Here is a 115,343-nt window from a genome sequence, read left to right on the forward strand (position 1 = left end):
CGGAGTGGACGCATCACTGGTGTTCGGGTTGTCATGCCAATGGCACTGCCCGGTAGCTAAATGCGGAAAAGATAAGTGCTGAAAGCATCTAAGCACGAAACTTGCCCCGAGATGAGTTCTCCCTGACCCTTTAAGGGTCCTGAAGGAACGTTGAAGACTACGACGTTGATAGGTCGGGTGTGTAAGCGCAGCGATGCGTTGAGCTAACCGATACTAATGAACCGTGAGGCTTAACCTTACAACGCCGAAGCTGTTTCGGCGATGAGACAGAGACGATTTTCAGCCTGATACAGATTAACAGAATTTGCCTGGCGGCTTTAGCGCGGTGGTCCCACCTGACCCCATGCCGAACTCAGAAGTGAAACGCCGTAGCGCCGATGGTAGTGTGGGGTCTCCCCATGTGAGAGTAGGGAACTGCCAGGCATCAATTAGAATAACCCCGTACCGTAAGGTATGGGGTTTTTTGCTTTGTGCTTACCCTCTTTGGCATTTCTCTTAATCCCTTATCCTGCTAATGGAATGTGTGATCCCTGTCGCAATGTCATTTATAACAAAATTATAACATTTCATTTACGAGGTAATTGAGTCTCCTGGCTCAATACGCCGCTGTTTATGGCAGGAGCATAATTACAATGACAGAAAGCATTACATCAAACGGGACGCTGGCTAACAGTGATACCCGAAGAAGGGTATGGGCAATCGTCAGCGCCTCTTCAGGGAATCTGGTTGAATGGTTCGACTTTTACGTCTACTCATTCTGTTCACTCTACTTCGCACATATTTTCTTCCCATCCGGAAACACCACAACGCAGCTGCTACAAACGGCGGGGGTATTTGCCGCAGGGTTTTTAATGCGGCCCATCGGGGGCTGGCTGTTTGGCCGCATTGCGGATCGTCGCGGCCGTAAGGCTTCTATGCTGATCTCGGTGTGCATGATGTGCTTTGGTTCTCTGGTGATCGCCTGCTTACCGAGATATGAATCGATTGGTACCTGGGCACCGGCGCTACTATTACTGGCCCGCTTATTCCAGGGATTATCGGTAGGGGGTGAATACGGTACCAGTGCGACCTACATGAGTGAGATTGCCCTGGAAGGCCGTAAAGGTTTTTACGCCTCATTCCAGTACGTCACGCTGATTGGTGGTCAACTGCTGGCCATTCTTGTGGTTGTGATCCTGCAGCAAATTCTGACGGATGAACAACTTCACGCTTGGGGATGGCGAATTCCTTTCGCGATGGGCGCAGTACTGGCGGTGGTCGCACTTTGGCTACGCCGTCAGTTAGATGAAACCTCTCAGAAGGAAGTCAGAACGCTGAAGGAGGCGGGAACATTCAAAGGGTTATGGCGTAACCGCAAAGCTTTCCTCATGGTGCTGGGCTTTACTGCGGGCGGCTCTCTCAGTTTTTACACGTTCACCACCTACATGCAGAAGTACCTGGTGAACACCACCGGCATGCACGCAAACGTCGCCAGCGTAGTCATGACCGTGGCGCTGTTTGTCTTTATGCTCATACAACCCATTATCGGTGCGCTCTCGGATAAAATCGGTCGACGTACGTCGATGCTGATTTTCGGCGGCCTGTCGGCATTATGTACCGTACCTATTCTGTCGGCCCTTCAGCATGTGACTTCGCCGTATGCGGCGTTTGCGCTGGTGATGCTGGCGATGGTGATTGTCAGTTTCTATACCTCTATCAGCGGAATACTGAAAGCTGAAATGTTCCCGGCGCAGGTACGTGCTTTAGGGGTAGGGCTCTCTTATGCGGTAGCTAATGCGTTGTTTGGCGGATCGGCGGAGTACGTTGCGTTGTCGCTTAAATCATGGGGAAGTGAAACGACATTCTTCTGGTACGTAACGATAATGGGCGCACTGGCCTTTATTGTTTCCCTGATGTTGCATCGCAAAGGGAAAGGCATTCGACTTTAATAGCGCGCCATCTGCCACACGGCATAGCCGGTCGTTGCGCCGGCGACATCCCAGGCGAAATCTTTCCAGCTCCAGCCGCTCCCTGCGGGGCGGCTATCCCACAGTTCTTTTGATGCTCCAAGACTGACTGAGAACATCAACCCTATCGCCGCGCTACGATCCCGGCTGTATCCCTGATGCTGCGCATATTCATTGCCGGCTGCGGACAACATCGCGGAAGCGAGGAAATGCTGGGCTTTATCCTGTCCGGACCAGTTATCGTTAGCCATATGGCTACAGCCACTTAGAAAGAAGACGCTCAGTAACAGAGGAATACGCATCAACGGGCTCCATAAAAAAGCCCTGCGGGTGGCAGGGCCTGGACATTACAGAATACGGCTGATAAGTCGGTCGATACGGATACGACGTAAGCGGCGGATAAGCTTGCGGACTTTTACCGGATAATCGGCAATGCTCTGCAGTTCGCGGTAATGATTAACTACAGTGGTATGCGTGCGAATCAGCTCCAGCTCACGTTCACGTTTTGCGGCTAACTCGTGCTGCGGGTCATGGATCAGGATAGCGTTTTCCAGATCCAGTCGCCACGCGCGTGGGTTCAGGTTATTACCGGTCAGCAGCATCCACTCATCGTCGACCCACATTCCTTTCAGATGGTAAGTGTTGTCCTCATCTTTCCAGAGACGCACAACCAGCTGGTCAGTGTTTACGTAATACTGTAAACGGCTCAGGAAACGGCGCAGGTTGATCTCATAGAGATAAGGCAGGGCACCGATGATTTTGAACGGCTGATCTTCAGGAATGAAGAAGTCGTTTGCAGTTTTATCGCCAACGATGATTTCCACTTTTTTACCGTCGCGCAGCAGCTGAATGATATTACGCACCAGCACGGCAGGAAGGTTGAAGTACGGCGTACAGATGGTGAGTTTCTGCTCTGCACACGGCATCAGATGGAAGATCGTTTTGTTCAGCAGGCTTGATTTGCCGAGCCCTACCAGTGGGGTAACGGATAACTCTTCGTTGTTCGCATCACCCTGGAAATGATAGACCGCATCACGCAGCTCCTGGCGGAAGGCGCGAACATCGTTTTTGATTTCCGGGCTTTTAGGACGCTCAGGATCGTCAAGGCGATTAACACCGCGGCCATGGACCAGATTTTTATCAACCCAGTTAAACATGATATCGGCCATCTGCGGATTACGGATCAGATGGTAGCGGTCGTAGCGATATTTATCGAGCTGATGAAGGTAAACATCATTCAGACTTGCGCCGCTGTAAAGCACGCTGTCATCAATGATGAATCCCTTGAAATGAAGGACGCCGAGCGCTTCACGGGTATTTACCGGGACGCCATAAACAGGCACATCAACGCCAGGATTTTCCTGCGCCGTGCGGCAATACCAGTCAGCATTGGTGTTTGAGGCGGCAGCGCCAATACGGCCACGCTGAGCGCGATGCCAGTCTACCAGCACGCGAACATCAAGCTCCGGACGCTGACGTTTGGCTTCATAGAGCGCGTTCAGGATCGCACGCCCACCTTCATCCTGTTCAAGATAGAGCGCTACAATGCAAATGCGTCGCGTGGCGCTGGCAATCTTTTCCAGAAGCGTCTCCCGAAAATGAGCGGGAGCGTAAAAGAACTCTACATCATCAACTGACTGAGAAATCTTCGGTAGTTGAGCAAGGTGTTGTTGATGTTTATTACGCTTAAATTTTGACAACATCACAGTGCGTTTCTTCTCTGTTCATTGAAGGGTTGTCTGTACCATGCAAACAACATAAGCGGACAATGATACCACCAGTCCCGTCCAAAGTGGGTAACATTTCCAGTAGCTTACTCGCGTTTGTCTGCTGATCTCAGACTGAGGGACAAGGCCACAATACCTTCGTCCAGCTGAATATCAACGTCAAACCCAAGTTTTCGCGCCAGGGTCACCATACCGCGATTGTTAGGCATAGTAATGCCATTGAGGCGTAACAATCCGTGATCTCGCGTATAACTGATGAGTTTTTCCAGCAGCCGTCTCCCCAGACCCAGGCCTTTAAGATCGGAGCGCACCAGCACCGCAAACTCCGCATCGACGTTATCCGGGTCAGAAATAGCACGCGTGACGCCGAGGATCTCATCCCCCTTATCGGAGCGACGAACGGCAACAAACGCCATTTCTCGATCGTAGTCGATCTGGGTCATATTGGCTAAATCATCGTGGGTAAATTCGTTGATTTCGCTAAAATAGCGATAATAAAGATCCTCTTTCGTGACCTGAGAGATAAAGGCCCGCAGCTGGGGCTCATCTTCCGGCAGAATAGGGCGGAACAAGGCGCGTTCTCCATTCTTCATCTCAACCCACTCTTCCAGCTGCAGGGGATACGGGCGGATCGCCAGACGGCTCTCTCTGTCTCCTTCGAATGGCGCGATATCCAGGGTCACGTCCAGCGCCGTAAACTCATTGCCCGAGGCGAGCAGCGGATGAATGTCCAGCCGCTGGATTTCGGCACAATCCACAATCAGGTTAGACACCTGCACCAGGAACTGACTTAACCCGGCTATATCAAGCGGGCGCAGCGCACTCCGGCCACGGATCTTTTTACTTTTAATCGCCTGGATGATCAGATAACGCGCCAGGTTCATGTTCAGCGGCGGTAACGCCACCACGGCCTGCTCCTCCGGACGCCACTCAACGCCACCCTCTCCCAGCATGATGAGCGGGCCGAAGACGGGATCGTGTTCAACCACTACCCGTAATTCCTGAGCCCCTGCGCGGTTTGCCATGCTTTGCACCAGCAATCCGTGGATCCTTGCCTGCGGCCAGGCCATTTTTACCCGGTCGAAAATAGCATCAGCTGCCTGCTGCACCTCAGTCGCCGTACGCAGGTATAACATAACCCCCTGAACATCAGACTTATGCGGAATATCCGGGGAGCGGAGCTTCAGGGCCACCGGATAGCCAATCTGTTCGGCTATATGCACGGCCTCTGCGCTGTCGCTGGCGATCCAGGTCGGCAGGGTTTGCATCCCGTAGCTGCCCAGAATGGGCTGGACCTCATGCGTATCAAGCGAGGTCGCGCCTTCTTCAATGGCCTGCTGCAACAGCCGGTGAACGTCGACGGTGTTCGCCGTCAGATTACCCGGCAAAGCCGGCGTCTCACGCAGCTGTTTCTGGTTGCGGCGATATTCCACCATATGCATAAACGCGGTGATGGTGCCTTCCGGCGTGCGGTAGGTTGGCAGCCCGGCCTCGCTGAACAAGCGCCGCGCCTCCTGAGAGGAAAACTCGCCGCACCAGTTGGTGAGCAGGGTAACGTATTTACCTCGCGGATGGTTGCGCACGGCGTCAATGAGCGCGCGCGCGCTTTCACTGCCCGGCGCGACCGCGCTGGGGGAGTGGATAATCATCAGCGCGTCGAAATCCTGGCTATCCAGCAAAATGGAGATCGCCCTGATGTAGCGGTCGCTGCTGGCGTCATCGCGCAAATCAAGCGGATTGCCGGGCGTCACGCTGGTCGGAAGCGCTTCTTTCAGGCGCTGCAGCGTCTCTTCACTCAGCGTTGCCAGCTTGCCGAAGCGCCGCCACAGCTCGTCCAGCGCGAGCGCGGCAGGGGCCGCACCGTTACTGACAATCATTAGCTTCTCACCGCGCAACGGGCGCATATGGCTTAACGTCTCAACGGCGGAAAAAAGCTCGTGCGTATCCTGTACCCGCAGCAACCCCGCGCGCTGAATGGCGGCGTCCCAGGCGGGATCCATGCCGGAATGAGAATGCAGCAGACGCTGTGCCGCAGGGCTGCGTCCGCTTTTGATCACCAGGATCGGCTTATTGCGCGAAGCGCTTCGCGCAGCCGAGACAAAACGACGCGCGTCGCTGAGGTGCTCAAGATAAAGCAGGATCGCGCTGGTTTTGCCGTCACGCGCCAGAAAATCCAGTAGCTCATCAACGTCGATATCCAGGCTGTCGCCCAGGGCAATGAAGTAGGAGAATCCCATTTCACGCTGCTGCGCCCAGTCGAGGATGGTGTTCGATACCGCAGCCGACTGCGAGATAAACGCCAGTTTGCCTTTGCGGATCGGAACCGGGGAGAAACTGGCATTCAGCCCCTGCCAGGGGGCGAGCAGGCCCAGACTGTTTGGCCCAAGAATGCGCATTTGATAGCGGCTGGCGCAGGCCAGAAGCTCGGCTTTCTGTTCAGGCGGAGACGAGAGAATTATGCAGGTTTTACACCCTTTCTTGCCGAGTGATTCCAGCAGTTCCGGGTTGCGCTTCGCGTTTGTACAGAGTACGGCAAGATCCGGCACGAAAGGCAGGCTTTGTACATCAGGCCATGCAAGTACCCCCTGAACGGCCTTATAAGACGGCGTGACGGGCATGACGGGGCCATTAAATCCCCCGGCCAGCAGATTGCGCATCATCAGATAGCCAGCACGATCCGGCTTCATTGATGCGCCGATAACGGCAATGGATTTAGGACGAAGTAGCGCTTCTAACCCTCGCTGGCTCATGCAGGCCTCCTGTGAATGCAAGCGACCTGATGATTTTAAACGCTTTCTGGCTCGGGCGCTGTGACGCTGCCCTTATGAACGGTTTTTCCCGCCAGATAGCGCTCCCGGAAGCATGAGAAATGGTTGCCCAGGGCACCAGCCGCAGCGGTATCTCCCGCTAAATCCAGAAGCGCAATTGCCACTTCGGCGGTGCAGTATTGCCCGTCAGCATGTGCTTCACGCAGGCGGTAGGCGGAGACGCGGGAAAGATCGACAGAAATCACCGGCAGCGCGTCGAGATACGGGCTTTTGCGAAACATTTTTCGCGCTTCGGTCCAGGTACCGTCCAGCATGATAAACAGCGGTGGTTTACCGGATGGCGGCGCTGAAAGCACCTGGCGATCCACACCTGCATATGACGCGGGGAAGACGACCATCGGCTGGTAGTTCTGGCTGGCCACTAAATCGAGCAGGGCCTGAGGTGGCTCCGTACGGGACCACTGAAACGCGGTGGTATCCGGCAGAATATCGGCGATAAGACGCCCCGTATTGCTGGGTTTCATCGGCTCGGTATCGAACATGACCAGACAAAAACGGCTTTCCGCCGTACTCGGAGCGAGCGTCTCGCACAGACAAACCTTCAGCGGCAGCAGGCAGCGCTGACAGCGGCGAATACGGTTGCCTCGTGCGAGGAACGGTCGGGTGGCGCGCGCAAGGCGTTCGGCGCGTAATTTAAGAACGGCGTTATCAGTCATGGGCGAAATGCAGGAAAAACGCTATTTTCGCAGACGCGGGAGCGGGGCACAAGACGTGCCCCGTGAATGTTACAGCGACTCGTTTAACCAGCTTTCAAAAGGTGCTTTTGGAACCGCACCGTTGAGCATATCGATCACTTCGCCATTTTTGAAAATCATAATGGTCGGGATGCTGCGAATACGAAAACGTGCGCTCAGTTCGGGTTCGGCTTCGGTATTGACCTTAACGAACCGCATTTTTCCGCTGCGCTCTTCGGCCACATCTTCGAAAATCGGCGCGAAGCTACGGCATGGGCCGCACCATGGCGCCCAGAAATCGATCACGACAGGAAGATCGTCCTTGAGGAGTTTGTCCAGCGTAGCACCCGTCGCGTTAATGACATCGCCATCAAATAATTCATGGCCACAACGTCCGCATTTCGCACCATCTTCCATCCGATCGTCCGGAATGCGATTAAGAGCCTGACAGTTGGCACATACGGTATTCATAACTAACCTCTGATAGAGCCGTGGGACAGCGGCACAACGCCGATAATGTTTCTAATATGTTACATATTATCAATGAGCCTGTTTGAAACAACAATGCGTTTTATTCAATGAGAACAATAGTCACAGGCTTTTGTACGAAATTATGGCTATGCGCTGGCACATCGGGTAATCTGCGCGCTTCGCGCAGCGCTGGTGGAGAAAAGCATGAACGACGAAATGAAAAACAAAAGCGGCAAGGTCAAAGTGATGTATGTCCGCAGTGATGATGACTCTGATAAACGCACCCAAAATCCGCGTACCGGAAAAGGTGGCGGGCGTCCGGCGTCTTCTCGTGCAGACGGTGGCCGTCGCCCCGCCCGCGATGACAGAAATAACCGCGGTGATGACCGCAAACGTGACGATCGCAAACGCGATGACCGTCCGCGTTCCGACCGCCCACGCAGTGACCGTCCACGCGACGATCGTCCGCGTGATGACTTCTCACGTGATAACGCCTCCCCGTGGCGCACCGTTTCTCGCGCCCCTGGCGATGAGACGCCGGAAAAAGCCGATCACGGCGGTATCAGCGGTAAAAGCTTTATCGACCCGGAAGTGCTGCGCCGTCAGCGTGCGGAAGAGACCCGCGTGTATGGCGAGAACGCCTGCCAGGCGCTGTTCCTGAGCCGTCCTGAGTGTATCGTCCGCGCCTGGTTTATCCAGAGCGTGACCCCGCGCTTTAAAGAAGCGCTGCGCTGGATGGCCGCGAACCGTAAAGCCTACCACGTGGTTGATGATGCCGAGCTGACCAAAGCGTCCGGCACTGAACACCACGGCGGCGTCTGCTTCCTGATCAAAAAGCGTAACGGCACGACCGTGCAGCAGTGGGTCAGCCAGGCGGATGCCGATGACTGCGTGCTGGCCCTGGAAGATGTGGGCAACCCGCACAACCTGGGCGCAATGATGCGTAGCTGCGCGCACTTTGGCGTGAAAGGCGTGCTGTTGCAGGATGCCGCGCTGCTGGAATCCGGTGCCGCGATCCGTACTGCGGAAGGCGGAGCCGAGCACGTACAGCCGATCACCGGCGACAGCGTTCTGGACGCCCTCGAGCAGTTCCGTAAAGCAGGTTATTCCATCGTGACCACCTCGAGCCATGCCGGTACGCCGCTGTTTAAAGCGACGCTGCCGCGCAAAATGGTGCTGGTGCTGGGTCAGGAACGTGATGGTCTGTCTGACGCGGCGCTCTCCAGTGCGGATCTGAGCGTCTCTATCGACGGAACAGGCAATGTGGAAAGTCTGAACGTATCCGTTGCGACCGGCGTACTGCTGGCCGAATGGTGGCGCCAGAATAAGGCATAATCCATTATGCTTTTTGTATGCCCGGTGAGCCGGGCATACAAACTCTAACTACTCGCTCTCTGCCGGTAATACAGGCATCCAGTCAATCGGCTTTTCGCCACGTTTTTCCAGCCATTCATTCGCCAGAACAAAATGATTACTGCCAAAGAAACCGCGATGTGCAGACAGCGGTGACGGGTGCGGTGCCTTGAGCACGTGATGACGCTGACGATCGATAATCGCCCCTTTCTTCTGCGCGTGAGAACCCCAGAGTAAAAACACCACCCCTTCACGATGCTCGTTGATAAGGCTAATGACTTTATCGGTAAACGTCTCCCAGCCCAGACTGGCGTGCGAGTGCGCCTGGCCCGCCCGTACGGTAAGCACCGTATTCAGTAACAGCACGCCCTGGCGCGCCCAGCTTTCCAGGTAACCGTGGTTTGGCCGGGTAAAACCGGGCACGGTTGCTTCAAGCTCTTTATACATGTTGAGCAGAGAAGGGGGGATCGCCACACCCGGACGAACGGAAAACGCCAGCCCATGCGCCTGCCCGGGGCCGTGATAGGGATCCTGGCCCAGAATGACCACTTTCACATCGCTCAGTTCTGTGTAGCGAAAGGCGTTGAACAGGTCTTTCTGCGGCGGGTAAATCGTCTGTCCGGACTGACGCTCAGCGGCAACGGTGCTGAGAGTATTGATAAAATAAGGCTGCTGCTTTTCTTCTGCCAGCACGTCATGCCAGGTTAAAGGTGTCGTCATCTCGCTCTCCTGCGAATCTCAATCTCTGACTAGCTTACCTGTTTCACCCCGGTGAGCAAAATTACGCGCTGAAATACGTGCTAAGTGGCTAAATTTATTTTGAAAAGATATAGGGTAAGTTGAATTGGTAAGGTTGTGAAATTGATCTAAAACAATAAATTCAAACCACACTCTTTATGTGGTTGGTGTTTTTGTTGATTTAAATCAATAAATCGCCGGGGTGTGAATGTTATATATACACACAAGAAACAATGGTTTTACCAATTGGCCGCGAGAGGCCGACACGAGTTAATGTAGCCTAAGGGAGGCAACACATGATTACAGGTATCCAGATTACTAAAGCTGCAAATGACGATCTGCTCAATTCTTTCTGGCTGCTGGACAGCGAGAAGAACGAAGCGCGCTGCGTCGTTGCGAAAGCGGGTTTTGCTGAAGATGAAATCGTACCGGTAAACAAACTGGGCGAAATCGAATACCGTGAAGTTCCTATGGAAGTGCAGCCGGAAGTGCGCGTGGAAGGGGGTCAGCACCTGAACGTAAACGTGCTGCGCCGCGAAACGCTGATGGATGCCGTTGAGCATCCAGAAAAATACCCACAGCTGACTATCCGCGTGTCCGGCTATGCGGTTCGCTTTAACTCACTGACTCCAGAACAGCAGCGCGACGTTATCGCCCGTACCTTTACTGAAAGCCTGTAACGGCTTCAGCAGGGGGGAATAAAAAAGCCGGGGATTTCCCCGGCTTTTTTTACTCTTCAGTTTTCGTCTCTGGTGCGGCAGAGCTTGGCTTACGGCGCTTACCAATATTTTTGGTATCGCGGTGGCGCTGCTTCACGCGCGGTTTCTCTTTTTCTTTCTCTTTTCTCTCAGCACGTTTTGCGAGTGCTTTCTTGGACGGTTTACCCGTCATCTTTTCACTCGGAGCACGCGTGGTCGGGCGGAGTTCGTCAATAACGCGCGCTTTCAGCGGCTCATCAACATAGCGGCCAATCTTCTGCAGCAGCAGGTAGTCATGCGCTTCGACCAGTGAAATCGCAATCCCTTTGCGGCCCGCGCGGCCGGTACGGCCAATACGGTGCAGGTAGGTATCTCCGCTGCGCGGCATATCGAAGTTAATGACGTGGCTGACGTCAGGGATGTCGATCCCGCGTGCGGCAACGTCAGTCGCAACCAGCACGTTAACGCGGCCATCGGTCAGGCGCTTAATGCCTTCGGTACGCTTGATCTGCGCCATCTCGCCTTCAAGATAGCAGTTGTTGATCCCGGCGTTACGCAGCATTTCAGCCAGCTCGTGCACGCGCTCGCGCTTACGCACAAATACGATTGTGCGCAGAGCATCTTCCTGTTTGAGCAGGTGTTTCAGCAATTCGACCTTGTGCTCAAGGTTGTCCGCGCGGTAGTACCACTGGTGGATCTTCTTACGCTCACGGGTGGACGGCGTCGCCGAGACTTCCACCGGATCTTCCAGCAGACGCTCTGCGAAATCTTTGATCGCTTCCCCTTCGAGGGTGGCAGAGAACAGCATCGTCTGGTTACGCCAGCGCGTTTCCCCTGCAATGTGCTCGATATCCTGTGCGAAGCCCATGTCCAGCATGCGGTCGGCTTCGTCGAGGATCAGCGTTTCAACCGCGCGGCAGTCGAAGTTCTCTTCTTTAATGTACTGCAGCAGGCGGCCCGTCGTCGCAACGACGATGTCCTGGTTTTCGCTGAACACTTCGGCGTGGTTCATGTACGCAACGCCGCCGGTGATGGTGGCGATATCCAGATGAGTATTTGCCGCGAGTTCACGCGCGTGATCGGCAACCTGCATTGCCAGTTCGCGCGTAGGCGTCAGGATTAAAATACGCGGCGGGCCAGATTTTTTACGCGGAAAGTCGAGCAGATGCTGCAACACAGGCAGCAAATAGGCTGCTGTCTTCCCCGTGCCGGTTGGCGCAGAACCGAGCACATCGCGGCCCTCAAGCGCAGGCGGAATGGCCGCTGCCTGAATGGCGGTCGGGCGTGTAAAGCCTTTGCTCTCAAGTGCATTGAGCAGGCTTTCATCGAGTTCAAGTTCGGAAAAAGTCGTTACAGTCATGTTCTACCTCTGTGTGGGGCGCTGATTATAGACGTTACGGCTGTAATCTTCATCTGTTTGTATGGATATCGCTTTTCGGCCACTTCGCTTTCCCCTATGCTACTCCAGTTTCACTTAGAAGGTTGCCCTGACATGTCTCAACTCAAAGCGCAGCTGCGCCGCGATGGTTTTACGTTTAAACAATTTTTTGTCGCGCACGATCGCTGTGCCATGAAGGTCGGTACTGACGGTATTTTACTGGGAGTATGGGCGCCTGTCGCAGGTGTTAAGCGTATTCTTGATATCGGTACCGGCAGCGGGCTGGTGGCGCTGATGCTGGCGCAGCGTACGGAAGAACATGTCATCATTGATGCCGTCGAACTGGACGCGCAGGCCGCAGAACAGGCGAGTGACAATATGGCCGAATCTCCCTGGGCAGCCCGAATGAAAGTGGAATGCGCAGATGTGCTCGCCTGGGCGCCTGAACAAACCGCGCGTTACGATCTGATTGTCAGCAACCCTCCCTACTACGAGCCCGGCGTTGAGTGCGGGACACCCGAGCGTGAACAGGCGCGTTATACCGGCTCCCTCGATCATAAAGCGCTGCTCACCAGTGCGGCAGAACTCATCTCCGAAGAAGGTTTTTTCTGTGTGGTCCTGCCAGAGAGTACCGGCAACACGTTCATCGGCATCGCGCAGGAGATCGGCTGGACGTTACGTCTGCGTACCGATATTTCGGATACGGAAGGTCGACTGCCGCACCGCGTGCTGCTGGCTCTGTCGCCAAAAGAGGGTGAATGCTTTAATGACCGAATGGTGATCCGTGGGCCAGACCAGCGCTATTCCGAAGATTACACTGCTCTGACCCAGGCATTTTATCTGTTTATGTAAACCTGCGGGGCGAGTATCGACGGGCCGGATTCAGCAAGCTGATCCGGGTAGTCCAGGGTATAGTGCAGCCCGCGGCTCTCTTTACGCATCATCGCGCAGCGAACAATCAGCTCGGCAACCTGCACCAGATTGCGCAGTTCCAGCAGATTATTGGATACGCGGAAATTAGCATAATACTCATCAATTTCCTGCTGCAGCATGGTGATGCGGCGCAAGGCGCGTTCCAGGCGTTTCGTGGTGCGCACAATCCCCACGTAGTCCCACATAAACAGCCGTAGCTCATGCCAGTTGTGCTGGATAACGACCAGTTCGTCCGGATTATCCACGCGGCTTTCATCCCAGGCAGGCAGGTGCTCTGTCTCGCGGGCGTAAGGCATGCGCTTCGTGATGTCTTCCGCCGCCGACCAGCCGTACACCAGACACTCAAGCAGCGAGTTAGAGGCCATACGGTTCGCGCCGTGAAGTCCGGTATAGCTGACTTCACCGATAGCATACAGACCGTCTACGTCAGTACGTCCATGATCGTCAACCATTACGCCACCGCAGGTATAGTGGGCCGCTGGCACGATGGGCACCGGGCCGCGCGTTAAATCAATGCCAAGATTGAGCAGCTTCTCATAAATCATCGGGAAATGCTGGCGAATGAACTCTGCTGGCTTATGGCTGATATCGAGATACATGCAGTCTACGCCAAGGCGCTTCATTTCATGATCGATGGCGCGGGCAACGATGTCACGCGGGGCCAGTTCACCCCGGGCGTCAAAGTCGGGCATAAAGCGGGAGCCATCAGGGCGCTTCAGATAAGCGCCTTCACCGCGCAGGGCTTCCGTCAGCAGGAAGTTGCGCGCCTGAGGGTGGAACAGGGCGGTGGGGTGAAACTGATTAAACTCGAGGTTTGCCACCCGGCAGCCAGCGCGCCAGGCCATCGCGATTCCGTCTCCGGAGGCAATGTCCGGGTTCGTGGTGTACTGATACACCTTGGAGGCACCGCCCGTCGCCAGCACCACAGCCTTCGCCCGGCAGGTTTCCACCTTCTCTTTATTACGGTTCCAGACCCAGGCACCCACCACGCGACGCGTGCCGGGCAGGCCAATCTTGTCAGAGATAATCAGATCAACGGCATTGCTTCGCTCGAGAACCCGAATATTAGGATGGTTCAGCGCTTTGCTGACCAGCGTGGTTTCCACTTCTTTTCCGGTGGCATCCGCTGCGTGCAGGATGCGGCGGTGGCTATGGCCGCCTTCGCGAGTCAGGTGGTAGCTCTCTTCACCGTTGGGTTGAACCTGAGTATCGAACAAGACGCCCTGGTCGATGAGCCACTGAACGCAGTGACGGGCATTGCTGGCGACAAACTCTGCGGCGTGTGCATCCACGATCCCGGCTCCGGCAATGAGCGTATCTTCGACGTGGGAAGCAATGCTGTCTGTCTCATCAAACACGGCGGCAATGCCGCCCTGGGCATAAAACGTGGAACCTTCACTTATCGGTCCTTTACTCAGAACGATAACGTTTTGATGCTCGGCCAGGCGCAGCGCCAGAGAGAGACCGGCAGCGCCGCTGCCGATGATCAGTACATCACAATGGAGTTCAGGTGTTGTGTTCATGATTGTTGTTTAATTTACTAAACAGTGTTAGGTCAGAATAGCACCTGAATGCGATATATCGCACGTATTTTTTTAGAGGTTGTCGCAATGGCTAAACGCGTAAGCGGAGGTAAACGAAGGGTAAATGAGTGAAATTATTTTGCGAAGCAGATCGTTAGCGTCAGATTTTGTGGTGAAATAAAGCCTGTGTTGCGTTACTCTTCTGGCGGGAAAAAGATGTTTCTTGTCATAAAGTGGTGCGTATCGTGAACAGACTTATAATGAGAGAAAATAAACGGTCTGCGGCGCGATGAACAAAAACAAAGGCGTTACGGAACTTATTGAAGATCAGACACTCTAAATGGTGCTTGCTCAAAGTGCGGTATTTTTAGAGTGGCGTTTCGATAACGCGTGGAATTTAGGTTTGGGGAGACATTACCTCGGATGAGCGAGCAGTTAACGGACCAGGTCCTGGTTGAACGGGTCCAGAAGGGAGATCAGAAAGCCTTTAACCTACTGGTGGTCCGCTACCAGCATAAGGTGGCGAGCCTGGTTTCCCGCTATGTACCGTCAGGCGATGTGCCTGATGTGGTGCAAGAGTCTTTTATTAAGGCCTATCGCGCGCTGGATTCTTTCCGGGGAGATAGTGCTTTTTATACGTGGCTGTACCGTATTGCGGTCAATACGGCAAAGAATTATCTGGTCGCTCAGGGCCGTCGTCCGCCTTCAAGTGATGTGGACGCAATCGACGCCGAAAACTTCGAAAGCGGCGGCGCATTGAAAGAAATTTCGAACCCTGAGAACTTAATGTTGTCAGAAGAACTGAGACAAATCGTTTTTCGCACGATCGAGTCGCTTCCGGAAGATTTACGTATGGCAATTACGTTACGGGAGCTGGATGGTCTGAGCTATGAAGAGATAGCCGCTATCATGGATTGTCCGGTCGGCACGGTACGTTCACGAATTTTCCGTGCGCGAGAAGCTATTGATAATAAAGTTCAACCGCTTATCAGGCGTTGACGATAGCGGGATACTGGAAAAGGTATTAGGCATGCAGAAAGAAAAACTTTCCGCTTTAATGGATGGTGAAACGGTGGATAGTGAGCTGCTCAACGAGCTGTCTCATTCACCCGAAATGCAAGAGACCTGGGAGAGTTACCATCTCATCCGTGACACCCTTCGCGGTGACACCGGCGAGGTTCTCCATTTCGATATCTCAGCCCGCGTCATGGCGGCGATCGAGAATGAGCCTGTTCATCAGACCACTCCGCTGATTCCTGAAGCTCAACCCGCGCCTCACCAGTGGCAGAAAATGCCGTTCTGGCAAAAGGTGCGTCCGTGGGCCAGCCAGCTTACCCAAATGGGTGTGGCTGCATGCGTATCGCTTGCAGTTATTGTTGGCGTCCAGCACTATAATACTCAGTCTGAAACTAATCAGCAGCCAGAAGCGCCAGTGTTTAACACACTGCCGATGATGGGCAAAGCCAGCCCGGTAAGCCTGGGCGTACCGGCTGATGCATCCGCCAGCGGCGGCCAGCAACAGCAGGTTCAGGAGCAGCGCCGTCGCATTAATGCGATGTTGCAGGATTACGAGTTGCAGCGTCGTCTGCACTCCGAACAGCTTCAGTTTGAGCAGGCGCAGACACAGCAAGCTGCTGTGCAGGTGCCCGGAAACCAAACTTTAGGAACGCAATCGCAGTAATGAAGCAACTTTGGTTCGCCATGTCTTTGATGGCGGGTAGCCTGTTCTTCTCTGCCAACGCCTCGGCTGATGTTTCATCCGGGGCGTTGTTGCAGCAAATGAATCTGGCCAGCCAGTCACTCAATTATGAGTTGGCATTTATCAGCATCAATAAGCAGGGCGTCGAGTCGTTACGCTATCGTCATGCCCGTCTTGATAACCAGCCGCTCGCCCAGCTTTTACAGATGGATGGCCCGCGTCGGGAAGTGGTCCAGCGTGGTAATGAAATCAGCTATTTCGAGCCAGGCCTGGAGCCTTTCACGCTGAATGGCGACTATATCGTTGATTCCCTGCCGTCACTCATTTACACCGACTTCAAACGGCTTGCCCCTTACTACGATTTTATTTCGGTAGGGCGTACCCGCATCGCGGACAGACTGTGCGAGGTAATTCGCGTTGTTGCCCGGGACGGAACGCGCTACAGCTATATCGTCTGGATTGATGCCGAAACCAAACTCCCCATGCGTGTTGACCTGCTCGACCGTGACGGTGAAACGCTGGAACAGTTCCGGGTTATCTCCTTCAGCGTGAACAATCAGGTTGGCAACAGCATGCAGAATCTGGCTAAGGCCAGTCTGCCGCCGCTGCTTTCTGTTCCTGCCGGGGATTCCGTTAATTTCAACTGGGTGCCTGCCTGGATCCCGCAAGGGTTTAGCGAAGTGTCCAGCAGCCGTCGTCAGCTGCCAACGATTGAAACGCCGGTAGAATCGCGCCTCTATTCGGATGGTTTGTTCAGCTTCTCGGTGAATATCAATCGCGCAACGGCAAACAGCGCCGAACAAATGCTGCGTACCGGGCGCCGTACGGTGAGTACAACGGTACGCGATAACGCAGAGATCACCATTGTGGGAGAACTCCCTCCGCAGACGGCAAAGCGCATCTCCGACAGCATTAAATTCAGGGCTGCACAATGATCAAAGAGTGGGCGACGGTTGTCTCCTGGCAAAACGGCATTGCGCTGGTGAGCTGCGATGTTAAAGCCTCATGTAATAGCTGCGCATCACGCGCCGGCTGCGGCAGCCGCGTGCTGAATAAGCTCGGGCCACAAACATCGCACACGATTTCTGTGCCAAGCGAACAGCCGCTGATGGCGGGGCAGAAGGTGGAACTGGGCATCGCGGAAGGCAGCCTGCTCAGCTCCGCTATGCTGGTGTATCTCTCTCCGCTGGTCGGCCTGTTTATTATGGGCGGGCTTTTTCAGATGCTGTTTGGTACCGATGTGGCCGCTATGTGCGGTGCCGCATTGGGTGGCGTGGGGGGATTCTGGCTTGCCAAAGGGCTCTCTCCGACGCTCGCCGCACGCGAGGAGTGGCAGCCTGTCATTCTCAGCGTTGGGCTGGCGCCAGACCAGCTTCGTGTTGAAACGTTCTCTTCTGAGGCCCGGTGATCCATCGGGCTTTATCATTTTTTACACCCTAAAACAGAAAACGGCCTTTCTTCACGCTATACCTGCTTCTAAGTGCATTTCCAGGTAGCGAGGATGTAGTGTAGAATGCTGCGTTTTCGCACTGAAAAACGTCAGGCTAAGAACAGCGGCCTCCAGGAATTCGTAAGGCATAATTATTTAACTATATGAAGAACATACGTAACTTTTCGATCATTGCTCACATTGACCACGGTAAGTCGACGCTGTCTGACCGTATTATCCAGATTTGCGGTGGCCTGTCTGATCGTGAAATGGAAGCCCAGGTTCTGGACTCCATGGACCTGGAACGCGAACGCGGTATCACCATTAAAGCGCAGAGCGTTACGCTTGATTACAAAGCGGCTGATGGTGAAACCTATCAACTGAACTTTATCGACACCCCAGGCCACGTTGACTTCTCCTATGAGGTTTCACGCTCGCTCGCGGCCTGTGAAGGCGCGCTGCTGGTGGTGGATGCCGGGCAGGGCGTTGAAGCCCAGACCCTGGCAAACTGCTACACCGCGATGGAAATGGATCTCGAAGTTGTGCCGGTTCTGAACAAGATCGACCTGCCAGCCGCCGATCCTGAACGCGTAGCGGAAGAGATTGAAGATATTGTCGGCATTGACGCGACCGATGCCGTGCGCTGCTCCGCGAAAACCGGTGTGGGCGTGACCGACGTGCTGGAACGCCTGGTGCGTGACATTCCTGCCCCGGAAGGCGATCCGGATGGTCCGCTGCAGGCGCTGATTATCGACTCCTGGTTCGATAACTACCTGGGCGTTGTCTCGTTGGTGCGCATTAAAAACGGCACCATGCGTAAAGGCGACAAAATTAAGGTAATGAGTACCGGACAGGTCTACAACGCAGACCGTCTGGGCATCTTTACGCCAAAACAGGTTGACCGTACCGAGCTGAGATGCGGCGAGGTAGGCTGGCTGGTCTGCGCCATTAAAGACATCCTCGGCGCGCCGGTGGGCGATACCCTGACCGGTGCACGTAACCCGGCAGATAAAGCGCTGCCAGGCTTTAAAAAGGTGAAACCGCAGGTTTACGCGGGTCTGTTCCCGGTCAGCTCTGACGACTACGAAAACTTCCGTGACGCGCTCGGTAAACTGAGCCTGAACGATGCTTCCCTGTTCTACGAGCCAGAAAGCTCAACGGCGCTGGGCTTCGGCTTCCGCTGTGGCTTCCTCGGTCTGCTGCACATGGAGATCATTCAGGAACGTCTGGAGCGTGAATACGATCTGGATCTGATCACCACGGCGCCGACGGTAGTCTATGAAGTTGAAACCACCTCGAAAGAAGTGATCTACGTCGATAGCCCGTCCAAGCTGCCGCCGCTGAACAACATTCAGGAGCTGCGTGAGCCTATTGCAGAGTGTCACATGCTGCTGCCGCAGGAATTCCTGGGGAACGTCATTACGCTGTGTATTGAGAAGCGTGGCGTGCAGACCAACATGGTTTACCACGGTAACCAGGTGGCGCTGACCTATGAGATCCCGATGGCGGAAGTGGTACTCGACTTCTTCGACCGTCTGAAGTCGACCTCCCGTGGCTATGCGTCACTGGATTACAACTTCAAACGCTTCCAGGCCTCCAACATGGTGCGTGTGGACGTGCTGATCAACGGCGAGCGTGTGGATGCGCTGGCGCTGATCACCCACAACGACAATGCGCCGTACCGCGGCCGCGAGCTGGTTGAGAAGATGAAAGATCTGATCCCGCGTCAGCAGTTCGATATCGCGATTCAGGCGGCCATTGGCAACCACATCATCGCGCGTTCCACCGTGAAACAGCTGCGTAAAAACGTTCTGGCCAAGTGCTATGGCGGTGACGTCAGCCGTAAGAAAAAGCTGCTGCAGAAGCAGAAAGAAGGTAAGAAGCGTATGAAGCAGGTCGGTAACGTCGAGCTGCCGCAGGAAGCATTCCTTGCCATCCTTCATGTTGGTAAAGACGGCAAATAACCCTAAGGAGTTGGCATGGCGAACATGTTTGCCCTGATTCTGGTCATTGCTACCCTGGTGACAGGTCTGCTGTGGTGTCTGGATAAGTTTATCTTCGCCCCAAAACGTCGTGAACGTCAGGCTGCCGCTCAGGCAGCCACTGGTGATGAGATTGACGCGAAAACCCTGAAGAAAGTCGGCCCGAAACCGGGCTGGCTGGAAACGGGCGCCTCGGTATTTCCGGTGCTGGCAATTGTGCTGGTGGTACGTTCGTTTATTTACGAGCCGTTCCAAATCCCATCAGGTTCAATGATGCCAACGCTGCTGATTGGTGATTTTATTCTGGTAGAGAAGTTTGCCTACGGCATTAAAGATCCTATCTACCAGAAAACGCTGATCGAAACCGGTCATCCGAAACGTGGCGACATCGTGGTGTTTAAATATCCGGAAGATCCGCGCCTGGACTACATCAAGCGTGCGGTAGGTCTGCCGGGTGATAAAGTCACTTACGATCCGGTTGCGAAAGAAGTCACCGTTCAGCCGGGCTGCAGCTCCGGTACAGCATGTGAAAACGCGCTGCCAATCACTTACTCAAACGTTGAGCCAAGTGATTTTGTGCAGACCTTTGCTCGTCGTAACGGCGGCGAAGCGACCAGCGGATTCTTCCAGGTACCGAAAGGTGAAACCAAAGAGGACGGCATCCGTCTGGTTGAGCGCAAAGAGACGCTGGGCGATGTGACGCACCGAATCCTCACCGTGCCAATCGCGCAGGATCAGCTGGGTATGTACTATCGCCAGCCGGGCCAGCAGCTGGCGAGCTGGATTGTACCGCCAGGACATTACTTCATGATGGGTGATAACCGCGATAACTCTGCGGACAGCCGTTACTGGGGCTTTGTGCCGGAAGCGAATCTGGTCGGTAAAGCCACCGCCATCTGGATGAGTTTTGAGAAGCAGGAAGGCGAATGGCCGACCGGTGTACGCCTGAATCGTATCGGCGGAATCCATTAATTCTCAATAAATGAACGCGTAGCCGCTTTAATTAGCGGCTACGTGAATTATTTCCACGATAAATCTCTTCGAACTAACGACATCCCCTGTCGTTGTGTATAGAATATTCCCCCGAAGTTTAAGGTTGGCCCTGCAAGGGTGCCACGGCACACGAAACCGCGTTGGTTTTCTCAGGTCGGTTTCGTGTGCTGCATTTTTGACGCATTCATTTATTGGTATCGCATGAACCCCATCGTAATTAATCGGCTTCAACGGAAGCTGGGCTACACTTTTCATCATCAGGAGTTGTTGCAACAGGCATTAACCCACCGCAGTGCCAGCAGCAAACATAATGAGCGTCTCGAGTTTTTAGGCGACTCTATTTTAAGTTTCGTGATTGCGAATGCGCTTTATCATCGTTTCCCGCGTGTGGACGAGGGTGATATGAGCCGCATGCGTGCCACGCTGGTTCGGGGTAATACCCTTGCGGAAATCGCGCGCGAATTTGAGCTGGGCGAATGTCTGCGTCTTGGACCGGGTGAACTGAAAAGCGGCGGCTTCCGTCGTGAATCTATTCTTGCCGATACGGTCGAAGCATTAATTGGTGGTGTGTTCCTGGACAGCGATATCCAGACCGTAGAAAAGCTGATCCTGAACTGGTATCAGACCCGTCTGGACGAAATCAGCCCGGGCGATAAACAAAAAGATCCGAAAACGCGTCTGCAGGAATATTTGCAGGGTCGTCATCTGCCGCTGCCGTCTTATCTGGTGGTGCAGGTGCGTGGCGAAGCGCACGATCAGGAATTTACCATCCATTGCCAGGTCAGTGGCCTGAGTGAACCGGTGGTGGGCACAGGTTCAAGCCGTCGTAAGGCTGAACAGGCTGCCGCCGAACAGGCGTTAAAAATGCTGGAGCTGGAATGAGCGAAGAGAAAACCTATTGCGGATTTATTGCCATCGTCGGACGTCCGAACGTTGGCAAATCCACCCTGCTGAATAATCTGCTTGGGCAGAAGATTTCAATCACCTCGCGTAAGGCGCAAACCACGCGTCACCGCATCGTCGGCATCCATACTGAAGGCGCGTATCAGGCGATCTACGTCGATACCCCTGGCCTGCACATGGAAGAGAAGCGCGCCATCAACCGCCTGATGAACAAGGCGGCGAGCAGCTCGATCGGCGACGTAGAGCTGGTGATTTTCGTTGTGGAAGGCACCCGCTGGACGCCGGACGACGAGATGGTGCTGAACAAGCTGCGTGACGGCAAAACGCCGGTCATCCTGGCGGTCAACAAAGTGGATAACGTGCAGGAAAAGGCCGACCTGCTGCCGCATCTGCAGTGGCTCGGTAGCCAGATGAACTTCCTTGATATCGTTCCGCTGTCTGCTGAGACCGGCCTGAACGTGGATACCATCGCGGGCATCGTGCGGAAGCATCTGCCGGAAGCGATTCATCACTTCCCGGAAGACTACATCACCGATCGCTCTCAGCGCTTTATGGCGTCTGAAATCATCCGTGAAAAGCTGATGCGTTTCCTGGGTGCTGAACTGCCTTACTCCGTAACGGTAGAGATCGAGCGTTTCCAGACCAACGAGCGCGGTGGTTACGATATCAACGGCCTGATCCTCGTTGAGCGCGAAGGGCAGAAGAAGATGGTGATCGGCAACAAAGGGGCCAAGATCAAAACCATCGGTATCGAAGCCCGTAAGGACATGATGGAGATGTTCGAAGCGCCGGTTCACCTCGAACTGTGGGTGAAAGTGAAATCTGGCTGGGCCGATGATGAGCGTGCTCTGCGCAGCCTCGGTTACGGCGAAGACCAGTAACTTAAGACGACGAGCATATGGATGGATGGCAGCGCGCCTTTGTCCTGCATAGTCGTCCCTGGAGCGAAACCAGCCTCATGCTGGACGTCTTCACGGAAGAGTCGGGCCGCGTGCGCCTTGTTGCGAAAGGCGCACGTTCCAAACGTTCTAACCTGAAAGGTGCCCTACAGCCTTTCACGCCGCTGCTGGTACGCTTCGGTGGGCGAGGGGAAGTGAAAACCCTGCGCAGTGCCGAAGCCGTCTCCCTGGCGCTTCCTCTTTCCGGCATCACGCTCTACAGCGGTCTGTATGTCAACGAACTCATCTCACGCGTTCTTGAACATGAGACCCGCTTCTCTGAACTTTTCTTCGATTATCTGCACTGTATCCAGTCGCTGGCTGGCGCAACCGGCACGCCCGAACCCGCATTGCGTCGTTTTGAACTGGCGCTGCTGGGCCACCTCGGATACGGCGTAGATTTTCTGCACTGCGCGGGCAGCGGTGATGAGATAGAAGACACCATGACCTACCGCTACCGCGAAGAAAAGGGCTTCATTGCCAGTATCGTGATAGACAACAGCACCTTTACCGGGCGCCAGCTCCGGGCGCTGTATGAGCGCGAGTTTCCCGATCTGGACACCCTGCGCGCAGCAAAACGCTTTACCCGGATTGCCCTCAAGCCGTATCTTGGCGGCAAGCCCTTAAAGAGCCGCGAATTATTCAGGCAGTTTGTGCCGAAACGTTAACGTTTTACCCCTCACCCCAGCCCTCTCCCGGAGGGAGAGGGGGAAGAGAAATGAACCAAAATACCGAGGATTGTCATGGCTGAATTACTGTTAGGCGTCAACATCGACCACATCGCCACGCTGCGTAACGCGCGCGGCACGGCGTATCCCGATCCGGTTCAGGCGGCATTTATCGCTGAACAGGCTGGCGCCGACGGCATTACCGTTCACCTGCGTGAAGACCGTCGCCATATCACCGATCGCGACGTGCGCATTCTGCGTCAGACGCTGGACACCCGTATGAATCTGGAGATGGCAGTCACCGAAGAGATGCTGGCGATTGCCTGCGAGACCCAGCCGCATTTCTGCTGCCTGGTGCCGGAAAAACGCCAGGAAGTGACCACCGAAGGCGGTCTGGACGTGGCCGGTCAGCTCGACAAAATGCGCGATGCCTGCAAGCGCCTGGCGGATGCCGGTATCCTGGTTTCTCTGTTTATCGACGCCGATTTCGCCCAGATTAAAGCGGCGGCCGACGTGGGCGCACCGTATATCGAAATTCACACCGGCTGCTATGCCGATGCCAAAAACGATGCCGAACAGGCCAAAGAGCTGGAGCGTATCGCTAAAGCGGCCACGTACGCCTCAAGCCTGGGACTGAAGGTTAACGCCGGTCACGGCCTGACCTACCACAACGTGAAGGCCATTGCCGCCCTGCCGGAAATGCACGAGCTGAACATCGGCCACGCCATCATTGGCCGTGCGGTGATGAGCGGTCTGAAAGAGGCGGTCTCTGAGATGAAACGCCTGATGCAGGAAGCGCGTCAGTAATGGCTATTCTGGGCTTAGGCACCGATATCGTTGAAATAGCCCGTATTGAAGCGGTGATCGCCCGTAGCGGCGATCGCCTCGCAAGACGCGTGCTGAGCGATAACGAGTGGGCCATCTGGGAAGCGCATCAGCAGCCGGTGCGTTTTCTGGCAAAGCGCTTTGCGGTAAAAGAGGCGGCGGCCAAAGCCTTCGGGACCGGCATTCGTAACGGCCTGGCGTTTAATCAGTTCGAAGTGTTTAACGATGAGCTGGGCAAACCGAGCCTGCGTCTGTGGGGAGAAGCGCAAAAGCTGGCGGAAAAGCTGGGGGTGAATCATATGCACGTGACGATCGCGGATGAACGTCACTATGCCAGCGCGACGGTGATCATCGAAAGTTAAAGTTTGTCCGCGTGGTGCATCAGGACAAACTTATCCCATAGCTGCTCTTCGCTCTCGACGTGGGCCGGATCCTTCAGGATGGTATTCGGGATCGGGCACACCTTCTGGCAGGTCGGCGTTTCATAGTGGCCGATGCATTCCGTGCAGCGGTCGCTGTTAATCTCATAAATGCTGTCGCCCATCGAAATCGCCTGGTTTGGGCATTCGGGCTCGCACATATCGCAATTAATGCATTTTTTGGTAATTAACAGCGCCATCAGGAAATTCTCAGAAACAACACAAACCGGGCGGGCATTATACGCGTCAAACCAGTTTCTTTACCAGTTCTTCGCTGTGACGAATGCGCTCGGGCGCGCGCTCCAGATCCTGCTGCACCAGTGCCATAAACAGCAGGTCCGTCAGCATCATTTGCGCGCTGGTGGACGAGATAGCCGCGCTGCGCGTGGCCTGTTCCTCGGCAATGGTATATAAACAGCGCGTTGCCCGCTGCTGGAGGGCATTCGGCGTAAAACCGGTGATCGCCAGAATTTTACCGCCGACGCGCAGCGCTTCATCGGTTGCCATATTGATTTCACGGCGCTCGCCGGAGTAGGAGATGGCCAGCAGCAGATCGTCAGGATCCATTGCCTGTACGGTCGCCAGCAGGGCGTGCATATCCTGCTCGACGATGGCGTTAAGCCCAATTTTCGTCAGCTTCCAGCCAAAGTTACGCGCCACAAGTCCGGACGCGCCGATGCCGGTCAGAATGATCCGCCGCGCGCCGCGCAGCATCGCCACGCTCTCCAGCAGCTTCTCTTCGGTGTTCACATCGAGCGTCGCGTGCATGGCCGCCACGTTCTCTTTGATCAGCTTTTCGCCAACCAGCCGCATCGGGTCATCGCCGCGGATCTGATTATGCACCGGCATGGACTGCGGGTTGGGGTTGCTCACCAGCGCTTCGCTGATCGCCAGCTTGAGGGCGGGGAACCCCTTAAAGCCAATCTTCTGGGCAAACTTCACCACGCTGGACTGGCTCACGCCGGCTTCACTCGCCAGCTGCTGCGAGCTGAGATGGCGTGCATGGTCGGGTTGAGAAAGCAGAAAATCCGCCAGCTTCTTGTCGCTTTGGGCAAAGCCTGCATAGCGCTGGCGAATGCGAATTAAACAGTTCATAGGGTCTCCTGGCGAAAATGTGATTATCTGCGCAAATACGAATTTTGCTCGCCTGAATGAATTTTATATTCCATTATAGTGTGATTATTATGAATTAAAAATTCTTGAGGTACAAAAATGAATCTTGGCTCACTTGTTTCTGAAACGCGTAACCCGCAAACCATGGATCTGGATGCGCTCTCCACCCTGGAGCTGGTTAACCGCTTTAATCAACAGGATACGCTGGTCGCGCAGGCAGTGAAAGAGACATTACCCGAGGTGGCGAAAGCGGTCGATGCGGCGGCGGAAGCCCTTAAGGCCGGCGGTCGCATTATCTACATGGGGGCGGGCACCAGCGGGCGTCTTGGGGTCCTGGATGCGTCAGAATGTCCGCCCACCTTTGGGGTGCCGCACGGTCTGGTCGTTGGGCTGATTGCCGGTGGACCCGGCGCGCTGCTGAAAGCCGTTGAAGGAGCGGAAGACAATGCACATTTGGGCGAGGATGACCTGAAGGAGCTGAATCTGACCGAGAAGGATCTGGTGGTCGGGCTGGCGGCATCCGGGCGCACCCCGTACGTCATTGGCGGGCTGGAATACGCCAACCGGACGGGCTGCACGACGGTGGCCATCTCCTGTAATCCGGGCTCCCCGATTGCGCAGGTGGCCGCTATTGCTATCTCTCCGGTTGTCGGGCCGGAAGCGCTCACCGGCTCCACGCGCCTGAAATCCGGGACCGCGCAAAAGCTGGTGCTTAATATGATCTCCACCGGCGCGATGGTGAAGTTCGGCAAGGTTTATCAGAACCTGATGGTGGATATGCAGGCCACCAACGTCAAGCTGGTGGACAGAGCCTGCCGCATGGTGATGGAGGCGACAGGCGCAGGCCGTGAAGAGGCAGAAGCGGTACTCAAGCAGACCGATCACGATGTTAAACCGGCCATTCTGATGATCCTGAGCGGGCTGGATGCGGCGGCCGCGAGAGCCAAACTCGATGCGCATAGCGGCTTCTTACGGGCGGCATTAGAAAACTAACAGAGGCGTCTATGGACAAAACAGCAGCGCTCGCCAGCGATATCCTGCAGGGGATCGGTGGAGAAAAAAATATTCAGCGTCTCGAAAACTGCATGACGCGCGTGCGCGTCGAGGTGCATAACGACGACCAGCTCGACGTGCCGCGCCTGAAGCAGCTGTCCGGCGTCAGCGGCTACGTTAAACAGGGGCAGCAGCATCAGCTGATCGTCGGGCCGGGGAAAGCGGCGCAGGTTGTTGATGCCATGCGTGCGCTGATGGGCGTAAGCGCGAGCGCGTCGATTGACGATGCGGAACGAACGAGGGCGCAGGCGAAGGCCAAATACAAAGCCCCCATGAGCGATGCGCTGCGTCAGCTGGCAAACGTCTTTATTCCGCTGATCCCGGCGTTTATTGCCTCCGGCCTGATCACCGGGATCATCAATATCCTCAAGCGACCGGATATCGTGGGGGATTTCGCCACGCACTATCCGAACCTGCTGGGGATTCTCGGGATCTTCGGCAGCGCTGTTTTCGCCATTATGAACATTCTGGTCGGGGTGAATACCGCGAAGGTGTTTGGCGGATCGCTGGCCATGGGCGGGGTCATGGCGGGCATCTTGTCCAGCCCGCAGCTGGCGCAGATCACGTTGTTTGGCGAGGCGCTCCAGCCCGGGCGCGGCGGGGTGATCGCCGTGCTGCTGGTGGTCATTCTGATGTGCTGGATCGAGAAAAGGCTGCGCGCGGTTCTGCCTGGCTCGATCGAGCTTATTCTCAACCCGCTGTTGACCACGCTGATTACCGGTAGCGTAGCGATTGTGGCCCTCCAGCCGCTAGGCGGATGGATCTCTGAAGCCATCGCTCACGGCGCGTCTCTGGCTATTGACCGCGGCGGCCTGCTGGTGGGAGCGGTGCTGTCAGGTACCTTCCTGCCGCTGGTGCTGACCGGCCTGCACCAGGGGCTGGTGCCGATCCACGTCGAGCTGGTGCAGGCGCACGGCTATAACGCGCTGCTGCCTATCCTGTCGATGGCGGGCGTGGGGCAGGTCGGCGCGGCGATTGCCGTACTGATGAAAACTCGCAACGCGCGGCTGAAAAAAATGATTAAAGGCGCGCTCCCGGTCGGACTGCTCGGCATCGGCGAGCCGCTGATTTTCGGCGTTACGCTGCCGCTGGGTAAACCGTTTCTCGCCGCCTGTCTGGGGGGGGCGGTAGGCGGGGCGCTGATCAGCTACTGGAAAGTCGCCACCGTGATCACCTTTGGACTTTCCGGTTTACCGCTGGCATTAACCATCGTGACCGGAAAAGTGATGCTCTATCTGTTAGGCTATTTAGTAGCGGTGATCGCCGGGTTCCTGTTTACCTGGCTGTTAGGTTTCAACGACCCAGAGGAGTAAGGTTTGGCAAATCACGCGCGTCGCGTTGTCTTTTTCGACCTGGATGGAACGCTGCATCAGCAGGATATGTTTGGTACGTTTATGCGTTACCTGCTGCGGCGTCAGCCTTTGAATGCGCTGCTCGTGCTGCCGCTCTTACCGGTTATCGGGATCGCGCTGCTGGTGAAAGGCCGGGCGGCGCGATGGCCGATGAGTCTGCTGTTATGGGGATGTACCTTTGGGCACAGCGAAGCGCGGCTTAAGCAGCTCGAAAAGGATTTTGCGCACTGGTTTCGCGGCCACGTCGCCGCCTTTCCGGTGGTGCAGGCGCGCCTGACCAGCTATCTCGACGCGAATGATGCCGACATCTGGCTCATTACCGGCTCCCCGCAGACGCTGGTGGAGCAGGTCTACTTTGATACCCCCTGGCTTCCGCGCGTGAATCTTATCGCCACGCAAATTGCCCGCGGTTACGGCGGCTGGGTGCTGACCCTGCGCTGCCTGGGGCATGAAAAAGTGGTCCAGCTGGAGAAACGCATCGGTACGCCGCTGCGCCTGTACAGCGGCTACAGCGACAGCAAGCAGGACAACCCGCTGCTCTATTTTTGCCAGCACCGCTGGCGCGTCACGCCATCAGGCGAACTTCAGCAACTCGAATAGGCTTATCCATAATGGGCGTGTATAATGCCGCCCGCTTTTCGACTGGAGTATCAGCCTTTGTCCAACCCTGAACACAATCATGAATACTGGATGCGCCACGCGCTGACGCTGGCTCAACGCGCCTGGGAAGAGGGCGAGGTGCCCGTGGGCGCGGTGCTGGTTCATAACAACCAGGTGATTGGCGAAGGGTGGAACCGTCCTATAGGCCGCCACGATCCTACTGCGCATGCCGAAATCATGGCGCTTCGCCAGGGCGGTCTGGTGCTGCAAAACTATCGCCTGCTTGATACCACGCTGTACGTGACGCTGGAGCCGTGCGTGATGTGCTCCGGCGCGATGGTGCACAGCCGGATCGGGACTCTGGTTTTCGGCGCGCGGGATGAAAAAACCGGTGCGGCCGGTTCGCTGATGGACGTGCTGGGTCACCCGGGTATGAACCACCAGGTGAAGACTATCGGTGGGGTGCTTGCACCAGAGTGTTCGGGGCTATTAAGCGATTTCTTTCGAATGCGCCGTCAGCAGAAAAAGCAGCAAAAGGCAGAACTGAAGCTGTTGGGCGATTAAGCTCGTCCGGCGCCACGACCGGGTAGCTTTGAGCCAGCTGTTTGGCCTCCGTCGCCTCTTTCTCTTTCTCCAGCAGATACCCGACCAGGCTAATCTGATATTTACGGATATTTTCCACGTAGGCGTAGGCTTCATGTCCGCGCGCGTAGCCGTATGTCAGCTTGTTATACCATGGCTTTTGGCTCAGCAGCGGCAGGCGCTGCTTAACGTCTGACCAGCTGTCCGGGTTACCTTTCGTTTTTGCCGTCAACGCTCGTGCATCAAGCATATGCGCGTAGCCCATATTGTAGGCCGCCAGCGCAAACCAGATCCGCTCTTCTTCCGGCACCGTTTCCGGTACTTTAGCCATCATGTCCTGCAGATATCTCGCGCCGCCGCTGATGCTCTGTTCGGCGTCGGTACGATCGTTCACGCCCAGGCTCAGCGCGGTATTTTTTGTTAACATCATCAAACCGCGTACGCCCGTGGGCGACGTGGCCTGGGTGTCCCAGTGGGATTCCTGATACGAAATAGCCGCCAGCAGCTTCCAGTCAATCTCCTGGGCGTATTTTTCGAACAGCGGCTGCAGGTCCGGCAGGACGCTGTCTACCGCGCGCAGGAAGCTGCGGGTATCAACGTAGTCAAAGTCATCGCCGTGCCCGAGGTACTTTTCCTCCAGACGCGCCAGGGTACCGTCTTCATTGATGGTGTTGAAGAAATCAAGCATCGCGGCAGAGAAGGTCTGGTCGTCATCAAGCTGGCTAAACCAGGTCACGGGCTGCTCGTCGGTGACGTCCAGCGCCACGGCGATTTCAGGATGCACCCGTTGGAACAGGCTGATCGCGACCGAATCGGCGATGGTGTAGGGCACCTTCTGATCTTTTACCTGCTCCAGCAGCTCCGTCGTGCCGAGTTTTGGATCCACCGTCCAGCTCAGGTCGGGATATTTCTTCTCCTTGAGCTCCCGCAGATCGTCAATCACCACGTGGCCGGGCGCAATCGTCAGCTGCCGATCGTTAATCGTGGACAGCGAGCGCGGGCGCAGGCTCCCGACGCGGTAAACCAGCTGCTGAGAAACGGAGTAGTAGGTCGGGCCTGGCTGGTAGTTCTTGCTGCGCTCGCTGTTATACACCAGCCCGGCGGCGAGCATATCGGCATCGTCGTTATCGAGGTCGTCAAACAGCTGGTTGATATTCTGGCGGACGGTGATTTTAAGCTTCACGCCAAGATAATCGGCGAACTGTTGTGCCAGTTCATAATCCAGGCCAATGATTTTGCCGTTGACGTCGCTGTAAATCAGCGGCGAGTTGAGGGTACTGACGCGCAATTCCCCCCGCTCCTGAATGGCGGCGATACGGTTTTCGGCTTTGCCGAACCAGGGGATGGAAGGCCAGAGGGCCACTGCCAGCAGCAACGTTACAATGCCGATGAGCAGATAATTAATCTTTAATTTTTTCAATTAGTTAATTCTCTGCGACGCCGGTTGCCTCAGTCTGCTGTAGCCATGTTAATCATAAGGTTTGCCATTGAATGAGCGGCATTTTGCGTAAACTTGCGCCACTTGGCAACCAATTAGAGAGACAGGTCACATCTATTGTTAAATCTCTGTGCAAATTTTATTTCGACGCAAACGGTTTCGTCGGCGCTCAGGATTCTCTATAATGACGCCCGTTTTCCCCCCTTGCGCACACTGTAAGCGCCCCGGCGCTTCGAAGACGAGAGACTTATGATGGAAATTCTGCGTGGTTCGCCTGCACTGTCTGCCTTCCGTATCACTAAACTGCTGGCACGTTTTCAGGCGGCCGACCTTCCGGTAAGCAATATTTACGCTGAGTATGTCCATTTTGCTGACCTGAATGCCTCCCTGAATGCAGAGGAGCGCGTACAGCTGGAACGCCTGCTCAAGTATGGTCCAAGCCTGAACAGCCATACGCCAACCGGCAAACTGATCCTTGCTACGCCTCGTCCGGGCACCATCTCCCCCTGGTCTTCCAAAGCCACCGACATCGCCCACAACTGTGGCCTGAACCAGATTAACCGTCTGGAACGCGGCGTGGCGTACTACGTGGAAGCCTCTACCCTGAGCGAGGCGCAGTGGCAGGCGGTTGCGGCTGAACTGCACGATCGCATGATGGAGAGCGTATTTGCCTCTCTCGATGACGCGCAGAAGCTTTTCTCTCACCATCAGCCTGCGCCGGTACAGAGCGTAGACCTGCTGGGGCAGGGCCGTCAGGCGCTGATTGACGCCAACCTGCGTCTCGGCCTGGCGCTGGCAGAAGACGAAATCGACTACCTGCAGGATGCGTTTGTTAAGCTCAACCGTAACCCGAACGACATCGAACTCTACATGTTCGCGCAGGCTAACTCTGAGCACTGCCGCCACAAGATTTTCAACGCCGACTGGATTATTGACGGCGAACAGCAGCCGAAGTCGCTGTTCAAAATGATCAAAAACACCATGGAGCAAACCCCTGACCACGTGCTGTCTGCCTATAAAGACAACGCCGCGGTAATGGAAGGTTCCGAGGTGGGCCGCTTCTTCGCCGATCGCGAAGCAGGGCGCTATGACTTCCATCAGGAGCCCGCGCATATCCTGATGAAAGTGGAAACCCACAACCACCCGACGGCGATCTCCCCGTGGCCGGGTGCGGCGACCGGCTCCGGCGGTGAAATCCGCGACGAAGGCGCGACCGGTCGTGGCGCTAAACCTAAAGCGGGTCTGGTCGGTTTCTCCGTCTCCAACCTGCGTATCCCGGGCTTTGAACAGCCGTGGGAAGAGGATTTTGGCAAGCCAGAGCGCATCGTGACCGCGCTGGATATCATGACCGAAGGCCCGCTGGGCGGCGCGGCGTTTAACAACGAATTTGGTCGTCCGGCGCTGAACGGTTACTTCCGAACCTATGAAGAGAAAGTGGACAGCCACAACGGCGAAGAGCTGCGCGGCTACCACAAGCCGATCATGCTGGCGGGCGGGATCGGCAATATCCGTGCCGATCACGTGCAGAAAGGCGAGATCGTCGTCGGCGCGAAGCTGATCGTACTGGGCGGCCCGGCGATGAACATCGGTCTGGGCGGCGGCGCAGCCTCTTCTATGGCCTCCGGCCAGTCTGATGCGGATCTCGACTTCGCCTCCGTGCAGCGCGACAACCCTGAGATGGAGCGCCGCTGCCAGGAAGTGATCGACCGCTGCTGGCAGCTGGGCGACGCCAACCCGATCCTCTTCATTCACGACGTGGGCGCGGGCGGCCTGTCCAACGCCATGCCGGAGCTGGTGAGCGACGGTGGCCGCGGCGGGCGCTTCAACCTGCGCGACATCCTGAGCGATGAGCCGGGCATGAGCCCGCTGGAAATCTGGTGTAACGAATCCCAGGAGCGCTACGTGCTGGCGGTTGCTGCGGATCAGCTGCCGCTGTTTGACGAGCTGTGCCGCCGCGAGCGCGCGCCGTATGCCGTCATCGGTGAAGCGACCGAAGAGCAGCACCTTTCCTTAAGCGACACCCACTTTGACAACCAGCCGATCGATCTGCCGCTCGACGTTCTGCTCGGTAAAACGCCGAAGATGACCCGCGACGTAACCGCCCGCAAAGCGGCCGGCAAAGCGCTGGATCGCCAGGGCATCACCGTGGCAGAAGCGGTAAACCGCGTGCTGCACCTGCCTGCTGTGGCAGAGAAAACTTTCCTGGTGACCATCGGCGACCGCACCGTGACCGGTATGGTATCGCGCGATCAGATGGTCGGCCCGTGGCAGATCCCGGTCGCGAACTGCGCCGTGACCACCGCGAGCCTCGACAGCTACTACGGCGAAGCGATGGCTCTCGGCGAACGCACCCCGGTGGCGCTGCTGGACTTCGCGGCCTCTGCCCGTCTGGCGGTCGGTGAAGCGCTGACCAACATCGCCGCGACGCAGATTGGCGATATCAAACGTATCAAGCTCTCCGCAAACTGGATGGCCGCAGCCGGTCACCCTGGCGAAGATGCTGGCCTGTATGAAGCCGTGAAAGCGGTGGGCGAGGAGCTGTGTCCAGCCCTTGGCCTGACCATTCCGGTGGGCAAAGACTCCATGTCGATGAAAACCCGCTGGCAGGAAGGCAACGAGCAGCGCGAGATGACCTCTCCGCTGTCGCTGGTTATCACCGCCTTTGCCCGCGTGGAAGACGTGCGCCACACCGTTACGCCGCAGCTTGCGACAGAAGACAACGCCCTGCTGCTGATTGACCTGGGTAAAGGCCACAACGCGCTGGGTGCCACCGCGCTGGCGCAGGTTTACCGCCAGCTCGGCGACAAGCCAGCCGACGTGCGTGACGTGGCGCAGCTGAAAGGCTTCTACGACGCGATCCAGGCGCTGGTGGCGCAGCGTAAGCTGCTGGCCTACCACGACCGTTCCGACGGTGGCCTGCTGGTGACCCTGGCAGAGATGGCCTTCACCGGCCACTGCGGCGTGGAAGCGAACATTGCGACGCTGGGCGAAGACCGTCTGGCGGCGCTGTTCAACGAAGAGCTGGGCGCCGTGATTCAGGTGCGCGCGGCGGATCGCGACGCGGTTGAAGCGATTCTGGCGAAGCACGGTCTGGCAGACTGCGTGCACTATCTGGGTAAAGCCGTTCAGGGCGACCGCTTCGTGATTGAAGCAGACGGTCACGCGGTGTTCAGCGAAAGCCGCACCACGCTGCGCATGTGGTGGGCGGAAACCACCTGGCAGATGCAGCGCCTGCGTGATAACCCGGAATGTGCCGATCAGGAGCATAACGCGAAAGCGAATGACCAGGATCCAGGCCTGAACGTGAAGCTCTCCTTCGACATTAACGAAGACATCGCCGCGCCGTACATTGCGACCGGCGCGCGTCCAAAAGTGGCCGTGCTGCGCGAGCAGGGCGTCAACTCCCACGTTGAGATGGCGGCTGCCTTCCACCGCACGGGCTTTGATGCTATCGATGTCCACATGAGCGATCTGCTGGCCGGACGTACCGGTCTGGAAGATTTCCAGGCGCTGGTGGCGTGCGGCGGCTTCTCCTACGGCGACGTGCTGGGCGCGGGCGAAGGCTGGGCGAAGTCCATCCTGTTCAACAGCCGCGTGCGTGACGAGTTCGAAACCTTCTTCCACCGTCCGCAGACCCTGGCGCTGGGCGTGTGTAACGGCTGCCAGATGATGTCTAACCTGCGCGAGCTGATCCCGGGCAGCGAAGCCTGGCCGCGCTTTGTGCGCAACCAGTCTGACCGCTTCGAGGCGCGCTTCAGCCTGGTGGAAGTGACCCAAAGCCCGTCTCTGCTGCTGCAGGGGATGGTCGGTTCTCAGATGCCAATCGCCGTTTCCCACGGCGAAGGTCAGGTAGAAGTGCGCGACGCTGCGCATCTGGCTCAGCTGGAGAGCAAAGGCCTGGTGGCGCTGCGCTTTGTCGATAACTTCGGCAAGGTGACGGAAACCTACCCGGCTAACCCGAACGGCTCCGCCAACGGTATTACGGCGGTGACCAGCGAAAGCGGTCGCGCGACCATCATGATGCCGCACCCGGAACGCGTATTCCGTACCGTGAGCAACTCCTGGCACCCGGAAAACTGGGGCGAGGACAGCCCGTGGATGCGTATCTTCCGCAACGCGCGTAAGCAACTGGGTTAAGTTTTAGCCCCACACCCTTCCAGGCCCGGTCAGCGAAGCTTGACCGGGCTTTTTTATTTGTGTCGCAATTACGCGACAGACCCGTAATTCAACTGTCTCCAAAAGGCGACATTTAACTCGTTGATTTATATATGGCAGTAAAGGTTCCCGTTAAGGTGTTGCTTAATAGCGACACTTAGCCTGGAAATCATTCAACCGATAATTAACAGGCTAAACGAGTAAAACTCATATATTTCAAACTGTTAATATTTTGTTTTGCATTCTGGCACGGGTGTTGCATAATATTAACCAGTGGCTCATTCACCTTCTTATGTCAGCCCCTTCGGGACGCGCTACATAAACTTCGAATGACGCACAAAAAGGTGCCTGCCGTCCAACTACTGATCATAGCGATGCTTTATCAGGCCAGGGCGAAACGTCGAGTTAGGCACCGCCTCATTCCATGACAAAGCCGGGTTTTTACCCGGCTTTGTTGTATCTGAAGGGCAGACTCAGTTACGCTCTGCGTAAACCCCCATTAAGAGAGTAATGCGTTGAAACGCTGGCCCGTTTTCCCCCGCTCCCTGCGGCAGCTCGTCATGATGGCCTTCCTGCTGATCCTGCTGCCGCTGCTGATCCTTGCCTGGCAGGCGTGGCAAAGCCTGAACGCGCTGAGCGCGCAGGCGGCTTTGACCAACCGTACGACGCTTATCGACGCCAGACGCAGTGAAGCGATGACCAACGCCGCGCTGGAGATGGAGCGTAGCTATCGTCAGTATTGCGTGCTTGACGATCGGACGCTGGAAAAGGTTTATCAGAGCCAGCGTAAACGCTACAGCGAAATGCTGGACGCTCACGCGGGGGTCTTACCTGATGACAAGCTCTATCAGGCGTTACGTCAGGATTTGAACGATCTCGCGCAGCTGCAGTGCAGCAACAGCGGCCCGGATGCCGTTGCCGCCGCGCGCCTCGACGCTTTTGCCAGCGCCAATACCGAGATGGTGCAGTCTACGCGCGCGGTGATTTTCTCTCGCGGCCAGCAGCTCCAGCAGGAGATTGCCGAGCGTGGCCAGTTCTTCGGCTGGCAGGCGCTGGTTCTGTTCCTGGTGAGCCTCGGGCTGGTACTGCTCTTTACCCGCATGATCATCGGCCCGGTGAAGGGCATTCAGCGTATGATCAACCGCCTGGGGGAGGGGAAATCGCTCGGGGATACGGTCGCCTTTAAAGGTCCCCGCGAGCTGCGATCCGTAGGCCAGCGCATTATCTGGCTGTCCGAGCGCCTGGCGTGGCTCGAATCACAGCGCCATCAGTTCCTGCGCCATATTTCTCATGAGCTTAAAACGCCGCTGGCCAGCATGCGCGAAGGGACGGAGCTGCTGGCGGACGAAGTGGCCGGGCCCCTTACGCCAGAGCAGAAAGAAATTGTCGAGATCCTGGATAACAGCAGCCGCAATCTGCAAAAGCTGATTGAGCAACTGCTGGATTACAACCGCAAGCTGGCTGACGGGGCGGTCGTACTGGAAAACGTTGAAATTGAGCCGCTGGTGGATATGGTGATCTCCGCCCACAGCTTGCCAGCAAGAGCTAAAATGATGCATACCGGCGTTGAGCTGAATGCGCCTGCGTGCCTGGCTGAACCCATGCTGCTGATGAGCGTTCTGGATAATCTTTACTCCAATGCGGTGCACTATGGTACTGAATCCGGTAACATTTATATCCGAAGTAATACGAATGGTTCACGGGTGTTTATTGACGTCGCAAACACCGGCACCCCGATCCCCGATGACGAAAAAATCATGATCTTCGAACCCTTTTTCCAGGGGAGTCATCAGCGGAAAGGCGCGGTTAAAGGAAGCGGGCTGGGCTTGAGCATCGCCCGGGACTGCATACGACGCATGCAGGGTGAGCTAAACATTGCCGCGGACGAACGTTCAGATGTTTGCTTCCGTATCGAACTGCCCCTGAGCCGGAAAAATCAATAAAATGAATCTATGTCTGGTGAGTATGTCACACGTCTTTTTCCGCGCCGTACGTGCGGTGTTTTCCAGCAAAACGCTTCGCCTGAGCCTGCCCTGTTTATTTCTGGCAGGGTGTGTTTCCCATGCGCCACAAAGTGCCATTAGCGATAAACAGGAAGATAAATGGCCCGATAACCAGCTGGCAGACTTCCTCTCAACCCGCTGTGACGACATCTGGAACCTGTCAGGACATGACGTTGAAAGCAACCCGCTGTTCTGGCTGCGTGGGATAGATTGCGCCCAGCGTCTGGCGCCGGTAGACGCCCGCTCGAAGGCGGCGATGCTGGATGACGACACCTGGCAGGACGCTTTCAAGCGCGGGATTTTACTCGCAGATGCGAAAATCACCCCCGTTGAACGTCGCGTCAATGTGACCCGACTGGACACGTTTGTGGTCAATCTTCCCGTGCAGGTACGCCCGGTATACCAGCTCTGGCGCGATGGGCAGACATTACAGCTTCAGCTGTCTGAAGAGCGCTCCCGCTACAGCAAGCTGCAACAGTCAACCGACAGCGAGCTTGATACGCTGCGTCAACAGCAGCAACATTTACGTACGCAGCTGGATACCACGACGCGTAAGCTGGAGAACCTGACGGATATCGAAAGGCAGCTCTCGTCGCGCAAATATCAGCCGGGGAGCTCATCCGCTGCACCGGACAGCGATACGCCGAAACAAGAGGATGTGAAGCATGACGAGCCGTAAACCTGCCCATCTTTTACTGGTGGATGACGATCCCGGGCTGTTAAAGCTGCTGGGGATGCGTCTGGTGAGCGAAGGCTACAGCGTCGTGACCGCTGAAAGCGGGCTGGAAGGGCTGAAGATCCTCAGCCGCGAGAAAATCGATCTGGTGATAAGCGACCTGCGGATGGACGAAATGGATGGCCTGCAGCTGTTCGCGGAGATCCAGAAGCAGCAGCCGGGTATGCCCGTGATTATCCTGACGGCGCACGGGTCGATCCCGGATGCGGTTGCCGCGACGCAGCAGGGGGTCTTCAGCTTCCTGACCAAGCCGGTGGACAAAGACGCGCTGTATAAGGCTATCGACAGCGCGCTGGAACATGCTGCCCCGGCGGGGGATGAAGCGTGGCGGGAGTCCATCGTCACCCGCAGCCCCATTATGCTGCGTCTGCTTGAACAGGCCCGGATGGTGGCGCAGTCCGACGTCAGCGTGCTCATCAACGGCCAGAGCGGAACCGGGAAGGAGATCCTGGCGCAGGCGATCCATAACGCCAGCCCGCGCAGTAAAAATGCCTTTATCGCCATTAACTGCGGCGCGCTTCCGGAACAGCTTCTCGAATCTGAACTGTTTGGTCACGCCCGCGGCGCATTCACCGGCGCGGTGAGCAGCCGGGAAGGGCTGTTCCAGGCCGCGGAAGGCGGCACGCTGTTCCTGGACGAGATTGGCGACATGCCCGCACCGCTGCAGGTCAAACTGCTCCGCGTATTGCAGGAGCGAAAAGTTCGCCCGCTGGGCAGCAACCGCGATATCGATATTAATGTGCGCATTATTTCCGCCACCCACCGCGACTTGCCAAAAGTGATGGCGCGCAACGAGTTTCGCGAAGATCTCTACTACCGTCTGAACGTGGTGAATCTGAAGATCCCGGCGCTGGCGGAGCGCGCGGAAGACATTCCGCTGCTGGCGAACCATCTTTTGCGCCAGGCGGCCGATCGCCATAAACCGTTCGTGCGCGCGTTTTCCACCGACGCGATGAAGCGGCTGATGGCCGCAGGCTGGCCGGGTAACGTGCGCCAGCTGGTGAACGTGATTGAGCAGTGCGTGGCGCTGACCTCCTCACCGGTGATCAGCGATGCGCTGGTGGAGCAGGCGCTGGAAGGGGAAAACACGGCCCTGCCGACGTTTGCGGAAGCGCGGAATCAGTTCGAGCTGAACTATCTGCGCAAGCTATTGCAGATTACCAAAGGCAATGTGACCCACGCGGCGCGCATGGCCGGACGCAACCGCACCGAGTTCTACAAGCTGCTGTCGCGCCACGAGCTGGAAGCAAACGATTTTAAAGAGTAATGCCGTATGATACTGTGAGCAATCGATTACGAGGCAGCTTACAGGCAAGAGTTTAAGGACCCACCATGAAAAAGATTGATGCGATTATTAAACCTTTCAAACTGGATGACGTGCGTGAAGCGCTGGCGGAAGTCGGCATCACCGGGATGACCGTAACGGAAGTGAAAGGTTTTGGTCGTCAGAAGGGCCACACCGAGCTTTACCGTGGCGCAGAGTACATGGTCGACTTTCTGCCGAAAGTAAAAATTGAAATCGTGGTCAGCGACGATATCGTCGATACCTGCGTGGATACCATTATCCGCACGGCGCAGACGGGCAAAATCGGCGACGGTAAAATCTTCGTCTTTGACGTGGCGCGCGTGATCCGTATCCGTACCGGCGAAGAAGACGACGCCGCGATTTAAAAATGCCAACGGTTTTGTAGGCCGGGTAAGGTGCAACCACCCGGCGAAAAAAAAGCCCCTCGAACGAGGGGCTTTTTCATTACAGCACCTTATGGGGCCCGAAACATTCGTAGTGAATGTTGTCTTTGTTCACACCCAGCTCCACCAGCTGCTTCGCGGCATACTGCATAAACGCCACCGGCCCGCAGACGTAGAACTGCATGTCCGGCGCGCTAAACGCCCCTTCCATCTGGCTTAAATTCATCAGGCCTTCGCTGTCAAACCGTGCGGCCGCGCGATCTGCATCCGTCGGCAGGCGATACCAGGTGTGCGCGGTGAAGCGCGGCAGGGACGCCCCGAGCGTTTTCACTTCATCCGCAAAGGCGTGCACGTCGCCGTTATCCGCAGCGTGGAACCAGTTTACCTGCGCACCGTGGTTGGCTTTTGCCAGCGTATCGAGCATCGCCAGCATTGGCGTTTGGCCGACGCCCGCAGAGATCAGCGTAACCGGGGTATTCGCTTCAACCGCCATGAAGAAATCGCCCGCCGGCGCGGCCAGATGGACCACGTCGCCCACGTTAGCTTCGTTGTGTAGCCAGTTGGATACCTGACCGCCGTCCTCACGCTTCACGGCAATACGGTAGCCTTTGCCGTTTGGCTTGCGGGTAAGAGAATACTGGCGGATCTCCTGATGCGGGAAGCCTTCAGGCTTCAGCCACACGCCCAGATACTGGCCCGGCTGGTAATCGGCAACCGGCTGTCCGTCCACCGGCTCAAATTCAAAGCTGGTAATCAGCGCGCTGCGCGGCGTTTTCTCGACGATGCGGAAGGCGCGCGTGCCTTCCCAGCCGCCGTTCTTGCTGGCGTTTTCGCTGTAGATCTGCGCTTCGCGGTTGATAAACACGTTTGCCAGCACGCCGTAGGCTTTACCCCACGCGTCCAGCACCTCCTGGCCCGGGCTGAACATCTCGTCCAGCGTCGCCAGCAGGTGGCCACCCACAATGTTGTACTGCTCGGGTTGGATCTGGAAGCTGGTGTGTTTCTGAGCGATTTTTTCCACCGCAGGCAGCAGTGCCGCCAGGTTTTCAATATTGCTGGCGTAGGCCGCGATGGCGTTGAAAAGCGCTTCGCGCTGATCGCCGTTACGCTGGTTGCTCATGTTGAAAATTTCTTTGAGCTCCGGGTTGTGCGTGAACATGCGATCGTAGAAATGGGCGGTGAGTTTAGGGCCGGTTTCCACCAGCAGGGGGATGGTGGCTTTAACGGTAGCGATGGTTTGAGCGTCGAGCATGGGCGCATCCTTCTGATGTGACTTTAATAATGTATTTTAAATGCATCTTATAAAAAATATCCCTGCGTTGTAAATGGTTCTTTGCAAGATGAAAAATATGCATCACAAACCTGAAAAGAAATCCGCTGGAAAGGGCGAGAGCTTTATTCCTCAAACCCTTGCGTGGCGCGTAGGAAAACGTTTGCGTAAAATCGTTTGTCAAGACCTGTTATCACAGAACTAATCAGTTATACTGTTGCCCGTCGTCCAACAGGACTGCCTTTTCAGGCCAAAATTTACTTGTTAGCTGAGTCAGGAGATGCGGATGTTAAAGCGTGAAATGAACATTGCCGATTATGATGCCGAACTGTGGCAGGCTATGGAGCAGGAAAAAGTACGTCAGGAAGAGCACATCGAACTGATCGCCTCCGAAAACTACACCAGCCCGCGCGTCATGCAGGCGCAGGGTTCTCAGCTGACTAACAAATATGCTGAAGGTTACCCGGGCAAACGCTACTACGGCGGTTGCGAGTACGTGGATATCGTTGAGCAGCTGGCTATCGACCGTGCGAAAGAACTCTTTGGCGCTGACTACGCGAACGTGCAGCCACACTCTGGCTCTCAGGCTAACTTCGCGGTCTATACCGCGCTGCTGCAGCCGGGCGATACCGTTCTGGGTATGAACCTGGCGCAGGGCGGCCACCTGACTCACGGCTCCCCGGTTAACTTCTCCGGCAAACTGTACAACATCATCCCTTACGGTATTGATGAGTCCGGTAAAATTGACTACGAAGACATGGCGAAGCAGGCTAAAGAGCACAAACCGAAGATGATCATCGGTGGCTTCTCTGCTTACTCCGGTATCGTTGACTGGGCAAAAATGCGTGAAATCGCAGACAGCATTGGTGCTTACCTGTTCGTCGACATGGCGCACGTTGCGGGCCTGATTGCCGCTGGCGTTTACCCGAACCCGGTTCCACACGCTCACGTTGTGACCACCACCACCCACAAAACCCTGGCGGGTCCACGCGGTGGCCTGATCCTGGCGAAAGGCGGTGACGAAGAGCTGTACAAAAAACTGAACTCCGCTGTATTCCCAAGCGCGCAGGGCGGCCCGCTGATGCACGTTATCGCGGCTAAAGCCGTTGCGCTGAAAGAAGCGATGGAGCCAGAATTCAAGGTTTATCAGCAGCAGGTTGCTAAGAACGCCAAAGCGATGGTGGAAGTGTTCCTGAACCGTGGCTACAAAGTGGTCTCCGGCGGTACTGAAAACCACCTGTTCCTGCTGGATCTGGTTGATAAGAACCTGACCGGTAAAGAAGCTGACGCAGCCCTGGGCCGCGCCAACATCACCGTGAACAAAAACAGCGTGCCAAACGATCCGAAGAGCCCCTTCGTGACCTCCGGTATCCGTATCGGTTCTCCGGCCGTGACTCGCCGCGGCTTCAAAGAAGCGGAAGTGAAAGAGCTGGCTGGCTGGATGTGTGACGTTCTGGACAACATCAATGACGAAGCGGTTATCGAGCGCGTCAAAGGTAAAGTTCTGGATATCTGCGCACGCTTCCCGGTATACGCATAATTCCTCTGCCTGGCAGAAATAAAAAAGGCCGCGCTTGCGGCCTTTTTTTATGGCTTAACGCCGGTCGAGGGAAATGGCTCCAGGTCCGACAATCGCCAGCAAAATAAAGGCGCCAGCAATACTGACGTTCTTATAGAAGTTAATCATATTCGGCACGACCGCATCACCGGTCATATCCCAGTAGTGGTGCCCAATCACTGCGGTTCCGAGGGTATAGAATACAAACAGTACCGCGAGAGGACGGGTGAAAAAGCCCAGCACGATCAGGATGGCAGCAGGGACTTCCATCACCACCGCAATAATGGCCGCCAGCATGGGCATCGGCGTACCCAGCGAGGTCATATATTGTACGGTGCCGCTAAACCCCGTCAGTTTTGGATAGCCAAAGATGATAAACAGCACGACAAGCGCGATGCGGCCAATCAGCAGCAGTAGGTGGCGTGACTGACCGAAATCGAAATAACGTAGTGAGTTCATGGCAGAAAAACCTCTGCAAGTGGAGTAATTTAAACGTAATACATATTTTCATTCCCTGCCATAAGCCAGACGACTGCACAAGATGTTAATTTTTCGTTAATTTATAGCAGGCTATCTACTTGCTTAATTTTTATATTCTCGCCAGACTATGGCCTCGATTTCGGGAGGGATTCATGGTCTTGCATTCCACGCGCTGGCTGGCGCTCAGTTATTTCACCTATTTCTTTAGCTACGGTATTTTTCTGCCCTTCTGGAGCGTCTGGCTCAAGGGTATCGGCCTGACTCCTGAGACTATCGGTGTCCTGCTGGGGGCCGGGCTGGTGGCGCGTTTCCTCGGCAGCCTGCTGATTGCCCCGCGCGTCAGCGATCCCTCCTTGCTGATCAAGGCCGTGCGCATTCTTGCTCTGCTGACGCTGGTCTTTGTTGCCTGCTTCTGGGTCAGCCACCAGTTTGCCTGGCTGATGGTGGTGATGGTCGGCTTTAACCTGTTCTTCTCACCGCTGGTACCGCTGACGGATGCCCTGGCGAACACCTGGCAAAAGCAGATCACCATGGACTACGGCCGCGTGCGCCTGTGGGGCTCAATTGCCTTTGTGATTGGCTCCGCGCTGGTGGGCAAACTGGTCAGCCTTTACGATTACCGCGCCATTCTCGCCCTGCTGAGTATCGGTATTGCCTCTATGCTGCTGGGTATGCTGCTGCGTCCGTCGGTGATGCCGCAAGGGGAAAGCCGCCATCAGGAGAGCGCAGGCTGGCCCGCCTGGCGGAGCCTGGTGGCACAAAGCTGGCGTTTTCTGGCGTGTGTATGTCTGCTTCAGGGGGCGCATGCGGCGTACTATGGCTTCAGCGCCATCTACTGGCAGGGGGCGGGATATTCTGCTTCCGCAGTGGGCTATCTGTGGTCGCTGGGGGTAGTGGCCGAAGTCATTATCTTTGCCCTTAGCAAAAAGCTGTTCCGTCGCTTTGGCGCGCGAGACCTTCTGCTGCTTTCCGCCGTGTGCGGCGTGGCGCGCTGGGGGATTATGGGCTGGACGACCGATCTGCCATGGCTGATAGTGGCGCAAATCCTTCACTGCGGCACCTTTACCGTGTGCCATCTGGCGGCCATGCGCTACATCGCAGCGCGCGAGGGCGGAGACGTTATTCGCCTGCAGGCCGTCTATTCGGCGGTCGCGATGGGGGGCAGTATCGCGATCATGACGGTCTTTGCAGGATTCCTCTACCAGCACCTGGGGCATGGCGTCTTCTGGGTGATGGCGCTGGTCGCCTTACCCGCCATCGTTGTTCGCCCTAAAGTGGCCGCTCGCGCCTCGCTATGATTCCAGCATGGCGCGAATATGTTCTTGCTGCTGCGCGTTCAATGTCTCAACGGCATGTATCAGCGGCGGCGAGAACAGCGGCAGGACGGTAGGGTAGGGGGTGATAACCAGTGCGGCCTCGCGCGGTGCCCCCTCTTTCTGGAAAGCCTGAAGCGTCAGATAGCGAATGTTGAGCGGCAGCAGCGTCAGCTCGCGAAGCTGCTGTTCAATCAGGTCCTCGGTGGCTTTATCGTCTCCCGTCAGCAGGATCACCTGTTTTTCGTGCAGATCGGTCTCCTGCATCAGCCAGGCACCGAAAATCACCGCGACAAGACTCATCTCTTCATCTGAAAAACGCAGCCCAAACTCCGCCTCCAGCTCAAACAGCGCTTCCTTTGTGGTGCGTAACAGCCGGGGATAGAGGCGATGGATCTCCTCCGGCAGGCTATTGTCGATGCCGATCTCAAACAGCGAGCGGTCCAGCGCCTGAGCAAGATGGATATATAGCTGATCGGTCAGCCCTTGTTCATCGCTGAAGTTCATCCCGGTCTGCGAGCGAAAACGGGCGACCATGCGCACGATGGCCCGACGCAGGCGCTGATCCTGCTGGTGTTTATCGAGCACCGGATCGGGCGTGCGGAGCATCATAAACAGCAGCGCCAGAAACAGCTGTTCATCCCCGTGCGCACCCTGCGGCACGCGACGTCTCCAGTGACGCACGATCTCCTGGGCCGTAAAATACTCCCCTCTCGACTGGGTCCAGCTGCGCTGAACGTGAGAAAACTGCGGCGTATTCCCGAGCTGGTGCTGAATAAGACAGTATTGCAGATAGAGCTGTAAAAACTGGACGTCGCGGCATTCAAACTGGCGCTGCAGCTTGCGGGAGCAGAAGCCGATCAGCGCCCGCAGGTTCGCATCATCGTAAAGCGGCCGCGCAATGCCGTGTTGTTTAAGCGCGGTTTTTAATGCGGGGGTAAACTGGTGCGAGACAAACTGCGGGCAAAGCCGCAGCGCCCGGCGCAGCCAGTGCAGCAGGCATAAACGCTGATTCAGGGCTGTGCCTTCAATCCGGTAGCTGCCGTCGTGGTGCGTAACGATGTCCAGCCGGTGATAGCGCTGGATTTCATCGCGCGTCTCGGCTATATCTTGCCGTGCCATCGCGTCGTCCACCCCGTTGGCAGCGATTATGCTCTCTGCGGTGACGGCAGCATCGGGCAGGTATAGCATCAAAAGCACCTGGCAGCGGCGCTGCGAACTGGAAAGCACAGATGGAATTTCAAGCGTCGTCATCATCTGTCGGGTATCCAGTGTGAATGTTTGATAAGAATAGCTAAAGGATGAGCGCTGAAAAGCGCGCCGGCAGGCCTTTCACTCAGGATTGCTGGGGAACATCACAGAATTTTTGACGTGAGGAATTGATGCAAACAGTTAAACAAAGTGCGATGGCGTTATTTTTGGCGGTTATCAGCTTCACCGCCAGCGCACACCCTCACAGTTTTATTGACCTCCAGACCGAGCTGGTTACCGACGGCACGCAGCTGAGCGGCCTGAAGATGCGCTGGACGATGGATGAAATCACCTCGGCCGATCTGCTCTATGATGCGGGAAACGCGAAGCCCGGCGATGAAATCTGGAAAAAGCTGGCGGCGGAAGTGATGGCCAACGTGCTCGGCCAGCACTACTTCACGGAATTCTGGCACAACGGGCAAAAGGTCAAATTTCTGAACCGGCCAACGGAATACGGGATGACGCGTGACGGGCATCAGGCGGTGCTGACGTTTGTGCTCCCGCTGGCGCATCCGCAGCCGCTGGCGGGGCAAACGTACACATTTTCCACTTTTGACCCTACCTACTATGTCGATATGCGCTATGACAAAGACGGCGACGTACGATTGCCGGACGCTCTGCAAAAAAGCTGCAAAATTGGCGTTCACACCCCGAAACCCAGCGAAGAGATGCTGAACTTTGCGGTCTCGCTTGATAAGGAAGATGCACCGCCTGAGGACATGGAATTGGGTAAACAGTTCGCGCAGGAGGTGACGTTACAATGTCAGTGATCTCCTCTCCGGTTCGGAAACCGCGCCGCTGGCTGCACCTCTGGCCGCTGGCGCTTTTTCTCCTGCTGGCCGTTTGCGGCTCGCTCTGGCTTTGGCAGGCCTGGCCGCAGGTCATGATGAAAAGCATCGTCTGGCAGCGTGAGGTCAATCAGCAGATGAGCGGTCTGCTGAAGGCTGTGGCCGAGAACCCGACCAAAGCGGGTGGTTCCCTGCTGGCGTTCAGCTTTATCTATGGCGTTCTGCACGCGCTGGGGCCGGGGCACGGCAAAATCGTGATAACGACCTGGCTCGCCACCCATCCGTCGAAGCTGAAATCGAGTATCGGGCTGACGCTGGCCTCCTCGCTGCTTCAGGGCAGCGTGGCGATTGCGCTCGTCGTAGTCGTGCTTTCGCTGTTGCAGCTTCCCGCGCGCCAGCTGCACATGAGCAGTTTCTGGCTGGAGAAGGGGAGCTACGCGCTGGTGGGCGTGCTGGGGCTGATCCTCTGCTGGCGGGCGCTGAAAAAGCTGCGCGTGCTGCTGCAAAAACCGAAATTCAAAACCTTCACGCCGCACCACGTTCATGATGCAAACTGCGGCTGCGGGCATCAGCATTTGCCCACGCAGGAACAATTGCAGAACGGCGACGACTGGCGCGCGCGGCTGATGATTGTTCTTTCGATGGGCATGCGCCCGTGTTCGGGGGCCATCATGGTGCTGCTGTTCAGCAAGGTGATAGGCGTGTTTGGCTGGGGAATGCTCTCCGCGCTGGCGATGGCGGCAGGGACGTCTCTCACCATTTCGTCTTTAGCGCTGCTGGTTCACAGCTTCCGTCAGCTTGCGGTCAGACTCAGCGGCAATAAAACACCGGTGCTGTGGCGGCAGGTAGGGTGGACAACGCTTGCGCTGGCGGGCGGGGTGATTCTGCTGGTTGCGGCGGTGACGATGTGGATGAGCGCGATGCCGGTGGGAAGAGGATTGCGGCCGTTTTAGTTGGGATTCCCTCTCCCACGGGGAGAGGGAATGACCGGGATTAACGCTTCAGCGCATCGCTCAGTTCATCACGCATGTTGGCCAGCATGGCTTTAACAACGCGTGGGTTACCTGCAACGACGTTGCCGGTAGACATATAGTTATGGCCGCCGGTGAAATCACACACGATGGCGCCTGCTTCACGTGCGATCAGCTCGCCCGCAGCAAAGTCCCACGGCTTCAGTGACAGCTCGAAGTAACCGTCAACGCGGCCTGTTGCTACATAGGCCAGATCCAGCGCGGCAGAACCGGTGCGGCGGAAGTCAGCGCATTCGGTAAACAGTTTGCCCAGGATATTCATATAGGTGGTCGCGTGCTGTTTCGCCTTGAACGGGAAACCGGTAGCCAGAATGGTGCCGTCCAGATCGCGTGCGTTGCTGCAGCGCAGACGGTAGCCGTTCAGCTGTGCGCCCTGACCGCGGGTAGCGGTGAACAGTTCGTTACGCATTGGATCGTAAACAACGGCGACTTCAGTACGGCCTTTAATACGTACTGCGATAGACACAGAGAAGTGTGGCAGGCGTTTGACGAAGTTGGTGGTGCCATCCAGTGGATCGATAACCCATTGAACATCCTGATCGGTACCTTCATGTTCACCGCTTTCTTCGGTGATGATGGTGTGCTGCGGGTAAGATTTGCGGATCGTTTCGATAATAATCGCTTCTGCGGCTTTATCGACGTTAGTCACGAAATCATTGCTGCCTTTCTGGCTGGTTTCTACGGAGTCTGGCGTTTCGTAGTGTTTGGCAATTACATTACCCGCCTTGCGCGCTGCGCGCACGGCGATGGTCAGCATCGGATGCATCGGTCTCTCTCACTGGATGTTAAAGAACAGGAAAATCGGCGCAGAGTATAGCAGTGGGATCGGATTATGTCTCCCGTTTATGATAATATGCCGGAATATTCTTCAGACGCTGAATTCAGACATTAAAAATTATGCTGCAAAACATTCGAATCGTGCTGGTCGAAACATCGCACACCGGCAACATGGGCTCCGTTGCCCGCGCTATGAAAACCATGGGCTTAACGAACCTGTGGCTGGTTAACCCGCTGGTCAAACCTGACTCGCAGGCTATCGCCCTGGCGGCCGGTGCCAGCGACGTGATCGGCAACGCTCAGATCGTCGATACCCTTGACGAAGCGCTGGCCGGCTGCAGCCTCGTTGTTGGCACCAGCGCGCGTTCACGCACGCTGCCGTGGCCGATGCTGGACCCGCGCGAATGCGGCCTGAAAAGCGTCTCAGAAGCGGAACAGGCTCCGGTTGCGCTGGTGTTTGGCCGCGAGCGCGTTGGCCTGACCAACGACGAGCTGCAGAAGTGCCATTATCACGTCGCCATCGCGGCTAACCCGGAATATAGCTCGCTGAACCTGGCGATGGCGGTGCAGGTTATCGCCTATGAGGTGCGTATGGCGTGGCTGGCGACGCAGGAGAAACAGGTAGAGCCTAAAGAAGAAACGGCCTACCCGCTGGTGGACGACCTTGAGCGCTTCTACGGTCACCTGGAGCAGACGCTGCTCTCAACCGGCTTTATTCGTGAAGGCCACCCGGGCCAGGTGATGAACAAGCTGCGCCGCATGTTTACCCGCGCGCGCCCGGAAAGCCAGGAGCTGAACATCCTGCGCGGGATTCTGGCGTCGATTGAGCAGAAGAATAAAGAGTAGTGTCGATTTCCCCTCTCCCCGTGGGAGAGGGCTGAGGTGAGGGCATCAGGCCGCACCGGGATTTTGAAGGCACGGAACGTTAAATACCTGACTAAAACAGTCAAGTAAATAGTTGACCATTTTAGTCAGGAATGTCAGACTTGGCCCTGCTATGCAATACCCCCATTTTACAATAAAAAACCCCGGGCAGGGGCGAGTTTGAGGTTAAGTAAGACATGAGACTGACATCTAAAGGGCGTTATGCCGTGACCGCGATGCTGGACGTTGCGCTCAACTCCGAAGCGGGCCCGGTTCCGTTGGCTGATATTTCTGAACGACAAGGGATCTCCCTCTCTTACCTGGAACAGCTGTTCTCCAGACTGCGTAAAAATGGACTGGTTTCCAGCGTTCGTGGCCCAGGCGGCGGTTATCTGCTGGGTAAAGACGCGGGCAGTATTGCAGTTGGTGAAGTGATTAGCGCAGTTGACGAATCCGTTGACGCGACCCGTTGCCAGGGTAAAGGCGGCTGCCAGGGCGGCGATAAATGCCTGACCCACGCGCTGTGGCGCGATCTGAGCGACCGTCTCACCGGCTTCCTGAACAACATCACCCTGGGTGAACTGGTCAATAACCAGGAAGTTCTGGATGTCTCTGGTCGTCAGCACGGTCAGGATTCCCAACGCAGCACCCGCGCGCAGGACGCTATCGACGTCAAACTGCGCGCGTAATAAAACGATAAAGATTTCAGAATCAGGCCGGGGCGGCACGCCCCGCGTACTCGGTCGTACATCCAGCCGGTTGCCTGATTCCTTGCATTGAAGCGATGTACGGAGTTTAAAGAGCAATGAAATTACCGATTTATCTCGATTACTCCGCAACCACGCCGGTGGACCCGCGTGTTGCCGAGAAAATGATGCAGTGTCTGACCCTGGACGGAAACTTTGGTAACCCAGCTTCCCGTTCACACCGTTTTGGCTGGCATGCTGAAGAGGCGGTTGATATCGCCCGTAATCAGATTGCCGACCTGGTGGGTGCCGACCCGCGTGAGATTGTTTTCACCTCCGGTGCGACCGAATCCGACAACCTGGCGATCAAAGGTGCAGCCAACTTTTATCAGAAAAAAGGCAAGCACATCATCACCAGCAAAACCGAACACAAAGCCGTGCTGGATACCTGCCGCCAGCTGGAGCGTGAAGGTTACGAAGTGACTTACCTGGCGCCACAGAGCAACGGGATCATCGACCTGAAAGAGCTCGAAGCGGCCATGCGTGATGACACCATTCTGGTTTCCATCATGCACGTTAACAACGAAATCGGCGTCGTTCAGGACATCGCGACCATCGGGGAAATGTGCCGCGCGCGCGGTATCATCTATCACGTTGACGCGACCCAGAGCGTGGGCAAACTGCCTATCGATCTGAGCCAGCTGAAAGTGGACCTGATGTCCTTCTCCGGCCACAAAATTTATGGCCCGAAAGGGATCGGCGCGCTGTACGTTCGTCGTAAACCGCGTATCCGCATCGAAGCACAGATGCACGGCGGCGGTCACGAGCGCGGCATGCGTTCCGGCACGCTGCCTGTTCACCAGATCGTGGGCATGGGCGAAGCGTACCGCATTGCGAAAGAAGAGATGGAAACCGAGATGGCGCGCCTGCGCACGCTGCGTAACCGTCTGTGGGACGGCGTGAAAGATATGGAAGAAGTGTATCTGAACGGCGATCTCGAGCAGGGCGCTCCGAACATCCTCAACGTCAGCTTCAACTATGTTGAAGGCGAATCGCTGATCATGGCGCTGAAAGACCTGGCCGTTTCTTCCGGTTCTGCCTGTACGTCTGCAAGCCTGGAGCCATCCTACGTGCTGCGCGCGCTGGGCATGACCGACGAGCTGGCGCACAGCTCTATCCGTTTCTCTTTAGGTCGTTTCACTACCGAAGAAGAGATTGACTACACCATCAAGCTGGTTCGCAACTCCATCGGCCGTCTGCGCGACCTTTCTCCACTGTGGGAAATGTTCAAGCAGGGCGTGGATCTGAACAGCATTGAATGGTCACATCACTAATCGGTACATAAGGAGAATTCAATCATGGCATACAGCGAAAAAGTCATCGATCATTACGAGAACCCGCGCAACGTTGGCTCTTTTGACAACAGCGACGAATCTGTCGGTAGCGGCATGGTTGGCGCACCGGCGTGTGGCGACGTGATGAAGTTGCAGATTAAAGTCAACAATGAAGGTATCATTGAAGACGCGCGCTTCAAGACCTACGGCTGCGGTTCTGCTATCGCGTCCAGCTCCCTGGTTACCGAATGGGTGAAGGGCAAGTCTCTGGACGAAGCACAGGCAATCAAGAACACGGATATTGCTGAAGAACTCGAACTGCCACCGGTGAAAATTCACTGTTCAATTCTGGCAGAAGACGCGATCAAAGCCGCCATTGCGGATTACAAAAGCAAACGTGAAGCAAAATAATTGAGGTTTGAGTATGTCGATTACCCTTAGCGACAGCGCTGCCGCGCGAGTAAGCTCTTTTCTGGCGAACCGTGGTAAAGGCTTTGGCCTGCGACTGGGCGTACGTACCTCCGGCTGTTCTGGTATGGCTTACGTACTGGAGTTTGTTGACGAGCCGGCGTCTGACGACACCGTGTTTGAAGACAAGGGCGTGAAGGTGGTGGTCGATGGCAAAAGCCTGCAATTCCTCAACGGCACTCAGCTGGACTTCGTTAAAGAAGGCCTGAACGAAGGGTTCAAATTCACGAACCCGAACGTCAAAGACGAGTGTGGTTGCGGCGAAAGCTTCCACGTTTAACCGCGCGTCATCCGAAACCCCACCGTGGCTTACCTGCTGCGCGTGGGGTTTGTTCTAATAGGCTACCCCTGAGATTGTTATGGATTACTTCACTCTCTTCGGACTACCCGCTCAATACCCGATTGATCTCCAGGCGCTGACGATTCGTTTTCAGGATCTTCAGCGTCAGTATCACCCGGATAAATTCGCCAGTGGTACTCAGGCAGAACAGCTGGCCGCGGTATCGCACTCTGCGACCATCAACCAGGCCTGGCAGACGCTGCGCCATCCGCTGGCGCGTGCAGAATATCTGCTCTCGCTCCACGGTTTCGATCTGGCGAGCGAACAGCATACCGTACGCGACACCGCTTTTCTGATGGAACAGCTGGAGCTTCGCGAAGAGCTGGATGAGATTGAACAGGCCAAAGACGAAGCGCGTCTGGAAAGCTTCATCACGCGCGTGAAGGGCATGTTCGATACCCGCCATCAGCAGATGGTGGAGCAACTGAACAACGAGACCTGGGACGTGGCGGCAGACACTGTGCGCAAACTCCGTTTTCTCGATAAACTGCGAAGCAGTGCTGAACAACTCGAAGAAAAGCTGCTCGATTTTTAATTTCGGAAGCAATTATGGCCTTATTACAAATTAGTGAGCCTGGCTTAAGTGCCGCACCGCACCAGCGTCGTCTGGCGGTGGGTATCGATCTGGGCACCACCAATTCCCTCGTGGCGACCGTGCGCAGCGGCCAGGCGGAAACGCTGGCTGACGAGCAGGACCGCCATCTGCTGCCTTCCGTGGTCCACTACCAGCAGCAGGGTCACGCGGTCGGCTATGACGCCCGCGCCAACGCCGCGCGCGATCCGGCCAACACCATCAGCTCCGTAAAGCGCATGATGGGCCGCTCTCTGGCCGATATTCAGACCCGCTATCCGCATCTGCCGTATCAGCTGCAGGCCAGTGAAAACGGCCTGCCGATGATTGCGACCGCGGCCGGTCTGCTGAACCCGATTCGCGTTTCCTCCGACATCCTCAAAGCGCTGGCGGCGCGCGCGACGGCGACGCTTGGCGGCGATCTGGACGGCGTAGTCATCACCGTTCCGGCCTATTTTGACGATGCACAGCGTCAGGGCACCAAAGACGCCGCGCGTCTGGCAGGCCTGCACGTGCTGCGCCTGCTGAACGAACCGACGGCGGCGGCGATTGCCTACGGCCTCGACTCCGGTCAGGAAGGGGTGATCGCGGTTTACGATCTCGGCGGCGGTACCTTTGATATCTCGATCCTTCGCTTGAGCCGCGGGGTGTTTGAAGTGCTGGCGACCGGCGGGGATTCCGCGCTGGGCGGCGATGACTTCGACCATCTGCTGGCGGATTATATTCGCGAGCAGGCGGGCATCAGCGATCGCAGCGATGCCCGCGTGCAGCGTGAATTGCTTGATGCGGCTATCGACGCCAAAATCGCCCTGAGCGATGCGCAGACGGTTAGCGTAAACGTTGCGGGCTGGCAGGGTGAGATCGCCCGCGACCAGTTCAGCGATCTGATTGCCCCGCTGGTGAAACGCACCCTGCTGGCCTGCCGTCGCGCACTGAAAGATGCGGGCGTTGAGGCGAACGAGGTGCTGGAAGTGGTCATGGTGGGCGGTTCGACCCGCGTGCCGCTGGTGCGCGAGCGCGTGGGCGAATTCTTTGGACGCACGCCGCTGACCTCCATCGACCCGGACAAAGTGGTTGCCGTGGGCGCCGCAATCCAGGCCGATATTCTGGTCGGCAACAAGCCGGACAGCGAAATGCTGCTGCTGGACGTCATCCCGCTGTCGCTCGGGTTAGAAACCATGGGCGGCCTGGTAGAGAAAGTGATCCCGCGTAATACCACCATTCCGGTGGCGCGCGCGCAGGAGTTCACCACCTTCAAAGACGGCCAGACCGCGATGTCCATCCACGTGATGCAGGGCGAGCGCGAGCTGGTACAGGACTGCCGCTCTCTGGCGCGCTTTGCGCTGCGCGGTATCCCGGCGCTGCCTGCGGGCGGGGCGCATATTCGCGTCACCTTCCAGGTGGATGCGGACGGCCTTCTGAGCGTCACGGCGATGGAAAAATCGACCGGCGTGGAATCGTCCATTCAGGTGAAGCCGTCCTACGGCCTGACCGATGGCGAAATCGCCTCCATGATTCAGGACTCAATGAGCTACGCCGAACAGGATGTGAAGGCGCGTATGCTGGCTGAACAAAAAGTTGAAGCCGCCCGCGTGCTGGAGAGCTTGAACGGCGCGCTCGCTGCCGATGCCGCGCTGTTAAGCGCCGCTGAGCGCCAGGTGATTGACGACGCTGCCGCGCATTTAAGCGCAGTAGCAGAAGGCAATGACGCTGACGCAATAGAAGAAGCCATTAAAAACGTTGATAAACAAACCCAGGACTTTGCTGCTCGCCGCATGGACAAATCTGTCCGCGTCGCGCTGAAAGGCCAGTCCGTGGACGAGGTTTAATATGCCAAAGATTGTTATTTTGCCTCATGCGGACCTCTGTCCGGATGGCGCTGTTCTGGAAGCGAAGACCGGTGAAACCATTCTCGATGTTGCCCTGCGTGCAGGTATCGAAGTGGAACACGCCTGTGAAAAATCCTGTGCCTGCACCACCTGCCACTGCATCGTGCGTGAAGGTTTTGACTCTCTCGCCGAGAGCACCGAAGACGAAGACGACATGCTGGATAAAGCATGGGGTCTGGAGCCAGACAGCCGCCTGAGCTGCCAGGCCGCGGTGACCGATGAAGATCTGGTCGTGGAATTCCCACGCTACACCATCAACCACGCACGCGAGCATTGATATGGGACTGAAGTGGACAGACAGCCGTGAAATCGGCGAAGCGCTCTACGACGCGAACCCGGATCTCGATCCGAAGACCGTACGATTCACCGACATGCACCAGTGGATCTGCGATTTAGAGGATTTCGACGACGATCCAAACGCATCCAATGAAAAAATTCTGGAGGCGATTCTGTTAGTCTGGTTAGATGAAGCAGAATAATTTCCACGTCATGCTTCACGTTGCCGATGCGTTGGCTGCGCTTGTTCACCCCGGTCACAGAGTTATCTCTGCTCCCGGGGATTCACTCGCTTGCCGCCTTCCTGCAACGCGAATCATTTAGTGGAAAGAGACTCTATGGGCTGCCTTCAGGCGGCCCGTTTGCTAATAAGGATAAATAAAATGACCGAAGCGATGAAGATTACGCTCTCGAATCAGCCTGCTGACGCACGCTGGGGCGAGAAAGCCACCTACAGCATTAATAACGACGGCATTACCCTGCACCTGACGGGCAAAGATGATACCGGCCTGATCCAGCGCGCTGCGCGTAAAATTGACGGCCTGGGCATTAAGCATGTCTCCCTGGAAGGCGAAGGCTGGGACACCGACCGAAGCTGGGCATTCTGGGCAGGCTACAAAGGCCCGAAAGGCACCCGCAAAATCGAGTGGGCTAACCTCGACGAAGCCGGTCAGAAAGAGCTGGAAAGCCGCCTGCAAATCATCGACTGGGTGCGCGACACCATCAACGCCCCGGCGGAAGAGCTCGGTCCTGAGCAGCTGGCGCAGCGCGCGGTTGACCTGCTGTGCGGCGTGGCGGGCGAGAAAATGTCCTACCGCATCACCAAAGGTGAAGACCTGCGCGAGCAGAATTACATGGGCATCCACACCGTGGGCCGTGGTTCCGAGCGCCCTCCGGTCCTGCTGGCGCTGGATTACAACCCAACCGGCGATAAAGCGGCGCCGGTCTTTGCCTGCCTGGTCGGGAAAGGCATCACCTTCGACACCGGCGGCTACAGCCTGAAGCAGAGCGCGTTCATGGACTCAATGAAGTCCGACATGGGCGGCGCGGCAACCATCACCGGCGCGCTGGCGTTCGCCATTACCCGCGGTCTGAACAAGCGCGTGAAGCTGTATCTGTGCTGCGCGGACAACATGGTGAGCGGTAACGCCTTCAAGCTGGGCGACATCATTCGCTATCGCAACGGCAAAAACGTCGAAGTGATGAACACCGACGCCGAAGGCCGCCTGGTGCTGGCCGATGGCCTGATCGACGCCTCCGCCCAGAAGCCGGAGCTGATTATCGACATGGCAACCCTGACCGGCGCGGCGAAAACGGCGCTGGGTAACGACTACCACGCGCTGTTCAGCTTTGACGACAAGCTGGCCGCTCGCCTCCTGGCAAGCGCCGCTGCGGAAAACGAACCGTTCTGGCGTCTGCCGCTGGCCGAGTTCCACCGCAGCCAGCTGCCGTCCAACTTTGCCGAGCTGAACAACACCGCGAGCGCGGCGTACCCGGCGGGTGCAAGCACGGCGGCAGGCTTCCTGTCCCACTTCGTTGAGAACTACCACGAAGGCTGGCTGCACATCGACTGCTCCGCAACCTACCGTAAAGCGGCGGTTGAGCAGTGGTCCGCTGGCGCGACCGGTCTGGGCGTGCGTACCGTGGCGAACCTGCTGACGGCTGAGTAATCTTTATTGCCCTCACCCTAACCCTCTCCCAAGGGGAGAGGGGAGTTTGCTCCCTCTCCCTTGAGGGAGAGGGCTGGGGTGAGGGGAAATGCATCATCTGGAATTGTTATGTCCGAAACCAAAAACGAATTAGAAACCCTGCTGGAGCAGGCGGCGACCGAGCCCGCCCACCGTCCGGCATTTTTCCGCACGCTGCTGGAATCCACCGTCTGGGTGCCGGGCACCGCGGCGGAAGGTGAGCAGGTTGTCGAAGACAGCGCGCTGGATCTGCTGCACTGGGAGAAAGACGACGGCACGTCGGTGATCCCGTTCTTTACTTCGCTGGAAGCTCTGCAGGAAGCGGTAGAAGACGAACAGGCGTTCGTGGTGATGCCGGTGCGTACCCTGTTCGAAATGACGCTGGGCCAGACGCTGTTCCTTAACGCGAAGCTGCCGACCGGGAAAGAGTTTACCCCGCGTGAAATCAGCCATCTGATAGGTGAAGAGGGCAACCCGCTCAGCACCCAGGAAGTGCTGGAAGGGGGCGAAACGCTGCTACTTTCTGAAGTGGCCGAGCCGCCCGCGCAGATGATTGATTCCCTGACGACGCTGTTCAAAACCCTGAAACCGGTTAGACGCGCGTTTCTCTGCTCCATTAAAGAGCGTGCGGACGAGCATCCGGTTCTGCTGATTGGTATTGAGGCGGACGGCGATATCGACGATATCATTCAGGCCGCGGGAAGCGTGGCGACCGACACGCTGCCTGGCGATGAGCCAATTGATATCTGCCAGGTGAAGAACGGCGAGAAGGGCATCAGCCACTTTATTACCGAGCACATCACCCCGTTCTACGAGCGTCGCTGGGGCGGCTTCCTGCGCGATCTCAAAACCAACCGCATCATCTGATTACGGCGGGGTGAATATCACCCCGTTGCTTCCAGCAGCAGTAAATCCATCAGCAGCACCAGATTCGACTCAAACGACGTCACCCCCGCGGCTTCAGCGGCAAAGTGCACCGCTTCGTCATAGAGGGCAAAGTGCACGTCCGCCATCCCCGCCAGCGTGTTGGCCGAGGCGCGGGTAAACGCGACGATCGTCATGCCGACGTTTTTGGCAATCCGCGCTTTATCCAGCACCTGCTCCGTTTCGCCGCTGCGCGAGACGGCAATAAACACCTGATAGCGGGCGGCGTTGCTGAGGAAAATATTCCGGCTGTCCCCCGGCCCGGAGATAAACGCCGTTTTGCCCAGCACCTGCAGCTTCTTGGTCAGGTACTCCGCAAACAGATAGGAAAACCCGGCCCCGTAGAGAAAGAAGCTCTCTTTCTCGCGCAGCAGGTCGGCAAACTGCTGGCGCTTCTCCTGCGTGACCCACTGGAAGGTGTGCTGATAGTTGGCGATAAACTGATTAAACAGCGCCGGAAGTTCAGGAAGCGACTGCCCCTGGGCGGCAATATGCGGCGTGTCGGAGAGCAGCTGCTTGCAGTGCCAGATAAACTCGCTAAAGCCGCTGAACCCCAGCTTCTGACACAGCCGCATGATGGTGGCGGTAGAAACAAACGTCGCCTGCGCCAGCTCGCGTACCGTGATGTTGCCCACCAGCAGCGGGTGCTCCGTGAGGTGGGCGAGGACGCGATACTCCGCGCGGGTCAGCGACGCCCCGCGCGTTAACAGCGTGGCCAGGCGGTTATCCATTATTTCGCGGGTTCGACAGGCAGATCGTCTCGCGCACCCCATTCGCTCCAGGCGCCGTCGTATAGCGTGACGTCGTTCGCGCCGAGCGTGGCGAGCGCCAGGATCACCACGCAGGCGGTTACGCCGGAGCCGCAGCTGGCAATAATCGGACGATGTAAATCCACGCCAGCACGGTCAAAAATGGCCCGCAGCTCGTCGGTGGTTTTCAGCTCGCCCTCAAACACCAGATCGCCCCACGGCACGTTCAGCGCGCCCGGAATATGTCCGCGCTTCAGCCCCGGACGCGGTTCATCCGCTTCGGCATTGAAGCGCGGTGCAGGACGGGCATCGACGATTTGCGCCGTTTTTTCATGGCTCACGACCAGCACGTCGGTCAGGCGTTTCACCACGTGCGCGTCGAACGTGGCATCGAATTCGCCTTCCGGCAGCGTCACGTTGCCCTGCTGTAGCGGCAGCTCGTCACGCTTCCAGCCCGCCAGCCCGCCCGCCAGAATCGACACTTTTTCCACGCCGAAGTTTTTCAGCATCCACCACGCGCGCGGTGCGGAGAAGAGGTTACCTTCATCATAAACAACGAGGTGTTTGTCTTTGCTGACGCCCAGCTCGCGCATCGCCACGGAAAACGCTTCCGGGCGCGGCAGCATGTGCGGCAGGGGAGAGTTGCGATCGGAGAGGGCTTCGATATCAAAAAATACCGCGCCAGGCAGATGTCCGGCACGGTATTCCGCGACCATATCGCGAAGGTGTTCCTGCCCGGCCGGGGCCATACGCGCGTCAATAATCTGAACTTCCGGATCGTCACCGTGCTCAATCAGCCAGTCGGCAGCGACAAAATATGAGGTGGACATGGGTTGCCTCCATTCTTTTCCGTAAAAAAGGATTGTCGGTGTTTTTTCTGACACCGACAAGCAAACCACGTTCAACTCGCGAGCAAGCCCCTATTTTTTCACCGTTTCGCCGTCCTGCCAGGCTTTTTGCAGCGCAGGCCAGTAGTCGCGGTTGGCCTCGATCATCTCATCCAGAATCGCTTTCGCGTGTTCCATGGTCGGCACGGTGCGGTTGAGGGTAAACGCCTGCAGGGCTTTCTCATAGCTGCCCTCGATGGTGGCCTCTACCAGCAGCTGTTCAGAGGCGAGCTGCTGTTGCAAAAGGGTTTGATGGAACAGCGGCACCTGACCGACGCGAATCGGTTCTGGCCCTTCGGAGGTGATATAAGCGGGCACTTCCACCACGGCATCGTAAGGCAGGTTGGTAATCGCCCCGCGGTTTTCCACCATCACCAGATGGCGGCTTCGCAGGTTAAAGGCCAGCGAGCAGGCGACATCGACGATAAACTCGCCGTGAACGCCCACGTGGAAGGCGTCCGGCAGGATCCCGGTGCGCTTGTATTCTTCGGCAGCGGCGAACAGCTTTTTCTCGCGCCCGTCCATCACTTCATTGGCGCGGGTATAGTCCGGGTTCTGATGCTCGACGATCTGGTTCGGCATCAGGTAGTACTGCAGATACGGGTTCGGCAGATACTCCGGGAAGCTGTCCATGATCGGCTTAATGTTGCGCCAGGTTTTTACCCACGAAGGATCGGAATGCTGCGGATCGGTTTTAGCCGCATCTTCCGTCAGCAGGCCAAACTTCGCGATATGCTTACGCAGCTCGGGAAGCTTGTCTTCGCCGTCCACCAGCACGCGGGTAAACCAGCCGAAGTGGTTCAGGCCGAAGTAGTCCACCTCCAGCCTGCGGCGATCGACACCCAGAATCGCCCCCATATTGCGCATCGCGGCGACAGGCATATCGCAGATGTTCAGCACCCGCGCATCTGGCCGCAGCCGGCGCACGCCCTCCGCAACGATCGCCGCCGGGTTGGAGTAGTTCACGATCCAGGCTTTTTCGTGCGCGTAGCGATCCACCAGATCGATAAGCTCCACCATCGGCAGGATCGTGCGCAGCCCGTAGGCCAGCCCGCCGGGTCCGCACGTTTCCTGGCCGACCACGCCGTGGCGCAGCGGGATCTTTTCATCCTGCTCGCGCATTTTATACTGGCCGACGCGCATCTGGGCGAAGACGAAATGCGCGCCGCTGAAGGCCACTTCCGGGTCACTGGTGACGGTAAATTTGATGCTCTGGCTGTGGTCGCGAATGACCTTTTCGACGACGGGCGCAATCGTGTTCTGACGCGCCTCGTCGATGTCATAAAGGCGGATTTCGGCCAGCGGGAAATCCTGCAGGCGCACCATCAGGCTTTTCACAATGCCCGGCGTGTAGGTGCTGCCGCCGCCGGCAATCGACAGAATAAATGGGGGTGTAAACATCTTTAGCTCCTTTCAGAGAAACGTCTCAACGGCTTCTCGCATTTTTTTGACGTGCAGCCCGTAGACCACCTGAACGTTGTTACCTTGTTTGATAATCCCTTTCGCGCCGGTCGCCTTGAGCCGCGGCTCGTCGATAATGGCGACGTCCTTCACCGTGACGCGTAAGCGGGTGTAGCAGTTGTCCACCACCTCAATGTTTTCCCTGCCGCCCAGACCCGTCACGATGGATTCGCCCAGCCCGTCGTTATTGCCCTTCGCCTGGTACTCCTGCTTGCTGTAGAGGCGCGTCTCCCGATCGTCATCCTCACGGCCCGGCGTTTTCATGTTGAAGCGCAGGATCAGGAAGCGGAACACCACGAAGTAGAGGGCGAACATGATCAGCCCGACCACGATGTACATCGGCCAGTTGGACTTCTCCGTGCCGAGCGGCAGGTTGTAGAGGATGAAGTCGATAATCCCGTTGGCGCCGATGGCGTGAACGCCCAGCAGCGAGAACAGCATCATGCCGATGCCGGTCAGCACCGCGTGCACCACGAAGAGCAGGGGGGCGACGAACAGGAAGGAGAACTCTATCGGCTCGGTCACGCCGACCAGCAGCGAGGTCAGCGCCGCCGGGATCAGAATGGCTTTCGCAATGGCTTTACGCTCCGGCTTTGCGGTCACGTACATCGCCAGGGCTGCGGCAGGCAGGCCGAACATCTTGCTGATGCCGCGCGCGTCCCACACCACGGTGCTGCTGAGCTGCTTCACGTCCGGGCAGGCCATCTCGGCGAAATAGATATTGCGCGCGCCCTGATAGGTTGCGCCGCACACCTCCTGCGTGCCGCCCAGCTCGGTATAGAGGAACGGGGTATAAACCAGATGGTGCAGGCCGGTAGGGACCAGAATACGTTCCAGGAAACCGTAGATTGCCACGCCCAACGGCCCGGAGCCTTTGATGGCCAGCGCCAGGGCGCTAATGCCGTGCTGGGCATACGGCCACAGCTCACTCATCACCACGCCGAGCAGCATTGAGACGGGAAGCATGACGATGGCGACAAAACAGTGGCCGGAGTAAATCGCCATCGCGCCGTTAAACTGTACGCTGGAGTATTTGTTGTACAGATATCCGGAGAGCGCCCCGGTCAGGATCCCGGCAAAAACGCCCATCTCCAGCACCTGCACGCCCAGTACCATGGTCTGCCCGGCCGCTTTCATCTGGGCCGCTGGCGCCAGCGCGCCCTGCAGCTGTAGCGTGACGTTCATGGCGTTGATGAACACGACGAAGGTCACCAGACCAATTAGCGCGGCATAGCCTTTATCACGCGTCGCCAGACCAATCGGGATCCCGACGGCAAACACCAGCGCCAGGTTGACCAGCACCGACACGGCAGATTTCGCGATAAGCTGGCCAAGATGCTGAATCAGCGGATGGCCCAGAAACGGCAGGTATTCAGCGAGATTACCGTTACCCAGCACGTTACCAAAGGCGATAAACAGACCGACGATCGGTAAGATAAGTACCGGTCCGTACAATGATTTTCCGAAATTTTGTAGGGCGTTCACGGCTCGTTTCATGGCTTTCTCTCTTTTTGAACCGCGCACTCGGGGTGCGTCATGGTCATAAAACTAGCAGCCTTCGGGCGAGCTTAGCCAGCTATCTTCTTGTTTTAAAAACAAATGACTTGAAAGGTAACATGTGACGTTATGTGCTGTGATCGCGGTTCCATCACGGCGTAGCGGCGTGATGCCGTTCTGCGAGGCGCTTTCAAGATTTTAAAATTGGCCTTTTTGAATTAATGAAACTTGCGGATAATACTTATCCGGACGACGACCAACAGGCTCCTTGGGCCAGGGACAAAGGATGAAACCGTTTCGCTTAGCCGCGCTCTCTCTTGCGCTGCTCACCACGTTTACGCTTGTCGGCTGTGATAACAGCGACGATAAAACTCAGGCTGCGGCTCCCGCGGCATCCACCGCATCCACATCGAAAGCTGCAGAAAAGCCCAATGCTGAAACGCTGGCTAAACTGGCTGCCCAGACTCAGGGAAAAGCGCTGACGTTGCTGGATACCTCAGAAGTTCAGCTCGACGGTGCCGCCACGCTGGTGCTGACCTTTTCTGTTCCGCTGAATCCCGATCAGGATTTCGCCAAAACGGTGCATGTCGTGGACAAGAAAAGCGGCAAGGTTGACGGGGCGTGGGAACTTGCGCCTAACCTGAAAGAGCTTCGCCTGCGTCATCTGGAGCCTAACCGCAACCTGGTCGTCACCGTTGAACGTGACCTGCAGGCGCTGAACAAGGCGACGTTCGGCATTGATTATGAAAAAGCCCTGACCACCCGGGACATTGAACCCACCGTTGGTTTTGCCAGCCGCGGCTCGCTGCTGCCGGGCAAAGTGGTGGAAGGTCTGCCGGTGATGGCGCTCAACGTCAACAATGTTGATGTCAACTTTTACCGCGTGAAGCCGGAATCGCTGGCCTCCCTTGTCAGCCAGTGGGAGTACCGTAACTCGCTGACCAACTGGGAATCCGATAACCTGCTGAAGATGGCGGAGCTGGTTTACACCGGTCGATTCGATCTTAATCCGGCGCGCAACACGCGCGAAAAATTGCTGTTGCCCCTGAAGGATATTAAACCGCTCCAGCAGTCTGGCGTTTATATCGCGGTCATGAACCAGGCTGGACACTACAACTACAGCAACGCCGCAACGCTCTTTACCCTAAGCGATATTGGCCTGTCCGCTCACCGTTACCATAACCGCCTGGATATTTTCACTCAGAGTCTGGAAAACGGTGCGGCGCAGTCCGGCGTGACCGTCACGCTGCTGAACGATAAAGGCCAGACTCTCGCCGAGGAGAAGAGCGATGCCGATGGTCATGCGAAGCTTGAAACGGACAAAGAAGCCGCGCTTATTCTGGCGAGCAAAGACGGCCAGACCACGCTGCTTGACCTCAAGCTTCCGGCGCTGGATCTGGCGGAGTTCGATATTGCCGGTAGCCCCGGCTACAGCAAGCAATTCTTCATGTTTGGCCCGCGCGATCTCTATCGTCCGGGTGAAACGGTGATCCTCAACGGCTTACTGCGCGACAGTGACGGTAAGCCGCTTCCCGATCAGCCCGTCAAGCTTGACGTGCTGCGCCCGGATGGACAGGTTGCGCGTACAATTGTCGTCAAGCCAGAGAATGGGCTCTATCGCTTTAACTATCCGCTGGACAGCGGAGCGCAGACCGGTATGTGGCATATCCGTGCCAACACGGGCGATAACCTGCAGCGCCTGTGGGACTTCCACGTCGAAGACTTCATGCCCGAGCGTATGGCGCTCAACCTGAGCGGACAAAAAACGCCGGTTTCACCGCAGGATAACGTGGACTTTAACGTGGTGGGCTATTACCTGTATGGCGCACCGGCCAACGGTAATTCTCTGCAGGGCCAGCTTTTCCTGCGTCCGCTGCGTGACGCGGTAGCTGCGCTGCCGGGCTTCCAGTTTGGCGATATCGCTGAGGAGAACCTGAGCCGCAGTCTGGATGAAGTGCAGCTTACGCTGGATGAGCAGGGGCGTGGGCAGGTAACCACCGAAAGCCAGTGGAAAGAGGTCCACTCTCCGCTACAGCTGATCCTGCAGGCCAGCCTGCTGGAGTCGGGCGGCCGTCCGGTGACGCGTCGCGCTGAGCAGGCCATCTGGCCAGCGGCTGAGCTGCCGGGTATCCGCCCTCAGTTCGCCAGTAAAGCCGTTTACGACTACCGCACCGATACCACCGTCAACCAACCGATTGTTGACGAGAACGGCAACGCCAGCTTCGACATCGTTTATGCCGATGCCAGCGGAGCGAAAAAGGCGGTTTCCGGTTTACAGGTACGCCTGATCCGTGAGCGCCGCGACTACTTCTGGAACTGGTCTGAGAGCGAAGGCTGGCAGTCTCAGTTCGATCAGAAAGATCTGGTTGAAGGCGAGCAGGAGCTGACTCTCAAGGCCGACGAGACGGGTAAAGTCACCTTCCCGGTGGAGTGGGGCTCATACCGTCTGGAAGTTAAAGCGCCTGATGAGATGGTCAGCAGCGTGCGCTTCTGGGCAGGCTACAGCTGGCAGGATAACAGCGACGGCACCGGGGCTGCACGTCCTGACCGCGTGACGCTGAAACTGGATAAGCCAGCCTATCAGCCAGGCGATACCATTAACCTGCACATTGCAGCGCCGGCAGCAGGTAAGGGCTATGCGATGATCGAGTCCAGCGAAGGGCCGCTGTGGTGGAAAGAGATCGACGTACCGGCAAACGGGCTTGATCTCGCTATCCCGGTCGACAAAGCCTGGAAACGTCACGATCTCTACCTGAGTACGCTGGTGGTGCGTCCTGGTGATAAATCCAAATCCGCCACGCCGAAACGCGCGGTCGGCCTGCTGCATCTGCCGATGGGCGATGAAAATCGCCGTCTGAACATTGCGCTCGATAACCCGCAGAAAATGCGTCCAAACCAGACGCTCTCAGTGAAGGTGAAAGCCAGCGTGAAAGAGGGGGCGGTGCCGCAGAAAGTGAACGTCCTGGTCTCGGCGGTTGACAGCGGCGTGCTGAACATCACCGATTACGTTACGCCCGATCCGTGGCAGGCTTTCTTCGGTCAGAAACGCTACGGTGCGGATATCTACGATATCTACGGCCAGGTCATCGAAGGGCAGGGCCGCCTGGCCGCGCTGCGCTTTGGTGGTGACGGTGATGAGCTGAAGCGCGGCGGTAAGCCGCCGGTGAACCACGTCACCATTATTGCCCAGCAGGCACAGCCGGTTACGCTGGATGCCAACGGAGAAGGCACGATTACGCTGCCGATTGGTGATTTCAACGGCGAGCTGCGTCTGATGGCGCAGGCCTGGACGGAAGACGATTTCGGCAGCAGCGAAAGCAAGGTTGTGGTGGCTGCGCCGGTCATTACCGAGCTTAACACGCCGCGCTTCCTGGCAAGCGGGGACACCTCACGGCTGACGCTGGACCTCACCAACCTGACGGACAAGCCGCAAACGCTGAATGTCGCCCTGACCGCGACAGGAAAACTGTCGCTGGAAGGCTCGCAGCCGCAGCCGGTTCAGTTGTCTCCTGGCGCGCGCAGTACCCTGTTTATTCCGGTGCGGGCGCTGGAGGGTTATGGTGATGGTGAGGTGACGGCACAGGTTACGGGCCTGCAGCTTCCGGGCGAGACCTTTGCGCCGCAGCAGAAGAGCTGGAAAATCGGCGTGCGGCCGGCATTCCCGGCGCAGACGGTGACTACCGGTACCATGCTGAACCCCGGCGAGTCCTGGACCGCACCGGCGCAGCACAGCAACGGTTTCTCTCCTGCTACCCTGCAGGGGCAACTGCTGCTGAGCGGCAAACCACCGCTTAACCTGGCGCGCTATATTCGCGAACTGCAGGCGTACCCGTATGGCTGCCTGGAACAGACCACCAGTGGCCTGTTCCCGTCGCTCTACACCAACGCGGCGCAGCTGACTGCACTTGGCATCAAGGGCGACACCGATGACAAGCGCCGTGCAGCGATTGATATTGGCATCTCCCGTCTGCTGCAGATGCAGCGTGAAGACGGTGGTTTTGCGCTATGGGATAAAAACGGTCCGGAAGAGTACTGGCTGACGGCCTACGTGACCGACTTCCTGGTGCGCGCGGGCGAGCAGGGTTACAGCGTACCTGCCGATGCAGTGAATAACGCCAATAACCGCCTGCTGCGCTACCTGCAGGATCCGGGCATGATGTCCATTCGCTACAGCGACGATACTCAGGCCAGCAAGTTTGCCGTGCAGGCCTATGCCGCGCTGGTGCTGGCACGTCAGCAAAAAGCGCCGCTGGGCGCGCTGCGTGAAATCTGGGATCGCCACGGGCAGGCGGCTTCCGGGCTTCCGCTGATGCAGCTGGGCATGGCGCTCAAACTGATGGGCGATGCACCGCGCAGCCAGCAGGCGCTGGATCTGGCGCTCAAAACCCCGCGCAACGACAGCAAAACCTGGATGGCCGATTACGGCAGCCAGCTTCGCGATAACGCGCTGATGCTCTCTCTTCTGGAGGAGTACAAGCTGCTGCCGGATGCGCAAAATACGCTGCTGAATGCTCTGTCTGAACAGGCCTTCAGCCAGCGCTGGCTGTCAACGCAGGAGAGCAATGCGCTGTTCCTGGCCGGACGCTCGCTGCAAACCCTGTCTGGTACGTGGCAGGCGAAAACTTCGCTGTCTGAGACCGCATCAGGCGGCGATAAGTCACTGGTGCAAAACGCGAGCGGCGACCAGCTTGGCGCGCTGCAGGTGACTAACACCGGTACAACACCGCTGTGGGTACGCCTGGACAGCACCGGTTATCCGGAATATGCCCCTCAGCCAAGCTCGAACGTGCTGCAGGTTGAACGTCATATCCTGGCAACCGACGGCAGCAGTAAATCGCTCTCCTCGCTGAAGAGCGGTGAGCTGGTGCTGGTGTGGCTGGACGTTAAAGCCAGCCAGAACGTGCCGGATGCGCTGGTGGTGGATCTGCTCCCTGCGGGTCTGGAGCTGGAAAACCAGAACCTGGCGAGCAGCAGCGCCAGCCTGCAGGACAGCGGCAGTGAGGTACAGAACCTGCTCAGCCAGATGCAGCAGGCGGACATTCAGCATATGGAATTCCGTGACGACCGCTTTGTGGCTGCCGTGCCGATAAACGAAGGTCAGCCGGTCACGCTGGTCTATCTGGCCCGCGCCGTGACGCCGGGAACTTATCAGGTGCCGGTCCCGATGGTGGAGTCTATGTACGTTCCGCAGTGGCGGGCAACGGGGGCGGCCAGCGGCCCGCTGATTGTTGTTCCGTAATATGCGAATGGCACGTCTGACACGCTCCCGCTGGCTATGGCTGGCGGGAGCGCTTCTCGTTTTATGGGGGCTGATTGTCGCCGCCGACCGCCTGTGGCCGTTGCCTCTGAAAGAGGTTAATCCCGCCCGGGTGGTGGTAGATGAGAAGGGCACGCCGCTCTGGCGTTTTGCCGATAGCGACGGGATCTGGCGCTATCCGGTTACCATTGAAGAGGTCTCTCCCCGCTACCTTGAGGCGCTGATCCAGTATGAAGATCGCTGGTTCTGGGATCACCCAGGCGTAAACCCGCTCTCTGTCCTGCGCGCTGCCTGGCAGGATCTCAGTTCTGGCAAAGTCGTCTCTGGCGGAAGCACGCTCACCATGCAGGTGGCACGCCTGCTGGACCCGCATCCGCGCACCTTTGGCGGCAAAGTTCGTCAGCTCTGGCGGGCGATGCAGCTGGAGTGGCATCTTTCCAAACGCGACATTCTCACCCTTTACCTCAACCGCGCTCCGTTTGGCGGCACGCTGCAGGGCGTCGGGGCGGCGAGCTGGACCTATCTCGGCAAACCGCCGTCGCAGCTCAGCTATTCCGAAGCGGCGCTGCTGGCTGTGCTACCTCAGGCACCCAGCCGCTTACGTCCGGACCGCTGGCCTGAACGGGCCGAGGCGGCGCGCAACAAAGTGCTCGACCGCATGGTCACGCAGGGCGTCTGGTCCGCGAAGCAGGTCAAGGAATCGCGGGAAGAATCGGTATGGCTGGCGCCCCGACAGATGCCGCAGCTGGCGCCGCTCTTTGCGCGCATGATGCTCGGCAAAAGCCGCGACGCAAAAATTGTCACCACGCTGGATGCCGGGCTACAGCGGCAGCTGGAAGAGCTGGCGATGAACTGGAAGTCCCGACTTCCTGCGCGCAGCTCGCTGGCGATGATCGTCGTGGATCACACCGATATGAAAGTGCGCGGCTGGGTCGGATCGGTGGATATTAACGATGACAGTCGTTTTAGCCACGTGGATATGGTCAATGCGATCCGATCCCCCGGATCGGTCTTAAAGCCCTTTATTTACGGTATGGCGCTGGACGATGGCCTGATCCATCCCGCCTCGCTGCTCCAGGACGTACCCAGAAAAACCGGTGATTATCGCCCCGGGAATTTTGACAGTGGGTTCCACGGACCGGTCAGCATGAGTGAAGCGCTGGTGCGCTCCCTCAACCTGCCCGCGGTACAGGTACTGGAAGCCTACGGGCCAAAACGTTTTGCCGGGATGTTGAGCAACGCAGGCTTGCCGCTGATCCTGCCTGCGGGGGCGCAGCCAAATCTGTCCCTGATCCTCGGAGGGGCAGGCGCCCGGCTGGCCGATATCGCCGCGGCCTACAGCGCGTTTGCCCGACACGGTAAGGCGGGGAGGCTGCGGTTACAGCCGGGCGATCCGCTCATTGAACGTCCGCTGCTGTCGCAAGGCTCGGCGTGGATTATTCGCCGTATTCTGGCGAACGAGGCGCAGCCGCTGCCGGATAATGCATTACCGCAGATCGCGCCGCTGGCATGGAAAACCGGCACCAGCTACGGCTACCGTGATGCATGGGCTATTGGTCTTAATGCCCGCTACGTAATAGGCATCTGGACAGGCCGACCGGACGGCACGCCCGTAGCGGGGCAGTTTGGTTTCGCCAGCGCGGTTCCACTGTTAAATCAGGTAAATAACCTGCTTCAGTCACGCTCAACGGTAGACGAAGCCCGCCTGCCGCGCGACCCGCGTCCGGAGAGCGTCGGGCGGGGCGTGATCTGCTGGCCGGGCGGCCAGTCGCTGCCGGAAGGGAGTGAAAACTGTCGGCGTCGCCTGTCGACCTGGCTGCTGGAAGGGAGTGAACCGCCCACGCTGCTATTGCCCGAACAGGAAGGGATACGCGGCATTCGCTTCCCGGTCTGGCTGGATAAAACGGGTAAACGCGTGGCGGCAGATTGCCCTGATGCAACTGAAAAAGTCCTGGATGTCTGGCCGCTGCCGCTGGAGCCGTGGCTGCCGGCGAGCGAGCGTCGCGCGGTACGGGTCCCTTCGTCATCAACCACCTGTCCTCCGCTGTCGCAGGACGCACCTGCGCCACTCATCCTGACAGGCGTGCGTGAAGGGGCCGTCATCAAACGTCTGCCGGGCGAATCCCGCGTTTCGCTGCCGCTTCAGGCGACCGGCAATAGCGGCGAGCGCTGGTGGTTTTTGAACGGTGAACCGCTGAATGTGAAGGGAAGAGTTTACACATTACAGCTTGATAAATCGGGCGATTATCAGTTGCTCGTTATGGATGAGACCGGTCAGGTCGCGACGGTGAATTTTACGCTGCAGTGACCTGAAAATAGCTTTCTGATGTGAGCTGTTGCTAAAACTCGTCTTATTTTAAAAAAATGTTACCTGAATCCATAGGCAATGGCGCTATTGCTCATTATAATCCGCGCCACACCATACTCAGGTATGCAAAACAACAGAACATTGACAGAGGTTATCATGGCTATTGAACGTACTTTTTCCATCATCAAACCAAACGCGGTGGCAAAAAACGTTATTGGCAGCATCTTCGCTCGCTTTGAATCTGCAGGGTTCAAAATTGTTGGCACCAAAATGCTGCACCTGACCGTTGAGCAGGCTCGCGGTTTCTACGCTGAGCACGAAGGTCGCCCATTCTTTGACGGCCTGGTTGAGTTCATGACCTCCGGCCCAATCGTGGTATCCGTGCTGGAAGGCGAAAACGCAGTACAGCGTCACCGTGACCTGCTGGGCGCAACCAACCCGGACAACGCGCTGGCAGGTACTCTGCGCGCTGACTACGCAGACAGCTTCACCGAGAACGGTACCCACGGTTCTGACTCTGTTGAATCTGCTGCACGCGAAATCGCTTTCTTCTTCGCAGAAGGCGAAGTGTGTCCACGTACCCGTTAATTTAACGGTTTCGTTTACACATTATTTTCGTAAATGCCGCGTCCAGACGTGGCATCCCTGCGCCAGACTTTGTACAATGCAACGCCCCGGACGAGCAGACTGCTTTCCGGGGCGTTTCTATTCAACCCTCCATGGGCCATAACGTGTAACAACGAGGCCGGAAAATATTATGTCTGAATTAGTGAATACCTCCGAAGTCGCCATTCCTGCGGTTCCCAATAAAAATGGAAAAATCAACCTGCTGGATCTGAACCGTCAGCAGATGCGCGAGTTCTTTAAAGAGATGGGCGAAAAGCCGTTTCGTGCCGATCAGGTCATGAAGTGGATGTACCATTACTGCAGCGACAATTTTGATGACATGACTGACATCAACAAGGTCCTGCGCAACAAGCTCAAGGAAGTGGCTGAAATCCGCGCACCGGAAGTGGTGGAAGAACAGCGCTCCGCAGATGGCACCATCAAATGGGCGATTGCGGTAGGCGATCAGCGCGTTGAGACCGTCTACATCCCGGAAGAAGACCGCGCCACGCTGTGTGTCTCCTCTCAGGTAGGCTGTGCGCTGGAGTGCAAATTCTGCTCAACCGCGCAGCAAGGCTTTAACCGTAACCTGCGGGTGTCAGAAATTATCGGCCAGGTCTGGCGTGCCGCGAAAATCGTCGGTGCGGCAAAAGTAACCGGTACGCGTCCTATCACCAACGTGGTGATGATGGGGATGGGTGAGCCGCTGCTGAACCTGACCAACGTCGTTCCGGCGATGGAAATCATGCTGGATGACTTCGGTTTTGGTCTGTCCAAGCGTCGTGTAACGCTGTCTACCTCAGGCGTTGTGCCTGCGCTGGACAAGCTGGGCGACATGATTGACGTTGCGCTGGCGATCTCCCTGCACGCACCAAACGACGAAATTCGTGACGAAATTGTGCCGATCAACAAAAAGTACAATATCGAAACCTTCCTCGCTGCGGTGCGTCGCTATCTGGAGAAATCCAACGCCAACCAGGGCCGCGTCACCATCGAGTACGTGATGCTTGACCACGTCAACGACGGTACCGAACATGCGCATCAGCTGGCTGAACTGCTGAAAGATACGCCATGCAAAATCAACCTGATCCCATGGAACCCGTTCCCGGGCGCGCCGTATGGCCGTAGCTCGAACAGCCGTATCGACCGTTTCTCCAAGGTGCTGATGGAGTATGGTTTCACCACTATCGTGCGTAAAACCCGTGGTGATGACATTGATGCAGCATGCGGACAGCTGGCTGGTGATGTTATTGACCGTACCAAACGTACCCTGCGTAAACGCATGCAGGGCGAGACGATCGCGGTTAAAGCTGTTTGATTATTATGCACTCACGGCGCATTATCTGCGCCGTGAAGCCTGGTCTTACTGAATAATCAGTCAGATTCGTGATGACTGAACAATAATTACGGTGCGTTTCATCCGACTTTCGGGCAGTATGTAACGACGTAACAACAGTTTAGCCGTACGGGCAGGGCTGTACTGTCATCTCCGGGCTGACAGTCTTATACTCTCTGTTCAAGGTTAACTGACCAGAAGTTTCGCGGTGCGGGTGGCATTGTGACTCACCGGCACCTGAACCCTTATTTTTCACGTACCAGTAGTTGTAGCGAATGAATACTGAAGCCACTCACGACCAACATGAAGCACTCTCCACTGGCGTTCGTCTTCGCAACGCCCGTGAACAACTCGGACTCAGCCAGCAAGCCGTTGCGGAACGCTTGTGCCTGAAGGTTTCCACGGTTCGCGATATTGAAGAAGATAAGGCGCCTGCCGATCTGGCTTCAACGTTCTTGCGCGGTTATATCCGCTCTTACGCAAAACTGGTCCATATCCCCGAAAACGAATTACTGCCAATGATGGAGAAGCAGGCGCCGGTCCGTGCAGCAAAAGTTGCGCCGATGCAGACCTTCTCCCTGGGGAAACGTCGTAAAAAACGCGATGGCTGGCTGATGAGCTTTACCTGGCTGGTACTGTTTGTGGTGATCGGTCTGACCGGCGCATGGTGGTGGCAAAACCACAAGGCGCAGCAGGAAGAGATTACCACCATGGCCGATCAATCCTCCGCTGAACTCAACCAGGCCGGAAGTGAGAATGCCCAGAACGTGCCGCTGAATACTGACGGCGCAGCTTCCTCCAGCGAGCCACAGACCGCAGCGCCAGACGCGTCGGCGACCGATACAACACAGGCTCCGGCAGCAACGGCTAACACCGCAGCGCCGCAGGCTCAGGATCAAAACGCGGTTATTGCCCCTTCTCAGGCGAATGTTGATACTGCGGCGAACGCGCCTGCGGCTACTCAGCCTGCAGACAATAGCGCAGCGTCTCTGCCAACCAGCCCGGCGGGTACGGCAACAGCAGCCGATCCCAACGCACTGGTGATGAACTTCAGCGCCGACTGCTGGCTGGAAGTGACTGACGCGACAGGTAAAAAACTGTTCAGCGGCCTGCAGCGTAAAGATGGCACGTTAAACCTAACCGGCCAGGCTCCCTATAAACTTAAAATCGGCGCTCCGGCAGCGGTACAGATCCAGTATCAAGGAAAACCTGTCGACCTGAGCCGATTTATCAGAACTAACCAGGTTGCACGTCTTACCGTTAATGCCGAACAATCAGCAGCACAGTAACAGACGGGCAACGCGGGAGATTTTTCATGCATAACCAGGCTCCGATTCAACGTAGAAAATCGAAACGGATTTACGTTGGGAATGTGCCAATCGGCGATGGGGCACCTATCGCCGTTCAGTCGATGACCAATACGCGCACCACTGATGTGGAAGCGACGGTCAATCAAATCAAAGCATTAGAACGTGTAGGCGCGGACATTGTTCGCGTTTCCGTCCCAACCATGGATGCCGCTGAGGCGTTCAAACTGATCAAACAGCAGGTCAGCGTTCCGCTGGTGGCTGATATCCACTTCGACTACCGCATCGCACTGAAAGTGGCCGAATACGGCGTCGATTGCCTGCGCATTAACCCGGGCAACATCGGTAACGAAGAGCGTATCCGCATGGTCGTGGACTGCGCCCGCGATAAAAATATTCCTATCCGTATCGGCGTTAACGCCGGTTCCCTGGAAAAAGACCTGCAGGAAAAATACGGCGAGCCGACGCCACAGGCGCTGCTCGAATCCGCGATGCGTCATGTCGATCATCTCGATCGTCTTAACTTCGATCAGTTCAAAGTCAGCGTAAAAGCGTCCGACGTGTTCCTGGCGGTGGAGTCTTATCGTCTGCTGGCAAAACAGATCGACCAGCCTCTGCACCTCGGGATAACCGAAGCGGGCGGCCTGCGCAGCGGCTCTGTAAAATCTGCGATCGGTCTGGGGCTGCTGCTCTCTGAAGGGATTGGTGACACCCTGCGCGTCTCGCTGGCGGCCGATCCGGTCGAAGAGATCAAAGTCGGTTTCGATATCCTGAAGTCGCTGCGCATTCGCGCTCGTGGGATCAACTTCATTGCCTGCCCAACCTGCTCGCGTCAGGAGTTTGATGTGATCGGCACGGTGAATGCCCTGGAGCAGCGTCTGGAAGACATTATCACCCCGATGGACGTCTCCATCATCGGCTGCGTGGTAAACGGTCCGGGTGAAGCACTGGTGTCAACCCTGGGCGTAACCGGCGGTAACAAGAAAAGTGGTCTCTATGAAGATGGCGTTCGTAAAGATCGTCTGGATAATAGCGACATGATCGACCAGCTTGAAGCCCGCATCCGCGCCAAAGCCGCCATGATGGACGAAACACAGCGTATCAGCGTTCAGCAGGTTGAAAAATAACGTGATGGGAAGCGTGCCGCTTCCCATGTATGATTGAACCCATTCTTTGGGTTTTTTTTGTATATAGAAAGAGAATAAACGTGGCAAAAAACATTCAAGCCATCCGCGGCATGAACGATTATCTGCCTGGCGAAACCGCCATCTGGCAGCGCATTGAAGGCACACTGAAGCAGGTGCTCGGCAGCTACGGTTACAGCGAAATCCGTTTGCCGATTGTAGAGCAGACCCCGTTATTCAAACGCGCGATCGGTGAAGTCACCGACGTGGTTGAAAAAGAGATGTACACCTTTGAGGACCGCAACGGCGACAGCCTGACCCTGCGTCCGGAAGGTACGGCGGGCTGCGTACGCGCCGGCATCGAACATGGTCTTCTGTACAATCAGGAGCAGCGCCTGTGGTATATCGGCCCGATGTTCCGCCACGAACGTCCTCAGAAAGGTCGTTATCGCCAGTTCAATCAGCTGGGGGTGGAAGTCTTTGGCCTGCAGGGTCCGGACATTGACGCCGAACTGATTATGCTGACCGCCCGCTGGTGGCGCGCCCTCGGTATCGCCGATCACGTTTCCCTTGAGCTGAACTCTATCGGTTCTCTGGAAGCACGCGCTAACTACCGCGATGCGCTGGTGGCGTTCCTGGAACAGCATAAAGAGAAGCTGGACGAAGACTGCAAACGTCGCATGTACAGTAACCCGCTGCGCGTTCTAGATTCCAAAAACGCGGATGTTCAGGCACTGCTGAACGATGCGCCTGCGCTGGGTGACTACCTGGATGAAGAATCTCGCGAACACTTCGCGGGCCTGTGCAAGCTGCTTGAAGCGGCAGGTATCGCCTATACCGTGAACCAGCGCCTGGTGCGTGGTCTGGACTACTACAACCGCACCGTGTTTGAGTGGGTGACCACCAGCCTCGGTTCTCAGGGCACCGTATGTGCGGGCGGCCGTTATGACGGTCTGGTTGAGCAACTTGGCGGTCGCGCAGCCCCGGCTGTTGGCTTCGCGATGGGCCTTGAGCGACTTGTTTTGCTGGTTCAGGCAGTTAATCCGGAATTTAAAGCAGATTCCGTTGTCGATATATACCTGGTGGCTTCAGGCGCGGAAACGCAGTCTGCGGCGATGCAGCTTGCCGAACGCGTGCGCGATGCGCTGCCGGGCATTAAGCTGATGACCAACCATGGCGGCGGCAACTTTAAAAAACAGTTTGCTCGTGCCGATAAGTGGGGCGCAAGTATTGCACTGGTGCTGGGTGAGTCCGAAGTGGCTAACGGCGAAGTGGTGGTGAAGGACCTGCGCTCTGGTGAGCAGACAACGGTAACGCAGGACGGCGTTGCGGCGCACTTGCGCACTCTATTGGGCTAAGGAGAAGGACTGCGTGGAAATTTACGAGAACGAACACGATCAGGTCGACGCGATTAAGCGCTTCTTTGTTGAAAACGGCAAAGCGCTGGTTGTTGGGGTTGTTTTAGGTATCGGTGCGCTGGTGGGCTGGCGTTACTGGAACAATCATCAGGCGGATTCCGCGCGCGGCGCGTCTCTGTCCTATGAAAATACCGTGAGCGCCATTCGTGCCGATCAGCCGCAAACGCTGACTGCGGCAGAAAAATTTGCGGCTGACAACAAAAACACCTACGGTGCACTGGCTGCGCTGGAAGTGGCTCAGCAGTACGTTGATAAGAACGAACTGGATAAAGCCGCTGCACAGCTCTCTCAGAGCCTTGCTGCGGCCAGCGATGAGAACCTGAAAGCGGTGATCAATCTGCGCCTGGCACGTATTCAGGTTCAGCAGAAAAAAGCTGACGATGCGCTGAAAACGCTCGATACCATCAAAGGCGAAGGTTTTGCTGCCATCGTTGCCGATCTGCGCGGTGAAGCACTGCTGAGCAAAGGTGACAAAGCGGGCGCGCGTAAAGCGTGGCAAGCTGGCGTAGAGAGCAATGCTTCACCTGCGCTGAGCGAAATGATGCAGATGAAAATAAATAATTTGTCCGTCTGAGAGGGACCCGATGCAATTGCGTAAATTACTTCTGCCAGGACTGCTTTCTGTTACGTTATTGAGTGGTTGTTCACTGTTCAGTGGCGAAGAAGACGTTGTGAAAATGTCCCCACTGCCGACGGTTGAAAACCAGTTTACCCCATCCACCGCGTGGGATGTCTCCGTGGGCAATGGGATTGGTGATTTCTATTCCAACCTTCATCCTGCGTATGCAGACAGCGTTGTCTATGCCGCTGACCGCAAAGGTACCGTGAAAGCGGTGAACGCCGATGACGGGAAAGAAGTATGGTCCGTTAACCTGGCGGAAAAAGACGGCTGGTTCTCCCGTAAACCTGCACTGCTCTCTGGCGGTCTAACCGTTGCCGGTGGCCATGTTTACGTGGGCAGCGAAAAAGCGCAGGTTTATGCGCTGAACAGCAGCGACGGCTCTATTGCCTGGCAAACAACCGTAGCGGGTGAATCCCTGTCTCGTCCGGTGGTGAGCGACGGTCTGGTGCTGATTCATACCAGCAACGGCCAGCTGCAGGCGCTGAACGAAGCTGACGGTCTGGTGAAATGGACCGTTAACCTGGATATGCCTGCGCTCTCTCTGCGCGGCGAATCAGCACCGGCTACCGCATTTGGTGCTGCCATTGTGGGCGGTGACAACGGTCGCGTGAGCGCCGTGCTGATGCAGCAGGGTCAGATGATCTGGCAGCAGCGTATCTCTCAGGCCACCGGCTCAACGGAAATTGACCGTCTGAGCGACGTAGACACAACGCCGGTCATTGTTAACGGTGTGGTTTACGCGCTGGCCTATAACGGCAACCTGACCGCGCTGGATCTGCGCAGCGGCCAGATCATGTGGAAACGTGAGCTGGGCTCTGTGAACGATTTCATCGTTGAGGGTAACCGCATCTATATGGTCGATCAGAACGACCGTCTGCTGGCGCTGAGCACCGAAGGCGGCGTGACGCTGTGGACGCAAAGCGATCTGCTGCACCGTCTGCTGACTGCTCCGGCACTGTACAACGGTAGCCTGGTGGTTGGCGACAGCGAAGGGTATATGCACTGGATCGATCCGGATAACGGCCGCTTTGTTGCACAGCAAAAAGTCGACAGCTCTGGCTTCCTGACCGATCCGGTTGTGGCCGACGGCAAACTGCTGATTCAGGCAAAAGACGGCACGCTGTACGCGATCACGCGTTAATTACCCGGCGGTTGTAGTATACTAAACGGCTCCTGTTCACTCAGGAGCCGTTTTGACATTTTTAAAAACGCCGCGAAAGCGACGTTATTTTGAATTTTATGAGGCTTCAAACATGGTACCTGTGGTCGCGCTTGTCGGGCGCCCTAACGTTGGAAAATCCACTCTTTTTAACCGTTTAACACGCACCCGTGATGCGCTGGTTGCGGATTTCCCGGGGCTGACGCGTGACCGTAAGTACGGTCGTGCAGAGGTGGAAGGACGCGAGTTCATCTGTATTGATACCGGTGGTATTGACGGCACAGAAGACGGCGTTGAAACCCGCATGGCGGAACAGTCGCTGCTGGCGATTGAAGAAGCGGATGTGGTGCTGTTTATGGTGGATGCGCGCGCTGGCCTGATGCCGGCGGATTCCGCTATTGCCAAGCATCTGCGTTCACGCGAAAAGCCGACCTTCCTGGTGGCGAACAAAACTGACGGCATCGATGCCGATCAGGCCGTCGCGGATTTCTGGTCTCTGGGCCTGGGTGAAATCTACCCGATTGCGGCATCGCATGGCCGTGGCGTCACCAGCCTTTTGGAAACCGTTCTGCTGCCGTGGGTTGACGAAGTAAACCCGCCGGAAGAAGTAGACGAAGACGCTGAATACTGGGCGCAGTTCGAAGACGGAGAAGAGGGCGAAGAAGAGCCTGAAGACGACTTCAACCCGCAGGATCTGCCGATCAAGCTGGCCATCGTGGGTCGTCCAAACGTAGGTAAGTCTACGCTTACTAACCGTATTCTGGGTGAAGAGCGCGTGGTCGTTTACGACATGCCGGGCACCACCCGTGACAGTATCTACATTCCTATGCAGCGCGATGAGCGTGAGTATGTCCTCATCGACACCGCCGGGGTGCGTAAGCGCGGGAAAATCACCGATGTGGTGGAAAAATTCTCCGTTATCAAAACCCTGCAGGCGATCGAAGATGCCAACGTAGTGCTGCTGGTCATCGACGCACGCGAAGGTATCTCCGATCAGGATCTCTCTCTGCTCGGCTTTATCCTCAATAGTGGGCGCTCACTGGTTATCGTGGTCAACAAGTGGGATGGCCTGAGCAATGAAGTGCGCGAGCAGGTGAAAGAGACTCTCGACTTCCGTCTGGGCTTTATCGACTTCGCCCGCGTGCACTTTATCTCTGCGCTGCACGGCAGCGGTGTGGGTAACCTGTTCGAATCCGTGCGTGAAGCGTACGACAGCTCCACCCGTCGTCAGAGCACCGCGATGCTGACCCGCATCATGAACATGGCTGCAGAAGACCATCAGCCGCCGCTGGTGCGCGGCCGTCGCGTGAAGCTGAAATATGCCCACGCCGGTGGTTATAACCCGCCAATCGTAGTTATTCACGGTAACCAGGTGAAAGACCTGCCGGATTCCTACAAGCGCTATCTGATGAACTACTTCCGTAAATCGCTGGACGTGATGGGCACGCCTATCCGTATCCAGTTCAAGGAAGGGGAAAACCCGTTTGCCAACAAGCGCAACACCCTGACGCCAAACCAGATGCGTAAGCGTAAGCGCTTGATTAAGCACATTAAGAAAAGCAAATAAGCTTTACCCGCTTCACGAAAGCCCGCGTTTATCGCGGGCTTTTTTTTGTCCAATCATACCGCCGGTTTTCTCTGTGTGAAGTCAATCACTATTCACTTTTAACCAAGTTTAAATCTAAGAAAGTAGACAATCGTCGAATTTTCATCTTAAAGTCCAGGGTCTGGTACTAGACAAAACTAGCGCCTGGTTATCAAATGGTTAACTAACTTTTCGCCGCATGTAAAAAATCGGCCAGATACGTAACTGGCCGGCGTACCTGCTGGTGTTTACAAGCACGACGACATACCTTTCGGGAGAATTATGCAATCCACTGTTAATCAAAGAGAGAGCCGAACGTTCTTCGGCCATCCGTATCCGCTCGGTTCCCTGTTCTTCACCGAGATGTGGGAGCGTTTCTCGTTTTACGGCATTCGTCCGTTACTGATCCTGTTTATGGCCGCCACCGTCTATGACGGCGGGATGGGCCTGGCGCGTGAAAACGCCTCGGCGATTGTCGGTATCTTTGCCGGTACCATGTACCTGGCCGCGCTGCCGGGCGGCTGGCTGGCGGATAACTGGCTCGGTCAGCAGAGAGCCGTCTGGTACGGTTCGATCCTGATTGCGCTCGGCCACCTGTCGATCGCGCTCTCAGCGGTGATGGGGAACAACCTGTTCTTTATCGGCCTGATGTTCATTGTGCTTGGCTCCGGGCTGTTCAAAACCTGTATCTCGGTGATGGTCGGCACCCTTTATAAAAAAGGCGACGCGCGTCGTGACGGCGGTTTCTCGCTGTTCTATATGGGCATCAACATGGGCTCGTTCATCGCGCCGCTGATTTCCGGCTGGCTGATTAAAACCCACGGCTGGCACTGGGGCTTTGGTATTGGCGGCATCGGGATGCTGGTGGCGCTGATTATCTTCCGCGTGTTTGCCGTTCCGGCAATGAAACGCTATGACGGCGAAGTCGGCCTCGACTCTACCTGGAACAGCCCGGTGGTGAAGCGTAACGGCGTGGGCGTATGGCTGCTGGCGCTGGCGGCAGGCGTGGCAACGATCGTGACGCTGATTGCGCAGGGCGTGATTGTGATTAACCCGGTCGCGGTAGCCAGCGTGCTGGTCTACGTGATTGCGGCGTCCGTAGCCCTCTACTTTATTTATCTGTTTGTCTTTGCGGGGCTGAACCGTAAAGAGCGCGCCAGGCTGTTGGTCTGCTTTATTCTGCTGATTTCCGCGGCGTTCTTCTGGTCCGCGTTTGAGCAGAAGCCAACCTCGTTCAACCTGTTTGCCAACGACTACACTAACCGCATGATTGGTGATTTTGAAATCCCGGCGGTGTGGTTCCAGTCAATCAACGCCCTGTTCATCATCCTGCTGGCACCAGTGTTTAGCTGGGCATGGCCGAAGCTCGCGAGCAAAAACATTCGTCCGAGCAGCATCACCAAGTTTGTTATTGGTATTCTGTGCGCGGCGGCAGGCTTTGGCCTGATGATGCTGGCGGCACAGAACGTGCTGAGCAGCGGTGGAGCGGGCGTGTCGCCGTTCTGGCTGGTGGGCAGTATCCTGATGCTGACGCTCGGCGAACTGTGCCTGAGTCCGATTGGCCTTGCGACCATGACGCTGCTTGCGCCGGAAAGAATGCGCGGCCAGATGATGGGGCTGTGGTTCTGCGCCAGCGCGCTGGGTAACCTGGCGGCGGGCCTGATCGGCGGCCACGTGAAGGCCGATCAGCTGGATATGCTGCCGGATCTCTTCGCGCGCTGCTCCATCGCGCTGCTGATTTGTGCCGCGGTACTGATCGTCCTTATTGTTCCGGTGCGACGCATGCTGGAAAATGCGCAGACTAAACCGGCAGCTGAAGCCTGATAATGTTCAGCCTACCGGGGCAGTTATCCTGTCCCGGTAAAACCCAACAGGAGAGAATATGTCGATTACCTGCCCGGAATGCCAGGCACCGCTGGAGCCCCAGAACGGCGTAGCGCACTGCGACAGCTGTAATAAAGATATTGCGCTTGAAGCCCGCTGCCCGGAGTGTCATCAGCCGCTCCAGGTATTAAAGGCCTGCGGGGCGGTGGACTATTTCTGCCAGAACGGCCACGGTCTTATCTCTAAAAAACGCGTGGAGTTTGTTCGGGCCGAAGGTTAATCGCAGACGCAGCATTCGCCTTTCTTCCACAGCTCGACCAGCGACTCGGGCGCTTCCTGCTCGGGCACCAGCACGATGATATCGGCGTAGTGCGCCTGATTTTGCCCGGTCCAGACAATCTGGATGCGGAAATAGCGCTGGTCGCCGCTGCCGGGTGAAGAGGCTTGCCCGGGCGGCTGACCGCGTGGAAAAGCCTGCTCCAGGATGCTCACCAGCCGCTGGCGCTGGGCCTCATTGAGCGAGGAGAGAGCGATGGTGCGCTGTCCGCTCAGCTTGGGAATAAAAGCGACGCCGCCTTCCCGGGCCAGCTCAACCACGGCGTCATCCGTCAGTTCCGGAACCTGCATTTACAACACTCCCACCTGTTCCCAGGCTTGTTTAATGGCCGCACCAGCGTCGCTGCCGGAGCGTTTCTCTCCGTGCGCGATCGTCAGTTTTGCGAAGGCCTCAAAATCCGCATCCTGCGCCAGTTTGCGATCGCAAACCGTGTCGTACCAGGCATAACCCGCTTTTTCCCAGGCGTAGCCGCCGATCGCCGTCGCGGCAAGATAAAATGCCCGGTTGGGAATGCCGGAGTTCAGATGCACGCCGCCGTTATCCTCGCGCGTTTTAATGAAATCTTTCATGTGCGCAGGCTGCGGGTCTTTGCCGAGCAGAGGATCGTCATAGGCGGTGCCGGGTTCAGACATTGAGCGCAGCCCTTTGCCGTTGATCCCTTTCGCCAGCAGCCCTTCACCAATGAGCCAGTCAGCTTTATCGGCGGTTTGCTTCAGATGGTACTGTTTGACCAGCGAGCCAAACACGTCCGACAGAGACTCGTTCAGCGCGCCCGACTGTTCAAAATAGATAAGCCCGGCTTCGGTCTCGGTCACGCCGTGGCTCAGCTCGTGCGCCACCACGTCGATGGCGATGGTAAAGCGGTTAAATATTTCCCCGTCGCCGTCGCCAAATACCATCTGCTGACCGTTCCAGAAGGCGTTCTGATATTCCCGGCCGTAATGCACGGTGCCGGTCAAAATAAGCCCTTTATTATCGAGCGAATCACGCTGATATTCTTTCCAGAAGAAATCATGGGTAATACCTAAATAATCGTAGGCTTCATCCACCGCCACATCGTCGTTCGACGGCTGGCCTTCGTAACGCACCTGCGTACCCGGCAGCTCCTGGGTTTGCTTCGCGTCGTAAATATCGCGTTCCAGCTGTCCGGCTTTATTCACGTGCGGCGCGGCGGGTTTGCCGGGCATGTGGGCCATCAGCGTCTGGACGTGGGTTAAGGTCTGACGGGCACAGCGCTGCTGCGGCTCGGAACCGCTTTCGATAATACGACGAAGAATATAAGGGGGAATAACGCTATGAAGATGGGGCATGCTGCTCTCCTTATTAAAAAAGGGAATAGCAGCAGTATAGTAAGTAACCGGCGAGGAATTATCCGGTTTTACGCTGACGCGTCTTTTTCACCGGTTTAATTGATTTCACTTCGCTTTCTACCCAGCCGTCTGAAAGACGCGTCGTCAGCACATCGCCGGTATTCACCTGTTTGGTCTGCTTCAGCACTTTGCCGTCCGTCGCCGTCGTCACGCTATAGCCGCGCGCCAGCGTGGAGAGGGGGCTGACCGCTTCAAGATGGGTCACCGCATTGCCAAAACGCTCGCGGGTGGTGCTCAGGCGCGCCCGGACAGTTTCCGCCAGACGATACTCCAGCTGCTGGATCCGCGTTTGCGCGCGATAAATTTTCGGCTGCGGGTTCTGCTGATTCAGGCGCTGGGTTACGCGCTGCTGGCGCGATACCGCGCGCTTGAGCTGCGCGTCCACCGCAAAGCTCATGCGCTGACGCAGGCGCTCCAGCACGGTCTGCTGACGCGCCAGACGCAGCTGCGGGTGCTGCTGCTGAAGACGATGATGAAGCTGGGTAAAGCGGCGGGTACGGTTGGCAAGGAAGTAGTCCATCGCCATCTCAAGACGCTGCTGGCCGTTCTGAATCTGACGCAGCAGCTCCAGCTGGTTCCGGCTGACCACTTCCGCCGCCGCGGACGGCGTAGGCGCGCGCAGATCCGCGACAAAATCGGCTATCGTTACGTCCGTTTCGTGGCCGACGGCGCTTACCACGGGGATCAGGCTTGCAAAGATTGCCCGCGCCACGCGCTCGTCGTTAAAGCTCCACAAGTCTTCCAGCGAGCCGCCGCCGCGCCCGACGATTAATACGTCGCACTCCTGACGGGCGTTCGCCAGCTCAATGGCGCGAACTATCTGGCCCGGAGCATCGTCACCCTGAACGGCGGTCGGGTAGATGATGACGGGCAGGGAAGGATCGCGACGCTTCAGCACGTGCAAAATATCGTGCAGTGCCGCACCGGTTTTCGAGGTGATGACCCCAACGCAGTGGGCGGGGGAGGGCAGCGGTTTTTTGTACTGCTGGTCGAACAGCCCTTCGGCAGAGAGCCTGGCTTTTAGCTGTTCATACTTCTGCTGCAGCAGGCCTTCGCCCGCAGGCTGCATGCTCTCGACGATGATCTGATAATCGCCGCGCGGTTCATACAGAGTGATATTGGCGCGAACCAGAACCTGCTGGCCGTGCTGAGGACGAAACGTCACGCGACGGTTGCTGTTGCGGAACATCGCGCAGCGCACCTGGGCGGTGTCGTCTTTTAAGGTAAAGTACCAGTGACCGGAGGACGGCTGCGTGAAGTTAGAGATCTCACCGCTGATCCAGACCTGCCCCATTTCCTGCTCAAGCAGCAAACGCACCGTCTGATTCAGGCGGCTGACGGTATAAATTGAGGGGGATTGAGAGGATAACATGTGAGCGGGATCAAATTCTAAATCAGCAAGTTATTCAGTCGATAGTAACCTGCTGAGAGGCAATCGCAAGCTTTTTTATAAAAAAGTGTAGATGCAATCGGTTACGCTCTGTATAATGCCACGGCAATATTTAACCACCCAGGTCAGAGATATTGCCCATGCTACGTATCGCTAAAGAAGCACTGACGTTTGACGACGTCCTCCTCGTTCCCGCTCACTCCACTGTTCTGCCGAATACTGCCGATCTCAGCACGCAGTTGACGAAAACCATTCGCCTGAACATTCCTATGCTCTCTGCGGCAATGGACACCGTGACTGAAGCGCGCCTGGCTATCGCCCTGGCACAGGAAGGTGGCATTGGCTTTATTCACAAAAACATGTCTATCGAACGTCAGGCGGAAGAAGTTCGCCGCGTGAAGAAACATGAATCCGGCATCGTGTCTGACCCACAGACCGTTCTGCCAACCACCACGCTGCACGAAGTGAAAGCCCTGACCGAACGTAACGGCTTCGCCGGTTACCCGGTGGTGACCGAAGAGAACGAACTGGTCGGTATCATCACCGGTCGTGACGTGCGTTTCGTGACTGACCTGAACCAGCCTGTCAGCGTGTACATGACGCCAAAAGAGCGTCTGGTCACCGTTCGCGAAGGTGAAACCCGCGACGTGGTGCTGGCAAAAATGCACGAAAAACGCGTTGAAAAAGCGCTGGTTGTTGACAGCAACTTCCACCTGCGCGGCATGATCACCGTTAAAGATTTCCAGAAAGCAGAACGTAAGCCTAACGCCTGTAAAGACGAGCATGGCCGTCTGCGCGTTGGCGCTGCGGTTGGCGCGGGCGCTGGTAACGAAGAGCGCGTTGACGCGCTGGTCGCTGCGGGCGTTGACGTCCTGCTGATTGACTCCTCTCACGGCCACTCCGAAGGCGTTCTGCAACGTATTCGTGATACCCGTGCCAAATACCCTGATCTGCAGATCATCGGCGGTAACGTGGCCACTGGCGCAGGCGCTCGCGCGCTGGCTGACGCTGGCTGCAGCGCGGTGAAAGTGGGTATCGGCCCTGGCTCCATCTGTACTACCCGTATCGTGACCGGCGTGGGCGTTCCGCAGATCACCGCCGTGTCTGACGCGGTTGAAGCGCTGGAAGGCACCGGTATTCCGGTTATCGCTGACGGCGGTATCCGCTTCTCAGGCGACATCGCCAAAGCGATCGCCGCGGGCGCAGCTGCCGTAATGGTAGGCTCCATGCTGGCCGGTACCGAAGAATCCCCGGGTGAAATCGAACTCTACCAGGGCCGTTCTTACAAATCTTACCGCGGTATGGGCTCCCTGGGCGCGATGTCCAAAGGCTCCTCTGACCGTTACTTCCAGACCGATAACGCCGCTGACAAACTGGTGCCGGAAGGTATCGAAGGTCGCGTTGCCTATAAAGGCCGTCTGAAAGAGATCATTCACCAGCAGATGGGCGGCCTGCGTTCCTGTATGGGTCTGACCGGCTGTGGTACCATTGACCTGCTGCGTACTAAAGCGGAATTCGTACGCATCAGCGGTGCGGGTATCCAGGAGAGCCACGTTCACGACGTGACGATCACCAAAGAGTCCCCGAACTACCGTCTGGGCTCCTGATAAGTTTCCGCGCCCGGCTTCTGCCGGGCGCTCTGTTTTTGTTTCACTTGCCTCGGAATTAGCGTCAATGACGGAAAACATTCATAAACATCGCATTCTCATCCTGGACTTCGGTTCTCAGTACACTCAGCTGGTGGCGCGTCGCGTACGTGAACTGGGCGTTTACTGTGAGCTGTGGGCGTGGGATGTCACGGAAGCACAGATTCGCGAATTCAATCCAAGCGGCATCATCCTGTCCGGCGGCCCGGAAAGCACCACCGAAGAGAACAGCCCGCGCGCGCCGCAGTACGTGTTCGAAGCTGGCGTGCCGGTATTCGGCGTTTGCTACGGTATGCAGACTATGGCAATGCAGCTGGGCGGCCACGTAGAAGGCTCTAACGAGCGCGAGTTTGGCTACGCACAGGTAGAAGTCGTCACCGACAGCGCGCTGGTGCGCGGTATCGAAGACTCCCTGACCGCAGACGGCAAACCGCTGCTGGACGTGTGGATGAGCCACGGCGACAAAGTCACCGCCATCCCGTCTGACTTCGTGACCGTTGCCAGCACCGAAAGCTGCCCGTTTGCCATCATGGCGAACGAAGAAAAACGCTTCTACGGCGTACAGTTCCACCCGGAAGTGACCCACACCCGTCAGGGTATGCGCATGCTGGAGCGCTTCGTTCGCGACATCTGTCAGTGTGAAGCTCTGTGGACCCCGGCAAAAATCATCGACGACGCCGTTGAGCGTATCCGCCAGCAGGTTGGCGATGACAAAGTGATCCTCGGCCTCTCCGGCGGCGTGGACTCCTCCGTGACCGCGATGCTGCTGCACCGCGCCATCGGTAAAAACCTGACCTGCGTCTTCGTGGACAACGGTCTGCTGCGTCTGAACGAAGCCCAGCAGGTCATGGACATGTTCGGCGACCACTTCGGTCTGAACATCGTTCACGTGGAAGGCGAGCAGCGCTTCCTGGACGCGCTGAAAGGCGAGAACGATCCGGAAGCCAAACGTAAGATCATCGGCCGCGTGTTCGTGGAAGTGTTCGACGAAGAAGCGCTGAAGCTGGAAGACGTGAAGTGGCTGGCGCAGGGCACCATCTACCCTGACGTGATCGAGTCTGCGGCCTCCGCAACAGGTAAAGCACACGTCATCAAATCTCACCACAACGTGGGCGGCCTGCCGAAAGAGATGAAGATGGGCCTGGTTGAACCGCTGCGCGAGCTGTTCAAAGACGAAGTGCGCAAGATCGGTCTGGAACTGGGTCTGCCGTACGACATGCTCTACCGTCACCCGTTCCCGGGTCCGGGTCTGGGCGTGCGCGTGCTGGGCGAAGTGAAGAAAGAGTACTGCGACCTGCTGCGTCGCGCGGACGCGATCTTCATCGAAGAGCTGCACAAAGCTGACCTGTACAACAAGGTAAGCCAGGCGTTCACCGTGTTCCTGCCGGTTCGCTCCGTCGGCGTAATGGGCGATGGCCGTAAGTACGACTGGGTTGTCTCCCTGCGTGCGGTGGAAACCATCGACTTCATGACCGCGCACTGGGCGCACCTGCCGTATGACTTCCTGGGCCGTGTGTCTAACCGCATCATCAACGAAGTGAACGGTATTTCCCGCGTGGTGTATGACATCAGCGGTAAGCCACCGGCTACGATTGAGTGGGAATGATTTAACGACTGGCAATAGCCAGCGCGTAAAAACAGTAAAGTACTCTTAGCCCGCGTAACTGCGGGCTTTTTTGTACATATAGTTGGACATTTACATTTTGAATAATGATAGCTGACCCGAAGAGCCAGTTCGGTTTTTGTGCGCTGGCTAAAATGATCACGGTTTCGTGCCATTTCGTCTAATCATCTTTACTTATTTTACTTGCACCGTATTAGGAGGGCGTTTTATTTCTTTGCAGAAAGTTTTTTACGCAGAGTGGTTGCCCGGCGCAATACACCCACTTTAGGATTCATTGCAAGTGCCTGTTCATAGGCTTCCAAAGCGTCAGATAACTGCCCAAGCGATTCAAACGACTCCCCTCTGATCCTGTGAGCTAGCGCTCCCCAGTCATATCGTTCTCGGGCTCCCTGCGTAAGAGCTGTATCAGCGACGCTCAGAGCTTTCCTGGCGCTTTCCTCGGTGGTATCCGTCTTAAGCAACTCCTGCGCGGCCATAATCTTTGTGGTGTAATCACCTTTGTCCAACTGGGCTATCTGTAGTGATTCAGCATCAAGGAACTCACCAGCGGTGGAATAACGGAAGTATCCAAGATCACGAAGATTGACGCGTAGTTGGCATAACTCTCCGTCAGCGTTTGTATCGAATAAATAGCAATCTGCCCAGGTCCCGACGGGGCGAACTGTAAACATTTGCTGTCTTTTTTGAAGATCGAGAACCTCCAAAATATTACTGTCTTTATTATCTGCATTTGCTGTCTGGACAGCTGCGTACCTGCCACATTGGGACAAACCAATATTAAAGATATTGGCGCAGTAATGCCGACGGTAGATTTCATCACCGCTGGTGTTGATAGCGATGACATCCCCGCTAAGTGCACTACCGAAACCACAATCGTGGACTATGAAACTACCGGAATCAGAAACAGCGGCATCGACAGGGCGTGCAAAACATTTTAGCTCATACACAATCCTGTCAGAGGGGTAATCGACAAGAATGACACGGCCATTGCCCTTCATCCTGTGGCCGCCAAGGCTGCCACCATCCGAATCATCGCAGCCCACCACCCAGCGCTTATCCGGCGAAATATTTGCGTGACCGAAGAAGTAAGGGTGATCCACGGTAAGCCATTTACCCTCCAGTTCCGTGTTGCGTTCATACGTAGATGAAGGTTCTCTCTTGCCAGATTGATGTCCTAAAATACTGCGTAGTTTTCTAATTAAACCCATCGCCCTGTTTCCTGTTAGCCCTGCCTGGTAGCAATATAAGCCAGGTTTGTAATAATCGTAACGGACTAACCAGAATTTATTTGACGCGCCTCGAATTCCATCATAAAAAATTCACAAGAGATATGTTTAAAAAATAAAATATTCGTGTCATGAATATTTTACCGAAATATTTAGACCATGCTCCTATTTGCGGTTGATATCACCACAAATAAAGGAGTAGCTTGTAGTAGAGAAAAAGTTATATCCAATGGAGAATGACCATGAGCACATATGAACTTGTACGCAAAGCAAAAATCGATGGTGACTTCGAAGGGTTTGATGACGAGGTTTTATTCAGGTTTGTTGACGGGACATACTGGATACAGGCGCAATACATGTACTGGTATCATTATGCCTATCGACCTGATGTCAATCTCTTACGAGCGAATGGGCGGTTTTATCTGCAGATAGATGGGAAAGACAAAGTTGTACCCGTCAGACAAATCACTGATGTCATCCAATCACGAATTGATGGCGAATTTAAAGGATGGGAAGGCGAAACCGTTTACACTCTCACTAACGGGCAGGTGTGGAAGCAATGCACCTACCACTATGAATACAAGTATTCATACAGACCGGAGGCATTAATTTACAATAGCGGAACAGGTTACAAAATGCAGGTTGAAGGTACTACAGCAGATGTGCGAAGAGTTAAGTAAAGCAATCACTGTGCACAGAGCCAGCTTATGCAAATAATAAATGTCCAGCGGCATTTAACGCCTCTGTCGCTATTCCTGGCAGAGCGAATAATCAGCCACCGTTAACAACAAGGTTAATCTAATGTTTCAGTACAAAATGGTCCAGGTTCCACCCAACATTTCAGTCAGGGCTAAAGACAACAAAATCGGTATTGCTGCGCAATACCTTGAGGACGTGGTCAACGAGTGGGCAGCGCAGGGCTGGGAATTTCAGCGAGTTGATACTATCGGTATTGAAGAACGACCGGGCTGTTTTGGCGGCAGTAAGGTCAAATTTATGCAGTACTATGTTATTACCTTCAGGAAAGAGGTGTAACTGTGCTGCGTAGTCTGAGCTTCTGGCTGATACTGCTTTACCGCAAACATGCACCAGACAGCGTCAGACGGCGCTGTCGCTATCACCCTTCATGTTCAAAATATACGTTTGTCAGCATCAAGCGCTTTGGTTTCTGCCGGGGATGGAAAATTGCATTCAAGCGTTTTCAGCGCTGCAGGCCGCCGAACGGTGGAATCGATTATCCACCACACCGTTGTCACTGAGTGAGCTAGCTTTCGGATGTCCTGCTAAGCGTCACGTCTGGTCACAATGAATAATGCTGTACCAGAACGATTAAGAATAAAATAAGTTCTCCCGCAGCCTTATGGCGCTGGCGGTGATTACTTAGACGGATGATTTATCTACCTCATAAGTGCTGCCATTGCATTCACCGGTAATCAACAAAGCCGGGCTAAAGTGGATAGGCAATATGCAAAGTTATTTAGATACAGGAATGCATTTCCTGCGCCTCGCTGCGTAAAGTAGAGCAGAGTTCCTAGATAAGAATTCAGCCAAACATTATGGTGGCCTGATGAATCTGGTTCCCCAATAACATGGAGTCTCTATGGAATATTTTGAAGCTAAATTATATTTATTAGGAAAGTGGCGAATTATTGCATTATTACTTAATGCTATGCTTTTCCTTGGTAGTTGCTACGGTTTGTACCTCACGGGGATCTTTACAAGGTCATGGTATAATGAAGGTAATGCTGCGGTGTGCTTATTGATTATGTTTACCTCGGCATTAAGCATCATGTCTATCAATCAGCCAGTCATTATGGATAAGACTGATGACGAGGCATCTTCATTGCTATCTTTATGGTGGAAACGAAAGAAGCTCGAACATTTATCAAAAATAAAAGAATATAAAAAATAACGTAAAGTCTGCGGCCCGGCGTGCCGGGCCGGAGGCGTGAACTATTTTCCGCTGTTATCCCGGCGATACGCCAGCGCCACCACCAGCGACTGCACCAGGCACAGCGTTGCCGACTGAGACCGGAACGCATCCACCTGTGCCTCTTTCACCACAAAGCAGAGATCGCTGAACGTCGCCAGCGGGCTGATCTGGCTGTCCGTAATCACGATCTGCCGCGCGCCGACGCTGGCGGCGGTTTCGCTGACCATCACCGTCTCTTCCGCGTACGGCGAGAAGCTGATCGACACCACGATGTCGCGCGCCTTAATGCGGCTAATCTGCTCGCGCAGCATCCCGCCCATGCCGTCGAGCAGGATAGGGCGGCACTCGAGGTGACTCAGGGCGTAGGTCAGATACGCGGCGACGCTAAAGGAGCGGCGCAGTCCGGCGATGTAGATGGTGTCGGCGTCGGCCAGCAGCTGTACCGCGCGCTCCAGCATTTCCGGCTCGGCGCGGGCGGCCAGCTGCTGCAGCGCCTGCGCGTTCGAGCGGGCGAACTCCTGCAGAATATCGAGCGGCGTTTCCGGCACTGCCTCGCTCTCCATCTCGCGGAACAGCCGGGCGCGGTCGCTGTAGCTGGCGGTCTCCTCCACCAGGTTCATGCGAAACAGCTGTTTCATTTCGTTGAAGCCGGTGAAGTCAAAGGCGTTGGCAAAGCGGATCAGCGTCGAGGGCGGCACGTCGGCGCGCTCGGCAATGACGGCAACCGTATCAAAGGCCACGCTGTTGGTGTTATCCAGCACGTAGCGGGAGACCTGCTGCAGCCTCTTGCTCAGGCTATCGTAGCGATCGCGGATTTGCTGCTGCAGTTCGTTCAGGCTGGTTGCTGTCGTCATCTTATCCCCCAAATACAGTCTTATGATTCTAAACGCAAAACCGCGTCTTTTAAATGTCGGCCATCCATCTGGCAGCAAAAATGAAACAGAAACTTCAGTCATTTCCTCGCCCGAAATCCCTTAATAGCGCACGCTGCGTCAGTGTTGTTGGCTGTTAACATAAAAATCCATCCTTGATCACAATAATCATCATTTATTTTATTTCAACTTAAAATGGAATATTTGTTTCATATATAGTGTTCAGTACACAGTGTTCAGTTAACAGTCACGTATCAACAGCGAGAGGTTAAGGATGGAGACGGTAGCGAATTTTATTCACGGCGAATGTGTCACCGGTTCAGGCCAGCGCGTTCAGGCGATCTTCAACCCGGCCACCGGCGAGCAGATCCGCCAGGTGGTGATGAGTACGGCGCAGGAAACCGAACAGGCGATTGCCGCCGCGCAGCAGGCGTTTCCGGCGTGGGCGCGTCATGCTCCGCTGAAGCGCGCGCGCGTGATGTTCCGCTTCAAGGCGCTACTGGAAGAGAACATGGAGCGCCTGGCCCGCATCATCAGCGAAGAGCACGGCAAGGTCTTCTCCGACGCGGTGGGCGAACTGACCCGCGGCCTGGAGGTGGTGGAATTTGCCTGCGGCATCCCGCACCTGCAAAAGGGTGAACACTCTGCGAACGTCGGCACGGGCGTCGACAGCCACTCGCTGATGCAGCCGCTCGGCGTCTGCGCCGGGATCACGCCGTTTAACTTCCCGGCGATGGTGCCGATGTGGATGTTCCCGGTTGCGCTGGCGACCGGCAACACCTTCGTGCTGAAACCGTCGGAAAAAGATCCTTCTCTGGCGCTGGCGCTGGCGCAGCTGCTGAAAGAGGCCGGCCTGCCGGACGGCGTGTTCAACGTGGTGCAGGGCGATAAGGAGTCTGTTGACGTGCTCCTGACCGACCCACGCGTGCAGGCGGTGAGCTTTGTCGGCTCCACGCCGATTGCGGAATACATTTACCAGACCGCGTCCGCCCACGGAAAGCGCTGCCAGGCGCTGGGCGGCGCGAAAAACCACTGCATCCTGATGCCGGATGCCGACATGGAGATGGCGACCAACGCCATCATGGGCGCGGCCTACGGCGCGGCGGGGGAACGCTGCATGGCGCTCTCGGTGGTGCTGGCGGTGGGGGATAAAACCGCCGATGACCTCTGCGCCCGGCTGGAAAAACAGATTGCCGCGCTGCGCGTCGGGCCGGGCCTGGACCAGTCGCCGGAAAACGAAATGGGGCCGCTCATCTCCTCCGTACACCGCAGCAAGGTGCTGGGCTACATCGACAGCGGCGAGTCGCAGGGAGCGAAACTTCGCGTGGACGGTCGCGGCTTCAGCGTGAAGGGGCACGAGCAGGGCTACTTCGTCGGGCCGACGCTGTTCGATAACGTCACCCCGGAGATGACCATCTATAAAGAAGAGATTTTTGGCCCGGTGCTTTCTGTGGTGCGCGTAGCAGATTACGCCAGCGCGGTGGCTCTGATTAACCGCCATGAATATGGTAATGGTTCGGCGATCTTCACCCGTGACGGCGGCTGCGCGCGCCGCTTCTGCGAAGAGGTGCAGGCGGGCATGGTGGGGGTCAACGTGCCGATCCCGGTGCCGATGGCATTCCACAGCTTCGGCGGCTGGAAGCGTTCCATCTTTGGCGCGCTCAACGTTCACGGCAGCGACGGCGTGCGCTTCTACACCCGAATGAAAACCATCACCGCGCGCTGGCCGGAAATGCAGCAGGAGACAGGCGCTGCGTTCTCTATGCCAACGCTGGGCTGACAGGAGGTTTTATGCAAACCGAACGTATGACCATGGCCCAGGCGCTGGTCCGGTTCCTTAATCAACAGTACGTCAGCGTGGACGGTGACGAAACGCCCTTCGTGGAGGGCGTGGCGACCATCTTTGGGCACGGCAACGTGCTCGGTATCGGCCAGGCGCTGGAGCAGGACCCGGGCCATCTGCAGGTGATGCAGGGCTGCAACGAGCAGGGTATCGCCCATATGGCGACGGGATTCGCCAAACAGCACCGCCGTCAGCGCATTTTTGCCGTCACCTCCTCCGTCGGGCCGGGCGCCGCCAATATGGTCACGGCGGCGGCCACCGCCACGGCGAACCGCATCCCGCTCCTGCTGCTGCCGGGCGATATCTACGCCAGCCGCCAGCCGGACCCGGTGCTGCAGCAGATCGAGCAGTATCACGATCTCAGCATCAGCACCAACGACTGCTTCCGTCCGGTCTCCCGCTACTGGGACCGCATCAACCGCCCCGAGCAGCTGATGAGCGCGATGCTAAGCGCGATGCGAACGCTTACTGACCCCGCCAATACCGGCGCGGTGACCATCTGCCTGCCGCAGGACGTGCAGGGAGAGGCCTGGGACTACCCGCTGAGCTTCTTCGCGCGTCGCGTGCACCACATCGAACGCCGTCCGCCCGATCCGCAGCGTCTGGCGCAGGCGCGGGCGCTGATCGCCCGCAAGCGTCGTCCGCTGGTGGTGTGCGGCGGCGGCGTGCGCTATTCCGGCGCGCATGAGGCGTTTCGCGAATTTGTCGAAACGCTGCGGCTGCCGTTTGCCGAAACCCAGGCCGGAAAGGGAGCGCTGGTAAGTGACCACCCACTTAACCTGGGCGGCATAGGTGTGACGGGCGGAATGGCCGCCAACCAGCTCGCGCCGCAGGCCGATTTAGTGATTGGCGTCGGCACGCGCCTTACCGACTTTACTACCGGCTCCAAGGCGCTCTTTTCCCATCCGGACGTCGAATTCCTGCTGCTGAACGTGGCCGAGTTTGACGCCCTGAAGCTGGACGCCACCGCGCTGATTGCCGATGCCCAAACCGGGCTCCAGGCCTTGACCCACGCGCTCGGGGATTACCGCAGCGGCTGGGGAGAGGCGATCGCTCAGGCGAAGTCTGCCTGGCGCGACGAGTGCCGCCGCCTGTGGGATCGCCAGTGGCGTCCTGACGACGCGCCCGAAGTGGCGGGGCACCTGGATGCGCAGCTGGCGGAATACGGCGAGGCGCTTAACACCCGCCTGACCCAGACGCGGGTGCTGGGGCTGATCAACCAGCATGTTGAAGATAACGCCATCGTGGTGGGCGCGGCCGGTTCGCTGCCGGGGGATTTACAGCGCCTCTGGCAGGTCAAAATGCCGGACAGCTATCACCTGGAGTACGGCTACTCCTGCATGGGCTACGAGATTGCGGCGGCCATCGGCGCGAAGCTCGCCAGACCCGAGCAGCCGGTGTACGCCATGGTGGGGGATGGCTCCTACATGATGCTGCACTCCGAGCTGCAAACCGCCGTTCAGGAGGGCATTAAGGTCACCGTTCTGCTGTTTGATAACGCCAGCTTCGGCTGCATTAATAACCTGCAGATGGGGCACGGCATGGGCAGCTTTGGCACCGAAAACCGCCACCGCAACCCGGAAACCGGGCGTCTCGACGGGCCGCTGGTGAAGGTCGACTTTGCGCAAAACGCGGAGAGCTACGGCTGCCGCGCGTGGCGGGTGAACGATGAGCAAAGCCTGCTGGCGGCGCTTGTGGCGTCGCGGGCGCATCCGGGCCCGACGCTGCTGGACATCAAGGTGCTGCCGAAGACCATGACCCACGACTACGCCTCGTGGTGGCGAACCGGTGACGCGCAGGTGGCGGCGTCGTCTGCCGTGCGTGAGGCCGCTGAGCAAACGCAGGCGCAGGTGAAAAAAGCCCGTCAGTATTAAGTTTTCCTGCCGTAACGAAATTTTCATTTCATTTTTGTTTTCCCCTCACCCTAACCCTCTCCCGCAGGGAGAGGGGACGGATCGGTGCGGTTTTTTACTCCCTCTCCCTGAGGGAGAGGGCCGGGGTGAGGGGAGTTGCCGCATGTCCACTCATGTTGTGAGATTGATAACAAAATTTATCTCATTCATCTCAAAAGTGTTAACCCGCACTCAAAAACATAATTTTCACTATTTATAAAAATGAAATAAATGTTTTATTTATAGAGTCGTTAGTTCACAGCATTCACCAACACCGGGAGCCGTTATGTTTAACATTGCTTTACTGGGCGCTGGCCGAATCGGCCAGGTACATGCAGCTAACATCGCCAGCCACGGCGCGACCACGCTCTGGTCCGTGGTTGACCCGAATCAGGAATTTGCCACCCGTCTCGCCGCGCAGTATCAGGCCCGCCAGCAGAGCCTGAACGAGGCGATGACCGACCCTAACGTTCACGCCGTGCTGATCGCCTCCGCCACCGACACCCACGCGGATCTGATTGAAATGGCCGCCCGCCACGGCAAGGCCATCTTCTGCGAAAAGCCGGTACACCTTGACCTCGCCCGCGTGCGCGACTGCCTGAAGGTAGTCAAAGAGTACGACGTGCCGCTGTTCATTGGCTTTAACCGCCGCTTTGACCCGCAGTTTCGCCGCGTGAAAACCGACGCGCAGGCCGGGCGCATAGGCAAACCGGAATCGCTGCTCATCATCTCCCGCGATCCGTCTCCGCCGCCTGCTGAGTACGTGCGCGTCTCCGGCGGCATGTTCCGCGATATGACTATTCACGACTTTGACATGGCGCGCTTCATCATGGGCGAAGAGCCGGTGTCGGTGTATGCCCAGGGCAGCAACCTGGTGGATCCGGCGATTGGCGAGGCGGGGGATATCGATACCGCGTTTATCGTTCTGAAATATGCCTCCGGCGCGATGGCGACCATCGTCAACAGCCGCCGTTCATCTTACGGCTACGACCAGCGCCTGGAGCTGCACGGCTCCGAAGGGCTGCTGTGCGCGGGCAACATTCTGGAAAACCAGGTGCAGCACTACGGCAAACAGGGCTGCACCAGCGCGCTGCCGGAACACTTCTTCCTGCAGCGCTACAAATCCGCCTACGCCGCGGAATGGGAACACTTTGTTGCGGTCCTGCGCGGCGAAGCGGTGCCTGACTGCAGCGGCGATGATGGTGAACGTGCGCTGTACCTTGCGGATAAAGCGCTGGAGTCACTGCGCAGCCAGCGCGAGATCGTCCTCTAAACACAACAACCCTACACAGAGAGACATAATAATGAAAAAACTGATCGTAGCCGCCCTCATCGCCATGACGTCCGGGGCCGCCCTCGCCGAAAACGAGCAAATCGTTTTCAGTACGCCAAACCTGGCCATGCCGTTTGAAGTTCACATGCAGCGCACGGCGGTGAAAGCCGCAAAAGAGATGGGCGTGAAGCTTCAGGTGCTGGACGGGCAGGGCAGCTCGCCGAAGCAGGTAGCTGACCTGGAAAACGCCATCACCCGCGGGGCGCAGGGCTTTATCGTCTCCCCGAACGACGTGAACGCGGTCTCCAGCGCGGTGGATGAGATTCAGGATGCGAAGCTGCCGATCGTCACCCTTGACCGCTCCGTCGACAGCCAGAAGAAAGTGCCGCACTTCGGCGCCAACAACTACAAGGGCGGCCAGGCGGTTGGCGACTTCGTTAAAACCAAATTCCCCGACGGCGCGGACATCATTCTCCTCACCGGCCAGCCGGGCTCCTCTTCCAACATTGAACGCACCAAAGGGATCCGCGACAGCCTGAAGGCGGGCGGGGATAAGTACAAGATCGTCGCCGATCAGACCGGCAACTGGATGCGTTCTGAAGGGATGCGCATCGTTGAAAGCGTGCTGCCTTCGCTGCCGAAGCGCCCGCAGGTGATCCTCTCCGCCAACGACGATATGGCGCTGGGCGCGATTGAAGCGCTGCAGAGCCAGGGCGTGAAGCCGGGCGAAATCCTCGTGACCGGGTTTGATGCGGTGCCGGAAGCGCTGGCCCGCGTGCGCGACGGCTGGCTGGCGGTAACGGCGGATCAGCGTCCGGGCTTTGCGGTGCAGACGGCGATGAGCCAGCTGGTGGCCAACGTGCGCGAGAAGAAAGCCATCACCGGGGCCGACTACCCGCCGACGCTGATCACCAAAGAGAACCTGCAGCAGGCTGAGCGTATCGGTGAGGCCGGTAACTAATATGTCCCGAGCCGCCTCTGGCGGCTCATCATGAGGAGGAGCAGACTGATGTCGCAACCCTTACTGAAAGTGACCGACCTGGCAAAAAGCTTTTCCGGCGTCTGGGCGCTGAGCAGCGCTCAGCTGACCGTCGGCAGCGGCGAAATTCACGCCCTGCTGGGGGAAAACGGGGCGGGAAAATCCACGCTGCTGAAGGCGCTCGCGGGCGCGCAGCCGCAAACGCGCGGGGATATCTGGTTCAACGGCGAAACGCTGCCGGTGGACGACTCCCCGGTGGCGCGCCAGAACAAGGGCATTATCACCATCTATCAGGAATTCAACCTGCTGCCCAACATGACCGTCGCGGAAAACATGTTTCTCGGTCGCGAGCCGCGCAGGCGTAACCTGATCGTCGACGAAAGGGCGGTCAACCAGGAGGCGCAGGTCATTCTCGATTACCTCCAGCTGAACGTTGCGCCGACCACGCCTGTCGCCCGCCTGAGCGTCGCCCAGCAGCAGATGGTGGAGATCGCCCGGGCGCTGACCCTCAATGCCCGGTTAATCATTATGGACGAACCTTCCGCCGCGCTGAGCGACAGCGAGGTGGAAAGCCTGCACCGCGTGGTGCGGGAGCTTAAAAACCGCGGCGTGAGCATTATTTACGTTACCCACCGTCTGCACGAAGTTTTCCAGCTCTGCGATCGCTTCACCGTTTTCCAGGACGGCCGCTTTACCGGCACCGGCGCGGTGGCGGAGACCAACGTCGAACAGCTGATCCGTCTGATGGTCGGGCGCGACGTGGCCTTTAACCGCCGTCCGGCCAGCGAAACCCATCATGAAGACAAACCCGTCCGCCTGGCGGTGAAGGGGCTGAGCCGCGAAAAGCCGCCGCTGGATCCGCACGGCATCGCCCTGCACGACATCAGCTTCCACGTCCATGCCGGGGAAGTTCTGGGCATTGCCGGGCTGGTGGGCGCGGGACGTACCGAGGTGGCGCGCTGTCTGTTTGGCGCAGACGCCTTTACCTCCGGGAGCTTTGAGCTGGACGGCGTGCCGTACCAGCCGCGCGACCCGCTGTATGCCCTCGATCAGGGCGTGGCGCTGGTGCCGGAAGACCGCAAAAAAGAGGGGGCGGTGCTGGGGCTGTCGATCCGCGACAACCTGTCGCTCTCCTGTCTCTCCTCGCTGCTGCAGTGGTGCTGGTTCGTGAACACCCGCAGAGAGGACGATCTGATTGAGTCCTACCGCAAGGCGCTGCAGATCAAAATGGTCAACAGCGCGCAGGAGGTGCGCAAGCTCTCCGGCGGCAACCAGCAAAAGGTGATCCTCGCGCGCTGCATGGCGCTCAACCCGCGGGTGCTGATCGTCGATGAGCCGACGCGCGGCATCGACGTGGGGACCAAATCGGAAGTGCACCAGGTGCTGTTTGACATGGCGAAAAAGGGCGTGGCGGTGATCGTGATCTCCTCCGATCTGCCTGAGGTGATGGCGGTGTCTGACCGGATCATCACCCTCAGCGAAGGCCGGGTGACCGGCGAGATCCACGGCGACGACGCTAACGAAGAACGGCTGATGACGATGATGGCCATCAACCACAACGCCCTGAACGCGGCATAACGGAGTTTCTCATGACGCAGATGATTTCTAAAACGCAGGCCCCGGTAAAACGCGCCGGACGCATCGATCCCATCGCCTTTTTCGAGCGCTTCGGGGTGCTGATTTTCATGATCCTGCTGCTGATCTTCTTCCAGTCGCAGAACAGCAACTTTTTCTCTGAACGCAATATTTTCAACATCCTGACCGAAGTGTCCATCTACGGGATCATGGCCGTGGGGATGACCTTCGTCATTCTCACCGCCGGGATCGACCTCTCCGTGGGCTCCATTCTGGCGGTGTGCGCCATGACCGCGGCGTACGTGATTAAAGGCGATAACTTCACCACCGTCGACCCGAACGCCTGGGGCGGCATGAGCTGGCTGATCGGGCTGGGAATTTGTCTGGCGATGGGTACGGCGATTGGCTTCCTGCACGGCCTGGGCGTCACCCGCCTGCGCCTGCCGCCGTTCATCGTCACCCTCGGCGGGATGACCATCTGGCGCGGCCTGACGCTGGTGATTAACGACGGTGCGCCGATTGCCGGTTTCGACCCTGGCTACCGCTGGTGGGGACGCGGGGAGCTGCTCGGCATATCTATTCCTATCTGGATCTTCGCCATCGTCGCCGTCGGCGGCTATCTGGCGCTGCATAAAACCCGCTGGGGCCGCTTTGTCTACGCCATCGGCGGCAACCCGGAGGCGGCGCGGCTGGCGGGGGTGAACGTCAAACGCGTGCTGGTCAGCGTCTACGTGCTGATTGGCTGTCTGGCGGGGCTGGCGGGCTTCATCCTGAGCGCACGTCTGGGAAGCGCCGAGGCGGTGGCCGGGATCTCCTTTGAGCTGCGCGTCATCGCCTCGGTGGTGATCGGCGGCACCTCGCTGATGGGCGGCTACGGGCGCATCGGCGGCACCATTATCGGCTCCATCATTATGGGCATTCTGATTAACGGCCTGGTGCTGATGAACGTCTCGGCCTACTACCAGCAGATTATCACCGGATTAATTATCGTTCTGGCGGTGGCATTCGATACCTATGCCAAAAGCCGTCGCGGCGCACTGTGAGGATCACGATGAAAGAGGTTCGTATTGGATTAATTGGCACCGGGTATATCGGCAAGGCGCACGCTATCGCCTATGCCCAGGCCCCGACGGTGTTCAACCTGCGCGGCAGGCTGGTGCGCGAGATGGTGGCGGAAGTCACGCCGGAGCTGGCGGCAGCGCGCGCGCAGGCGTTTGGCTTCAGCCGCTCCACCGGGGACTGGCGGGCGCTGGTGGCCGACCCGGCCATTGACGTGGTGGATATTTGTTCCCCCAACCATCTGCATAAGGAGATGGCGCTGGAGGCGATCCGCCACGGCAAGCATGTGTACTCGGAAAAGCCGCTGGCGCTGAACGCCCACGACGCGCGTGAAATGGTTGAGGCTGCACAGCGGGCAGGAGTGAAAACGCTGGTGGGGTTCAACTACATGAAGAACCCGACGGCGCAGCTGGCGAAGGAGATTATCGCGCGAGGCGAAATTGGCGAGGTGATCCACTTCTACGGCACCCACAACGAAGACTATATGGCCGACCCGCTTTCGCCCATTCACTGGCACTGCTTCAAAGAGACCGCCGGGCTGGGGGCGCTGGGCGACCTCGCGGCGCATATCGTCAACATGGCCCAGTACCTGGTCGGGGAGATCGAGCAGGTCTGCGGCGATCTGAAGATCGTGGTCCCGGCGCGCCCGGCGAAGGCCGGATCGTCAGAGATGATCGCCGTCGAAAACGAGGATCAGGCTCACGCGATGGTGCGTTTTGCGGGCGGGGCGCAGGGCGTGATTGAAACCTCCCGCGTTGCCTGCGGCCGCAAGATGGGGCTGTCGTACGTTATCACCGGAACGAAAGGCGCCATCAGCTTCACCCAGGAGCGCATGGCCGAGCTGAAGCTTTATCTGCATGACGATCCGGTGAACCGCCAGGGGTTCCGCACCCTACTCGTCGGCCCCGCGCACCCGGACTACGCCGCGTTCTGCATGGGCGCGGGCCACGGGATTGGCTTTAACGATCAAAAAACGGTGGAGGTGCGCGACCTGGTGGACGGGATTGCCGCCGATGCGCCGATGTGGCCGGACTTCGAAGAGGGCTGGAAGGTGTCGCGCGTGCTGGACGCGATTGCGCTCTCGCACCGGGAAGGCCGCTGGCTGAACGTGAACGACATTGTCTGATGAGGTATCAACGTGGAAAAGCAGTTTGATGTGATATGCATGGGCCGCGTGGCGGTAGACCTCTACAGTCAGCAGATTGGTGCGCGTCTGGAGGATGTATCGAGCTTCGCCAAATATCTCGGCGGGTCGTCCGGCAACGTGGCGTACGGCACCGCGCGTCAGGGTTTACGTTCGTCGATGCTGGCGCGCGTCGGCGATGAACATATGGGCCGCTTCCTGCGGGAAGAGCTCAACCAGGTGGGCTGCGATACCAGCCATCTGATTACCGATAAACAACGCCTCACGGCGCTGGTGCTCCTCGGCATTAAAGACCGGGACACCTTTCCACTGATTTTTTATCGCGATAACTGCGCGGACATGGCGATTACCGCCAGCGATGTGGACGAAAGCTACATTGCCTCCGCACGTTGTCTTGCCATCACCGGGACTCACCTTTCTCATCCGCAGACCCGCGAGGCGGTGCTGACGGCGCTGGGCTATGCCCGCCGTCATGGCGTGCGCACGGTGCTGGACATCGACTATCGTCCGGTGCTGTGGGGGCTAACCTCCTTAGGCGACGGCGAAACGCGTTTTATCGCCGCCGAGAAGGTCACCCGCGAGCTGCAGGAGGTGCTGCACCTCTTCGACGTCATTGTCGGCACCGAAGAGGAGTTTCACATTGCGGGCGGCAGCACGGATACCCTGCAGGCGCTGGGGCAGGTGCGTGCCGTCAGTGACGCAGCGCTGGTCTGCAAGCGCGGCGCACTCGGCTGCTCGGTCTATACCGACGCTATTCCGTCCCGGCTGGACGACGGCCTGACGGTGACCGGCGTGCGCGTGGAGGTGCTGAACGTCCTCGGGGCGGGGGACGCGTTTATGTCCGGCCTGCTGCGCGGCTACCTGAACGACGAAGGCTGGGAGCAGGCGTGCCGCTACGCCAACGCCTGCGGCGCGCTGGTGGTTTCGCGCCACGGCTGCGCCCCGGCGATGCCGAGCAAAATCGAGCTGGATGACTATCTTTCCCGCGCCGCGAACGTGCCGCGCCCGGATCTCGACCCGCGTCTTAACCATCTCCACCGGGTGACCACCCGCCGCCGCGAATGGCCGGAGCTGTGTGTGATGGCCTTCGACCACCGCAGCCAGCTTGAGGATATGGCGATGCAGTGCGGCGCGTCGCTTAAGCGCATTCCGGCGCTGAAGCAGCTGATCCTGCAGGCCAGCCGCGAGGCGGCGAGCCGCGCCGGGCTGGAGGGCAAAGCCGGTCTTCTGTGCGACGGCACCTTTGGTCAGGACGCGCTGAACGCCATCACCGGGGAAGGGTGGTGGATTGGTCGTCCCATCGAGCTGCCGGGTTCCCGGCCGCTGGAGATGGAGCACGGCAACATCGGCACCCAGCTTATCAGCTGGCCGCAGGAGCACGTGGTGAAGTGCCTGGTCTTTTTCCACCCGGAAGATGCCCACGGCCTGCGCCTGGAGCAGGAGCAGAAAATCGCCGAGGTGTACCACGCCTGCTGCCGGTCCGGGCACGAGCTGCTGCTTGAGGTGATCCTGCCTGCGACCATGCCGCGCAGCGACGAGCTCTACCTGCGCGCCATCTCCCGCTTCTACAACCTCGGCATTTACCCGGACTGGTGGAAGCTGCCGCCGCTCTCCGCCGACGGCTGGACGGCGCTGAGCGAGATTATCGAACGCCGGGACCCGCACTGCCGCGGGGTGGTGATCCTCGGCCTGGACGCCCCGGCGGAACAGCTGCGCGCCGACTTCAAAGCCGCAGCGGGGCAGACGGTAGTGAAAGGCTTCGCCGTGGGGCGCACGCTGTTTGGCGATGCCTCCCGCGCGTGGCTGAAGCACGATATTGACGATGCGCAGCTGGTGGCGCGCATCCGGGACAACTACCTGCAGCTTATCGCCTGGTGGCGCGAGCGCGGACACGCATAATGGAGACGACAATGAGTGTGCAATTAGGCATTAACCCGCTGACGTGGACGAACGACGATCTGCCTTCTCTCGGCGCGGAAACCTCGCTGGAAACCTGTCTGAGCGAAGGTAAAGAGGCCGGTTTTACCGGCTTCGAGCTGGGCAATAAATTCCCGCGCGAAGCGCGCCTGCTTGGCCCCATCCTGCAGCGTCACGACCTGCAGCTGGTCTCAGGCTGGTACTCCGGCCGCCTGCTGGAGCGCAGCGTGGAGGAGGAGATCGCCGCCGTGCAGCCGCACCTGACGCTGCTGCGCGAGCTGGGAGCGAAGGTGCTGGTGTTTGCGGAAGTGAGCGGCTGCATTCACGGCGAGCAGCAGACCCCGGTGCATCTGCGCCCGCGCTTCCCGCAGGAACGCTGGAAGGAGTACGGCGAGAAGCTCACCGAATTTGCCCGCTATACGCAGCAGCAGGGCGTGCAGATTGCCTACCATCACCATATGGGCACGGTGATTGAGTCTGCCGAGGACGTGGACAACCTGATGACTCACACCGGGGAGGCGGTCGGACTGCTGCTGGATACCGGCCATCTGACCTTTGCCGGGGCCGATCCGCTGGCGGTGGCGCAGCGCTGGGCGTCGCGCATCAATCACGTTCACTGCAAAGACGTGCGCGCCGACGTGCTGGCGGACGTCAAAAACCGCAAAACCAGCTTCCTCGATGCGGTGCTGAGCGGCGTGTTTACCGTGCCGGGCGACGGCTGCGTCGATTACCCGCCGATTATGCGGCTGCTGAAGGCGCAGGATTATCACGGCTGGCTGGTGGTCGAGGCCGAGCAGGATCCGGCGATTGCCCATCCGCTGACCTACGCCCGTCTGGGGTATAACAACCTGAGCCGCCTGGCGCGCGACGCCGGACTGATTTGAGGAGGGAACATGTCACGTCTGTTATCACGCTGGCAACAGCCGAACGCGGAGGGGCGCACCCAGTGTGTTACACCGGAAAGCGCAGGGTGGGGCTACGTCGGCTTTGAGGCGTATGAGCTGCAGGAGGGGCAGACGCTGACGCTGCCCGCCGTCAGCGAAGAGCGCTGCCTGGTGCTGGTCGCCGGACGCGCCTCCATCCGCACCCCTTCCGCGCAGTTTAACGATATCGGCGAGCGGATGAGCCCCTTCGAGCGCATTAAACCGTGGGCGGTGTACGTCGCCTCGCAGGAGTCGGTGCAGGTGAAGGCGCTGACGACGCTGGAGCTGGCGGTCTGCGCCGCGCCGGGCAAAGGCACGTATCCGACGCGGCTGATTGCCCCGCAGGATATCGACGGTGAAGCGCGCGGCAAAGGTCATAACCAGCGCTACGTGCATAATATTTTGCCGGAAGACAGGCCCGCCGACAGCCTGCTGGTGGTGGAGGTGTGGACCAGTGAAGGCTGCACCAGCTCGTACCCGAGCCACAAGCACGACACGGATAACCCGCCGCAGGAGACCTATCTGGAGGAGACCTACTACCATCGCCTCAACCCGGAGCAGGGGTTCTGCATGCAGCGCGTCTACACCGATGACAGAACGCTGGATGAGTGTATGGCGGTCTATAACCGTGACGTGGTGATGGTGCCGAAGGGCTACCACCCGGTCGCGACGATGGCCGGGTATGACAGCTACTACCTCAACGTGATGGCGGGGCCGGTGCGCAAATGGATGTTCACCTGGGAAGAGGACCACGCGTGGATTAATCGGGATTATCCCGCGGACAGCCGTGGCTAGCGCGGGTTAGCCACCAGAACACCAGTGCCAGCAGGCTGACCGAGGCGCCAAGCAGGCAGACGCCCGGCCAGCCGGCACAGGCATACGTCATCGTTGTGCCGAGCGCACCGAGCCCGCTGCCGACGGCATAAAACAGCATGTACAGCCCGACCAGCCGGCTGTGCGCCTCGGGACGGGTGCGGAAAATCATGCTCTGATTAGTGACGTGCAGCGCCTGACCGCCCAAGTCGAGCAGTATGATGCCGATAAGCAAGATCCCGAGTGAACGGTCCATCAGCGACAAGGGCCACCAGGCTAACAGTAAGATACTCAGCGCCGCCGCGCTGGTGCGTTGGGCATATCCCCGATCGGCCCAGCGTCCTGCCCGGCCAGCCGCCAGCGCGCCCACCGCGCCAGCCAGTCCAAACGCGCCAATCGCTGTATGCGAAAAGTTAAACGGCGGTGCGCTCAGCGGCAGCACCAGCGCGCTCCAGAAAATGTTGAACGATGCAAACATCAGCAGCGCCAGCACGCCGCGTATCTGCAGCACTTTTTCCTGCCGCAGCAGCGTGAGCATTGAACCAATCAGGCGCGGATAGCTCATCGTGGCAGTGACGGCTGGCAGGGCGGGGAGTCGCCACCACAGAGGTAACGCAATCATGAGCATCAGCGCGGCAGCACAAAGATAGACCCCGCGCCAGCCCGCGATATCGCTGATGCCACCGGCAAAGACGCGAGCGAGCAGCAAACCTGTGAACACGCCGCCCTGTGCCGCACCGACAACGCGTCCCTGTTCATGGGGCGACGCGGCGCTGGCGGCGTAGGCGATCAGCCCCTGCGTCATGGCCGTGCCCAACATACCTGTCGCAAGCATACCGATAAGCAGCGCTGAAGAGGACTGTGCCATGCTGACGGAAACCAGCGCCACCACCAGAGCAATCAGCTGTACTGCCATGAGTCGTCGACGATCCACTTTGTCACCCAGAGGAACGAGGAGCAAAAGAGCCAGCGCGCAGCCAATTTGTGTCGCGGTCACCACGCCCCCCACGGCCGCATGGCTGATGCCGAAATCGTTCGCCAGCGCGTCAAGCAAAGGCTGGGCGTAATAGACGTTTGCCACGCTTAGGCCGCTGGCGGTGGCGAACAGCCAGACCATGCTGCGCGGCATGTCGGCTGAAGGAAGGGCTGACGTCAGTGACATATTCAAAATCCTCGTCTGTGATAACCTGGTTTTAAAATGAAACTGGTTGAATGCTAGGCTAAGCAGTTTTAAAATGCAACCAGTTATAGGGTGGCCTTTGCGAGGAAAACAGGTGATGTCCCGAAATACGGTAAAAGAGGAATATTGTCCCGTTGCCCGCAGCGTTGACCTGCTCGGGGATCGCTGGTCGCTTCTTATTGTGCGTAATGCGTTTGACGGCATGACGCGCTTCGGGGATTTTCAGCGCAGCCTTGGGGTGGCGCGCAACATCCTTTCTGACCGGCTTCGCAAGCTGGTTGAGGCAGAAATCCTGACGTTACAGGGAGCATCGGACGGCACGGCTTATCAGGAATATGTTCTGACCGACAAAGGCGAACGTCTTTTCCCGGTGATCGTGGCGCTGCGTCAGTGGGGAGAGCAAAATCTGTTTGCGCAGGGCGAGCGTCACTCGCTGCTGGTCGACAGGCGGACGGGCAGGCCGGTTCCCTTTATGGCGCCAGCAGCGCATGACGGCACTGCGCTGCTGCCGGTGGATACGGAAGTGCAGAAGATCGAATGAGTCACTACGGTTAATTACCGCTTATCGCCTGCTCAATCGTCCGGGCGACGATCTGCGGCTGGCTCACCATAGACACGTGGCTTGCCGCCACCTCGGCGGTTTTCGCATGGATCGTCTTCGCCATCGCCCGTTCAAGATCGGGGTTGATCATTCGGTCATTCTTGCTGACCACATACCAGCTCGGTTTGTCATGCCACGCCGCGTGGGCAACCTTTTCACCAAACGCCTCGGCCTTAATTGGCCCCTGCGTGGCTGCAATCGTGTTTTGAATGTCTGGCTTCACGTCAGGCGCGAAGTCCTTTCTGACAGCTCCTGTCGGCAGGTATAAATAGCCGTCCGCCGTTTTAGCAATGCCCGCGCTGCCCGGCGGGGCAGGGAAACTTCCTGCCAGATCCGCCGTCGACTGGCCGGAATCCGGCGCGAACGCCGCCACGTACACCAGCGATTTTACCCGCGCATCGTTGCCCGCCTCGCTAATCACGGTGCCGCCCCAGGAGTGGCCCACCAGCACCACCTCACCCTCGGCGCGGGCGATGGCCCGCCGCGTGGCCGCAACGTCATCCTTAAGCGACGTGAGCGGGAGCTGGACGGCAATGACCTCGGCGTGCTGCTTCTGCAACAGGGTAATCACCTTATTCCAGCTGCTGCCGTCGGCAAACGCGCCGTGCACCAGCACGACGCTGGTTTTACTCTGCGCAAAGGCGCTGGCGGAAACCGCCAGCAGGCCTGCCGTCACTACAGACAGTGCTTTCATCTTCAGACTCCTTAAAAGTGGTGGACCGTCGCGTGGGGCGGGACGGTGAATTCAACGGTTTTGTGGTCGAGCGGCTTGTGCGTCGGGTCGGCCAGAATAATCGTCACCTTGTGTTTACCGGCGGGTAGCCCCACGAGGATCACCGGCTCTCCGCTGGCGTCAGCCCAGTGCCACGGCGCGTCATCCACCACCACGTGAATGTGACCGATGCGCGGGGTGACCTTGAGCGCCTCGGGGCCGAATACCGGCTCGATGCGCAGGTTTTCGGCACGGTACTGGATAAACACCGCGCCTTTGCTCAGCGGCCCGGCAAGCGGGGGATCGACTATCAGCTTTGCGGGCGGCTGCGGCTGCGCCGGCGGCGCAACGGCGGCGGGGCCGTTAACGTCCTCTGCGCTCAGGTTGTCCAGCGGCGTGGTCCGGGCATGGGCTACAGAGGCCAGGACTAGCAGGGGGAAAAGTGCAAAGCGACGAATCATGGGTTCTCTCCTCATCGGTTGTGAATGACGACAGGGAAAGAAAACCATTTTTATGTATCGGAGATATTTGCCGGAGGCGGCGTTTTGTACCCGTTTGTCAGCGTGGCGCTCTGGATACAGTGCGATACAGTTTGCCTGCCTGGACGACGCACAATCGCTATCGCCAGCCCGGCAATCACCAGCGTCAATCCCGTTGATACCCACATTGCACCTGCGATCCCCAGCGTTTTATTCAGCCACGCATAGGCAAACGGTGAGGCTGCCGCCATCAGCTGGCCGGGGATAAGCAGCATGCCGGTGCGGCGGGCATAGCTTTCGGGGCTAAACAGCTCCAGCGGCAGGGTGGCTTTTACGATGGTGACCAGCCCGTTGATGGCGCCGTAGCCCAGCGCAAACCCGGCCGCACACCACGCAAACAGGGCGCTGCTCATCCCCAGAAGAAAGCAGAGCGGCATGGCGAGCGCGGTAAAAAGCGTCAGTTTGAAGGGGGTTAAGCGGGCACCCGCCAGCACTTCCAGCGAGCGGGCGCCCGTCTGGCCGACTCCCCACAGCATCCCGATGGCGACCGGCAGGCCGAAGTGGGCAATAAACTCCGGCAGATGGGTGGAGGTGCCGTTAGAGACAAAGGTGATGAGGGCAATGAAGGCGGCATAAAGCCAGCCGTTGCGTCGTTCATTGCGTTGAGGCGGCGCGGTGGTTTTCGCGGTTACCGTCAACCGCTGGTGGGGAAGCGAGAGTATCAGCGTCGCGCTCAGCAGGCCGAAAAGAGCATAGACGTGTAGCGCCTCCTGCCAGCTCATCACCCGAAGCAGAGCATCGCCCAGCGGCCAGAAGACGGCGGAGGCCAGCCCGCCCGCCAGCGTGACGCGTGAGATCGTTCGTCGCGCCTGCTGCCCGTAGAGATTCACCAGCGCGGCGAACAGCGCGTCGTACAGCGACAGGCGCATCCCTACGCCGCCGATAAGCCAGGCGCAGTACCAGCCAAAAAGCGTCTGGGTATAGGCCATCCCTGCGCAGCTTGCGGCGATCAGCAACGTGCCGCTCATCACCACTTTCTGACCGCCAAAGCGTGCCAGCAGGAGGGCGACAAACGGAGAAACCGCCGCCATCACCAGCATCGCCAGCGTCAGGCCGAGGTAAATCTGCGGTGATGACCATCCCCGGTCGGCTGAAATCGCCAGCGCAAAGGTGCCGGGCATATAAAACGAGATCCCCCAGTTGATAAGCTGATTACATCCCGCCGTGAGGGCGAGGCGGCGTGGCAGGGCGGGTGTTTCCATTGTTTTTCATTCCGTTATGCAGTTGTCCTGAGCATAACTCGCGCGCTATTGTGCTGGCAGGGCAGCAACCTTATGCGCGGTATAAGAGAAACTTTGAATGACAACGCTTAATCTGGGCTATCTCGCCACCTTTCGTCTGGTGATCCAGCGCGGCAGCTTTTCAGCGGCAGCGGATGCGCTGGGTATTTCCCAGCCCGCCGTCAGCCTGCAAATACGTCAGCTGGAGCAGTTTCTGCAAACGCGGCTGGTGGAGCGTACCGGGCGGGGGATTAAGGCTACGGCTGCCGGGCAGGCGTTGCTGGCGCATGGGGAGCGTATTCAGCAGGCGGTGGATGACGCCATCCGGTCCGTGAGCGCATTCAGCCACGATGTGAGCGGCACCATTACGCTTGGCACGGGGGCAACGGCCTGCATCCATCTTCTGCCGCCGCTGCTGGAGAAGCTGCGTCGAGACTATCCGCTCCTGAGCGTGGGGGTGACGACGGGCAACACCCTCGACATCGTCAGGGCCATCGAAGAGAACCGGCTCGATATGGGGCTGGTGACGCTGCCGGTGAGCGGCAGAGCGCTGGACGTCATGCCGGTAATGGACGAAGAGTTTGTTTTTATCGCGTCGCGGGAGCAGCAGGATGCTTTCAGGGATTTTACCCCGGAGGCGCTGCACGCTCAGCCGCTGATTGCCTTTGAATCAGGCAGCGGTACCCGGGCGCTGATCGAGGGCTGGTTTGCGGCTAATGGATTAGCGATCGCACCGGTGATGCAGCTTGGCAGCATCGAGGCGATCAAACGCATGGTTCGCGCGGGGCTGGGCTACAGTATTGTGCCGCGAATGGCGGTCGAACAGGATGCCGATCGCGAAGGGCTACGCGTGATGTCGCTTACGCCCATGCTGCAGCGGCAGCTGGCGGTGGTAATGCGGCAGGATAAAATCCTCAGCAAAGGGATCGCGGCCATTATTCGGCTCGTGCAAGATCCTACGGCTGTTTAGCGATCGGCGGTGTCGACGGTCAGGCTGGATTGCTGCGACTGGGTTTTGTCCTGATGGTGGTACCAGGCGCCAATTGAAGAGTAAACGAAGCGGCCAAAGAAAAACAGGAAGCTGATGAGCAGTATGATGCGGGTCATTCGGGTATTAAATTGATGTCGTTTTCGCATACGCGTGACCTGACTCACTCTGTTTTTCCTGGATAAGCCCTTTTGGGCGACAAGGATATTAAGGCACAGCGGGAAGACGGGGTCAATTCTGCTGTGTGTAAATAACCGTCAATGTTTACATTGATTAATGTTATTGAAATTAATTAATGCATTTACCATATTGATAATACGAAGAAAATAATTTCAAAAAATCGCCGCAAAAAGTTATTTGCGTAAAGTAGTTTGATTTAAGTCAACGGCTTCCCGGCCCTGATATTTAAAATCCTTCCTCCATACAGTTCGCCCCGCACGCCGCCGGGCGGCGCGTACGTCAGGTTGGATGCCTGTCTTTATTTTCCCTCTGGAGCGAAAGGGGTTTAACCGGGCATCTATGAACATTCTCGCTTTCCTGAAAAAATATGAAAATCGCTGGTGGGCATTGCCGCTTATTTTGCCTGTGGTTTTACTTCCCGTGCTGAGCATTGCGAATACGTTCACGCAGCTGGGCGACGGCATTGCGGCACTCTATTATTTACCCCTCTCATTTTTGCTTTCGCTGATGATGTTCTTTGGTCTGGAAGCGCTGCCCGGGATCGTATTGTCGCTGTTTATCCGCTATTACCCGTCGGTCGGTATGTTTGAAACCGTCGCGGGGATCCTCCATTTTGTCGTCCCTTTAGTGCTCAGCTGGGGTGGCTACCGGGTGTTTGCGCCCAGACGGAATATGACCGCGTACGGCGACGTGCGGCTGATGGCGCAGCGCATCTTCTGGCAGGCGTTCTGCCCCGCGACGCTGTTTCTGGTGCTGTTTCAGTTTGCGGTGTATTTAGGCGTGTATGAGAGCCGTCAGAGCCTTGCGGGATTAAATCCCCTCAATATTCGCACGCTCATCAACTATCAGACGCTGCTGGTCAGCGGGCTGACGGGCGTGCCGCTGAGCTATCTGCTGATCCGCCTGCTTCGTCATCCGCGCTATATCAAAAGCCTTCTCTCGCAAATCCGTTCCGAGATAGACAAAAAGGTGACGGTCGTTGAGTTGTTGGTGTGGGCTATCGCGCTAGGCGGGCTGCTTTCGCTGCTGCTGCTTCCGATGAATGAGAACAGCTCCATTTTCACCACCAACTACACCCTTTCCCTGCTGATGCCGGTGATGCTCTGGGGCGCGATGCGTTTTGGCTATAAGCTGATCTCGCTTATCTGGACGCCGATACTGCTGGTGTCTATTCACTATTTTTACCGCTATATCCCGGTGAACCCGGGGTATGACATTCAGCTGGCGATCACCTCTTCCAGTTACCTGGTCTTCTCCTTCGTGGTGATTTATATGTCGATGCTGGCGACACGGCAGCGCGCGGCGAACAAACGCTCCCGCAGGCTGGCGCTGCTCGACCCGGTCGTCCATATGCCTAACCTGCGGGCGCTGTCGCGCGATCTGGCGAAAAACCCGTGGTCGGCGCTCTGCCTGCTGCGCATTCCGGAGCTGGAAATTCTGGGCCGAAATTACGGCGTGTTGCTGCGGATTCAGTACAAGCAGCAGCTGGCGCAGTGGGTGAATGGCATTCTCCAGCCCAATGAGCTGGTGTATCACCTGACCGGGTATGACCTGGCGGTACGGCTTAACGCGGAATCGCACCAGCAGCGGATTGAAGCCCTGGACGAGCACATCAAGCAGTTCCGCTTTGTCTGGGACGGCATGCCGCTGCAGCCGCAGGTGGGCGTGAGCTATTGCTATGTCCGGTCCCCGGTCAACCATCTTTATCTGGTGCTGGGCGAGCTGGGCGTGGTTGCCGACCTGTCGCTCTCCTCCAACCATCCGGAAAACCTTCAGCAGCGTGGGGCCGTCCATTTGCAGCGCAACCTGAAGGATAAAGTCGCGATGATGAGCCGCCTGCAAAAGGCGCTTGATAACGACGAATTCACCCTGCTGGTTCAACCCGTTTGCGGCATGCGTGGCGATTGCTATCACGAAGTCCTGCTCCGGATGCCGGATGTAAACGGGCTATTGATCTCCCCCGACCAGTTCCTGCCCGTCGCGCAGGAGTTTGGTCTCTCTTCGCGGGTAGATTTGTGGGTGCTCGAGCACACCCTGCGTTTCCTGGCCGCGCATCGCGAAAGACTCCCCGGCCAGCGCTTTGCCATTAATCTTGCCCCGTCGACCGTGTGTCGGGTGCAGTTTCCGCTTGAGGTGAGTCGCCTGCTGGCGAAATACGCCATTGAGCCGTGGCAACTGATCTTTGAAGTGACGGAGTGCAGCACCTTTTGCAATGCGGAGCAGGCGCTACACATCCTCCGGCAGCTGCAGAAAATGGGGGTACGTATTGCAATTGATGATTTTGGCACCGGCTATGCGAGCTATGCGCGGCTGAAAAGCGTGGACGCGGATATTCTCAAGATTGACGGCAGCTTTATTCGCAATATCGTCAACAACAGCCTGGATTATCAGATTGTGGCGTCTATCTGCCATCTGGCGCGCATGAAAAAGATGCTGGTGGTAGCGGAGTATGTCGAAAGCGAAGAGATACGTAGCGCGGTTCACGCGCTAGGCATCGATTATGTGCAGGGTTATCTGATTGGCAGACCGGCACCGCTTGAGTCACTGCTGGAAGCAGAGGCGTCCACCGCGGACGCCTGAGCCGTTACGCGGCGACGTCGGCGCTCTCTTCTTCAATTTTGAGCAGCCAGCCGGTGACCGCTTCCCAGTACTGCTGCTCTTTTTCCAGGTCCAGCAGGACCAGCGCGTTCTGGCTGAACCAGTCGTGCGGGAAGCTCAGCGTCCAGTGGTGGTCGTCGGTTTTAAGCTTCAGCGTAGGCGGCGTGGTGGTGGCCTGACGCTGGTTATTGAGCAGCACGCCCAGACGCAGCAGTTGAATAAGCGGCAGGAACTGTTTTTTCTTGAACAGCGTAAAGCGCGGCAGGTCGTCGAGCTTGATGGCCTTGCGGTGATAACGCACCAGGGTCGCCATCATGGTTTGCTGCTCCTGGTTGAAGCCAGGCAGATCGCTGTTTTGCAGAATGTAGGCCGAATGGCGGTGCATCCCGCTGTGGTTGATGTTCAGCCCCACCTCGTGCAGCATCGCGGCCCATTTCAACAGCGCGGCAAGCTGCGGGTGCGCGAGCTTCGGATTCTGCTCCTGCCACTGTTCGTACATCTGCACCGTGGTGTCCAGCACGCGCTTCGCCTGTTCACGGTCGATGTTGTACTGATTGGCGAGACTTTGCGCGGTGCGGCTGCGAATATCCTGATGGCGGAAGCGGCCTTCCATCTCATACAGCACGCCTTCACGCAGCGCGCCGTCCGACAGACGCAGCTCTTTTATGGCGAGGGCATCAAACACGCCGCAGAGAATAGCCAGCCCCGGCACGAATACCGCTTTACGCTCGTCGGAAAGACCCGGCAGGCTTAAGGCGTCAAAACTTTTATGCTTCAGCACTTCTTCGGTCAGCAACGTCAGGCGTTCGGGCGTAATAAACCCGTCTTTTTCACCCATCGCCAGCAGCACTTCATGCGCCGCCTTGATGGTGCCCGACGCGCCCAGCGCCACGTTCCAGCCCTGAATACGGTACTGCCAGGCCAGATTTTCCAGCTTCTGGACAGCCGCCATACGCGCGCGCTGGAAGTTCTCGCGGGTAATGGTGCCGCCCGGGAAATACATCTGCGCGAAGCTGACGCAGCCCATACGGCGGCTTTCCACCAGGCGCGGCTCAAAATCTTCGCCGATCACCAGCTCCGTTGAGCCACCGCCGATATCGATAACCAGCTTGCGTCCTTTTTCCGGCTGGGTGTGCTCAACGCCCATGAAAATCAGACGCGCTTCCTCGTTACCGGAGATGATCTCAATCGGGTAGGGGATCACTTTTTCGGCCCGCTTGAGGAACTCCGGGGCGTTCAGGGCCTGGCGCAGGGTGTGAGTGCCCACGATGCACACGCTGGAGGGCGAGAAGCCCTGCAGGCGTTCAGCAAACAGCGACAGGCAGTTTAACCCGCGCTCCATCGCCTCTTCGCTGAGCATGCTGCGTTCATCAAGACCATCCGCCAGGTGTACGCGCTGCTTCAGACGACCGATGATCTGCAGCGCGCCATCCACCTCACGGGCGATGACCATGTGGAAACTGTTAGAGCCAAGGTCGACCGCGGCGAATTCCTGCGGGCGTGGGGTCTTATCATTTATCGGCATAGGTTAATCGGGTTGCTCGAGTGATTTGATATAGTCGTAAATCGCCAGTTGCGACCGCACTTTGCGGCGGTTGCCGCGCGGTACATAGCGGTTACTGAGTTCTTTGTCGATATAGCGTGCTTTCACGGTATCGCTGAACAGAATCTCGATGATGTCGAGGATCTGCTGCTTCAGACGCGGATCCAGCAGCGGTGCCGCGACTTCAATACGGTAGTCAATATTGCGCGTCATCCAGTCTGCCGAAGAGAGATAGACCTGTTTATCACCCGCATTATCAAAAATATAGATCCGATCGTGTTCCAGGTAACGGTCAACGATGCTGATCACACGAATATTGTCGCTGATGCCTTCCAGTTCCGGGATCAGCGAGCACATGCCGCGGATTAGCAGGTTAACCGGCACGCCGGAGCTGGACGCTGCATACAGCCTGTCCACCAGCCCTTTGTCGACCAGGTTGTTAAGCTTCAGCGTGATGCCGGACGACAGCCCTTTCTGGGCATTGGCGATCTCTTTATCGATCATATCGTACAGCAGGCGACGCGAGTTCTGCGGCGAGACCAGCAGATAGTCAAAGCTCACCGGACGGTACGGGTTTTCGATAAAGTTAAAGACCCGGCGCACTTCGTTAGTGATGCGGGCGTCGGCGGTTAAGAGCGAGTAGTCGGTATAAATTCGCGCCGTTTTCTCGTTAAAGTTCCCGGTACCGATGTGGGCATAGCGCACTACATCGTCACCCTCTTTACGGGAGATGAGGAACAGCTTGGCGTGAATTTTCAGCCCCGGCGCGGAGAAGATGACGTGCACACCGGCTTCCGTCAGACGGCGCGCCCAGTGAATATTGGCCTCTTCGTCGAAGCGCGCCTGCAGCTCAACCACCACGGTGACCTTTTTGGCGTTGTGCGCCGCGTGGATCATTGCGTCGATGATGCGGGAATCTTTTGCCACGCGGTAGATGTTGATTTTGATCGCCAGCACGCTCGGATCGAACGAGGCCTGACGCAGCAGTTCGAGCACGTGCTCAAACGTGTGATACGGATAGTAGAGCAGGACGTCGCGTTCGCGAATGGCGTCGAATCCGTTGCGGAATTTATCGAACCACAGATGGCGCAGGCGCGGCAGCGGCTTGTTCACCAGATTGGCTTTGCCGACGTTCGGGAAGCCAATAAAGTCTTTAAAGTTGTGGTAACGACCGCCCGGCACGATGGAGTCATAGCGCGAAATGGTCAGTTTATCGCGCAGCATCTCCACCATGGCGTCCGGCATATCGCGCTGATAGACAAAGCGCACCGGCTCGGCCGTCAGGCGCTGTTTCAGGCTGGAGGACATCAGCTCCATCAGGCTGGCTTCCATCTCGTGCACCAGGTCATATTCGGCGTCACGGGTCATTTTCATCGAGTAGGCGTTTAACGCATCGTAATCGAAGAAGCCTTTGAAGATGTCGTCCAGACAGTAGCGCAGGATGTTATCCAGCAGGATCATCGGCTTGCGTCTGCGCGGGGTTTCCGGCGGCAGGTTCACAAAGCGCGGCACCTTGTCGGACGGGATCTCCAGCAGCGCGTAACGGATAGACTCACCGCGAATAATTTCCACCGCCAGGTAGGTGTAATCATCCTTCAGGAACTGAACCAGATCGGTTTCGCGGTTGATCAGAATCGGGGTAATGTGCTGGCGCAGATAGTGTTTGAAGTAGTGGCGCAGCCAGTTTTGTTGGTTAACGGAAAGCTGGCGTTCGTTAATCAGGAAGATTTGATTGCGCGCCATCTCCAGCAGCAGTTCGTTATACAGGCCGTCAAATTCCTGATCGGCTTTCAGTACGCGGGACTGGATTTTGCCCAGCAGATGCCGCGAGTGCGAGTTTAAGCCCTGTTCTTCGCTGATGATGATGCGTCTTTTCAGCTCGGCAAAGCGAACCTTGTAGAACTCATCCAGGTTGTTGGAATAAATGCCCAAAAAACGCATGCGCTCGATCAGCGGGTTACTTTTGTCTGCCGCTTCCTGGAGTACACGTTCGTTAAATGCTAACCAGCTTAGCTCTTTCTCGATATATAACTTTTCCTGACCCATTACAGCTCACACTCCAGTTCAATCACAGGACGTGGTAAATCCGTCTCGTCCTTATTATGGCGAGCATTTCCACGATATGTCCAACAGTGCCAGAAAAGTATGACAGTTATTTTTTTTGTTGGGGATTTTAGAAGGTTGGAGAAGGGAATATCGGGTAATGCAATGAACAGGTCGGGTAAGCGCAGCAGCGCCACCCGACGTAACAAACTACTCTTCCGCCGCATAACCCTGCGGGGGTAACTTCACGCCGTCCAGCCAGGCTGCGCCGTCGCGCATCTCGAGACGCCCGTCGACAAACCAGCTGACCACCAGCGGGTAAATGGCGTGTTCCTGGGTCTGCACGCGTTCGGTCACGTCTTCTTCGCTGTCGCCGTCAAAGACCGGAACTTTCGCCTGCAGGATCACCGGACCGCCGTCCAGCTCGTC

Annotated in this window: 103 protein-coding genes and 2 rRNA genes (1 of these 105 running past the window's edge); 73 read left to right on the top strand and 32 right to left on the bottom strand. The window is 57.4% G+C overall.

What is annotated here, in order from left to right; translation table 11 throughout:
* From ACERY3_RS10165 to ACERY3_RS10175, 3 genes are all read left to right on the top strand, one after another.
* Window positions 1-238, top strand: a 23S ribosomal RNA gene (locus tag ACERY3_RS10165); the annotation flags it as partial.
* A gap of 69 nt (window positions 239-307) precedes the next feature.
* Window positions 308-423: ribosomal RNA gene (gene rrf / locus ACERY3_RS10170) — 5S ribosomal RNA — on the top strand.
* A 209-nt stretch (window positions 424-632) separates the two neighbouring features.
* Window positions 633-1,928, top strand: coding sequence for an MFS transporter (locus ACERY3_RS10175; protein ID WP_373225564.1), 1,296 nt, complete (start codon window positions 633-635; stop codon window positions 1,926-1,928).
* Here ACERY3_RS10175 and ACERY3_RS10180 read toward each other — a convergent pair.
* The 5 genes from ACERY3_RS10180 to trxC all read right to left on the bottom strand — a co-directional run bounded on the left by ACERY3_RS10180 (window position 1,925) and on the right by trxC (window position 7,646).
* Window positions 1,925-2,248, bottom strand: a complete 324-nt coding sequence (locus ACERY3_RS10180) for a YfiM family lipoprotein (protein ID WP_373225565.1) — start codon at window positions 2,246-2,248, stop codon at window positions 1,925-1,927. The genes ACERY3_RS10175 and ACERY3_RS10180 overlap by 4 nt on opposite strands.
* A gap of 45 nt (window positions 2,249-2,293) precedes the next feature.
* Window positions 2,294-3,649: a CDP-diacylglycerol--serine O-phosphatidyltransferase gene (gene pssA, locus ACERY3_RS10185; protein ID WP_023333068.1), complete on the bottom strand. Its 1,356-nt coding sequence runs from the start codon at window positions 3,647-3,649 to the stop codon at window positions 2,294-2,296.
* Window positions 3,650-3,759: 110 nt separating this feature from the next.
* Complete coding sequence (gene pat / locus ACERY3_RS10190) at window positions 3,760-6,423, bottom strand: protein lysine acetyltransferase (protein WP_087823120.1); 2,664 nt, start codon at window positions 6,421-6,423, stop codon at window positions 3,760-3,762.
* A 35-nt stretch (window positions 6,424-6,458) separates the two neighbouring features.
* Window positions 6,459-7,157, bottom strand: coding sequence for a tRNA-uridine aminocarboxypropyltransferase (locus ACERY3_RS10195; RefSeq protein WP_096150465.1), 699 nt, complete (start codon window positions 7,155-7,157; stop codon window positions 6,459-6,461).
* 69 nt (window positions 7,158-7,226) lie between these two features.
* Window positions 7,227-7,646, bottom strand: a complete 420-nt coding sequence (gene trxC / locus ACERY3_RS10200; protein WP_023308858.1) for a thioredoxin TrxC — start codon at window positions 7,644-7,646, stop codon at window positions 7,227-7,229.
* A 204-nt stretch (window positions 7,647-7,850) separates the two neighbouring features.
* On the opposite strand from trxC, the gene ACERY3_RS10205 reads away from it, so the two are divergent.
* The gene (locus ACERY3_RS10205) at window positions 7,851-8,981 is read left to right on the top strand and encodes a tRNA/rRNA methyltransferase (RefSeq protein WP_029741125.1); all 1,131 of its coding nucleotides are present in this window, start codon (window positions 7,851-7,853) and stop codon (window positions 8,979-8,981) included.
* Between the two features lie 48 nt (window positions 8,982-9,029).
* Here the strand turns inward: ACERY3_RS10205 and ung are convergent, their stop codons facing one another.
* Window positions 9,030-9,719, bottom strand: coding sequence for a uracil-DNA glycosylase (gene ung / locus ACERY3_RS10210; protein WP_373225566.1), 690 nt, complete (start codon window positions 9,717-9,719; stop codon window positions 9,030-9,032).
* A gap of 314 nt (window positions 9,720-10,033) precedes the next feature.
* On the opposite strand from ung, the gene grcA reads away from it, so the two are divergent.
* Complete coding sequence (grcA, locus tag ACERY3_RS10215; RefSeq protein ID WP_029741127.1) at window positions 10,034-10,417, top strand: autonomous glycyl radical cofactor GrcA; 384 nt, start codon at window positions 10,034-10,036, stop codon at window positions 10,415-10,417.
* Between the two features lie 49 nt (window positions 10,418-10,466).
* Here the strand turns inward: grcA and srmB are convergent, their stop codons facing one another.
* The gene (gene srmB, locus ACERY3_RS10220) at window positions 10,467-11,795 is read right to left on the bottom strand and encodes an ATP-dependent RNA helicase SrmB (protein ID WP_023308854.1); all 1,329 of its coding nucleotides are present in this window, start codon (window positions 11,793-11,795) and stop codon (window positions 10,467-10,469) included.
* Between the two features lie 132 nt (window positions 11,796-11,927).
* Here srmB and ACERY3_RS10225 point away from each other — a divergent pair, with 132 nt between their 5' ends.
* A complete protein-coding gene (locus tag ACERY3_RS10225; RefSeq protein ID WP_373225567.1) occupies window positions 11,928-12,665 on the top strand; it encodes a tRNA1(Val) (adenine(37)-N6)-methyltransferase in 738 nt (245 codons plus the stop codon).
* Here the strand turns inward: ACERY3_RS10225 and nadB are convergent.
* Complete coding sequence (nadB, locus tag ACERY3_RS10230; RefSeq protein WP_373225568.1) at window positions 12,650-14,269, bottom strand: L-aspartate oxidase; 1,620 nt, start codon at window positions 14,267-14,269, stop codon at window positions 12,650-12,652. The genes ACERY3_RS10225 and nadB overlap by 16 nt on opposite strands.
* A gap of 340 nt (window positions 14,270-14,609) precedes the next feature.
* On the opposite strand from nadB, the gene rseD reads away from it, so the two are divergent.
* The 12 genes from rseD (at window position 14,610) to acpS (ending at window position 24,068) form a co-directional block, all read left to right on the top strand.
* Window positions 14,610-14,696, top strand: coding sequence for a rpoE leader peptide RseD (gene rseD, locus ACERY3_RS10235; protein ID WP_223862639.1), 87 nt, complete (start codon window positions 14,610-14,612; stop codon window positions 14,694-14,696).
* A complete protein-coding gene (gene rpoE, locus ACERY3_RS10240; protein ID WP_006176728.1) occupies window positions 14,693-15,268 on the top strand; it encodes an RNA polymerase sigma factor RpoE in 576 nt (191 codons plus the stop codon). The genes rseD and rpoE overlap by 4 nt, the downstream gene beginning before the upstream one ends.
* A gap of 31 nt (window positions 15,269-15,299) precedes the next feature.
* Window positions 15,300-15,950: an anti-sigma-E factor RseA gene (rseA, locus tag ACERY3_RS10245; RefSeq protein WP_008502186.1), complete on the top strand. Its 651-nt coding sequence runs from the start codon at window positions 15,300-15,302 to the stop codon at window positions 15,948-15,950.
* Window positions 15,950-16,903 (top strand): sigma-E factor regulatory protein RseB, encoded by a 954-nt coding sequence (gene rseB / locus ACERY3_RS10250; protein ID WP_023308851.1) that lies wholly within the window; start codon window positions 15,950-15,952, stop codon window positions 16,901-16,903. Before rseA ends, rseB begins: the two co-directional genes overlap by 1 nt.
* Window positions 16,900-17,376, top strand: coding sequence for a SoxR-reducing system protein RseC (rseC, locus tag ACERY3_RS10255; RefSeq protein WP_373225569.1), 477 nt, complete (start codon window positions 16,900-16,902; stop codon window positions 17,374-17,376). The genes rseB and rseC overlap by 4 nt, the downstream gene beginning before the upstream one ends.
* Window positions 17,377-17,561: 185 nt before the next feature.
* A complete protein-coding gene (gene lepA, locus ACERY3_RS10260; RefSeq protein WP_032659499.1) occupies window positions 17,562-19,361 on the top strand; it encodes a translation elongation factor 4 in 1,800 nt (599 codons plus the stop codon).
* Window positions 19,362-19,376: 15 nt separating this feature from the next.
* Window positions 19,377-20,351 carry a signal peptidase I gene (lepB, locus tag ACERY3_RS10265; RefSeq protein ID WP_048978831.1) on the top strand — a complete coding sequence of 325 codons (975 nt, stop codon included), beginning with the start codon at window positions 19,377-19,379 and terminating at the stop codon, window positions 20,349-20,351.
* 222 nt (window positions 20,352-20,573) lie between these two features.
* A complete protein-coding gene (gene rnc / locus ACERY3_RS10270) occupies window positions 20,574-21,254 on the top strand; it encodes a ribonuclease III (RefSeq protein ID WP_003860711.1) in 681 nt (226 codons plus the stop codon).
* The gene (gene era / locus ACERY3_RS10275; protein ID WP_006176722.1) at window positions 21,251-22,156 is read left to right on the top strand and encodes a GTPase Era; all 906 of its coding nucleotides are present in this window, start codon (window positions 21,251-21,253) and stop codon (window positions 22,154-22,156) included. The genes rnc and era overlap by 4 nt, the downstream gene beginning before the upstream one ends.
* A 17-nt stretch (window positions 22,157-22,173) precedes the next feature.
* Window positions 22,174-22,881, top strand: a complete 708-nt coding sequence (gene recO, locus ACERY3_RS10280) for a DNA repair protein RecO (protein ID WP_039263761.1) — start codon at window positions 22,174-22,176, stop codon at window positions 22,879-22,881.
* Between the two features lie 75 nt (window positions 22,882-22,956).
* Window positions 22,957-23,688, top strand: a complete 732-nt coding sequence (gene pdxJ / locus ACERY3_RS10285; RefSeq protein ID WP_032659491.1) for a pyridoxine 5'-phosphate synthase — start codon at window positions 22,957-22,959, stop codon at window positions 23,686-23,688.
* A complete protein-coding gene (acpS, locus tag ACERY3_RS10290) occupies window positions 23,688-24,068 on the top strand; it encodes a holo-ACP synthase (RefSeq protein ID WP_023294331.1) in 381 nt (126 codons plus the stop codon). Before pdxJ ends, acpS begins: the two co-directional genes overlap by 1 nt.
* On the opposite strand, the gene ACERY3_RS10295 is transcribed toward acpS, so the two are convergent.
* Both ACERY3_RS10295 and ACERY3_RS10300 read right to left on the bottom strand, forming a co-directional pair.
* Window positions 24,065-24,325: a YfhL family 4Fe-4S dicluster ferredoxin gene (locus ACERY3_RS10295; RefSeq protein WP_008502177.1), complete on the bottom strand. Its 261-nt coding sequence runs from the start codon at window positions 24,323-24,325 to the stop codon at window positions 24,065-24,067. The two genes, acpS and ACERY3_RS10295, sit on opposite strands and share 4 nt — an antisense overlap.
* Before the next feature lie 46 nt (window positions 24,326-24,371).
* The gene (locus ACERY3_RS10300) at window positions 24,372-25,220 is read right to left on the bottom strand and encodes a MurR/RpiR family transcriptional regulator (protein WP_023308844.1); all 849 of its coding nucleotides are present in this window, start codon (window positions 25,218-25,220) and stop codon (window positions 24,372-24,374) included.
* A 117-nt stretch (window positions 25,221-25,337) separates the two neighbouring features.
* Between ACERY3_RS10300 and murQ the strand changes: the two genes are divergently transcribed.
* From murQ to tadA, 4 genes are read left to right on the top strand one after another with little or no spacing between them, the layout of a single operon-like run.
* A complete protein-coding gene (gene murQ / locus ACERY3_RS10305) occupies window positions 25,338-26,231 on the top strand; it encodes an N-acetylmuramic acid 6-phosphate etherase (RefSeq protein WP_373225570.1) in 894 nt (297 codons plus the stop codon).
* Between the two features lie 11 nt (window positions 26,232-26,242).
* The gene (locus tag ACERY3_RS10310) at window positions 26,243-27,604 is read left to right on the top strand and encodes a PTS transporter subunit EIIC (protein WP_094934618.1); all 1,362 of its coding nucleotides are present in this window, start codon (window positions 26,243-26,245) and stop codon (window positions 27,602-27,604) included.
* Window positions 27,605-27,607: 3 nt separating this feature from the next.
* Window positions 27,608-28,243 carry a phosphatidylglycerophosphatase C gene (gene yfhb, locus ACERY3_RS10315; protein ID WP_039263757.1) on the top strand — a complete coding sequence of 212 codons (636 nt, stop codon included), beginning with the start codon at window positions 27,608-27,610 and terminating at the stop codon, window positions 28,241-28,243.
* A gap of 24 nt (window positions 28,244-28,267) precedes the next feature.
* Window positions 28,268-28,807 carry a tRNA adenosine(34) deaminase TadA gene (gene tadA, locus ACERY3_RS10320; RefSeq protein ID WP_182931068.1) on the top strand — a complete coding sequence of 180 codons (540 nt, stop codon included), beginning with the start codon at window positions 28,268-28,270 and terminating at the stop codon, window positions 28,805-28,807.
* On the opposite strand, the gene mltF is transcribed toward tadA, so the two are convergent.
* The gene (gene mltF, locus ACERY3_RS10325; protein WP_039263755.1) at window positions 28,695-30,245 is read right to left on the bottom strand and encodes a membrane-bound lytic murein transglycosylase MltF; all 1,551 of its coding nucleotides are present in this window, start codon (window positions 30,243-30,245) and stop codon (window positions 28,695-28,697) included. The genes tadA and mltF overlap by 113 nt on opposite strands.
* A 267-nt stretch (window positions 30,246-30,512) precedes the next feature.
* On the opposite strand from mltF, the gene purL reads away from it, so the two are divergent.
* The 5 genes from purL (at window position 30,513) to glnB (ending at window position 38,828) form a co-directional block, all read left to right on the top strand.
* Complete coding sequence (gene purL / locus ACERY3_RS10330) at window positions 30,513-34,400, top strand: phosphoribosylformylglycinamidine synthase (RefSeq protein ID WP_373225571.1); 3,888 nt, start codon at window positions 30,513-30,515, stop codon at window positions 34,398-34,400.
* Window positions 34,401-34,933: 533 nt separating this feature from the next.
* A complete protein-coding gene (gene qseE / locus ACERY3_RS10335; RefSeq protein ID WP_373225572.1) occupies window positions 34,934-36,361 on the top strand; it encodes a two component system sensor histidine kinase QseE/GlrK in 1,428 nt (475 codons plus the stop codon).
* A 1-nt stretch (window position 36,362) separates the two neighbouring features.
* Window positions 36,363-37,100, top strand: coding sequence for a two-component system QseEF-associated lipoprotein QseG (qseG, locus tag ACERY3_RS10340; RefSeq protein WP_064673770.1), 738 nt, complete (start codon window positions 36,363-36,365; stop codon window positions 37,098-37,100).
* Window positions 37,087-38,424: a two-component system response regulator GlrR gene (gene glrR, locus ACERY3_RS10345; protein ID WP_023308835.1), complete on the top strand. Its 1,338-nt coding sequence runs from the start codon at window positions 37,087-37,089 to the stop codon at window positions 38,422-38,424. Before qseG ends, glrR begins: the two co-directional genes overlap by 14 nt.
* Window positions 38,425-38,489: 65 nt before the next feature.
* The gene (glnB, locus tag ACERY3_RS10350; RefSeq protein ID WP_003860685.1) at window positions 38,490-38,828 is read left to right on the top strand and encodes a nitrogen regulatory protein P-II; all 339 of its coding nucleotides are present in this window, start codon (window positions 38,490-38,492) and stop codon (window positions 38,826-38,828) included.
* A gap of 79 nt (window positions 38,829-38,907) precedes the next feature.
* Here glnB and hmpA read toward each other — a convergent pair whose 3' ends face one another.
* Window positions 38,908-40,098, bottom strand: a complete 1,191-nt coding sequence (hmpA, locus tag ACERY3_RS10355) for an NO-inducible flavohemoprotein (protein ID WP_373225573.1) — start codon at window positions 40,096-40,098, stop codon at window positions 38,908-38,910.
* Between the two features lie 304 nt (window positions 40,099-40,402).
* On the opposite strand from hmpA, the gene glyA reads away from it, so the two are divergent.
* Window positions 40,403-41,656 carry a serine hydroxymethyltransferase gene (gene glyA, locus ACERY3_RS10360; RefSeq protein WP_008502165.1) on the top strand — a complete coding sequence of 418 codons (1,254 nt, stop codon included), beginning with the start codon at window positions 40,403-40,405 and terminating at the stop codon, window positions 41,654-41,656.
* A 54-nt stretch (window positions 41,657-41,710) separates the two neighbouring features.
* On the opposite strand, the gene ACERY3_RS10365 is transcribed toward glyA, so the two are convergent.
* Window positions 41,711-42,133, bottom strand: coding sequence for a DoxX family protein (locus ACERY3_RS10365; protein WP_028016078.1), 423 nt, complete (start codon window positions 42,131-42,133; stop codon window positions 41,711-41,713).
* 173 nt (window positions 42,134-42,306) lie between these two features.
* On the opposite strand from ACERY3_RS10365, the gene ACERY3_RS10370 reads away from it, so the two are divergent.
* A complete protein-coding gene (locus tag ACERY3_RS10370; protein WP_008502163.1) occupies window positions 42,307-43,452 on the top strand; it encodes a 3-phenylpropionate MFS transporter in 1,146 nt (381 codons plus the stop codon).
* Here the strand turns inward: ACERY3_RS10370 and csiE are convergent.
* The gene (gene csiE, locus ACERY3_RS10375) at window positions 43,447-44,724 is read right to left on the bottom strand and encodes a stationary phase inducible protein CsiE (RefSeq protein WP_373225574.1); all 1,278 of its coding nucleotides are present in this window, start codon (window positions 44,722-44,724) and stop codon (window positions 43,447-43,449) included. The two genes, ACERY3_RS10370 and csiE, sit on opposite strands and share 6 nt — an antisense overlap.
* A 125-nt stretch (window positions 44,725-44,849) precedes the next feature.
* Here csiE and ACERY3_RS10380 point away from each other — a divergent pair, with 125 nt between their 5' ends.
* Window positions 44,850-45,488, top strand: a complete 639-nt coding sequence (locus ACERY3_RS10380) for a DUF1007 family protein (protein ID WP_058841755.1) — start codon at window positions 44,850-44,852, stop codon at window positions 45,486-45,488.
* Window positions 45,479-46,459, top strand: a complete 981-nt coding sequence (locus ACERY3_RS10385) for a nickel/cobalt transporter (protein ID WP_058841756.1) — start codon at window positions 45,479-45,481, stop codon at window positions 46,457-46,459. The genes ACERY3_RS10380 and ACERY3_RS10385 overlap by 10 nt, the downstream gene beginning before the upstream one ends.
* A gap of 40 nt (window positions 46,460-46,499) precedes the next feature.
* Here ACERY3_RS10385 and suhB read toward each other — a convergent pair whose 3' ends face one another.
* Window positions 46,500-47,303, bottom strand: coding sequence for an inositol-1-monophosphatase (gene suhB, locus ACERY3_RS10390; protein WP_023308828.1), 804 nt, complete (start codon window positions 47,301-47,303; stop codon window positions 46,500-46,502).
* Between the two features lie 131 nt (window positions 47,304-47,434).
* Between suhB and trmJ the strand changes: the two genes are divergently transcribed.
* The 11 genes from trmJ (at window position 47,435) to sseB (ending at window position 56,297) form a co-directional block, all read left to right on the top strand.
* On the top strand, window positions 47,435-48,160 hold the full coding sequence (gene trmJ, locus ACERY3_RS10395; RefSeq protein WP_033146224.1) for a tRNA (cytosine(32)/uridine(32)-2'-O)-methyltransferase TrmJ: 726 nt from the start codon (window positions 47,435-47,437) through the stop codon (window positions 48,158-48,160).
* A 215-nt stretch (window positions 48,161-48,375) separates the two neighbouring features.
* Window positions 48,376-48,867, top strand: coding sequence for a Fe-S cluster assembly transcriptional regulator IscR (iscR, locus tag ACERY3_RS10400; protein ID WP_023308826.1), 492 nt, complete (start codon window positions 48,376-48,378; stop codon window positions 48,865-48,867).
* Between the two features lie 116 nt (window positions 48,868-48,983).
* Window positions 48,984-50,198 (top strand): cysteine desulfurase, encoded by a 1,215-nt coding sequence (gene iscS / locus ACERY3_RS10405; RefSeq protein ID WP_008502157.1) that lies wholly within the window; start codon window positions 48,984-48,986, stop codon window positions 50,196-50,198.
* A 24-nt stretch (window positions 50,199-50,222) separates the two neighbouring features.
* The gene (gene iscU, locus ACERY3_RS10410) at window positions 50,223-50,609 is read left to right on the top strand and encodes a Fe-S cluster assembly scaffold IscU (RefSeq protein WP_003860661.1); all 387 of its coding nucleotides are present in this window, start codon (window positions 50,223-50,225) and stop codon (window positions 50,607-50,609) included.
* Window positions 50,610-50,622: 13 nt separating this feature from the next.
* The gene (gene iscA, locus ACERY3_RS10415) at window positions 50,623-50,946 is read left to right on the top strand and encodes an iron-sulfur cluster assembly protein IscA (protein WP_003860659.1); all 324 of its coding nucleotides are present in this window, start codon (window positions 50,623-50,625) and stop codon (window positions 50,944-50,946) included.
* 79 nt (window positions 50,947-51,025) lie between these two features.
* Window positions 51,026-51,541 (top strand): co-chaperone HscB, encoded by a 516-nt coding sequence (gene hscB / locus ACERY3_RS10420; protein WP_024908642.1) that lies wholly within the window; start codon window positions 51,026-51,028, stop codon window positions 51,539-51,541.
* Between the two features lie 14 nt (window positions 51,542-51,555).
* Window positions 51,556-53,406: a Fe-S protein assembly chaperone HscA gene (hscA, locus tag ACERY3_RS10425; RefSeq protein WP_047060763.1), complete on the top strand. Its 1,851-nt coding sequence runs from the start codon at window positions 51,556-51,558 to the stop codon at window positions 53,404-53,406.
* Window position 53,407: 1 nt separating this feature from the next.
* Window positions 53,408-53,743 (top strand): ISC system 2Fe-2S type ferredoxin, encoded by a 336-nt coding sequence (gene fdx / locus ACERY3_RS10430; protein WP_003860652.1) that lies wholly within the window; start codon window positions 53,408-53,410, stop codon window positions 53,741-53,743.
* A 1-nt stretch (window position 53,744) separates the two neighbouring features.
* Window positions 53,745-53,945, top strand: a complete 201-nt coding sequence (gene iscX, locus ACERY3_RS10435) for a Fe-S cluster assembly protein IscX (RefSeq protein WP_003860650.1) — start codon at window positions 53,745-53,747, stop codon at window positions 53,943-53,945.
* A gap of 180 nt (window positions 53,946-54,125) precedes the next feature.
* A complete protein-coding gene (gene pepB / locus ACERY3_RS10440) occupies window positions 54,126-55,412 on the top strand; it encodes an aminopeptidase PepB (protein ID WP_047060761.1) in 1,287 nt (428 codons plus the stop codon).
* A gap of 108 nt (window positions 55,413-55,520) precedes the next feature.
* Window positions 55,521-56,297 (top strand): enhanced serine sensitivity protein SseB, encoded by a 777-nt coding sequence (gene sseB, locus ACERY3_RS10445; RefSeq protein WP_023333036.1) that lies wholly within the window; start codon window positions 55,521-55,523, stop codon window positions 56,295-56,297.
* Between the two features lie 17 nt (window positions 56,298-56,314).
* Here the strand turns inward: sseB and ACERY3_RS10450 are convergent, their stop codons facing one another.
* The 4 genes from ACERY3_RS10450 to ACERY3_RS10465 form a co-directional block, all read right to left on the bottom strand.
* The gene (locus ACERY3_RS10450) at window positions 56,315-57,085 is read right to left on the bottom strand and encodes a MurR/RpiR family transcriptional regulator (RefSeq protein WP_045888294.1); all 771 of its coding nucleotides are present in this window, start codon (window positions 57,083-57,085) and stop codon (window positions 56,315-56,317) included.
* On the bottom strand, window positions 57,085-57,933 hold the full coding sequence (gene sseA, locus ACERY3_RS10455; protein WP_047060759.1) for a 3-mercaptopyruvate sulfurtransferase: 849 nt from the start codon (window positions 57,931-57,933) through the stop codon (window positions 57,085-57,087). The genes ACERY3_RS10450 and sseA overlap by 1 nt, the downstream gene beginning before the upstream one ends.
* A gap of 90 nt (window positions 57,934-58,023) precedes the next feature.
* Window positions 58,024-59,391 carry a 6-phospho-alpha-glucosidase gene (locus ACERY3_RS10460; protein WP_058841757.1) on the bottom strand — a complete coding sequence of 456 codons (1,368 nt, stop codon included), beginning with the start codon at window positions 59,389-59,391 and terminating at the stop codon, window positions 58,024-58,026.
* A gap of 12 nt (window positions 59,392-59,403) precedes the next feature.
* Window positions 59,404-60,948: a PTS transporter subunit EIIC gene (locus ACERY3_RS10465; protein ID WP_058841758.1), complete on the bottom strand. Its 1,545-nt coding sequence runs from the start codon at window positions 60,946-60,948 to the stop codon at window positions 59,404-59,406.
* Window positions 60,949-61,234: 286 nt separating this feature from the next.
* Here ACERY3_RS10465 and ACERY3_RS10470 point away from each other — a divergent pair, with 286 nt between their 5' ends.
* From ACERY3_RS10470 to ACERY3_RS10525, 12 genes are all read left to right on the top strand, one after another.
* Window positions 61,235-66,187: an alpha-2-macroglobulin gene (locus tag ACERY3_RS10470; RefSeq protein WP_058841759.1), complete on the top strand. Its 4,953-nt coding sequence runs from the start codon at window positions 61,235-61,237 to the stop codon at window positions 66,185-66,187.
* 1 nt (window position 66,188) lies between these two features.
* Complete coding sequence (gene pbpC / locus ACERY3_RS10475; RefSeq protein ID WP_058841760.1) at window positions 66,189-68,513, top strand: peptidoglycan glycosyltransferase PbpC; 2,325 nt, start codon at window positions 66,189-66,191, stop codon at window positions 68,511-68,513.
* Between the two features lie 156 nt (window positions 68,514-68,669).
* Complete coding sequence (ndk, locus tag ACERY3_RS10480) at window positions 68,670-69,101, top strand: nucleoside-diphosphate kinase (RefSeq protein ID WP_003860625.1); 432 nt, start codon at window positions 68,670-68,672, stop codon at window positions 69,099-69,101.
* A 169-nt stretch (window positions 69,102-69,270) separates the two neighbouring features.
* A complete protein-coding gene (locus ACERY3_RS10485; protein WP_014171168.1) occupies window positions 69,271-70,437 on the top strand; it encodes a bifunctional tRNA (adenosine(37)-C2)-methyltransferase TrmG/ribosomal RNA large subunit methyltransferase RlmN in 1,167 nt (388 codons plus the stop codon).
* Between the two features lie 293 nt (window positions 70,438-70,730).
* Window positions 70,731-71,744, top strand: coding sequence for a cytoskeleton protein RodZ (gene rodZ / locus ACERY3_RS10490; RefSeq protein WP_058841761.1), 1,014 nt, complete (start codon window positions 70,731-70,733; stop codon window positions 71,742-71,744).
* 26 nt (window positions 71,745-71,770) lie between these two features.
* Window positions 71,771-72,889 carry a flavodoxin-dependent (E)-4-hydroxy-3-methylbut-2-enyl-diphosphate synthase gene (gene ispG / locus ACERY3_RS10495; protein WP_023308814.1) on the top strand — a complete coding sequence of 373 codons (1,119 nt, stop codon included), beginning with the start codon at window positions 71,771-71,773 and terminating at the stop codon, window positions 72,887-72,889.
* An 80-nt stretch (window positions 72,890-72,969) separates the two neighbouring features.
* Window positions 72,970-74,244: a histidine--tRNA ligase gene (hisS, locus tag ACERY3_RS10500; protein WP_058841762.1), complete on the top strand. Its 1,275-nt coding sequence runs from the start codon at window positions 72,970-72,972 to the stop codon at window positions 74,242-74,244.
* Between the two features lie 13 nt (window positions 74,245-74,257).
* A complete protein-coding gene (locus ACERY3_RS10505; RefSeq protein ID WP_039263736.1) occupies window positions 74,258-74,878 on the top strand; it encodes a YfgM family protein in 621 nt (206 codons plus the stop codon).
* Window positions 74,879-74,888: 10 nt separating this feature from the next.
* A complete protein-coding gene (gene bamB / locus ACERY3_RS10510) occupies window positions 74,889-76,067 on the top strand; it encodes an outer membrane protein assembly factor BamB (protein WP_008502135.1) in 1,179 nt (392 codons plus the stop codon).
* A gap of 112 nt (window positions 76,068-76,179) precedes the next feature.
* Window positions 76,180-77,652 (top strand): ribosome biogenesis GTPase Der, encoded by a 1,473-nt coding sequence (gene der, locus ACERY3_RS10515; protein WP_023308811.1) that lies wholly within the window; start codon window positions 76,180-76,182, stop codon window positions 77,650-77,652.
* A 300-nt stretch (window positions 77,653-77,952) separates the two neighbouring features.
* On the top strand, window positions 77,953-79,494 hold the full coding sequence (locus ACERY3_RS10520) for a peptide MFS transporter (RefSeq protein WP_373225575.1): 1,542 nt from the start codon (window positions 77,953-77,955) through the stop codon (window positions 79,492-79,494).
* A 58-nt stretch (window positions 79,495-79,552) separates the two neighbouring features.
* On the top strand, window positions 79,553-79,774 hold the full coding sequence (locus ACERY3_RS10525) for a zinc ribbon domain-containing protein (RefSeq protein WP_023308796.1): 222 nt from the start codon (window positions 79,553-79,555) through the stop codon (window positions 79,772-79,774).
* Here ACERY3_RS10525 and ACERY3_RS10530 read toward each other — a convergent pair.
* The 3 genes from ACERY3_RS10530 to xseA are packed head-to-tail and all read right to left on the bottom strand — an operon-like array spanning window position 79,771 to window position 82,573.
* Window positions 79,771-80,121, bottom strand: coding sequence for a protealysin inhibitor emfourin (locus ACERY3_RS10530; protein WP_373225576.1), 351 nt, complete (start codon window positions 80,119-80,121; stop codon window positions 79,771-79,773). The genes ACERY3_RS10525 and ACERY3_RS10530 overlap by 4 nt on opposite strands.
* Window positions 80,122-81,141, bottom strand: a complete 1,020-nt coding sequence (locus tag ACERY3_RS10535) for a M4 family metallopeptidase (protein WP_373225577.1) — start codon at window positions 81,139-81,141, stop codon at window positions 80,122-80,124. It lies immediately after the preceding gene.
* A gap of 58 nt (window positions 81,142-81,199) precedes the next feature.
* A complete protein-coding gene (xseA, locus tag ACERY3_RS10540) occupies window positions 81,200-82,573 on the bottom strand; it encodes an exodeoxyribonuclease VII large subunit (RefSeq protein ID WP_039263732.1) in 1,374 nt (457 codons plus the stop codon).
* A 158-nt stretch (window positions 82,574-82,731) separates the two neighbouring features.
* Here xseA and guaB point away from each other — a divergent pair, with 158 nt between their 5' ends.
* The gene (guaB, locus tag ACERY3_RS10545; RefSeq protein ID WP_008502128.1) at window positions 82,732-84,198 is read left to right on the top strand and encodes an IMP dehydrogenase; all 1,467 of its coding nucleotides are present in this window, start codon (window positions 82,732-82,734) and stop codon (window positions 84,196-84,198) included.
* A gap of 67 nt (window positions 84,199-84,265) precedes the next feature.
* Entirely contained in the window at window positions 84,266-85,843 is a 1,578-nt protein-coding gene (gene guaA, locus ACERY3_RS10550) for a glutamine-hydrolyzing GMP synthase (protein ID WP_006811514.1), read from the top strand.
* A gap of 224 nt (window positions 85,844-86,067) precedes the next feature.
* Here the strand turns inward: guaA and ACERY3_RS10555 are convergent, their stop codons facing one another.
* Window positions 86,068-87,069: a hypothetical protein gene (locus ACERY3_RS10555; protein WP_058841769.1), complete on the bottom strand. Its 1,002-nt coding sequence runs from the start codon at window positions 87,067-87,069 to the stop codon at window positions 86,068-86,070.
* Window positions 87,070-87,329: 260 nt separating this feature from the next.
* Between ACERY3_RS10555 and ACERY3_RS10560 the strand changes: the two genes are divergently transcribed.
* The 4 genes from ACERY3_RS10560 (at window position 87,330) to ACERY3_RS10575 (ending at window position 88,999) form a co-directional block, all read left to right on the top strand.
* Window positions 87,330-87,767, top strand: a complete 438-nt coding sequence (locus ACERY3_RS10560; RefSeq protein ID WP_058841770.1) for a hypothetical protein — start codon at window positions 87,330-87,332, stop codon at window positions 87,765-87,767.
* A 121-nt stretch (window positions 87,768-87,888) separates the two neighbouring features.
* The gene (locus ACERY3_RS10565; protein WP_045260197.1) at window positions 87,889-88,122 is read left to right on the top strand and encodes a hypothetical protein; all 234 of its coding nucleotides are present in this window, start codon (window positions 87,889-87,891) and stop codon (window positions 88,120-88,122) included.
* 2 nt (window positions 88,123-88,124) lie between these two features.
* The gene (gene yidD / locus ACERY3_RS10570) at window positions 88,125-88,346 is read left to right on the top strand and encodes a membrane protein insertion efficiency factor YidD (RefSeq protein WP_072051685.1); all 222 of its coding nucleotides are present in this window, start codon (window positions 88,125-88,127) and stop codon (window positions 88,344-88,346) included.
* A gap of 341 nt (window positions 88,347-88,687) precedes the next feature.
* Window positions 88,688-88,999 carry a hypothetical protein gene (locus ACERY3_RS10575; protein ID WP_045281143.1) on the top strand — a complete coding sequence of 104 codons (312 nt, stop codon included), beginning with the start codon at window positions 88,688-88,690 and terminating at the stop codon, window positions 88,997-88,999.
* A gap of 41 nt (window positions 89,000-89,040) precedes the next feature.
* Here ACERY3_RS10575 and ACERY3_RS10580 read toward each other — a convergent pair whose 3' ends face one another.
* Window positions 89,041-89,874 carry a MurR/RpiR family transcriptional regulator gene (locus ACERY3_RS10580; RefSeq protein WP_023333015.1) on the bottom strand — a complete coding sequence of 278 codons (834 nt, stop codon included), beginning with the start codon at window positions 89,872-89,874 and terminating at the stop codon, window positions 89,041-89,043.
* Between the two features lie 292 nt (window positions 89,875-90,166).
* On the opposite strand from ACERY3_RS10580, the gene ACERY3_RS10585 reads away from it, so the two are divergent.
* From ACERY3_RS10585 to iolB, 10 genes are all read left to right on the top strand, one after another.
* Window positions 90,167-91,672, top strand: a complete 1,506-nt coding sequence (locus ACERY3_RS10585; protein WP_214586554.1) for a CoA-acylating methylmalonate-semialdehyde dehydrogenase — start codon at window positions 90,167-90,169, stop codon at window positions 91,670-91,672.
* A gap of 11 nt (window positions 91,673-91,683) precedes the next feature.
* Complete coding sequence (gene iolD, locus ACERY3_RS10590) at window positions 91,684-93,609, top strand: 3D-(3,5/4)-trihydroxycyclohexane-1,2-dione acylhydrolase (decyclizing) (protein WP_058841772.1); 1,926 nt, start codon at window positions 91,684-91,686, stop codon at window positions 93,607-93,609.
* 304 nt (window positions 93,610-93,913) lie between these two features.
* A complete protein-coding gene (gene iolG / locus ACERY3_RS10595; protein ID WP_038417345.1) occupies window positions 93,914-94,900 on the top strand; it encodes an inositol 2-dehydrogenase in 987 nt (328 codons plus the stop codon).
* Window positions 94,901-94,931: 31 nt separating this feature from the next.
* Complete coding sequence (locus ACERY3_RS10600) at window positions 94,932-95,861, top strand: substrate-binding domain-containing protein (RefSeq protein WP_033146190.1); 930 nt, start codon at window positions 94,932-94,934, stop codon at window positions 95,859-95,861.
* 48 nt (window positions 95,862-95,909) lie between these two features.
* A complete protein-coding gene (locus tag ACERY3_RS10605; protein WP_058841774.1) occupies window positions 95,910-97,457 on the top strand; it encodes a sugar ABC transporter ATP-binding protein in 1,548 nt (515 codons plus the stop codon).
* Window positions 97,458-97,468: 11 nt separating this feature from the next.
* Window positions 97,469-98,497 carry an ABC transporter permease gene (locus ACERY3_RS10610; protein WP_028014045.1) on the top strand — a complete coding sequence of 343 codons (1,029 nt, stop codon included), beginning with the start codon at window positions 97,469-97,471 and terminating at the stop codon, window positions 98,495-98,497.
* Window positions 98,498-98,505: 8 nt separating this feature from the next.
* Window positions 98,506-99,639 carry a Gfo/Idh/MocA family protein gene (locus ACERY3_RS10615; RefSeq protein ID WP_058841775.1) on the top strand — a complete coding sequence of 378 codons (1,134 nt, stop codon included), beginning with the start codon at window positions 98,506-98,508 and terminating at the stop codon, window positions 99,637-99,639.
* A gap of 12 nt (window positions 99,640-99,651) precedes the next feature.
* Window positions 99,652-101,556, top strand: a complete 1,905-nt coding sequence (gene iolC / locus ACERY3_RS10620; RefSeq protein WP_058841776.1) for a 5-dehydro-2-deoxygluconokinase — start codon at window positions 99,652-99,654, stop codon at window positions 101,554-101,556.
* An 11-nt stretch (window positions 101,557-101,567) separates the two neighbouring features.
* On the top strand, window positions 101,568-102,458 hold the full coding sequence (gene iolE / locus ACERY3_RS10625; protein WP_320717326.1) for a myo-inosose-2 dehydratase: 891 nt from the start codon (window positions 101,568-101,570) through the stop codon (window positions 102,456-102,458).
* A 9-nt stretch (window positions 102,459-102,467) separates the two neighbouring features.
* Entirely contained in the window at window positions 102,468-103,292 is an 825-nt protein-coding gene (iolB, locus tag ACERY3_RS10630; protein WP_058841778.1) for a 5-deoxy-glucuronate isomerase, read from the top strand.
* On the opposite strand, the gene ACERY3_RS10635 is transcribed toward iolB, so the two are convergent.
* Window positions 103,258-104,472, bottom strand: a complete 1,215-nt coding sequence (locus tag ACERY3_RS10635) for an MFS transporter (protein WP_058841779.1) — start codon at window positions 104,470-104,472, stop codon at window positions 103,258-103,260. The two genes, iolB and ACERY3_RS10635, sit on opposite strands and share 35 nt — an antisense overlap.
* 115 nt (window positions 104,473-104,587) lie before the next feature.
* Between ACERY3_RS10635 and ACERY3_RS10640 the strand changes: the two genes are divergently transcribed.
* A complete protein-coding gene (locus ACERY3_RS10640; protein ID WP_023308780.1) occupies window positions 104,588-105,031 on the top strand; it encodes a helix-turn-helix domain-containing protein in 444 nt (147 codons plus the stop codon).
* 10 nt (window positions 105,032-105,041) lie between these two features.
* On the opposite strand, the gene ACERY3_RS10645 is transcribed toward ACERY3_RS10640, so the two are convergent.
* The 3 genes from ACERY3_RS10645 to ACERY3_RS10655 are packed head-to-tail and all read right to left on the bottom strand — an operon-like array spanning window position 105,042 to window position 107,544.
* On the bottom strand, window positions 105,042-105,785 hold the full coding sequence (locus ACERY3_RS10645) for an alpha/beta fold hydrolase (RefSeq protein WP_058841780.1): 744 nt from the start codon (window positions 105,783-105,785) through the stop codon (window positions 105,042-105,044).
* 11 nt (window positions 105,786-105,796) lie between these two features.
* Window positions 105,797-106,264 (bottom strand): DUF6130 family protein, encoded by a 468-nt coding sequence (locus ACERY3_RS10650; RefSeq protein ID WP_058841781.1) that lies wholly within the window; start codon window positions 106,262-106,264, stop codon window positions 105,797-105,799.
* 50 nt (window positions 106,265-106,314) lie between these two features.
* Window positions 106,315-107,544 carry an MFS transporter gene (locus ACERY3_RS10655; RefSeq protein WP_058841782.1) on the bottom strand — a complete coding sequence of 410 codons (1,230 nt, stop codon included), beginning with the start codon at window positions 107,542-107,544 and terminating at the stop codon, window positions 106,315-106,317.
* A gap of 97 nt (window positions 107,545-107,641) precedes the next feature.
* Here ACERY3_RS10655 and ACERY3_RS10660 point away from each other — a divergent pair, with 97 nt between their 5' ends.
* On the top strand, window positions 107,642-108,532 hold the full coding sequence (locus ACERY3_RS10660; protein ID WP_214586557.1) for a LysR family transcriptional regulator: 891 nt from the start codon (window positions 107,642-107,644) through the stop codon (window positions 108,530-108,532).
* Here the strand turns inward: ACERY3_RS10660 and ACERY3_RS10665 are convergent.
* Complete coding sequence (locus ACERY3_RS10665; RefSeq protein WP_023333002.1) at window positions 108,529-108,699, bottom strand: YfgG family protein; 171 nt, start codon at window positions 108,697-108,699, stop codon at window positions 108,529-108,531. The two genes, ACERY3_RS10660 and ACERY3_RS10665, sit on opposite strands and share 4 nt — an antisense overlap.
* Window positions 108,700-109,069: 370 nt before the next feature.
* Between ACERY3_RS10665 and ACERY3_RS10670 the strand changes: the two genes are divergently transcribed.
* Complete coding sequence (locus ACERY3_RS10670) at window positions 109,070-111,310, top strand: EAL domain-containing protein (protein ID WP_058841784.1); 2,241 nt, start codon at window positions 109,070-109,072, stop codon at window positions 111,308-111,310.
* A 4-nt stretch (window positions 111,311-111,314) separates the two neighbouring features.
* On the opposite strand, the gene ppx is transcribed toward ACERY3_RS10670, so the two are convergent.
* The 3 genes from ppx to purN form a co-directional block, all read right to left on the bottom strand.
* Entirely contained in the window at window positions 111,315-112,853 is a 1,539-nt protein-coding gene (gene ppx, locus ACERY3_RS10675; protein WP_023308773.1) for an exopolyphosphatase, read from the bottom strand.
* 3 nt (window positions 112,854-112,856) lie between these two features.
* Entirely contained in the window at window positions 112,857-114,917 is a 2,061-nt protein-coding gene (gene ppk1 / locus ACERY3_RS10680; protein ID WP_032643595.1) for a polyphosphate kinase 1, read from the bottom strand.
* Between the two features lie 207 nt (window positions 114,918-115,124).
* Window positions 115,125-115,343: the final stretch of a phosphoribosylglycinamide formyltransferase gene (purN, locus tag ACERY3_RS10685; protein ID WP_058841785.1), read on the bottom strand. The gene runs 423 nt beyond the window's last position; 219 of the gene's 642 nt are visible here — the last part of the coding sequence; its start codon lies off the right edge, out of view — the gene reads right to left on this strand; its stop codon occupies window positions 115,125-115,127.

Origin of the sequence: Enterobacter cloacae complex sp. ESBL7, assembly GCF_041679625.1 — a bacterium.
Taxonomy (GTDB): Bacteria; Pseudomonadota; Gammaproteobacteria; order Enterobacterales; family Enterobacteriaceae; genus Enterobacter; species Enterobacter asburiae_B.

Coding starts and splice junctions, on each gene's coding strand:
- ACERY3_RS10465 (WP_058841758.1), bottom strand. CDS start 60,948: ATGAAACGAGCCGTGAACGCCCTACAAAATTTCGGAAAATCATTGTAC.
- glyA (WP_008502165.1), top strand. CDS start 40,403: ATGTTAAAGCGTGAAATGAACATTGCCGATTATGATGCCGAACTGTGG.
- ACERY3_RS10300 (WP_023308844.1), bottom strand. CDS start 25,220: ATGAACTGTTTAATTCGCATTCGCCAGCGCTATGCAGGCTTTGCCCAA.
- ACERY3_RS10635 (WP_058841779.1), bottom strand. CDS start 104,472: ATGTCACTGACGTCAGCCCTTCCTTCAGCCGACATGCCGCGCAGCATG.
- guaB (WP_008502128.1), top strand. CDS start 82,732: ATGCTACGTATCGCTAAAGAAGCACTGACGTTTGACGACGTCCTCCTC.
- der (WP_023308811.1), top strand. CDS start 76,180: ATGGTACCTGTGGTCGCGCTTGTCGGGCGCCCTAACGTTGGAAAATCC.
- rseC (WP_373225569.1), top strand. CDS start 16,900: ATGATCAAAGAGTGGGCGACGGTTGTCTCCTGGCAAAACGGCATTGCG.
- lepA (WP_032659499.1), top strand. CDS start 17,562: ATGAAGAACATACGTAACTTTTCGATCATTGCTCACATTGACCACGGT.
- ACERY3_RS10535 (WP_373225577.1), bottom strand. CDS start 81,141: ATGCCCCATCTTCATAGCGTTATTCCCCCTTATATTCTTCGTCGTATT.
- glnB (WP_003860685.1), top strand. CDS start 38,490: ATGAAAAAGATTGATGCGATTATTAAACCTTTCAAACTGGATGACGTG.
- ACERY3_RS10670 (WP_058841784.1), top strand. CDS start 109,070: ATGAACATTCTCGCTTTCCTGAAAAAATATGAAAATCGCTGGTGGGCA.
- ACERY3_RS10565 (WP_045260197.1), top strand. CDS start 87,889: ATGTTTCAGTACAAAATGGTCCAGGTTCCACCCAACATTTCAGTCAGG.
- ACERY3_RS10610 (WP_028014045.1), top strand. CDS start 97,469: ATGACGCAGATGATTTCTAAAACGCAGGCCCCGGTAAAACGCGCCGGA.
- pdxJ (WP_032659491.1), top strand. CDS start 22,957: ATGGCTGAATTACTGTTAGGCGTCAACATCGACCACATCGCCACGCTG.
- ACERY3_RS10575 (WP_045281143.1), top strand. CDS start 88,688: ATGGAATATTTTGAAGCTAAATTATATTTATTAGGAAAGTGGCGAATT.
- ACERY3_RS10450 (WP_045888294.1), bottom strand. CDS start 57,085: ATGGATAACCGCCTGGCCACGCTGTTAACGCGCGGGGCGTCGCTGACC.
- ndk (WP_003860625.1), top strand. CDS start 68,670: ATGGCTATTGAACGTACTTTTTCCATCATCAAACCAAACGCGGTGGCA.
- ACERY3_RS10180 (WP_373225565.1), bottom strand. CDS start 2,248: ATGCGTATTCCTCTGTTACTGAGCGTCTTCTTTCTAAGTGGCTGTAGC.
- ispG (WP_023308814.1), top strand. CDS start 71,771: ATGCATAACCAGGCTCCGATTCAACGTAGAAAATCGAAACGGATTTAC.
- ung (WP_373225566.1), bottom strand. CDS start 9,719: ATGACGACACCTTTAACCTGGCATGACGTGCTGGCAGAAGAAAAGCAG.
- ACERY3_RS10295 (WP_008502177.1), bottom strand. CDS start 24,325: ATGGCGCTGTTAATTACCAAAAAATGCATTAATTGCGATATGTGCGAG.
- pepB (WP_047060761.1), top strand. CDS start 54,126: ATGACCGAAGCGATGAAGATTACGCTCTCGAATCAGCCTGCTGACGCA.
- ACERY3_RS10385 (WP_058841756.1), top strand. CDS start 45,479: ATGTCAGTGATCTCCTCTCCGGTTCGGAAACCGCGCCGCTGGCTGCAC.
- nadB (WP_373225568.1), bottom strand. CDS start 14,269: ATGAACACAACACCTGAACTCCATTGTGATGTACTGATCATCGGCAGC.
- pssA (WP_023333068.1), bottom strand. CDS start 3,649: ATGTTGTCAAAATTTAAGCGTAATAAACATCAACAACACCTTGCTCAA.
- guaA (WP_006811514.1), top strand. CDS start 84,266: ATGACGGAAAACATTCATAAACATCGCATTCTCATCCTGGACTTCGGT.
- trmJ (WP_033146224.1), top strand. CDS start 47,435: ATGCTGCAAAACATTCGAATCGTGCTGGTCGAAACATCGCACACCGGC.
- hmpA (WP_373225573.1), bottom strand. CDS start 40,098: ATGCTCGACGCTCAAACCATCGCTACCGTTAAAGCCACCATCCCCCTG.
- ACERY3_RS10195 (WP_096150465.1), bottom strand. CDS start 7,157: ATGACTGATAACGCCGTTCTTAAATTACGCGCCGAACGCCTTGCGCGC.
- ACERY3_RS10460 (WP_058841757.1), bottom strand. CDS start 59,391: ATGTTTACACCCCCATTTATTCTGTCGATTGCCGGCGGCGGCAGCACC.
- ACERY3_RS10615 (WP_058841775.1), top strand. CDS start 98,506: ATGAAAGAGGTTCGTATTGGATTAATTGGCACCGGGTATATCGGCAAG.
- ACERY3_RS10640 (WP_023308780.1), top strand. CDS start 104,588: ATGTCCCGAAATACGGTAAAAGAGGAATATTGTCCCGTTGCCCGCAGC.
- xseA (WP_039263732.1), bottom strand. CDS start 82,573: ATGTTATCCTCTCAATCCCCCTCAATTTATACCGTCAGCCGCCTGAAT.
- fdx (WP_003860652.1), top strand. CDS start 53,408: ATGCCAAAGATTGTTATTTTGCCTCATGCGGACCTCTGTCCGGATGGC.
- ACERY3_RS10175 (WP_373225564.1), top strand. CDS start 633: ATGACAGAAAGCATTACATCAAACGGGACGCTGGCTAACAGTGATACC.
- qseG (WP_064673770.1), top strand. CDS start 36,363: ATGAATCTATGTCTGGTGAGTATGTCACACGTCTTTTTCCGCGCCGTA.
- ACERY3_RS10665 (WP_023333002.1), bottom strand. CDS start 108,699: ATGCGAAAACGACATCAATTTAATACCCGAATGACCCGCATCATACTG.
- ACERY3_RS10655 (WP_058841782.1), bottom strand. CDS start 107,544: ATGGAAACACCCGCCCTGCCACGCCGCCTCGCCCTCACGGCGGGATGT.
- bamB (WP_008502135.1), top strand. CDS start 74,889: ATGCAATTGCGTAAATTACTTCTGCCAGGACTGCTTTCTGTTACGTTA.
- iscA (WP_003860659.1), top strand. CDS start 50,623: ATGTCGATTACCCTTAGCGACAGCGCTGCCGCGCGAGTAAGCTCTTTT.
- ACERY3_RS10650 (WP_058841781.1), bottom strand. CDS start 106,264: ATGATTCGTCGCTTTGCACTTTTCCCCCTGCTAGTCCTGGCCTCTGTA.
- ACERY3_RS10225 (WP_373225567.1), top strand. CDS start 11,928: ATGTCTCAACTCAAAGCGCAGCTGCGCCGCGATGGTTTTACGTTTAAA.
- murQ (WP_373225570.1), top strand. CDS start 25,338: ATGAATCTTGGCTCACTTGTTTCTGAAACGCGTAACCCGCAAACCATG.
- rseA (WP_008502186.1), top strand. CDS start 15,300: ATGCAGAAAGAAAAACTTTCCGCTTTAATGGATGGTGAAACGGTGGAT.
- hscA (WP_047060763.1), top strand. CDS start 51,556: ATGGCCTTATTACAAATTAGTGAGCCTGGCTTAAGTGCCGCACCGCAC.
- ACERY3_RS10205 (WP_029741125.1), top strand. CDS start 7,851: ATGAACGACGAAATGAAAAACAAAAGCGGCAAGGTCAAAGTGATGTAT.
- sseB (WP_023333036.1), top strand. CDS start 55,521: ATGTCCGAAACCAAAAACGAATTAGAAACCCTGCTGGAGCAGGCGGCG.
- ACERY3_RS10525 (WP_023308796.1), top strand. CDS start 79,553: ATGTCGATTACCTGCCCGGAATGCCAGGCACCGCTGGAGCCCCAGAAC.
- ACERY3_RS10365 (WP_028016078.1), bottom strand. CDS start 42,133: ATGAACTCACTACGTTATTTCGATTTCGGTCAGTCACGCCACCTACTG.
- pbpC (WP_058841760.1), top strand. CDS start 66,189: ATGCGAATGGCACGTCTGACACGCTCCCGCTGGCTATGGCTGGCGGGA.
- suhB (WP_023308828.1), bottom strand. CDS start 47,303: ATGCATCCGATGCTGACCATCGCCGTGCGCGCAGCGCGCAAGGCGGGT.
- ACERY3_RS10560 (WP_058841770.1), top strand. CDS start 87,330: ATGAGCACATATGAACTTGTACGCAAAGCAAAAATCGATGGTGACTTC.
- era (WP_006176722.1), top strand. CDS start 21,251: ATGAGCGAAGAGAAAACCTATTGCGGATTTATTGCCATCGTCGGACGT.
- ACERY3_RS10660 (WP_214586557.1), top strand. CDS start 107,642: ATGACAACGCTTAATCTGGGCTATCTCGCCACCTTTCGTCTGGTGATC.
- ACERY3_RS10370 (WP_008502163.1), top strand. CDS start 42,307: ATGGTCTTGCATTCCACGCGCTGGCTGGCGCTCAGTTATTTCACCTAT.
- lepB (WP_048978831.1), top strand. CDS start 19,377: ATGGCGAACATGTTTGCCCTGATTCTGGTCATTGCTACCCTGGTGACA.
- iolB (WP_058841778.1), top strand. CDS start 102,468: ATGTCACGTCTGTTATCACGCTGGCAACAGCCGAACGCGGAGGGGCGC.
- ACERY3_RS10585 (WP_214586554.1), top strand. CDS start 90,167: ATGGAGACGGTAGCGAATTTTATTCACGGCGAATGTGTCACCGGTTCA.
- rnc (WP_003860711.1), top strand. CDS start 20,574: ATGAACCCCATCGTAATTAATCGGCTTCAACGGAAGCTGGGCTACACT.
- pat (WP_087823120.1), bottom strand. CDS start 6,423: ATGAGCCAGCGAGGGTTAGAAGCGCTACTTCGTCCTAAATCCATTGCC.
- acpS (WP_023294331.1), top strand. CDS start 23,688: ATGGCTATTCTGGGCTTAGGCACCGATATCGTTGAAATAGCCCGTATT.
- ppx (WP_023308773.1), bottom strand. CDS start 112,853: ATGCCGATAAATGATAAGACCCCACGCCCGCAGGAATTCGCCGCGGTC.
- ppk1 (WP_032643595.1), bottom strand. CDS start 114,917: ATGGGTCAGGAAAAGTTATATATCGAGAAAGAGCTAAGCTGGTTAGCA.
- tadA (WP_182931068.1), top strand. CDS start 28,268: ATGCCGCCCGCTTTTCGACTGGAGTATCAGCCTTTGTCCAACCCTGAA.
- ACERY3_RS10580 (WP_023333015.1), bottom strand. CDS start 89,874: ATGACGACAGCAACCAGCCTGAACGAACTGCAGCAGCAAATCCGCGAT.
- iscU (WP_003860661.1), top strand. CDS start 50,223: ATGGCATACAGCGAAAAAGTCATCGATCATTACGAGAACCCGCGCAAC.
- ACERY3_RS10485 (WP_014171168.1), top strand. CDS start 69,271: ATGTCTGAATTAGTGAATACCTCCGAAGTCGCCATTCCTGCGGTTCCC.
- recO (WP_039263761.1), top strand. CDS start 22,174: ATGGATGGATGGCAGCGCGCCTTTGTCCTGCATAGTCGTCCCTGGAGC.
- ACERY3_RS10520 (WP_373225575.1), top strand. CDS start 77,953: ATGCAATCCACTGTTAATCAAAGAGAGAGCCGAACGTTCTTCGGCCAT.
- ACERY3_RS10605 (WP_058841774.1), top strand. CDS start 95,910: ATGTCGCAACCCTTACTGAAAGTGACCGACCTGGCAAAAAGCTTTTCC.
- iolD (WP_058841772.1), top strand. CDS start 91,684: ATGCAAACCGAACGTATGACCATGGCCCAGGCGCTGGTCCGGTTCCTT.
- iscS (WP_008502157.1), top strand. CDS start 48,984: ATGAAATTACCGATTTATCTCGATTACTCCGCAACCACGCCGGTGGAC.
- glrR (WP_023308835.1), top strand. CDS start 37,087: ATGACGAGCCGTAAACCTGCCCATCTTTTACTGGTGGATGACGATCCC.
- ACERY3_RS10530 (WP_373225576.1), bottom strand. CDS start 80,121: ATGCAGGTTCCGGAACTGACGGATGACGCCGTGGTTGAGCTGGCCCGG.
- sseA (WP_047060759.1), bottom strand. CDS start 57,933: ATGTCCACCTCATATTTTGTCGCTGCCGACTGGCTGATTGAGCACGGT.
- ACERY3_RS10555 (WP_058841769.1), bottom strand. CDS start 87,069: ATGGGTTTAATTAGAAAACTACGCAGTATTTTAGGACATCAATCTGGC.
- trxC (WP_023308858.1), bottom strand. CDS start 7,646: ATGAATACCGTATGTGCCAACTGTCAGGCTCTTAATCGCATTCCGGAC.
- ACERY3_RS10380 (WP_058841755.1), top strand. CDS start 44,850: ATGCAAACAGTTAAACAAAGTGCGATGGCGTTATTTTTGGCGGTTATC.
- rpoE (WP_006176728.1), top strand. CDS start 14,693: ATGAGCGAGCAGTTAACGGACCAGGTCCTGGTTGAACGGGTCCAGAAG.
- ACERY3_RS10600 (WP_033146190.1), top strand. CDS start 94,932: ATGAAAAAACTGATCGTAGCCGCCCTCATCGCCATGACGTCCGGGGCC.
- purL (WP_373225571.1), top strand. CDS start 30,513: ATGATGGAAATTCTGCGTGGTTCGCCTGCACTGTCTGCCTTCCGTATC.
- ACERY3_RS10645 (WP_058841780.1), bottom strand. CDS start 105,785: ATGAAAGCACTGTCTGTAGTGACGGCAGGCCTGCTGGCGGTTTCCGCC.
- grcA (WP_029741127.1), top strand. CDS start 10,034: ATGATTACAGGTATCCAGATTACTAAAGCTGCAAATGACGATCTGCTC.
- iscX (WP_003860650.1), top strand. CDS start 53,745: ATGGGACTGAAGTGGACAGACAGCCGTGAAATCGGCGAAGCGCTCTAC.
- iolG (WP_038417345.1), top strand. CDS start 93,914: ATGTTTAACATTGCTTTACTGGGCGCTGGCCGAATCGGCCAGGTACAT.
- iolE (WP_320717326.1), top strand. CDS start 101,568: ATGAGTGTGCAATTAGGCATTAACCCGCTGACGTGGACGAACGACGAT.
- csiE (WP_373225574.1), bottom strand. CDS start 44,724: ATGATGACGACGCTTGAAATTCCATCTGTGCTTTCCAGTTCGCAGCGC.
- srmB (WP_023308854.1), bottom strand. CDS start 11,795: ATGACTGTAACGACTTTTTCCGAACTTGAACTCGATGAAAGCCTGCTC.
- hscB (WP_024908642.1), top strand. CDS start 51,026: ATGGATTACTTCACTCTCTTCGGACTACCCGCTCAATACCCGATTGAT.
- rodZ (WP_058841761.1), top strand. CDS start 70,731: ATGAATACTGAAGCCACTCACGACCAACATGAAGCACTCTCCACTGGC.
- ACERY3_RS10310 (WP_094934618.1), top strand. CDS start 26,243: ATGGACAAAACAGCAGCGCTCGCCAGCGATATCCTGCAGGGGATCGGT.
- rseB (WP_023308851.1), top strand. CDS start 15,950: ATGAAGCAACTTTGGTTCGCCATGTCTTTGATGGCGGGTAGCCTGTTC.
- rseD (WP_223862639.1), top strand. CDS start 14,610: ATGGTGCTTGCTCAAAGTGCGGTATTTTTAGAGTGGCGTTTCGATAAC.
- iscR (WP_023308826.1), top strand. CDS start 48,376: ATGAGACTGACATCTAAAGGGCGTTATGCCGTGACCGCGATGCTGGAC.
- ACERY3_RS10470 (WP_058841759.1), top strand. CDS start 61,235: ATGAAACCGTTTCGCTTAGCCGCGCTCTCTCTTGCGCTGCTCACCACG.